126 protein-coding genes and 2 riboswitches (1 of these 128 only partly in view) are annotated in these 115,343 nt (G+C 42.1%); of the genes, 94 read left to right on the top strand and 32 right to left on the bottom strand.

All coding sequences use genetic code 11. The annotated features are described in order from the left end of the window. From glcD to AB685_RS31340, 3 genes are all read right to left on the bottom strand, one after another. Window positions 1–248 carry the start of a glycolate oxidase subunit GlcD gene (gene glcD / locus AB685_RS15965; RefSeq protein WP_047971582.1) on the bottom strand. Its footprint begins 1,165 nt before the window's first position, so the window shows 248 of its 1,413 coding nt (coding positions 1–248); it begins with the start codon at window positions 246–248; the stop codon falls past the left edge of the window. A 103-nt stretch (window positions 249–351) separates the two neighbouring features. Beyond that, window positions 352–1,473, bottom strand: coding sequence for a sugar diacid recognition domain-containing protein (locus AB685_RS15960; RefSeq protein WP_047971581.1), 1,122 nt, complete (start codon window positions 1,471–1,473; stop codon window positions 352–354). A 279-nt stretch (window positions 1,474–1,752) separates the two neighbouring features. Beyond that, the gene (locus AB685_RS31340) at window positions 1,753–2,112 is read right to left on the bottom strand and encodes a hypothetical protein (RefSeq protein WP_047971580.1); all 360 of its coding nucleotides are present in this window, start codon (window positions 2,110–2,112) and stop codon (window positions 1,753–1,755) included. A 49-nt stretch (window positions 2,113–2,161) separates the two neighbouring features. Here AB685_RS31340 and AB685_RS31335 point away from each other — a divergent pair, with 49 nt between their 5' ends. Then, entirely contained in the window at window positions 2,162–2,803 is a 642-nt protein-coding gene (locus AB685_RS31335; protein ID WP_157860727.1) for a hypothetical protein, read from the top strand. 140 nt (window positions 2,804–2,943) lie between these two features. On the opposite strand, the gene AB685_RS15945 is transcribed toward AB685_RS31335, so the two are convergent. Next, window positions 2,944–3,363, bottom strand: a complete 420-nt coding sequence (locus AB685_RS15945) for a pyridoxamine 5'-phosphate oxidase family protein (protein ID WP_047971578.1) — start codon at window positions 3,361–3,363, stop codon at window positions 2,944–2,946. Between the two features lie 149 nt (window positions 3,364–3,512). On the opposite strand from AB685_RS15945, the gene cax reads away from it, so the two are divergent. From cax to AB685_RS15915, 4 genes are all read left to right on the top strand, one after another. Next, on the top strand, window positions 3,513–4,577 hold the full coding sequence (gene cax, locus AB685_RS15940) for a calcium/proton exchanger (protein ID WP_198530524.1): 1,065 nt from the start codon (window positions 3,513–3,515) through the stop codon (window positions 4,575–4,577). Between the two features lie 372 nt (window positions 4,578–4,949). Next, the gene (locus AB685_RS15935) at window positions 4,950–5,558 is read left to right on the top strand and encodes a membrane protein (protein WP_082153662.1); all 609 of its coding nucleotides are present in this window, start codon (window positions 4,950–4,952) and stop codon (window positions 5,556–5,558) included. A gap of 536 nt (window positions 5,559–6,094) precedes the next feature. Continuing rightward, a complete protein-coding gene (locus AB685_RS15925) occupies window positions 6,095–6,904 on the top strand; it encodes a YfkD famly protein (RefSeq protein WP_047971576.1) in 810 nt (269 codons plus the stop codon). 525 nt (window positions 6,905–7,429) lie between these two features. Next, window positions 7,430–7,753 (top strand): hypothetical protein, encoded by a 324-nt coding sequence (locus AB685_RS15915; protein WP_047971574.1) that lies wholly within the window; start codon window positions 7,430–7,432, stop codon window positions 7,751–7,753. 42 nt (window positions 7,754–7,795) lie between these two features. On the opposite strand, the gene yfkAB is transcribed toward AB685_RS15915, so the two are convergent. Next, complete coding sequence (yfkAB, locus tag AB685_RS15910; RefSeq protein ID WP_047971573.1) at window positions 7,796–8,920, bottom strand: radical SAM/CxCxxxxC motif protein YfkAB; 1,125 nt, start codon at window positions 8,918–8,920, stop codon at window positions 7,796–7,798. Between the two features lie 148 nt (window positions 8,921–9,068). Between yfkAB and AB685_RS15905 the strand changes: the two genes are divergently transcribed. Continuing rightward, window positions 9,069–9,251 carry an SE1561 family protein gene (locus AB685_RS15905; RefSeq protein ID WP_047971572.1) on the top strand — a complete coding sequence of 61 codons (183 nt, stop codon included), beginning with the start codon at window positions 9,069–9,071 and terminating at the stop codon, window positions 9,249–9,251. A gap of 63 nt (window positions 9,252–9,314) precedes the next feature. Here the strand turns inward: AB685_RS15905 and AB685_RS15900 are convergent, their stop codons facing one another. Beyond that, window positions 9,315–10,244: a GNAT family N-acetyltransferase gene (locus tag AB685_RS15900; RefSeq protein WP_047971571.1), complete on the bottom strand. Its 930-nt coding sequence runs from the start codon at window positions 10,242–10,244 to the stop codon at window positions 9,315–9,317. A 189-nt stretch (window positions 10,245–10,433) separates the two neighbouring features. On the opposite strand from AB685_RS15900, the gene AB685_RS15895 reads away from it, so the two are divergent. From AB685_RS15895 to AB685_RS29785, 7 genes are all read left to right on the top strand, one after another. After that, entirely contained in the window at window positions 10,434–11,975 is a 1,542-nt protein-coding gene (locus AB685_RS15895; protein WP_047971570.1) for a fumarate hydratase, read from the top strand. Window positions 11,976–12,115: 140 nt separating this feature from the next. After that, window positions 12,116–12,931 carry a delta-lactam-biosynthetic de-N-acetylase gene (gene pdaA, locus AB685_RS15890; protein WP_047971569.1) on the top strand — a complete coding sequence of 272 codons (816 nt, stop codon included), beginning with the start codon at window positions 12,116–12,118 and terminating at the stop codon, window positions 12,929–12,931. Window positions 12,932–13,075: 144 nt separating this feature from the next. After that, window positions 13,076–13,957: a DNA-3-methyladenine glycosylase gene (locus tag AB685_RS15885; RefSeq protein ID WP_047971568.1), complete on the top strand. Its 882-nt coding sequence runs from the start codon at window positions 13,076–13,078 to the stop codon at window positions 13,955–13,957. Then, window positions 13,954–15,357, top strand: a complete 1,404-nt coding sequence (gene rlmD / locus AB685_RS15880) for a 23S rRNA (uracil(1939)-C(5))-methyltransferase RlmD (protein ID WP_047971567.1) — start codon at window positions 13,954–13,956, stop codon at window positions 15,355–15,357. Before AB685_RS15885 ends, rlmD begins: the two co-directional genes overlap by 4 nt. A gap of 292 nt (window positions 15,358–15,649) precedes the next feature. After that, window positions 15,650–16,285 carry a phosphatase PAP2 family protein gene (locus AB685_RS15875; RefSeq protein ID WP_053073840.1) on the top strand — a complete coding sequence of 212 codons (636 nt, stop codon included), beginning with the start codon at window positions 15,650–15,652 and terminating at the stop codon, window positions 16,283–16,285. Window positions 16,286–16,543: 258 nt separating this feature from the next. Continuing rightward, the gene (locus AB685_RS15870) at window positions 16,544–17,065 is read left to right on the top strand and encodes a DUF1456 family protein (RefSeq protein ID WP_047971565.1); all 522 of its coding nucleotides are present in this window, start codon (window positions 16,544–16,546) and stop codon (window positions 17,063–17,065) included. A gap of 98 nt (window positions 17,066–17,163) precedes the next feature. Beyond that, a complete protein-coding gene (locus AB685_RS29785) occupies window positions 17,164–18,237 on the top strand; it encodes a Gfo/Idh/MocA family oxidoreductase (protein WP_053073839.1) in 1,074 nt (357 codons plus the stop codon). A 130-nt stretch (window positions 18,238–18,367) separates the two neighbouring features. On the opposite strand, the gene AB685_RS15860 is transcribed toward AB685_RS29785, so the two are convergent. Continuing rightward, complete coding sequence (locus AB685_RS15860; RefSeq protein ID WP_198530523.1) at window positions 18,368–18,607, bottom strand: hypothetical protein; 240 nt, start codon at window positions 18,605–18,607, stop codon at window positions 18,368–18,370. A 303-nt stretch (window positions 18,608–18,910) separates the two neighbouring features. Here AB685_RS15860 and AB685_RS15855 point away from each other — a divergent pair, with 303 nt between their 5' ends. The 8 genes from AB685_RS15855 to AB685_RS15820 all read left to right on the top strand — a co-directional run bounded on the left by AB685_RS15855 (window position 18,911) and on the right by AB685_RS15820 (window position 28,473). Beyond that, window positions 18,911–20,020 carry a sugar-binding protein gene (locus tag AB685_RS15855; protein ID WP_047971563.1) on the top strand — a complete coding sequence of 370 codons (1,110 nt, stop codon included), beginning with the start codon at window positions 18,911–18,913 and terminating at the stop codon, window positions 20,018–20,020. 125 nt (window positions 20,021–20,145) lie between these two features. Continuing rightward, window positions 20,146–20,343, top strand: a complete 198-nt coding sequence (locus AB685_RS15850) for a hypothetical protein (protein ID WP_128755882.1) — start codon at window positions 20,146–20,148, stop codon at window positions 20,341–20,343. Window positions 20,344–20,509: 166 nt separating this feature from the next. Then, a complete protein-coding gene (locus AB685_RS15845; RefSeq protein ID WP_047971561.1) occupies window positions 20,510–22,030 on the top strand; it encodes a sugar ABC transporter ATP-binding protein in 1,521 nt (506 codons plus the stop codon). Between the two features lie 12 nt (window positions 22,031–22,042). After that, the gene (locus AB685_RS15840; protein ID WP_128755881.1) at window positions 22,043–23,215 is read left to right on the top strand and encodes a sugar ABC transporter permease; all 1,173 of its coding nucleotides are present in this window, start codon (window positions 22,043–22,045) and stop codon (window positions 23,213–23,215) included. Window positions 23,216–23,332: 117 nt separating this feature from the next. After that, window positions 23,333–24,310 carry a substrate-binding domain-containing protein gene (locus tag AB685_RS15835; protein ID WP_047971560.1) on the top strand — a complete coding sequence of 326 codons (978 nt, stop codon included), beginning with the start codon at window positions 23,333–23,335 and terminating at the stop codon, window positions 24,308–24,310. After that, the gene (locus AB685_RS15830) at window positions 24,307–25,734 is read left to right on the top strand and encodes a histidine kinase (protein ID WP_047971559.1); all 1,428 of its coding nucleotides are present in this window, start codon (window positions 24,307–24,309) and stop codon (window positions 25,732–25,734) included. Before AB685_RS15835 ends, AB685_RS15830 begins: the two co-directional genes overlap by 4 nt. 74 nt (window positions 25,735–25,808) lie before the next feature. Beyond that, window positions 25,809–27,353: a response regulator gene (locus AB685_RS15825; protein WP_047971558.1), complete on the top strand. Its 1,545-nt coding sequence runs from the start codon at window positions 25,809–25,811 to the stop codon at window positions 27,351–27,353. Between the two features lie 103 nt (window positions 27,354–27,456). Next, complete coding sequence (locus tag AB685_RS15820; protein WP_082153678.1) at window positions 27,457–28,473, top strand: substrate-binding domain-containing protein; 1,017 nt, start codon at window positions 27,457–27,459, stop codon at window positions 28,471–28,473. 61 nt (window positions 28,474–28,534) lie between these two features. On the opposite strand, the gene AB685_RS15815 is transcribed toward AB685_RS15820, so the two are convergent. Next, complete coding sequence (locus tag AB685_RS15815) at window positions 28,535–29,242, bottom strand: metallophosphoesterase family protein (protein ID WP_047971759.1); 708 nt, start codon at window positions 29,240–29,242, stop codon at window positions 28,535–28,537. Between the two features lie 122 nt (window positions 29,243–29,364). Between AB685_RS15815 and AB685_RS15810 the strand changes: the two genes are divergently transcribed. The 4 genes from AB685_RS15810 (at window position 29,365) to AB685_RS15795 (ending at window position 33,864) form a co-directional block, all read left to right on the top strand. Beyond that, window positions 29,365–30,315: a multidrug resistance efflux transporter family protein gene (locus tag AB685_RS15810; RefSeq protein WP_047971556.1), complete on the top strand. Its 951-nt coding sequence runs from the start codon at window positions 29,365–29,367 to the stop codon at window positions 30,313–30,315. Between the two features lie 707 nt (window positions 30,316–31,022). Continuing rightward, the gene (locus tag AB685_RS15805; protein WP_047971555.1) at window positions 31,023–32,060 is read left to right on the top strand and encodes a fatty acid desaturase; all 1,038 of its coding nucleotides are present in this window, start codon (window positions 31,023–31,025) and stop codon (window positions 32,058–32,060) included. Between the two features lie 273 nt (window positions 32,061–32,333). After that, window positions 32,334–32,888: a hypothetical protein gene (locus AB685_RS29780; RefSeq protein WP_053073838.1), complete on the top strand. Its 555-nt coding sequence runs from the start codon at window positions 32,334–32,336 to the stop codon at window positions 32,886–32,888. A 49-nt stretch (window positions 32,889–32,937) separates the two neighbouring features. After that, window positions 32,938–33,864 carry an HD domain-containing phosphohydrolase gene (locus tag AB685_RS15795; protein WP_047971554.1) on the top strand — a complete coding sequence of 309 codons (927 nt, stop codon included), beginning with the start codon at window positions 32,938–32,940 and terminating at the stop codon, window positions 33,862–33,864. Window positions 33,865–33,896: 32 nt separating this feature from the next. Here the strand turns inward: AB685_RS15795 and AB685_RS15790 are convergent, their stop codons facing one another. Genes AB685_RS15790 through AB685_RS15780 form a run of 3 tightly spaced genes read right to left on the bottom strand, consistent with a single transcriptional unit; the run spans window position 33,897 to window position 38,214 of the window. Further along, complete coding sequence (locus AB685_RS15790; RefSeq protein ID WP_047971553.1) at window positions 33,897–34,277, bottom strand: carboxymuconolactone decarboxylase family protein; 381 nt, start codon at window positions 34,275–34,277, stop codon at window positions 33,897–33,899. Window positions 34,278–34,279: 2 nt separating this feature from the next. Then, a complete protein-coding gene (locus AB685_RS15785) occupies window positions 34,280–35,947 on the bottom strand; it encodes a thiamine pyrophosphate-binding protein (RefSeq protein ID WP_241773316.1) in 1,668 nt (555 codons plus the stop codon). Between the two features lie 17 nt (window positions 35,948–35,964). Then, window positions 35,965–38,214 (bottom strand): EAL domain-containing protein, encoded by a 2,250-nt coding sequence (locus tag AB685_RS15780; protein WP_047971552.1) that lies wholly within the window; start codon window positions 38,212–38,214, stop codon window positions 35,965–35,967. Between the two features lie 262 nt (window positions 38,215–38,476). Here AB685_RS15780 and AB685_RS15775 point away from each other — a divergent pair, with 262 nt between their 5' ends. Then, window positions 38,477–39,142 (top strand): type 1 glutamine amidotransferase domain-containing protein, encoded by a 666-nt coding sequence (locus AB685_RS15775; protein ID WP_047971551.1) that lies wholly within the window; start codon window positions 38,477–38,479, stop codon window positions 39,140–39,142. A 112-nt stretch (window positions 39,143–39,254) separates the two neighbouring features. Here the strand turns inward: AB685_RS15775 and AB685_RS15770 are convergent, their stop codons facing one another. Next, window positions 39,255–40,958, bottom strand: a complete 1,704-nt coding sequence (locus tag AB685_RS15770) for a transglutaminase domain-containing protein (RefSeq protein ID WP_047971550.1) — start codon at window positions 40,956–40,958, stop codon at window positions 39,255–39,257. Between the two features lie 231 nt (window positions 40,959–41,189). Between AB685_RS15770 and AB685_RS15765 the strand changes: the two genes are divergently transcribed. The 5 genes from AB685_RS15765 to AB685_RS15745 all read left to right on the top strand — a co-directional run bounded on the left by AB685_RS15765 (window position 41,190) and on the right by AB685_RS15745 (window position 46,446). Beyond that, window positions 41,190–42,185: a DUF1835 domain-containing protein gene (locus tag AB685_RS15765; protein ID WP_047971549.1), complete on the top strand. Its 996-nt coding sequence runs from the start codon at window positions 41,190–41,192 to the stop codon at window positions 42,183–42,185. Then, on the top strand, window positions 42,185–43,141 hold the full coding sequence (locus AB685_RS15760) for a DUF4097 family beta strand repeat-containing protein (protein ID WP_047971548.1): 957 nt from the start codon (window positions 42,185–42,187) through the stop codon (window positions 43,139–43,141). Before AB685_RS15765 ends, AB685_RS15760 begins: the two co-directional genes overlap by 1 nt. Beyond that, a complete protein-coding gene (locus tag AB685_RS15755) occupies window positions 43,138–44,778 on the top strand; it encodes a sensor domain-containing diguanylate cyclase (protein WP_241773315.1) in 1,641 nt (546 codons plus the stop codon). Before AB685_RS15760 ends, AB685_RS15755 begins: the two co-directional genes overlap by 4 nt. Before the next feature lie 194 nt (window positions 44,779–44,972). Further along, entirely contained in the window at window positions 44,973–45,158 is a 186-nt protein-coding gene (locus tag AB685_RS15750; RefSeq protein ID WP_047971547.1) for a hypothetical protein, read from the top strand. A gap of 91 nt (window positions 45,159–45,249) precedes the next feature. Then, window positions 45,250–46,446 (top strand): PLP-dependent aminotransferase family protein, encoded by a 1,197-nt coding sequence (locus tag AB685_RS15745; protein ID WP_047971546.1) that lies wholly within the window; start codon window positions 45,250–45,252, stop codon window positions 46,444–46,446. 207 nt (window positions 46,447–46,653) lie between these two features. Here the strand turns inward: AB685_RS15745 and AB685_RS15740 are convergent, their stop codons facing one another. The 4 genes from AB685_RS15740 to AB685_RS15725 form a co-directional block, all read right to left on the bottom strand. Next, window positions 46,654–47,184: a DinB family protein gene (locus tag AB685_RS15740; RefSeq protein ID WP_047971545.1), complete on the bottom strand. Its 531-nt coding sequence runs from the start codon at window positions 47,182–47,184 to the stop codon at window positions 46,654–46,656. A 74-nt stretch (window positions 47,185–47,258) separates the two neighbouring features. After that, window positions 47,259–47,504 carry a hypothetical protein gene (locus AB685_RS15735; RefSeq protein ID WP_047971544.1) on the bottom strand — a complete coding sequence of 82 codons (246 nt, stop codon included), beginning with the start codon at window positions 47,502–47,504 and terminating at the stop codon, window positions 47,259–47,261. Continuing rightward, a complete protein-coding gene (locus AB685_RS15730; protein WP_053073837.1) occupies window positions 47,501–48,298 on the bottom strand; it encodes an endonuclease/exonuclease/phosphatase family protein in 798 nt (265 codons plus the stop codon). Before AB685_RS15730 ends, AB685_RS15735 begins: the two co-directional genes overlap by 4 nt. 179 nt (window positions 48,299–48,477) lie before the next feature. After that, window positions 48,478–48,687: a hypothetical protein gene (locus AB685_RS15725; RefSeq protein WP_047971543.1), complete on the bottom strand. Its 210-nt coding sequence runs from the start codon at window positions 48,685–48,687 to the stop codon at window positions 48,478–48,480. Between the two features lie 228 nt (window positions 48,688–48,915). On the opposite strand from AB685_RS15725, the gene AB685_RS15720 reads away from it, so the two are divergent. Continuing rightward, window positions 48,916–50,706 carry a sulfatase-like hydrolase/transferase gene (locus AB685_RS15720; protein ID WP_047971542.1) on the top strand — a complete coding sequence of 597 codons (1,791 nt, stop codon included), beginning with the start codon at window positions 48,916–48,918 and terminating at the stop codon, window positions 50,704–50,706. 85 nt (window positions 50,707–50,791) lie between these two features. Here the strand turns inward: AB685_RS15720 and AB685_RS15715 are convergent, their stop codons facing one another. Further along, window positions 50,792–51,424 (bottom strand): LysE family translocator, encoded by a 633-nt coding sequence (locus AB685_RS15715; protein WP_047971541.1) that lies wholly within the window; start codon window positions 51,422–51,424, stop codon window positions 50,792–50,794. 245 nt (window positions 51,425–51,669) lie between these two features. Beyond that, on the bottom strand, window positions 51,670–52,680 hold the full coding sequence (locus AB685_RS15710; RefSeq protein ID WP_047971540.1) for a DUF3231 family protein: 1,011 nt from the start codon (window positions 52,678–52,680) through the stop codon (window positions 51,670–51,672). 18 nt (window positions 52,681–52,698) lie between these two features. On the opposite strand from AB685_RS15710, the gene AB685_RS32385 reads away from it, so the two are divergent. Beyond that, window positions 52,699–52,824, top strand: a complete 126-nt coding sequence (locus tag AB685_RS32385) for a hypothetical protein (protein WP_277814291.1) — start codon at window positions 52,699–52,701, stop codon at window positions 52,822–52,824. Between the two features lie 11 nt (window positions 52,825–52,835). Here the strand turns inward: AB685_RS32385 and AB685_RS15705 are convergent, their stop codons facing one another. Next, window positions 52,836–54,035 (bottom strand): helix-turn-helix transcriptional regulator, encoded by a 1,200-nt coding sequence (locus AB685_RS15705; protein ID WP_241773314.1) that lies wholly within the window; start codon window positions 54,033–54,035, stop codon window positions 52,836–52,838. Between the two features lie 206 nt (window positions 54,036–54,241). Here AB685_RS15705 and AB685_RS15700 point away from each other — a divergent pair, with 206 nt between their 5' ends. From AB685_RS15700 to AB685_RS15685, 4 genes are all read left to right on the top strand, one after another. Continuing rightward, window positions 54,242–55,552, top strand: a complete 1,311-nt coding sequence (locus AB685_RS15700; RefSeq protein WP_047971538.1) for an MFS transporter — start codon at window positions 54,242–54,244, stop codon at window positions 55,550–55,552. Between the two features lie 38 nt (window positions 55,553–55,590). Next, window positions 55,591–56,091 (top strand): GNAT family N-acetyltransferase, encoded by a 501-nt coding sequence (locus AB685_RS15695; protein ID WP_047971537.1) that lies wholly within the window; start codon window positions 55,591–55,593, stop codon window positions 56,089–56,091. Between the two features lie 226 nt (window positions 56,092–56,317). Further along, window positions 56,318–56,941, top strand: a complete 624-nt coding sequence (locus AB685_RS15690) for a YdcF family protein (protein ID WP_198530522.1) — start codon at window positions 56,318–56,320, stop codon at window positions 56,939–56,941. 23 nt (window positions 56,942–56,964) lie between these two features. Beyond that, a complete protein-coding gene (locus AB685_RS15685; RefSeq protein WP_047971536.1) occupies window positions 56,965–57,546 on the top strand; it encodes a hypothetical protein in 582 nt (193 codons plus the stop codon). 115 nt (window positions 57,547–57,661) lie between these two features. On the opposite strand, the gene AB685_RS15680 is transcribed toward AB685_RS15685, so the two are convergent. Continuing rightward, window positions 57,662–58,102, bottom strand: a complete 441-nt coding sequence (locus AB685_RS15680; RefSeq protein WP_047971535.1) for a cell wall hydrolase — start codon at window positions 58,100–58,102, stop codon at window positions 57,662–57,664. Window positions 58,103–58,312: 210 nt separating this feature from the next. Between AB685_RS15680 and AB685_RS15675 the strand changes: the two genes are divergently transcribed. Both AB685_RS15675 and AB685_RS15670 read left to right on the top strand, forming a co-directional pair. Continuing rightward, the gene (locus tag AB685_RS15675; protein ID WP_047971534.1) at window positions 58,313–58,747 is read left to right on the top strand and encodes an NUDIX hydrolase; all 435 of its coding nucleotides are present in this window, start codon (window positions 58,313–58,315) and stop codon (window positions 58,745–58,747) included. 23 nt (window positions 58,748–58,770) lie between these two features. Then, window positions 58,771–59,268, top strand: coding sequence for a GNAT family protein (locus AB685_RS15670; protein ID WP_047971533.1), 498 nt, complete (start codon window positions 58,771–58,773; stop codon window positions 59,266–59,268). A gap of 78 nt (window positions 59,269–59,346) precedes the next feature. Here the strand turns inward: AB685_RS15670 and AB685_RS15665 are convergent, their stop codons facing one another. Then, window positions 59,347–59,889: a hypothetical protein gene (locus AB685_RS15665; RefSeq protein WP_047971532.1), complete on the bottom strand. Its 543-nt coding sequence runs from the start codon at window positions 59,887–59,889 to the stop codon at window positions 59,347–59,349. Window positions 59,890–60,090: 201 nt separating this feature from the next. Here AB685_RS15665 and AB685_RS15660 point away from each other — a divergent pair, with 201 nt between their 5' ends. From AB685_RS15660 to shc, 3 genes are all read left to right on the top strand, one after another. Beyond that, complete coding sequence (locus tag AB685_RS15660; protein ID WP_047971531.1) at window positions 60,091–60,288, top strand: hypothetical protein; 198 nt, start codon at window positions 60,091–60,093, stop codon at window positions 60,286–60,288. Then, window positions 60,269–60,706, top strand: a complete 438-nt coding sequence (locus AB685_RS15655; protein ID WP_128755880.1) for a hypothetical protein — start codon at window positions 60,269–60,271, stop codon at window positions 60,704–60,706. Before AB685_RS15660 ends, AB685_RS15655 begins: the two co-directional genes overlap by 20 nt. A gap of 699 nt (window positions 60,707–61,405) precedes the next feature. Then, window positions 61,406–63,307, top strand: a complete 1,902-nt coding sequence (gene shc / locus AB685_RS15650) for a squalene--hopene cyclase (RefSeq protein WP_128755879.1) — start codon at window positions 61,406–61,408, stop codon at window positions 63,305–63,307. Window positions 63,308–63,395: 88 nt separating this feature from the next. On the opposite strand, the gene AB685_RS15645 is transcribed toward shc, so the two are convergent. Continuing rightward, window positions 63,396–63,809, bottom strand: coding sequence for a VOC family protein (locus tag AB685_RS15645; protein ID WP_047971530.1), 414 nt, complete (start codon window positions 63,807–63,809; stop codon window positions 63,396–63,398). A gap of 88 nt (window positions 63,810–63,897) precedes the next feature. Between AB685_RS15645 and AB685_RS15640 the strand changes: the two genes are divergently transcribed. The 23 genes from AB685_RS15640 to AB685_RS15525 all read left to right on the top strand — a co-directional run bounded on the left by AB685_RS15640 (window position 63,898) and on the right by AB685_RS15525 (window position 80,893). Then, window positions 63,898–64,551, top strand: a complete 654-nt coding sequence (locus tag AB685_RS15640; RefSeq protein ID WP_047971529.1) for an RNA polymerase sigma factor — start codon at window positions 63,898–63,900, stop codon at window positions 64,549–64,551. A 74-nt stretch (window positions 64,552–64,625) separates the two neighbouring features. Further along, window positions 64,626–65,195, top strand: a complete 570-nt coding sequence (locus tag AB685_RS15635) for a hypothetical protein (RefSeq protein ID WP_047971528.1) — start codon at window positions 64,626–64,628, stop codon at window positions 65,193–65,195. 60 nt (window positions 65,196–65,255) lie between these two features. Beyond that, window positions 65,256–65,957 (top strand): DUF2711 family protein, encoded by a 702-nt coding sequence (locus tag AB685_RS15630; protein ID WP_241773313.1) that lies wholly within the window; start codon window positions 65,256–65,258, stop codon window positions 65,955–65,957. A 138-nt stretch (window positions 65,958–66,095) separates the two neighbouring features. Then, window positions 66,096–67,073, top strand: a complete 978-nt coding sequence (locus tag AB685_RS15625; protein WP_047971527.1) for a YncE family protein — start codon at window positions 66,096–66,098, stop codon at window positions 67,071–67,073. Beyond that, window positions 67,070–67,753 carry a response regulator transcription factor gene (locus AB685_RS15620; RefSeq protein ID WP_047971526.1) on the top strand — a complete coding sequence of 228 codons (684 nt, stop codon included), beginning with the start codon at window positions 67,070–67,072 and terminating at the stop codon, window positions 67,751–67,753. Before AB685_RS15625 ends, AB685_RS15620 begins: the two co-directional genes overlap by 4 nt. After that, window positions 67,750–69,135, top strand: coding sequence for an ATP-binding protein (locus AB685_RS15615; protein ID WP_047971525.1), 1,386 nt, complete (start codon window positions 67,750–67,752; stop codon window positions 69,133–69,135). Before AB685_RS15620 ends, AB685_RS15615 begins: the two co-directional genes overlap by 4 nt. Window positions 69,136–69,402: 267 nt before the next feature. Beyond that, window positions 69,403–70,782, top strand: a complete 1,380-nt coding sequence (locus AB685_RS15610; RefSeq protein ID WP_047971524.1) for a PepSY domain-containing protein — start codon at window positions 69,403–69,405, stop codon at window positions 70,780–70,782. 19 nt (window positions 70,783–70,801) lie between these two features. After that, complete coding sequence (locus AB685_RS15605) at window positions 70,802–71,272, top strand: FixH family protein (protein WP_047971523.1); 471 nt, start codon at window positions 70,802–70,804, stop codon at window positions 71,270–71,272. Window positions 71,273–72,017: 745 nt separating this feature from the next. Then, window positions 72,018–72,740 (top strand): D-Ala-D-Ala carboxypeptidase family metallohydrolase, encoded by a 723-nt coding sequence (locus AB685_RS15595; protein WP_047971521.1) that lies wholly within the window; start codon window positions 72,018–72,020, stop codon window positions 72,738–72,740. A 300-nt stretch (window positions 72,741–73,040) separates the two neighbouring features. Further along, window positions 73,041–73,319, top strand: a complete 279-nt coding sequence (locus tag AB685_RS15590; RefSeq protein ID WP_047971520.1) for a hypothetical protein — start codon at window positions 73,041–73,043, stop codon at window positions 73,317–73,319. 147 nt (window positions 73,320–73,466) lie between these two features. Beyond that, window positions 73,467–73,721, top strand: a complete 255-nt coding sequence (locus AB685_RS15585; protein ID WP_047971519.1) for a hypothetical protein — start codon at window positions 73,467–73,469, stop codon at window positions 73,719–73,721. Window positions 73,722–73,728: 7 nt separating this feature from the next. Next, on the top strand, window positions 73,729–74,127 hold the full coding sequence (locus AB685_RS31735; RefSeq protein WP_198530521.1) for a hypothetical protein: 399 nt from the start codon (window positions 73,729–73,731) through the stop codon (window positions 74,125–74,127). Between the two features lie 20 nt (window positions 74,128–74,147). Next, on the top strand, window positions 74,148–74,453 hold the full coding sequence (locus AB685_RS15575) for a hypothetical protein (protein ID WP_047971518.1): 306 nt from the start codon (window positions 74,148–74,150) through the stop codon (window positions 74,451–74,453). A 124-nt stretch (window positions 74,454–74,577) separates the two neighbouring features. After that, complete coding sequence (locus tag AB685_RS15570; protein ID WP_047971517.1) at window positions 74,578–75,792, top strand: MFS transporter; 1,215 nt, start codon at window positions 74,578–74,580, stop codon at window positions 75,790–75,792. Window positions 75,793–75,814: 22 nt separating this feature from the next. After that, window positions 75,815–76,396, top strand: a complete 582-nt coding sequence (locus tag AB685_RS15565; RefSeq protein ID WP_047971516.1) for a histidine phosphatase family protein — start codon at window positions 75,815–75,817, stop codon at window positions 76,394–76,396. Window positions 76,397–76,428: 32 nt separating this feature from the next. After that, entirely contained in the window at window positions 76,429–76,749 is a 321-nt protein-coding gene (locus AB685_RS15560) for a cell division protein FtsK (protein ID WP_198530520.1), read from the top strand. Between the two features lie 106 nt (window positions 76,750–76,855). Next, window positions 76,856–77,410, top strand: coding sequence for an alpha/beta hydrolase (locus AB685_RS15555; RefSeq protein ID WP_241773312.1), 555 nt, complete (start codon window positions 76,856–76,858; stop codon window positions 77,408–77,410). 194 nt (window positions 77,411–77,604) lie between these two features. Then, window positions 77,605–78,120: a GNAT family N-acetyltransferase gene (locus AB685_RS15550; protein ID WP_241773311.1), complete on the top strand. Its 516-nt coding sequence runs from the start codon at window positions 77,605–77,607 to the stop codon at window positions 78,118–78,120. Next, entirely contained in the window at window positions 78,120–78,542 is a 423-nt protein-coding gene (locus AB685_RS15545; protein ID WP_047971514.1) for an NUDIX hydrolase, read from the top strand. Before AB685_RS15550 ends, AB685_RS15545 begins: the two co-directional genes overlap by 1 nt. 74 nt (window positions 78,543–78,616) lie before the next feature. Then, window positions 78,617–79,402 carry an aminoglycoside phosphotransferase family protein gene (locus AB685_RS15540; protein WP_047971513.1) on the top strand — a complete coding sequence of 262 codons (786 nt, stop codon included), beginning with the start codon at window positions 78,617–78,619 and terminating at the stop codon, window positions 79,400–79,402. Between the two features lie 17 nt (window positions 79,403–79,419). After that, window positions 79,420–80,169 carry an aminoglycoside phosphotransferase family protein gene (locus AB685_RS15535; RefSeq protein ID WP_047971512.1) on the top strand — a complete coding sequence of 250 codons (750 nt, stop codon included), beginning with the start codon at window positions 79,420–79,422 and terminating at the stop codon, window positions 80,167–80,169. A gap of 37 nt (window positions 80,170–80,206) precedes the next feature. After that, window positions 80,207–80,653, top strand: a complete 447-nt coding sequence (locus tag AB685_RS15530; RefSeq protein ID WP_047971747.1) for an ASCH domain-containing protein — start codon at window positions 80,207–80,209, stop codon at window positions 80,651–80,653. A gap of 33 nt (window positions 80,654–80,686) precedes the next feature. Further along, window positions 80,687–80,893 carry a hypothetical protein gene (locus AB685_RS15525; protein WP_047971511.1) on the top strand — a complete coding sequence of 69 codons (207 nt, stop codon included), beginning with the start codon at window positions 80,687–80,689 and terminating at the stop codon, window positions 80,891–80,893. Between the two features lie 99 nt (window positions 80,894–80,992). Here AB685_RS15525 and AB685_RS15520 read toward each other — a convergent pair whose 3' ends face one another. Together AB685_RS15520 and AB685_RS15515 are read right to left on the bottom strand one after the other, a co-directional pair. Beyond that, window positions 80,993–81,640, bottom strand: coding sequence for an NlpC/P60 family protein (locus AB685_RS15520; protein WP_047971510.1), 648 nt, complete (start codon window positions 81,638–81,640; stop codon window positions 80,993–80,995). A gap of 138 nt (window positions 81,641–81,778) precedes the next feature. Further along, on the bottom strand, window positions 81,779–83,008 hold the full coding sequence (locus AB685_RS15515; protein WP_047971509.1) for an MFS transporter: 1,230 nt from the start codon (window positions 83,006–83,008) through the stop codon (window positions 81,779–81,781). Between the two features lie 106 nt (window positions 83,009–83,114). Here AB685_RS15515 and AB685_RS15510 point away from each other — a divergent pair, with 106 nt between their 5' ends. The 10 genes from AB685_RS15510 (at window position 83,115) to AB685_RS15465 (ending at window position 90,441) form a co-directional block, all read left to right on the top strand. Further along, window positions 83,115–84,842, top strand: a complete 1,728-nt coding sequence (locus AB685_RS15510) for an ABC transporter substrate-binding protein (RefSeq protein WP_047971508.1) — start codon at window positions 83,115–83,117, stop codon at window positions 84,840–84,842. Window positions 84,843–84,878: 36 nt separating this feature from the next. Beyond that, on the top strand, window positions 84,879–85,424 hold the full coding sequence (locus AB685_RS15505) for a GNAT family protein (RefSeq protein WP_047971507.1): 546 nt from the start codon (window positions 84,879–84,881) through the stop codon (window positions 85,422–85,424). Window position 85,425: 1 nt separating this feature from the next. After that, window positions 85,426–85,914, top strand: a complete 489-nt coding sequence (locus AB685_RS15500; protein WP_128755877.1) for a hypothetical protein — start codon at window positions 85,426–85,428, stop codon at window positions 85,912–85,914. 298 nt (window positions 85,915–86,212) lie between these two features. Then, window positions 86,213–86,860, top strand: coding sequence for a 2OG-Fe(II) oxygenase (locus tag AB685_RS15495; protein ID WP_047971746.1), 648 nt, complete (start codon window positions 86,213–86,215; stop codon window positions 86,858–86,860). 329 nt (window positions 86,861–87,189) lie between these two features. Then, window positions 87,190–87,657: an NUDIX domain-containing protein gene (locus AB685_RS15490; RefSeq protein ID WP_047971505.1), complete on the top strand. Its 468-nt coding sequence runs from the start codon at window positions 87,190–87,192 to the stop codon at window positions 87,655–87,657. A gap of 20 nt (window positions 87,658–87,677) precedes the next feature. Then, window positions 87,678–87,959, top strand: coding sequence for a hypothetical protein (locus AB685_RS31730; protein WP_053073835.1), 282 nt, complete (start codon window positions 87,678–87,680; stop codon window positions 87,957–87,959). Window positions 87,960–88,130: 171 nt separating this feature from the next. Beyond that, entirely contained in the window at window positions 88,131–88,397 is a 267-nt protein-coding gene (locus AB685_RS15480) for a hypothetical protein (protein ID WP_241773310.1), read from the top strand. A 172-nt stretch (window positions 88,398–88,569) separates the two neighbouring features. Then, window positions 88,570–89,058, top strand: a complete 489-nt coding sequence (locus AB685_RS15475; RefSeq protein ID WP_047971503.1) for a hypothetical protein — start codon at window positions 88,570–88,572, stop codon at window positions 89,056–89,058. Window positions 89,059–89,076: 18 nt separating this feature from the next. After that, window positions 89,077–89,757 carry an SGNH/GDSL hydrolase family protein gene (locus AB685_RS15470; RefSeq protein WP_047971502.1) on the top strand — a complete coding sequence of 227 codons (681 nt, stop codon included), beginning with the start codon at window positions 89,077–89,079 and terminating at the stop codon, window positions 89,755–89,757. Window positions 89,758–89,844: 87 nt separating this feature from the next. Then, complete coding sequence (locus tag AB685_RS15465) at window positions 89,845–90,441, top strand: YdhK family protein (RefSeq protein ID WP_047971501.1); 597 nt, start codon at window positions 89,845–89,847, stop codon at window positions 90,439–90,441. 108 nt (window positions 90,442–90,549) lie between these two features. Here the strand turns inward: AB685_RS15465 and AB685_RS15460 are convergent, their stop codons facing one another. From AB685_RS15460 to AB685_RS15450, 3 genes are all read right to left on the bottom strand, one after another. Next, window positions 90,550–91,236, bottom strand: coding sequence for a response regulator transcription factor (locus AB685_RS15460; RefSeq protein WP_047971500.1), 687 nt, complete (start codon window positions 91,234–91,236; stop codon window positions 90,550–90,552). Then, window positions 91,214–92,596 (bottom strand): HAMP domain-containing sensor histidine kinase, encoded by a 1,383-nt coding sequence (locus tag AB685_RS15455; protein ID WP_241773309.1) that lies wholly within the window; start codon window positions 92,594–92,596, stop codon window positions 91,214–91,216. Before AB685_RS15455 ends, AB685_RS15460 begins: the two co-directional genes overlap by 23 nt. A gap of 118 nt (window positions 92,597–92,714) precedes the next feature. Then, entirely contained in the window at window positions 92,715–93,050 is a 336-nt protein-coding gene (locus AB685_RS15450; protein ID WP_082153658.1) for a four-helix bundle copper-binding protein, read from the bottom strand. A gap of 185 nt (window positions 93,051–93,235) precedes the next feature. Between AB685_RS15450 and AB685_RS15445 the strand changes: the two genes are divergently transcribed. The 13 genes from AB685_RS15445 (at window position 93,236) to AB685_RS15385 (ending at window position 101,472) form a co-directional block, all read left to right on the top strand. After that, entirely contained in the window at window positions 93,236–93,712 is a 477-nt protein-coding gene (locus AB685_RS15445) for a GyrI-like domain-containing protein (RefSeq protein WP_053073834.1), read from the top strand. A 13-nt stretch (window positions 93,713–93,725) separates the two neighbouring features. Beyond that, window positions 93,726–94,145 carry a VOC family protein gene (locus tag AB685_RS15440; RefSeq protein ID WP_047971498.1) on the top strand — a complete coding sequence of 140 codons (420 nt, stop codon included), beginning with the start codon at window positions 93,726–93,728 and terminating at the stop codon, window positions 94,143–94,145. An 18-nt stretch (window positions 94,146–94,163) separates the two neighbouring features. After that, window positions 94,164–94,532, top strand: a complete 369-nt coding sequence (locus AB685_RS15435) for a VOC family protein (RefSeq protein WP_082153657.1) — start codon at window positions 94,164–94,166, stop codon at window positions 94,530–94,532. A 72-nt stretch (window positions 94,533–94,604) separates the two neighbouring features. Further along, window positions 94,605–95,186, top strand: coding sequence for a DUF4256 domain-containing protein (locus AB685_RS15430; protein ID WP_047971497.1), 582 nt, complete (start codon window positions 94,605–94,607; stop codon window positions 95,184–95,186). A 342-nt stretch (window positions 95,187–95,528) separates the two neighbouring features. Then, complete coding sequence (locus tag AB685_RS15425) at window positions 95,529–95,999, top strand: hypothetical protein (RefSeq protein WP_047971496.1); 471 nt, start codon at window positions 95,529–95,531, stop codon at window positions 95,997–95,999. 4 nt (window positions 96,000–96,003) lie between these two features. Next, on the top strand, window positions 96,004–96,375 hold the full coding sequence (locus AB685_RS15420) for a hypothetical protein (protein ID WP_128755876.1): 372 nt from the start codon (window positions 96,004–96,006) through the stop codon (window positions 96,373–96,375). 18 nt (window positions 96,376–96,393) lie between these two features. Beyond that, on the top strand, window positions 96,394–97,026 hold the full coding sequence (locus AB685_RS15415) for a rhomboid family intramembrane serine protease (RefSeq protein ID WP_047971494.1): 633 nt from the start codon (window positions 96,394–96,396) through the stop codon (window positions 97,024–97,026). A 113-nt stretch (window positions 97,027–97,139) separates the two neighbouring features. Next, window positions 97,140–97,472 (top strand): hypothetical protein, encoded by a 333-nt coding sequence (locus tag AB685_RS15410; RefSeq protein WP_053073833.1) that lies wholly within the window; start codon window positions 97,140–97,142, stop codon window positions 97,470–97,472. A 26-nt stretch (window positions 97,473–97,498) separates the two neighbouring features. Next, on the top strand, window positions 97,499–97,948 hold the full coding sequence (locus tag AB685_RS15405; protein WP_047971493.1) for a hypothetical protein: 450 nt from the start codon (window positions 97,499–97,501) through the stop codon (window positions 97,946–97,948). 150 nt (window positions 97,949–98,098) lie between these two features. Next, window positions 98,099–98,338 (top strand): DUF4083 domain-containing protein, encoded by a 240-nt coding sequence (locus tag AB685_RS30410; RefSeq protein ID WP_082153656.1) that lies wholly within the window; start codon window positions 98,099–98,101, stop codon window positions 98,336–98,338. Between the two features lie 24 nt (window positions 98,339–98,362). Then, window positions 98,363–100,171 (top strand): M3 family oligoendopeptidase, encoded by a 1,809-nt coding sequence (locus AB685_RS15395; RefSeq protein ID WP_047971492.1) that lies wholly within the window; start codon window positions 98,363–98,365, stop codon window positions 100,169–100,171. A 14-nt stretch (window positions 100,172–100,185) separates the two neighbouring features. Further along, complete coding sequence (locus AB685_RS15390; protein ID WP_047971491.1) at window positions 100,186–100,701, top strand: GNAT family N-acetyltransferase; 516 nt, start codon at window positions 100,186–100,188, stop codon at window positions 100,699–100,701. Between the two features lie 345 nt (window positions 100,702–101,046). Continuing rightward, window positions 101,047–101,472, top strand: a complete 426-nt coding sequence (locus AB685_RS15385) for a hypothetical protein (RefSeq protein ID WP_047971490.1) — start codon at window positions 101,047–101,049, stop codon at window positions 101,470–101,472. A 102-nt stretch (window positions 101,473–101,574) separates the two neighbouring features. On the opposite strand, the gene AB685_RS15380 is transcribed toward AB685_RS15385, so the two are convergent. Genes AB685_RS15380 through AB685_RS15365 form a run of 4 tightly spaced genes read right to left on the bottom strand, consistent with a single transcriptional unit; the run spans window position 101,575 to window position 105,310 of the window. After that, the gene (locus AB685_RS15380; RefSeq protein WP_047971489.1) at window positions 101,575–102,783 is read right to left on the bottom strand and encodes a M20 family metallopeptidase; all 1,209 of its coding nucleotides are present in this window, start codon (window positions 102,781–102,783) and stop codon (window positions 101,575–101,577) included. A 12-nt stretch (window positions 102,784–102,795) separates the two neighbouring features. Further along, window positions 102,796–103,623, bottom strand: a complete 828-nt coding sequence (locus AB685_RS15375; RefSeq protein ID WP_047971488.1) for a MetQ/NlpA family ABC transporter substrate-binding protein — start codon at window positions 103,621–103,623, stop codon at window positions 102,796–102,798. Between the two features lie 15 nt (window positions 103,624–103,638). Beyond that, on the bottom strand, window positions 103,639–104,289 hold the full coding sequence (locus tag AB685_RS15370; RefSeq protein ID WP_047971487.1) for a methionine ABC transporter permease: 651 nt from the start codon (window positions 104,287–104,289) through the stop codon (window positions 103,639–103,641). Then, window positions 104,279–105,310 carry a methionine ABC transporter ATP-binding protein gene (locus AB685_RS15365; RefSeq protein ID WP_047971486.1) on the bottom strand — a complete coding sequence of 344 codons (1,032 nt, stop codon included), beginning with the start codon at window positions 105,308–105,310 and terminating at the stop codon, window positions 104,279–104,281. The genes AB685_RS15370 and AB685_RS15365 overlap by 11 nt, the downstream gene beginning before the upstream one ends. A gap of 255 nt (window positions 105,311–105,565) precedes the next feature. Next, a riboswitch (SAM riboswitch) is annotated at window positions 105,566–105,671 on the bottom strand. 94 nt (window positions 105,672–105,765) lie between these two features. Further along, a riboswitch (SAM riboswitch) is annotated at window positions 105,766–105,874 on the bottom strand. Window positions 105,875–106,205: 331 nt separating this feature from the next. Here AB685_RS15365 and AB685_RS15355 point away from each other — a divergent pair. The 4 genes from AB685_RS15355 (at window position 106,206) to AB685_RS15340 (ending at window position 110,419) form a co-directional block, all read left to right on the top strand. Beyond that, window positions 106,206–107,669 carry an SEC-C domain-containing protein gene (locus AB685_RS15355; protein ID WP_047971484.1) on the top strand — a complete coding sequence of 488 codons (1,464 nt, stop codon included), beginning with the start codon at window positions 106,206–106,208 and terminating at the stop codon, window positions 107,667–107,669. A gap of 72 nt (window positions 107,670–107,741) precedes the next feature. Continuing rightward, on the top strand, window positions 107,742–108,956 hold the full coding sequence (locus AB685_RS15350) for an MFS transporter (protein ID WP_047971483.1): 1,215 nt from the start codon (window positions 107,742–107,744) through the stop codon (window positions 108,954–108,956). Between the two features lie 56 nt (window positions 108,957–109,012). Further along, on the top strand, window positions 109,013–109,372 hold the full coding sequence (locus tag AB685_RS15345) for a DUF6508 domain-containing protein (RefSeq protein ID WP_047971482.1): 360 nt from the start codon (window positions 109,013–109,015) through the stop codon (window positions 109,370–109,372). Window positions 109,373–109,549: 177 nt separating this feature from the next. Further along, entirely contained in the window at window positions 109,550–110,419 is an 870-nt protein-coding gene (locus AB685_RS15340) for a proline iminopeptidase-family hydrolase (RefSeq protein WP_047971481.1), read from the top strand. A gap of 408 nt (window positions 110,420–110,827) precedes the next feature. Here the strand turns inward: AB685_RS15340 and AB685_RS15330 are convergent, their stop codons facing one another. Further along, on the bottom strand, window positions 110,828–111,844 hold the full coding sequence (locus tag AB685_RS15330; protein ID WP_047971479.1) for a DUF3231 family protein: 1,017 nt from the start codon (window positions 111,842–111,844) through the stop codon (window positions 110,828–110,830). Window positions 111,845–112,098: 254 nt separating this feature from the next. On the opposite strand from AB685_RS15330, the gene AB685_RS15325 reads away from it, so the two are divergent. Then, a complete protein-coding gene (locus AB685_RS15325; RefSeq protein WP_047971478.1) occupies window positions 112,099–112,929 on the top strand; it encodes a transcription antiterminator in 831 nt (276 codons plus the stop codon). Between the two features lie 347 nt (window positions 112,930–113,276). Continuing rightward, window positions 113,277–115,322, top strand: coding sequence for a glucose-specific PTS transporter subunit IIBC (gene ptsG / locus AB685_RS15320; RefSeq protein ID WP_047971477.1), 2,046 nt, complete (start codon window positions 113,277–113,279; stop codon window positions 115,320–115,322). Window positions 115,323–115,343 lie beyond the last annotated feature (21 nt).

Below are 115,343 nucleotides of genomic sequence, written 5' to 3'. Positions count from 1 at the left end.
GTCGGACAGGTTCCGGCGCAAAGGTTGGTGCCAGACCCCCTAGGAACAAGCGGAATGCGGTGTTCGTTACACAACTTTACAATTCGTGAGACTTCTTCAGTATTCCGTGGAACGATAACAGCATCCGGCATCGCTTGGAAATTAGGAGTGGCGTCGTAGGAATAGGCCAACTTTTCGGTCGGGCTGTCCCGGTAATTATCCATTCCGACAATCTTTATGAATCTCTTTTTCACAAGTTCACTGATCATGTCTAAAACCTCCTTGTTCTACAAGTACTTTTTCTTTATTTTATAAAAAGAAAGATAGGAACTCTACGTTGATTCCTCTAAAAGGAAGGTTTTTTTACTACTTTCACTTTGTAGTTTCCTCCAAAAATAACAAAGCAAGGTAGAGGGTGGTGAGGTCATGCACACTTTTCAGCTGAAGATTCGTTAAAGACTCCACTTTACTAAGACGGTAATGCAGGGTATTGATGTGTATGTTTAATTGAATAGCAGTTTCCTTTAAGGATAAGTGATTGGCGAAATAGACCTGTATTGTCTCTTGCAACCCGTTATCCTTCAAAATTCTATACAGGAGGCGGTACGAGAACTCCTCTTTAATGTAGCTTGGAATGGCTTGGATCACCATTTCTAGTCGAAGCTCTTCTTCCAACACAAGTGGCATGTCGGGAGTGCAAACCTTAAGTGCCCGGTCTGCTTCCTGATATGATTTCTTTATTAAATCGTTGGTGTGCAGTTTTCCAATTCCTATGAAAATCGGGACATCGAAATAGCCTTCAAGATGTTGCTGAATTCTTTTAATATAGGGAAGAAAGGAGACAGGAGTTTTTCCTTCCTCTCTACTATCGTTTGCTAGCAGCAGGATCATTCGATTTTGTCCCCATTGAACGAGAATATCTTCTTTTTTCAGCTCCATCTCATGCTCAGGAAGTGTCCATCTTTTTATTTTTAAAAAGGAAGTCTCTCCCTGAATTTCCATCAACACCACTTGCCTGGGAATTTTCATGTTGACCTCGAGCACATCCGCCCTCTTTCTAAGAGAAGTGGAGACTTCATTCATCAGAATCCAATCGAATACAAAGGTCTCAAGTGATCTAGCTTCCCATTCAAACTGAACTTGGTATTGGCTCTCCTGAATGAGCAGCTCGGTCATTTTTTTGATGAGTTCCCCATAAGGAAGAACTGTTTCTGGCATTCCGGTAATGCCAATGATCCCCACGACTTTGTTGTGATGGAAGAGAGGAAGGTTGATGCCGGCTTTTACACCTTGAATTGTGGATTCATCAGCTTTTGTGATCACGCGAGCTTGTTTTTCATTTGCGACTAGGAGAGCGCCTCCGTGAAAATGCCCCAACCTTGAGGGGACTGTGCTTGCAATGATGGTACCTGCTGTATCCACCATTATTAACTCTTCGTTAATGAAGCTTTTCACTTCCCTGATTATCTTCTTAGCAAGGGACGTTGATAGCAAGGCAATACCTCCTATTAAAAAGATAGTAGTTTTTAGTGGAAGAACAAATTGGATATTAAACCTTATATTTTTGGTGCTACAGATAGAGTAACAATTCCTATATAACTTACCATATATTAGATAAAAGCCATAACTTCCTTACATGAATCTATAAAACTATCATTAATTTTATATTGGCCTCTCACATTATGATAAACGCCGTTCCAGTTATTGTATAAAAACATATTGTATAAGAAATCTAGTAAAAAGGAGTAGAATTATGACATTTCAAAATAATAGCTATTGTTCACGATGTTGTAAAAAAATTTGTATTTGTTCCTTTTCAAATAGGGGGTATCCAGGTCCCCCGGGTCCCCCAGGTCCTGCAGGCCAACCAGGAGCAACAGGAGCAACAGGAGCAACAGGAGCAACAGGACCTCCAGGACCACCAGGACCTGAAGTTTTCCTTTGGGGAGAAGAAACTGTTTTTTGGGCGGATTCGAGTGCTCCTGGTCCAGGGACAGGTTCCCCGATGGATCCATTTAACTCTTTGCAAGCAGCTATAACCGCAGCAACTAGCAGCCCTTTGGCGGTAACTTTTGGAATGAGAGCAAGGTTGCTTATTTTAATCGCACCTAATTCTGCATTTGACGAGGACATTATAATTCCCCCTGCTAGACATGTTCAACTTCTTGGGTTAGGTCCGTGGGTGCTTGGAAATGCGCAAGGTATAGATTTTAGTTCAACTATCCCAAGAAACGTAACTATACAGACAAATCCTGCTGCTGAAGCATTTTATACTAGTCAAGGAGATGCGTTTGTAGCTAGGCCAGTAACCGTTATTGGTACATTTGATAATGGTACATCAGTTAGTACCCATACAAACTATACAGATGGAGCTATTGTTAGCGGGAATATTACATTCCAGAATGTGGCAGTAGGGGACCCTTTTACAACCATTGAATTTCAATTATTAAACACAAATGTAGTAGGGAATATTGTTCAGGCGGGTCACCTAGGCCAACTTAATACGTATGTATATAACAGTAGACTCACAGGAAGTGTTATTCATAATGGGTTAAGGCTACAGAGATTGGTTGATAGCCGGACAGATGGATTTATGAACATAGCAGTTTATTCCAATATATCTAATTCGTTTATTAACGGAAATGTTACAGTGGGAGGAGCTTCTTCAGATGTACGGCCTACAGGGATATTCAGCAGTCAATTCGGTACTATTACTTGGTCTGGTCCATTAGTATTAGATACAGCCTCCAATTACTATTTTGTTACAAGTACTTCTACATTGCTAGTAGGACCAAAGACTCTCTTATTCAATATTACCCCATGACCTCTTAACAGGTCCACTCTCTCTTTTGTAATGGGGGACGGTTCTACCGCTTCTTTTTCGACAGGTGAAGGTGCTGAAGAAGCAAAAAGAACCGTCCCTATTCTCTCCTGGGGAGCAAAAAGAACCGTCCCTAATCTCCCTTATTTTTCTAAAACCTCCGCCTCACTGCCAGCCTTCTCATAATAGCGAATTACAGACGGCGTGAGCTTCAATAATAGATATTCCGGATCTTCCGGGCTCTTGATCCACTCAGACAGCTTTTCGTCCCAGAATTTCTTTTTCAGTTCGGTGTTATCCTCGAAGCTTGCTTCTGCTTCAATTTCTGCGTAAGGCTCATTCCAGCTTTTGCCCTCCATGCCAAGAAGAATATGTACATGGGGGTTCGCCTTGATATCCTCAATTTTGTGTGTGTGCTCATTGGTTGCGCAGTACAAAACCAATTCATCATTGAAAAATAACATGAAGCGGGAGTAAGGGCGGTCGTCTCTGATTGTGGCGAGCGTACCGATATTATGGTTGCTAAACATTGAAGTGATCTTGTTTTTTAGGTCGGTATTCATAGTTGTCCTCTACACCTTTCGCTGAATAAGTTGTCTACGTTAATGTGGCATGTTTGGCGAAATTTTAAACACGGATGTCGGCGGGTTTTTACGATAAAAAGAAGAGGTCAGGGATATCATAATGGTAAATGTGGAAAGAGGGTGTACTTGTGTATAAATTTTTCCTTATTATGATTGCGATTGGATTTCCTTTATCTGTTCTTGGGTCTCTGCTGCATTGGCCGGTTGTAATGATGTTCATCATATACAGTTTAACTATAGTGGCACTGGCAAGCTATATGGGGCGGGCGACGGAGAGTATCGCGGTACATACGGGGCCGAGGGTGGGCGGCTTGATCAATGCTACTTTCGGAAATGCCGTGGAACTAATTATCGCGTTTTTTGCGCTCAAGGCGGGTCTGATTACGGTAGTTCTTGCTTCACTTACCGGTTCCGTGCTTGGGAATCTGTTACTGGTTATGGGACTTTCGTTCTTTGTCGGAGGATTGAAGTTCAAAAGGCAAAAATTCAATGTGTTTGATGCACGGCATAATTCGGGTCTCCTTGTTTTTGCGGTTTTGGTGGCGTTTGTTATACCTGAAGTTTTTGCGCAGGAAATGAACGATACAAAAACTTTTGCATTGAGTGTCGGGATATCTATTATCCTTATTCTTTTATACTTGGCAGCTCTATTCTTTAAGCTTGTAACACATCGCGGGGTGTACCACTCAACCGAAGCAGGCGGCGGACATTCAGAGGAGGAGCATGAAACAGCGGAGTGGGGGAAGAAGAAAGCAATTCTTGTTCTACTGGTGGCGACGCTCGCAGTGGCTTATGTATCGGAAAGTCTTGTTCACACGTTTGAAGAAGTAGGGGAAGCATTCGGTTGGTCGGAATTATTCATTGGGGTCATTATTGTAGCAATTGTCGGAAATGCTGCAGAACATGCATCTGCTATTATTATGGCATACAAAAATAAGATGGACATTGCAGTTGAAATTGCTGTGGGGTCAACGTTGCAGATTGCGATGTTTGTAGCTCCGATTCTTGTATTAATATCTATCTTTTTTGAAAATCAAATGGCACTCGTGTTCACTGTACCGGAACTGATTGCTATGGTGACAGCTGTGCTATTAGCTATCGCCATCTCCAATGACGGTGAGACAAACTGGTTCGAAGGTGCGACGATACTTGCGGCATATCTGATTATGGGGATTGGGTTCTTTCTTTTATAAAGGGACGGTTCTTCTGCTTCAGGAGCAGAAGAACCGTCCCTCAAACAAGAAAAAGACTCTGTGCGGTAGGCAGCACAGAGTCCCATAGCATGTAGGGCCGACCAATATCATTTAAGTACCACGAGGAAGTAAAGCTTTGAACTAAGGAATAAAAAGCTTTATATGTGCACTGTGTAGGGGTAAATCACTCCTTCACTCTAAGATGACTTCGCTTTATTTCCCTCCTTCGTTGTAAGGTATTTATAGTATATAGGTGGAATGTTATAAATATTCTGATTTATTGAATCTTTTTTTCTTTTTCATATTTTGATGATTCACGCTTACAATGGTAGAGTAGGACAGGTGACAGTAAAATGTAGAGGAGTTATCAGATTGGTTATACGGGCTTTATTTTACTTAATTGGACTTTTTGTCTTATCCTTCGGGATCAGTTTGACGATAAAATCGGATTTGGGGGCAGGAGCGTGGGATGCGCTGAATGTTGGCCTATTCACATCATTCGGGCTAACGGTCGGAAGCTGGGTGTTCATTGTTGGAATCATACTTATTGCCGTCAATGCTTGGTTGCATAAAAGCAAACCGGATTATCTTGCGGTCATTACAATTTTCCTTGTTGGTGTCTTTATCGATTTTTGGTTGATTCAGGTGTTTGGGGCATGGTTTCCTGTAGGCATGGTGCTTCGTTTTGTCGTTCTTCTTGCTGGAATGGTCATCATGGCAGTGGGGATATCAGCTTACCTGCAAGCGAAGTTTCCCGTCATTCCGATAGACAATTTGATGCTTGGCATCCAGAATCGCCTCAAGGTAAAAATGATGACGGCGAAAACAATCGGGGAAGTGTGTGCCCTTGTTTTTGCGCTTATTTTCAAAGGGCCGATCGGGATCGGTACATTCATCATTACATTTGGAATCGGACCACTTATTCAGATATTCTACCCGCGTTTAGAAAATCTTTATAGGAAATTACGACACGAGAGCTGAGTTCAGCTTTCGTGTTTTTTTTACCATAGCGGCTCGTTCTCGTTGCTCAGCTTATATAGGAATGGTATTAGGCTTAGCATACTTACAAAACATATAAAATACACGATGGAAAGATACAAACCACCAATCCCAAACGAAATGAAAGGTACCGTTAATAAAGGAAAAACCATCGGAAGTAAACACAGTTTCTGACGTGAGCTTTTCGTTAAGTATTGGTTCTCCCCACAATAAGGACATAAAATAGCTTGCTTAAAAGTAAACATTTTCTTCCACGTAGTCTTCAAGCTCCATTGCTTATGGCAATTAGCGCAAATTGGTGTTTTCACTTGGACCAACCTCCTTCATACCTAACTTACGTATTTCATGTGAAAAAGTTTCAAGGGACGGTTCTCCCGCTTCTTGGTATTTAGTGGAGCAACAAAAAGAAGCAAAAGAACCGTCCCCAAAAAAGTTTCATCTTTCATGGATAATCTGAATTCGCTTCGAAAATGATAACAGTACATAGATTTTAAGTTGAGTGAAAGGAGTATTAAAGCATGCGCATACTTCAAATCCTTTTAGTGGCATTTCTTGCATTCGGCTTCACTGTAAATGGAGTTCAAGCCGAAGAAACAAAAGTAAAAACCGATAATAAAAAACTGGAGGTACCTAATTCGGTTCTGGACATTTCTAAGGACAACACATACCCGAATCCGTCCCAGGATGTGCCGTACCTTCAGCCAAGTGAGCTTTCTCAAGAACTGATTGATTCCTCCAATGTAAAAATTGATAACCCGAAACTCATCAAAATCCTGAATGAGTCCAACATTTCTCCTTCACCTGTAGCAATCGGCTATCGTGCCACCATCTATCTGGGGCAATGGCCGCTTTCCTATGAATCAACGGAAACAAGTGTGAATTGGGAATACCAAAAGATCAATACGAACTACACGGATAACCGTGGCGGTAAAGTACCGCAACAGTTGCACTATCGCCAGGAAGCCCAAAAAAGTGTCAAAGGCGGACTGACTTCGAAAGTGGAGGCAGCCGAAGATGTAAAAGAAATGATGATGTTAAAAGCGATGGATAAAACGAAGCTGCCTCTATCCTTCCAGACCATTGTTGGTGCGGGGACGAAGAAGGACCAGGTGTATAATATTCCGGTGAAAAAGCTTGGCTACCTATACGCATACTCCCCAGCTGTCAGTGAAAAAGGGAAGATCACATACGGAGAAGTGTATCTGGTGCTAAAAGGAAAAGAGATGAAAATTGTCGTGAAGAATGTGACATCCCAAGGAATTGGTGCATGGATTCCGGTTCAGGACCATGTGAGTTTTATATTTGCGGCGTCGGATCGACCAAGATAGCTAATAATTTGCACCAGCCTTTTGAATTGGGGCTGGTTTACTTTTTGGTGATACTCTAAGGAGCAGTGGGGGGAATATAGGCTGTTATGGGGGGATTTTTGTTGGTAACGGGGGATAAACCCTTCTGTACGGTGGGATTAACAAGAGTTGTGGGGGGATAAAAAAACTTCCGGGGGAATCGGATAAATATCTGGGGGGATAAGGGGCAGTTAGTGGTGGAAATACCCCTACTTAAAGGGCAGAAAAAGGGATTTGGTGGGAGGATGAAATAAAACGCTACATAAAAGTCCCGCTATTGCCTCAAAAGCTTCCCTTAAAATCACAAAAACAAAAAACGTGTCTATTTTACCAGTTTCATTTCTCATTAAAAGAGGGTATCTATAAATTACTTGAAGTAATTCCGTCATCAGGAGCTCTGTTAATCTAATGTCCTCCCCTTGTCGAAGGAAAAACTACTGCCGATCGTAACTTTTTCCACCTTCAAGCGTCTTAATTAGTGAGAATGAAAAGGAGGTCATCAACATCATGATGCACCTGATTTTACTTGTTTTAGGTTTGTCGGTTTTACTTTTTATTGTGCGGACAATGGTTACTGTTGAAATGAGGCAAAGGCCATCGAATATATCTGATGAGGAAAAACACAATGCGATCCTTCTACTTTGGGGGATAGGGATTATGTTTCTACTATTATTCATTCCATATCAAGCATGGCAACTTGCAGGAAGCTCCCGAGGATGGGATGGAGCACTGATTATGGGTTCAAGTCTAATGGGAAGTGTGCTCATTTTTTTCGGTTCCTATTGCACCATCAAGGGGAAAAGACTGAAAGCGAGAGTGCCATCTATGTAATATTAAAAACGCCTGGAGACCTCACGTGTCCCAGGCGTTTCCTTATTTCGTCATCTTCGCTTCACGCACCGTGAAATCCATCTCTGGATAGTACGCACTCTTCACGAGAATATTAGGGCCAAGACAGGCAACCGCAGGGCAATGGCAGTCCAATTCCTTTGAAATGGAGGTCTTTTTCCATCTTCCGTAAGCAGTCGGCAGATCTGTTGTCTGTATGTTTCCAAGTGGTGGCGTATCACCGAAATCTGTCACAATGATGTCTCCGTTAAAAATATTCACATTCAAACGCGAGCGACCGTCAGGGTCATTGCGGACCGTCACATTCTTGGCATCGTACACACGCTTCAGCAATGTTAAATCTTCCGGGTTATCACTGCAAGGGTAGAAAGGAAGTGTTCCAAACAGCATCCATGTATTTTCATCACGCATATCAAGTAGACGGTGGATTGCATCGCGCATTTCTCCTAGCGTCAGAACCTCCATCCCACTAGCGAAATCACTTGGGTACATAGGGTGCAGCTCATGACGTTGGCAGTTCATCTCCTCGACTATCTGCTTATGGATATGCTCGATGTGAGGAAGGGTACGCTTGTTCAGCATCGTTTCAGCTGACACGATAACGCCGGCTGCAGTCAACGCCTTCGAGTTTTCAATCATGCGCTCAAAGTACTTCGCACGCTGCTCATACGTTGGTTTGCGATCCATCATCGCAAAGCCGCCCTCGACAAAGTCATCCATCGTGCCCCAGTTATGAGAAATATGTAGCACATCCAGGTAAGGAATGATTTTCTCGTATCTAGCTAAATCTAAGGTTAAGTTCGAATTAATCTGTGTTCGCACACCACGTTCATGCGCATATTTTAACAGCGGCAAGACGTATCCGTTCACTGACTTCATGCTCATCATCGGCTCACCACCAGTGATGCTGATGGAACGAAGGCGTGGAATTTCCTCCAGACGTTGAATCAGCAATTCAATCGGCAAGGCTTGCGGATCTTTTGGCTGCAATGTGTATCCGACAGCACAATGTTCACAGCGCATATTGCATAGCGTCGTCGTTGTAAACTCAACGTTCGTCAGGTCCATTTGACCATATTCTTTAACATCTAAATAAGCTTCCCATGGGTCATAGGAAGGGGTGATTGGTGGTAGTATGGTTGTCTTCATGGTAAACTCCTTTATTATAAAACCTACCCTTCATTGTATCATGATTTTAGGAAGTACAGACCGAAAATTTCTTAGAAGGTTGCCTCAAACGAAGCTGTACGGTAGTATAGAAACAAACTTACAGGAATGACAGAAAGGTGCGATTATAATGGGCAAAGCAACAGAAAACAAAGATTCCCAAGTCGACTACTTGAAAAATAGATTAAACATGTTCTTGGAGGTCGTGGATTCATTAGATCCAGAATCTACGGACGTGGATGACATCGATCGTCTGATCCAGATGCTGGATGATTTAGAGGGGAAATATAATCAGTTTAAGAAGGATTGGTAAAAAGAAGAGGAAAGGGCTCCTAGTAGTAAGGGATCTTTCCTCTTTTTTGTTGGCTGTTTGTTCCTAACGTACAATGGATGGTTTATGTTCTTCATCTTTCTTTACTTTCCTATAAACCTCCAACATATCCTCCACCGAAACCCCATCAATCTTCATGCCCGAAATGTCGCTATCATTAATCTCGACATTTTCCATCCTGCAATTGTTAAACTTTGATCCCATCAATTCACAGCGGTCAAAGTTTACAGGTGCATTCTCAATTGTCGTATCACTGAACTGAACACCGCTCATTTCCACATGCTTCACCTTTGTACCCGAGAGGTTCAAGTCCGCAAAAAGGGTATCACGAAAATTGATATTCTGAAACTTGGATCCAGATAGGTTGATATTGCTGAAATGAGCCCCGGCAAGTGTGCAATTGCTGAATGCACTACTGGCAAGGTTGGCCTGATAATAAGTAGCGCGTTCAAGGTTACAGTCAACGAACTCTCTTTCTGAAGCCAAAGCCGGATCAGTGTCCTTTTGCTTTAAATAACAGACCTCATCCTCTGTTTCAAACGTGCGTTTGTAACCCATCTTCTCATAAAAATAAAGGTTTCCTTTTTGGCGTGGGGAGGTTTCCAAATCCCAGGTTGATACATTCGGAAAGGCTTCTTCCACTAACCAAATTACATCGGATCCATAGCCCTGTCCCTGGAATGCTGGATCTATGAATATCCGATCAATTCTGCCAAACCTCCTACCTGTCAGCGTCAAAATAACGCCGCCTACAAGTTGCTCTCCCAACATTATCTTGAAATAGGTAAGCTCTTCTATCATATATCGTGTAGTCTGATCGGAATCATATCCAGGCGGTTGGATGTTATAGTCCACGATATGCGAACCCTGCGTGCCGAGCCACCTTAATACTTCTTCATCAAATGTTCTTTTCATAATGGCTGTCAATTGCTCCGCATCTTCAAGGCAAGCCGCTAAAAGTTTTATCTGTGTCATGTGCGTTTCTCCCATCTTCTTTATCTATTTTAACTTTACCACAAAAAACCAATTGCGTGATGTATGCATTATGGTTTTGATGGAATCGGTTACAAATACCTTTAACCTTCTATTTAGAACAAGTATAATGAAGGGTGTATAAAAAAACGTAGATAATTTTTCAACTGGGGATAGGAGAGGGATTTAAAGATGAATAAATTATATAAGAGCATGTATGACTTGATTGTGGAGACCTCTACAAAGCTGCCTAAGGATGTGCGCCGAGCGATAGCGAAAGCGAAACTTAGCGAAAGTGCCGGAACGCGTGCAGCGATGTCACTTGCCACGATTACCAATAACATTTCAATGGCGGATGAAAAAGTGTCTCCGATCTGTCAGGACACAGGGCTTCCTACTTTTAAAATAAAAACTCCGGTTGGTGTGAACCAGCTAGAAATCAAAAAAGTGATCAAAGAAGCAATAGTACAGGCGACAAAGGACGGCAAGTTGCGTCCGAACTCTGTTGACTCCCTGACTGGTGACAACAGCGGGGACAACCTTGGGGATGGCGTTCCTGTCATCAAGTTCGAGCAGTGGGAAAAAGATTACATTGACGCGCGCCTTATTTTAAAAGGTGGCGGCTGTGAGAACAAGAATATTCAGTATAGCTTGCCGTGTGAACTTGAAGGGCTTGGCCGTGCGGGGCGTGACCTTGATGGAATTAGAAAATGTGTCATGCATTCCGTTTACCAAGCACAAGGACAGGGCTGTAGCGCCGGGGTCATCGGTGTTGGTATCGGTGGCGACCGTACTTCAGGGTATGAGCTTGCAAAAGAACAGCTATTCCGTAGCCTCGATGATGAAAATACGGTACCTGAATTGAAAGAGCTTGAAGAGTACGTGATGGAAAACGCCAATAAACTTGGAATCGGAACAATGGGATTCGGCGGCGAGACAACCCTTCTAGGCTGTAAAGTGGGTGTTGCACACCGAATTCCGGCAAGCTTCTTCGTTTCTGTAGCCTACAATTGTTGGGCATATCGCCGTCTGGGAGTGAAAATCAGTCCAGAAACCGGAGAGATTAACGAATGGCTGTATCAAGAGGGCGAAATGATCGATTTCTCCAAGGAGTTATCTGAGCAGCAGGAAGTAGCGGCAACTTCTGAAGCAAACGAAATCGTTCTGGAAGCACCTATTACCGAAGAGAAAATTCGTTCTCTGAAAGTGGGCGACGTGGTGCGCATTAACGGCAGAATGTACACAGGCCGTGATGCTATCCACAAGCACTTGAGCGACAATGATGCACCAGTTGATTTAGACGGCCAAATCATCTACCACTGTGGCCCGGTAATGTTAAAAGACGACGAAGGAAACTGGCACGTAAAAGCGGCCGGCCCGACGACAAGTATTCGCGAGGAGCCTTATCAAGGAGATATCATGAAGCGCTTCGGTATCCGCGCGGTCATGGGTAAAGGGGGAATGGGTCCTAAAACGTTGAAGGCGTTGGAAGAGCACGGCGGCGTTTACCTGAATGCAATCGGTGGAGCGGCTCAATATTACGCCGACTGTATCAAGGGTGTCGACGGCGTGGACCTGATGCAATTCGGTATTCCAGAAGCGATGTGGCACTTGAATGTGGAAGGATTTACTGCAGTTGTAACCATGGATTCCCATGGCAACAGCTTGCATGCGGATGTGGAGAAGTCTTCTTTAGAAAAGCTTGCGCAGTTTAAGGATAGAGTGTTTAACTAAATTTTTATATAGAGCAGTTTGGCAACGTTGATTGTTGCCAAACTGCTTTTTTATCTAATTGGAAAACAATGCACCGTATCATTACTCCCACCCAGACGAACCATAATAGTAGCCACAAAACATGGAAGGGAGGACCACCAATGCAAAAACTGCTTAACATCTTAACAATTACTGCAATTGCACTATTTCTTATTCCGCAACTGAGTCAAGCGGACAACTATTCCACCACAACACTACACTGGGGCTTCAAAAAAAGCCAAAACCATGAGCCACCCGATGCAGGTCAAAAATACAAAGAACTTCTAAAAAAACACAATGCTTTTTATCTTGGCGACACAAACAAAAAGGAAATTTATCTTACCTTTGATAATGGATATGAAAACGGATATACGGAGCATGTGCTGGATGTACTAAAAAAGAAAAAGGTACCAGCAGCATTTTTTGTAACAGGCTATTACCTAAAAGATCAGCCAGACTTAATTAAGCGCATGGTCAACGAGGGTCATATCGTCGGTAACCACAGCTGGCATCATCCTGATATGACGCAAGTTAACGACGTCCGCTTTAGAAAAGAGCTCGATATGATCAAAGAGGAGTACAGAAACATTACCGGACTCGACAACATGACATACCTGAGACCCCCAAGAGGAACTTTCAGCGACCGGACGCTTGCACTTGCTAATCAAATGGGCTATCAACATGTGTTTTGGTCTCTGGCATATGTGGATTGGTACACCGACCAGCAAAAAGGCTGGAGATATTCCTATGACAACATCATGGCTCAGATCCATCCCGGAGCGATTCTTCTGCTTCATACCGTTTCCAAAGACAATGCTGAAGCAATGGAAAAAGTGATTGATGACCTCCAAAAACAAGGATACGAATTCAAAAGCCTAGATCATATCGCTGCACAACATACTATCCCCAATCCGATATTGCTTATACAAGAAAACTGACTCCTTGCTCTCCGCAAAGGAGTTCTTTTCATGTCCTATTTCCCCACAGTACACCATGAAACTATCCCCTTTCCATCTCCCGTGTTTGGCAACAAACCAGAAAGCCGTTATAATTGGGAAAGTAAATGAAGGACGGTGGGGAAATTGGTTAAAATAAAGATAGATGGACCATACGATTTTGACAGAGTATTACAACGGTTATCCATTGACCCTTTAATGGTTATCAATCAAAATGACCGCTCTGTAAAAGTTCCGATGTATCAAGGAGAAACGCCGATTGTAGTAAAAATTCAGGCGACAGGTTCGAAGCAGAAGCCCTCTTTTCAACTAACCAGTACTACAGATATAACAGACACGGACGTCAATCACATCAAAGCCATATTCCAATGGGAAAAACCACTTCAAGATATCAGCGATCATTTTGCCAAAACAGAGCTCGCACAGATTTTCAAAGAGCACGAAGGAACGCCCCTTGTGCTCGATTTCGACCTGTACCACTGCCTAATGAAATGCATTATCCACCAGCAGGTCAATATGAAATTCGCGCACACATTGACACAGCGTTTTGTTCACACATTCGGTTTTGAAAAAGATGGCGTCTGGTTCTATCCGAAGCCTGAAGACGTCGCAAAGCTTGATTACGAGCAGGTCACAGAACTCAAAATGAGCCGCCGCAAAGCGGAATATATTATAGATACATCCAAACTGATAGCAGATGGCGAATTGCCTCTGTACGAATTGCACCAAAAGCCGGATGAAGAAATCCTGAAAGAACTTGTGAGAGTAAGAGGAATCGGGCCTTGGACTGTTCAGAACCTGCTTCTATTCGGACTTGGCAGGCCCAATCTTTTCCCAATAGCAGATATCGGCATCCAGAATGCCCTGAAAAAACTAAAAGGACTCGACCAAAAACCAACCCACCTGCAGATGCAGGAATGGAGCAAGGACTGGGAACCATATTTAAGCTATGCATCCCTTTACCTATGGAGAAGCATCGAACCGCAAGCTGAGGAGTTAGTGAAATGAAAACGAAGAAACCAAACAACAAGCAACAATCGAGTGTCGATATGAAAGTCGGCCAGACCTTTCCGTTGACGATCAAACGTCTAGGAATCAACGGAGAAGGTGTGGGCTATTTTAAAAAGCAGGTCGTATTTGTCCCGGGGGCATTGCCTGAGGAAGTGGTCGTAGCAGAAGTGACAGACGTTAAAAACAAGTTTGCGGAAGCGAAGATCAAGAAAATCAGAAGCAAGTCTCCGCACCGCACCACACCTCCATGCCCGATTTACGAACAATGCGGAGGCTGTCAGCTGCAGCATCTTAAATATGAGCAGCAACTGACATTAAAACGCGATATTGTCATACAGTCACTAGAACGCCATACAAAATTGAATGTGGGTAAACTCGACATCAAACCGACGATCGGAATGGAAGATCCTTGGTACTACCGTAATAAAAGCCAGTTCCAGGTCGGAAAGCAGAAAGAGAAAGTCATCGCAGGTCTATACGGAGCAAACTCCCATAAACTCATTGATATCGATAATTGCATCGTCCAGCATAGCGCCACAACGGAAGTAACCAACACGGTCAAAAAGATTCTTGAGGACTTCAATATTCCGGTTCAAAATGAAAAAAAGGGGCAACCAGCCGTCCGTACCATCATGGCCAGAGTCGGTTTTTCTAAAGGGGAAATACAGGTTGTACTGATAACTACGGAGGGGAAATTACCTCGTAAACAGCTGATAGTGGAAGAAATTCAAAAGCGTCTGCCAAAAGTGAAGAGTATCATGCAAAATGTGAACGGAAAAAAGACCTCGCTCATTTTCGGTGAAGAAACAATTCATTTGAGCGGAGAAAAAGTGATTCAGGAAACACTTGGAGATGTTTCATTTGAATTGAGCGCACGTGCATTCTTCCAGCTCAACCCTGTACAGACAGTAAAGCTGTACGACCTGGTAAAGGAAGCAGCACAATTGACCGGTAAAGAAAAAGTGGTAGATGCTTATTGCGGAGTCGGAACCATCGGACTGTGGCTGGCGGAAGGTGCTGGAGAGGTCCGTGGCATGGACACGATCGCTGAATCAATCGACGACGCGAAGGAAAACGCCAAGCGCCATGGTTACACGAACATGAAATACGTAGCAGGTAAAGCAGAAAAATGGCTACCAAGATGGGTAAAAGAAGGATGGAAACCTGACACGATTGTGGTGGATCCTCCTCGGACAGGCCTGGACGAAACATTCATGAAAACGGTACTCGATGTAGAGCCGAAAAATTTTGTCTATGTTTCCTGTAATCCATCCACACTTGCGAAGGATATCCAGTTCTTAAGCAGAAAATATAAAGTGGACTGGATTCAGCCTGTGGATATGTTTCCTCAGACCGCACACGTAGAAAGTGTCGTCAGGTTTGTATTGAAAATGTAACTGTAGAAAAGACTCCATTTTAACCAGTAAACGAAGAAATGTTGGTTTGAGTAGTGTTGGAATGGGGGATATATTTTTTAACTACAAGTAAAAAAGGCAACTACCTTGTGGGTGTTGCCTTTTCTATTTCTTGTTTTGTTTGAAGTAGAACACTTTTTTTGAAATTATTGGAACCATCTTGATAGGAAAATCGTCGTATATATTGTGAGTTATTCTAATAACAAGATGGGCCATTCTTATCAAATTATATTGTTATTTTAGAGCTGCCCTTAGATTCCGGAGTGTGATGTATGTGAGTGTAAAAAAGAAATTACCATATTTATTGTTATTGTTAATCATGCCTGTACTTGGGTTAATTTACACAGTTCTAAACGAAGCCAAGAGAAAAGCTACACAAATCGCATTGCCTATCGATAACACTATTCCATTTGTCGAAGAGTTTGTCGTCCCATATATCATTTGGTATGCGTTTGTTTTAGGCTACTTAGTGTACTTTTGCTTCAAGGATACTGGTGTATATGTCAAAACACTTATAACCATTGTTATTGGTGAATTAGTCTGTTTTTTTATCTATTTCTTTTTCCAGACTACTGTTCCAAGACCAACAATTGAAGGAAGCGGAGGGTATGTAATGTTGGTAAAGTACATTTACGCTCACGACCGGCCGGTTAATTGTTTTCCTAGCATTCATGTACTAACAACTTACGCCATTATGTTGGCTAGCTTCCATATAAAAAATAAACATAGAATAAACAAGTACTTTATTCATATAATGGGGAGTCTAATTATCCTGTCCACGTTATTCATTAAACAGCATGTGATCCTGGATATGGTGGCATCCATGTTTCTTGTCGCCTTTATTTATGGGACCGTATTTGAGGTCTATCGAATACGTGTCGCAGCAAAGAGGAAGGTCAGCGTGCATTGAACCTAAATAAAATTAAGGCCTTTATTATATTCAAGTGGAAAAAGGTGCAATAATTGTTGAATGCCCTTGGAGAATACGGGATAAAGGTGGTATATTGTTGGGGGCAACAGATATTCAATCCAACCTGCAAAATAAAAAAACTGGTTACCCACAACTTACTAACAGGTTATCAACAAAAAGTATCAAAAATCCACATTTTATCAACAGGTTATTAACACTTTTGGGGCCGGTAGTATAGAATCAAAAAGGAGTATATAGATGACAAACAACGATATTCTAATCAGACTAAGATACGCACTGGACATTAAAGACAACGATTTGGTCGAGATTTTCAAGCTCGGTGATATTGATGTTACAAAAGAAGAAGTGCAAATAATGCTAACCAAACAGGTGGACAGCTACGATTATGAAACCGAGGAAGAATATGAGCAGGCACTGGAAGAGGAAGAGATTCTTCCCATTAACAATAACAAGCTAGAGTCGTTCCTGAACGGTCTAATTATTTTCAAAAGGGGCAGACAGGAGCCGAAGCCCGGTCAGTCTGCAAAGCCGCCATTTTCCAACGAGCCGGCGAACAATATTCTTTTGAAAAAGGTGAAGATTGCCCTGACGTTAACAGCGGAAGATATCATTGAAATTCTTGATGAAGCGGGCGTAACGATAACGAAGAGTGAGCTTGGTGCTTTCTTGAGAAAGAAGGGGCACAAGAACTATAAGGTATGCATGGATAAATACGCGAGGAATTTCCTGAAAGGGTTGGCGATCAAGTATCGTCACTAATACACATACTTGTAAAACAGCACTTTCCGAAAAGAGGAGAGTGCTGTTTTTTGTCGAAATGTAGAGGAAAGACCAAATACATATAAAGGGGAATCATCATGAAAATGATAAGAGTAGGCATTATTGGAACAGGTTTTGGTGCAAAAGTTCATGCCCCAGTTATGCAAAGTCATCCAGGGTTTGAGGTAGTGGCGATTGCGAGTGTTTCGCGTGGAAGACTCGATGAGACTAAAGAAGAAACAGGCATTGAAAATGTTTATGGAAACTGGGAGGAAATGCTGGAAAAAGAGGAACTAGACTTGGTTTCAGTTGCTTCCGCACCATTGCTTCATCATGACATGGTAGTTAAAGCGTTTGAAAAGGGCAGCCATGTGTTATGTGAGAAACCGATGTCCTTTGATGTAAAGGAAGCGGAGAGTATGATCCAAGCACGGGATGCAGCAGGGAGAATGGGCTGGATCAACTTCGAATATCGCTTTCTGCCAGCAAGACAAAAGATAAAAGAAATCATATCAAGTGGGAAAATCGGTAAGGTGTTACATGTTAATTTTTCCTTAAACATTGCGGGGTACGAGAGATATGCTACTAGTAAGCGTGGATGGCTCAGTCAAAAGGATCAAGCAGGAGGAATTCTTGGTGCGGTAGGATCGCATTTGATTGATTCTCTGTTATGGTGGACTGACGCTCGGGTGGAATCCATTTCTGGACAACTGACAACCCATGTGCCGGAGTTTATCGACGAAAATGGCGAAAAGGAAATCCGCACAGCCGATGATGCGTTTCAGGCTATAGGGGATTTTGTAGGGGGAGGGACATTTTCCATCGGTTCCAATATTGCAGTTCGCCATTCAGAAGGCTGGACGTTAGAGATATACGGAACAGAAGGAACCGTGAAAATGTCACAGGATAATAAGGTTCTTGTTGGAATCGGTAATGCCCCTTTGGAGGAAGTAGAGTTAGAGCCAGCATTGGAAATTCCGGAAAATATCAACCCAGTTGCCGCGGGCTACTTTAATGCTTTTTACCGCTCATTGGATCAAGTACACAAAGCCATTTCGGGAGACGATATGAACCCTCATTTGCCTGTTTTTGAGGATGGGTATTATGTACAGGGTGTGATGGATGCAATAAAGAAGTCGCATGGGGAGAGAAAAACGGTTTTAGTAGAATAAGGGTTTGATGGGGCAGTTGCTATGGTGTGCTGTCCCTTTTTTCTTTAAATTCCTTCTTCTAATAGACATTAGCCTCTAAAGTGGAAACCAAAAACATGAAACCTCCCTAAGAGATTTCATGTTTTCTTTCTTAATCATTCCTAATTAAATTCCTCAGCATATCAACAAAGAAAATGCTCTCATCGATATCCGTTGCAATTCTTACACATCCCGGACCTGTGCACTTTGGTACACCTGGTCTGAAATCTGCAATAGATAGCCCTTCCGAATACCCTTCTTTATATTCGACTTTCACCTGTTTTTCCGTGTAAGTGAAAAGACCAGGAATCGCCAGGCTTGCCATCACTGGAGTATTCCTCATCTTAAACATTCCCAATTATTAAAGACTGTTTTCTGTAAGCTTTGTTGTTTTTTCGTATTAATAAACCACCAGTAAATACTATACTGTCGTGCTCTTTTCCTGGTAATAAAAGAAAAGCTACATGCCTTATTTAGAGTAGAGAAGCGCTAAAAAGTCCAAATGCCAACTTTTTATCTTTGAGAAAAGAGCTGTATTAAAAAAGTACAGACAATACCAAAAGAGTGCTAGTGATAACGCTTACAAATCACCGAACCCCCACCATATAATTAAGTTGTAATCAACGAAACAAGCAAAACAAAGGGGGAGCAACACATGAAGAAGACATGGAAAGCAACGTCATTATTACTGGTTCTAATGCTTTTTACAGCAATGCTTGCAGCATGTAACAGCAGCACAGGAGGAAGCGGCAGTGTGAGTGTGGGAATCGTTTTGCCAACAAAGGATGAACCAAGATGGGTGCAGGACGAGCAACGCTTCAAGGATGCATTAAAAGATTCTGACTACACAACAGAAATCTTGTTCAGCCAAGGTTCTTCTGCCAAGGAAAAAGAAAACGTGGAAACATTGATCAACAAAGGAATCGAAGTATTAATCATCACTCCTCAGGATGGGGACGCAGCAGCTTCAGCAGTCGAAGCGGCGAAAAAAGAAGGCATAAAGGTTATCTCTTATGACCGTCTAATTACAAACACGGACGCAGTGGATTACTATGTGACGTTTGACAGTGTGGCTGTTGGTGCAGCACAAGGTCAATACCTGATTGATAATGCAAAAGGTACAGGCGTACCACTTTACTTATATGCCGGTGCAGCTTCAGACAACAACGCATTTTTGTTCTTTGAAGGGGCTTGGAAAACATTACAACCTAAAATCGCGGATGGCACATTCAAAATCGCCAATTCCAGTGAAGCCGAAGCTTTAAAAGATACAGCGGAACTTACTCGTGACCAAATGAGTAAAATCCTAGGACAGGTAACAACAAACTGGGATTCGAACGAAGCGAAAAACAAAGCTCAAACGCATCTTACTGCAGTAGGTGCAGACTTGAAAGGTGATGTAGCGGTTCTTGCTCCAAATGATGGCACAGCCCGTTCCATCGCGGATGTATTCGCATCTGACGGTGAAGTGACAAGCTACTTTGTAACAGGTCAAGATGCAGAAAAAGCGTCCATCCAATACATCATTGATGGAAAACAATCCATGACAGTTTTCAAAGACGTTCGTACACTTGTTACGGATGCAATGGGTATCGCAATTGAAATCCTGGACGGAAAAACTCCGGAGACAACAGGTTCCTACGATAACGGCGAAGTGGAAGTAAAAGCGAAGCAAACAGATGTCATCGTAGTGGACGAAGTAAATGTGAAGCAAGAACTGATCGATTCCGAATACTACGAAGCAAGCGAATTCTCCGGACTATAAATATAACTAGATTCACGCGTTGGGGATCTATAAAAACAACGGGATATTGAAGAAAACTTGTTTTTGAAGCTTATGACGGAATTATGCCGGGATTGTGACGAGTTATGAAGGGATTTTCCTTTATTATGAAGGGATTAACGTTCGTTGTGAAGGGATTGAAAGCTGATACCTACGCTGAAAGCTGCGAGGTGATTCTGTTGGCACCTTTTGTGACAGGATACCAAGCTCATCTGACGGGATTTAACATTCTTATGCCGGGATTGATGCAAACCAATTGGGATTGCAGTACTTTTTTAAAGAAAATGCTGTCTAAAGTACAGTAACGACCTTCCACCGGTTAATTGAAACCCAGAGCTTAATTTATCAGCGCAGTTTAACAGAGCTTCAATATTCAATTAATTCATCACCAAAGGTACTTCGCGAAATAGTGGTAGCAACTATCTATCACTATTTCGCCATTGTCATTGCTTTTGTTAAGGGGGTAAAAGGATGAGCAGATATATATTGGAGATGAATGATATCTCCAAGGAATTTACAGGAGTCAAGGCGCTGAGCAATGTGAACTTCAAAGTGGAAGAGGGCGAAATACACTGCTTGATCGGGGAGAATGGAGCAGGTAAATCCACGCTGATGAAGGTGCTGAGCGGAGTGTATCCTTATGGAACGTATGATGGGGACATCGTATTTGAAGGGAATGTTCAGCAATTTAACAAAATCAGTGACAGCGTAAGTACCGGCATCGCAATTATCTACCAGGAGCTTGCATTGTTTCCGGACCTGACCGTGTATGAGAATATCTTCGCAGGAAACGAAGTGAAGATAGGCGGAGTCATCGATTGGAACAGAACAATAGTGGAAGCAAAAAGGCTGCTACGAAAAGTAAAGCTCAATGTCAACCCGGACACACTCATAAAAGACTTGAGTGTCGGGAAACGGCAGCTTGTGGAAATCGCCAAGGCATTAAGTAAAGAGGTGAAGCTCCTCATACTTGATGAACCGACCGCTGCGCTCAACGAAGACGATAGCGAGAACCTTCTCGAACTTTTAAATGAACTCAAAAACCAGGGGATCACCTGCATCATGATTTCCCACAAACTTAAGGAAGTAATCAGTATTGCCGACAAAGCGACCGTCATCCGCGATGGAAAGACGATTTGTACGCTGGATGCCGCCAAAGGAGAGATCACTGAAAGTGTCATCATCAAGAACATGGTAGGACGGGAGATTGAAGACATCTATCCGAAAAGAGTGAAGAAAGCGGAAGGTGAAAAGATTCTCGAGCTCCACAACTGGTCTGCCTATGATCCGCAGCTTGGAAGACAGGTGGTAAAGAATGTCAACCTTCATGTGAAAAAAGGGGAGATCGTCGGCATCGCCGGACTAATGGGATCGGGGAGAACAGAGCTTGCTCTTAGCATATTCGGAAACGCCAAGTCCTACAAACTCGAAGGCGATCTAATGTGGAAGGACACGCTTACCACACTTAAACATACAAGTGACGCGATCAAAGCAGGAATTGCTTATGTCACAGAGGACCGCAAAGACGACGGACTATTTCTTCTGCAAGATATAAAAAGTAACATCACGGCAGCAAACCTGAAGGGAATTGCCTCCCAAGGGGTCATCAACGACAATGAGGAAATCAAGGTCTCAGAACAATACAAACAATCCCTTCATATTAAAGCTTCCTCTTTGGAGCAGCTTGTTGGCAACCTCAGTGGTGGGAACCAACAGAAGGTGTCAATCGGGAAATGGCTGTTTGTCGGACCGAAACTCCTTATCCTCGACGAACCGACCCGCGGAATCGATGTCGGGGCAAAATTTGAGATTTATACCGTAATGAACAAGCTGATTGATGAAGGTCTTAGCATTGTGATGATTTCCTCGGAGCTGGGGGAAGTGCTTGGCATGAGCGATAGAGTCTATGTCATGGCACAGGGGGAAATAAAAGGCGAGTTAGAAATAGAAGAAGCGGACCAAGAAAAAATCATGCAGCTTGCTACGCAATAGGGGGTTATTACATTGAATGTTATCCAGGAAGCCAGAACGCTGATTCATGAAAATATCCGTGACTACGGGATGTATATTGCATTATTTGCTATCATATTAACCTTTACTTTTATGACAGACGGCTTGTTCATGTCGTCACGTAACATTAGTAATCTACTGGACTCTGCTGGCTATATCGCCGTACTGGCAGTAGGGATGACGCTTGTCATCGTCATTCGCCATATTGACCTGTCCGTCGGATATGCGGCAGGATTCCTAGGGGCGATTGCGGCTATCCTCCTTACTCAAGCAGGTGTATCCGTCTGGCTGACGATTCCAATCATTCTTCTTCTCGGAATTGCAGTCGGTCTTTTCAACGGGGTGCTCATTGCCCAGATCGGGATACCATCCTTTGTTGCCACTCTTGCCGGAATGCTTATTTTCCGTGGTGCTTTGCTGCAAGTGACAGAGAAGACTGGTACTATCATCATTCAAGATGACACCTTCAACGCAATCGGAAACGGCTACATTCCATCCCTTGTGGAAGTGAACGGTTTGCACCTGCTTTCCCTTTTGGTAGGGCTGGTTGGTATTTTGCTATACATTTACAGTGAAATCTCCACTCGTAGAAACAAAATCAAGTATGATTTTGAAGTGGTATCGAAGCCAATCTTTGCACTTAAGCTGGTGCTTGTGTCCGCTATCATCGGATATATCACTTGGATTCTCGCAGGCTATAACGGGTTCTCTTGGACAGTCATCATCATTTTGTTAGTAGTCGTAGTCTACCATTTTCTCACGACTAAAACGGTGCTCGGCCGTCATATCTATGCGGTCGGAAGCAACCCGGAAGCGGCTCACTTGAGCGGAATCAATGTGAAAAAAATCACCTACATCGTGTTCGGTTCGATGGGGATGCTAGCTGCACTTTCCGGCATTCTGTTTACGGCCCGCCTTCAATCTGCAACAACGACTGCAGGTACACTTTTCGAGCTTGATGCCATCGCTGCTGCCTATGTGGGCGGAGTTTCTTCCGCTGGAGGAGTAGGGAAAGTGACAGGTGCCATTATCGGTGCAGTTGTAATGGCTTCCCTTTCCAACGGGATGAATTTGCTTGGCGTAGGCATCTCCTATCAGTACATGATCCGTGGAGGAGTACTTGCTGGTGCGGTAATCTTTGATGTTATGACCCGTAAAAAAAGATAATGGAAATATAAATAACTGGCTATCCCTGTTGATCCCCTTACTCAACAGGGATTGTACTATTTTCATTAGGTGCTATGATGAAAATAGTACACCTCAAAGGGGAGGGGGATATCACTCTTGCAGAAAACAGGAATCCTAGCATTTTGTATCATTATTATTCTACTATGTCATCTTACTTTTTTATCTGCACAAAAAGTCTTCCAATCCGATTGGCAGTTGCCTGAAGTGCTCAGTGCCAGCCAGGAAGAGCATCGTCTTGTTCTGATTACACAGGATATAGAAACCCCGTTCTGGGACAAGGTGAGTGAAGGGGCCACAAAACAAGCGGAACAGAGTGACGTGAGCCTTGAAGTTTGGGGAAGCTACGGAAAGAATCGGGAGGATTTCCTGAAAAATATAGAAATTGCGATACAGTCCAAAGTGGATGGCATCATCATTCAGGGACTTGATACAGAGGAATTTAAAGAGTTGACGAAAGTAAAGGCTGCTTTCCACGGCATTCCTATCATAACGGTGGCAAATGATGTACCGATGGGAGAAAGCATCAGGCGGACCTATGTCGGTTCCGACCAGTATGAAGCGGGGAAAATGATCGCAAGACAGATTTTGATGGATATGGGAAGAGAGGGGAATGTCGTACTCATGTATGACAAGAACCAGGAATATTACCAAAAACAGCGGATGAACGGGATTCAGGACATGTTAAAATACTACAACAATATCAAAATGATCCATGCCACAACTGATGACACGAGGGAGCAAGTCATTGCAACCACACAGGATGTAATGAACAAAGAGCCTGACCTAGATGCGTTCATTGCCATCAATGCCAATGTTGCCGGTGCGATGATTGGGGAAATCAGTAAGCGTTCCCAGGTGGAACCATATCATATCTATTCTTTTGACGATGGACCAGAATCGTTATCACTGTTAACGCAAGGAAAGTTGGATGGAGTGATCGAGCAGTCACCGGAAGCGATGGGACGCAAAAGTGTTCAGCTTATGAAGGCGTGGTTGAATGGGGAAACCGTCCCACTTGATAAGGACGGCTACCTGACCGAAATCAGGTTCTTGAAAGCGGCTGACGTCCAATGACAAGTATCCAAAAGAAGATTCTTACTCTAACCACCTTGGTATTGGTCATCATGTCGGCAATTTGGATAGCGCTTACATACTACAACCATAAAACCCATAAACAGTATAACGATATCCTACAGCGGTACTTAAGTATGAATGAAGTCACAAAGTCCAGTCAACAGCTGGTTACAGACCTCAACAACTATACCATCGATCCCACTCAGGAAAGCCTTGACCATCTAACAGAAAGCAAGGAAAAGGTCCAGCAAGCAAAATATGGCGTCCATCATTTAAGAAATACGGAAAATGATTTTGCCTTGACGAACTATATTAATCTAATTGATAGCCTGCTGGAAACAACGGACAGGTCCATCATGTTCCAGACGGAAAATGATACGGAGGCAGCATCCCAGGAATTTTCCGAGGCAACCAGAATCACCACTTATATCTCGGAAATGACCCTGACCCTGATTGACACGGAACTGAATACGTTCGACCGGTTCTACAGAGGAATCATCGAACAGTCTGGCGAAGTCATTAAGCTCGGAATCTGGATTTTACTGCTGATCACCTGTCTATTGCTACTTATCACTTACTGGTTCTCGCTTACGATTACCCGGCCGGTCTTTCAACTGACAAAAGCGGCCAATGAACTGTCCAAAGGGAATTTTGATCAGCAGGTAAGAGTGGAAACCAATGATGAAATCGCCTTTTTGGCAAGGACATTCGACCGGATGCGCATCAACATCAACAATCTGATTTCAGAAATCAAGCAGAAGGCAGCGCTTGAGCGGGAGCTTCAGGAAAGTAAGATTCTTTTGCAAGAAAGCCAGTTTAGAAGTTTGCAAAGCCAAATCAATCCTCATTTCCTGTTCAACACTCTCAATACTCTTTCCAAAAAAGCATATTTGGAAGGGTCTGAGGAAACAAGCGATCTCCTTGTAAGTGTGGCAGGAATTCTGCGCTACAACTTAAAGCGGCAGGACCGTTCTGTAACGCTTCACGATGAAATCCGAGTGTTGAAACAGTATATGGATATCCAAAAGGCACGATTTACCGACAGGCTTCAATTACATATGGACATAGATGAAACATGCCTGAATCTGAAAATTCCGGCCCTGACCCTCCAGCCGCTCATCGAGAATGCTGTCATCCATGCAGTGGAACCGAAAGAGGACGGAGGGAACATCTGGTTCCGAGTTAAAGATGCAGAGGACATGGTGATAATTGAAATCGAGGACGATGGAGCGGGAATGACTGAACAGAAGATCCAACAGATCTTAAACGAAGAATCCCCTCCACCAACGGAAGGGCATTCGACCGGTATCGGCTTCAGCAATGTCGTGAAGCGTCTGCGGCTCTTCTACGGATATGACGATGTAATAGATATAAAAGGAATTCAAGATCAAGGCACACAAATCACATTGAAGATAAAGTGCTGAACACAGAATTCACCTGGAACGGTAATCTACTGGAGTTAAATAAATTACCCAAATAATGAAAGGAGTCGAACTGGATGATTAAACTCCTCATTGTAGATGATGAACAGATTGAGCGTGAAGGCATGCAGGCTATTCTCGAAAGAAGTTTTCCCGGCCTTGTAATTAAACAGGCCAAAAACGGAAAGATGGCAGTGGAAATGGCGGACGATTTTACACCTGATTTAATTTTAATGGACATCAAGATGCCAGGTTTGAATGGGCTAGAAGCAGTTGAACAGATCAGCGCCAAGCACCCGAAGACCAAATTCATTATGGTCACGGCCTACGATACATTCGGGTATGTCAAGGCGGCCATCAAGCTCGGTGTCAAAGATTATGTGCTAAAACCGAGCAAAATCAGTGAAATCAAAGCGACAGTCGGAAAAGTCCTGGAACAGATTGAACAAGAGAAGGCGCTGCAAACTAGGAGCATGCTCCAGGAAGCGGCATTCCAAAAGACACTGACCCTTGTGGAGACGGATGTCGTCACACAGCTACTGTTCGACCACGTCCATGAGGTTCATGTGGACATGCTGGTGGAGATGCTTGATATCCCTTCGACCAACGAGATGTTTGTCATGATTGTTTTGCTACAGACGGGAAGCGAAACGAAATATTCCATGATCAAGGATAAAGTGAGGCTGACAAAAAGCGGGTGGGTAGGAGCGCTATATGGAAATCAACTGCCGATCATCGTGTTCCGTCAGCCGGATAAGACCTACAGATCCCAAGCAAGTTCACTGGCACGGGATATACTATCCATCGCCAAAAAAGGTAACGATACCGATTGGTTCATTGGTATCGGGGAGGTCTGCAGCTCCCTGGACCATGTACGCCAATCCTATCAGGACGCGCTCATGGCCGCAATGGATACGAAAGCGCCAGTCAAATTCCGTTTTTACGCAGATATCCATATTAGTGGGGATGTACACAACAGCCAGCTGAGCAAAAACCAACAAAAAGAATTCGCCGAGCAGATCCGGCTTGGCAAATGGAATGATGTTAGTGCGTATGTCATGAACCTTCTCCAATGCTATGAAAAAGAGGGAGCCAATCTTGTACACACTCAGCAACGGATGCTGGAGGTTCTCTGGATTGCCTCCAGGGTCATCAATGAAATGGGAGTGGAAACGGCAACGCCACTATATTCCATGCAAACCCAGGATTACCGCCAGCTTCGTTCGGAAACAGGGCACCTCCTCGACAGGATGAAACAATCATGTACCACGCATTTTAACCGCTTGGAGGCGGATACGATCCAGCAGATCAAACAGTATATTATGGACCACTCCCATGAGGATATTTCACTCGATGCATTAGCGCGTAAAGTAGGCTTAAGCCCTATCTATATTAGTAAAATGTTTAAGGAGAAGCAGGGCATCAACTATATTGACTTTCTCACCGAATGCCGGATGGAGAAAGCGAAAAGACTTATGAACGATGCAGAGAAAAGCATCAAGGAAATTACCTTCGAAGTTGGCTACCACGACCCGAACTACTTCAGCAAGGTATTTAAAAAGATGACCAATGTTTCACCAAAGGAATATCGCAAAACACTGCTTGGGCACAAAGCTTACTAGTTAGAGAGGATGGGGGAGATGGAGCTTGAGATTACGTAGAATACTAACGATATTTGTCTCACTTGCTCTGTTTTTTATAGCCTCCGGGTGTGAGCGAGAGGAGATGTCGAATCAGGCGGAAACACAAACGGAACAGAGTACCAATCAGCAGCCTGATACAGAGGCGGTTCCAGATGAGAAGAAAATAAAGATCGGCTTTTCCATGGACACGTTGGAGGAGGAAAGATGGCTGAGGGACCGTGATCTTTTTAAGACTGCTGTGGAAAACCTCGGAGCGGAAGTCGAAATCTTGGCAGCCAACGGGGATGACGCCCTCCAGGTGCTGCAAGCCGAAACCCTGATCAGTCAAGGGGTGGACCTACTGGTAATCGTTCCGCATAATGCAGAAGCAACGGCGACCATCGTCAAGAAGGCACACCTTGCTGGTATAAAAGTGCTCTCGTATGACAGACTGATAAAAAATGCGGATATCGATCTCTATGTTTCTTTTGACAATGAACGCGTAGGGGTACTGCAGGCAGAAGCAATAACGAAACTTGTCCCGAAAGGCAAATATGTCTACATTGGTGGTGCGGATACAGACAACAACGCCCACCTGTTCAAAAAAGGGGTATTCAACATCCTCCAGCCGTTTATAGATAAAGGTGACATCGTTATCGTTTATGATCAGTGGACCAAAAATTGGCTGCCAAGCAATGCCTATGCCAACATGCAGGAAGCGCTAAATGCCAATGGTGGGAAAATTGATGCAGTCATTGCGGCAAACGACGCGACGGCTGGTATGGCAATTGAAGCTCTCATGGAAGCTGGGCTTGCAGGGGAAATCCCCGTTGCGGGACAGGATGCAGAGCTTGCAGCCGCCCAACGTATAGTGGAAGGTACCCAGACCATGACAGTTTACAAACCGATTCCTACTCTCGCTGAAGAGGCGGCAAGGCTTGCGGTAGCTTTGGCAAAAGGTGAGTATATTGATACCGAGAGGAAGGTCAACAACGGAAAGGTGGAAGTGCCCTCCGTGTTGTTGCCTCCCATTGCCGTAAATAGGTCCAATATCGATGAAACGGTGATTGCGGATGGATTTCACTTGGAGGAGGATGTGTATAAAAGGGACGGGGAATAACGCGTATATGTGAAATATATCTCAGAGGCACTCCATCAGGAGAACCACTGAGATATATTTGCTATTCAGCATAATAGACTTTTGCTTCCAAAGCCTCGAAGCAATATAGCCGGCCACCATATGCACATCCACCATCAATCCCGATGATATTGTTTTCTCCGATGTAAACCTCTTCCTTTTTATGTAGATTCTTCGTTGGGGTATGTCCGAAGACGACGGTCTTCTCTCCTGTGTAGCCTTTATGGAATTCTTCCCTGATCCACACTAAAGTATGGGGATCTGTAACCTCTAAAGTGGTGTCAGGATGTACTCCTGCATGAACGAAGATATGTGTATCTGTCTCGTAATAAAAGGGAAGTGTTTTGAGAAACTCTAAATGTGGACGTATCTGCTCATTTATTGCTAGAGGTTCAGGCATTTCATCTGTACTGTACCAATATTTCGCATCGTCTTTTTCAATATCGTATCCATAGTTCTGCAATGTTTTGATTCCTCCATTGTAGTACCACCTTTTCAAATGGAGAGGATCTTCAGTATTATCAAATGCGTCTATCATCATTTTATCGTGATTTCCTATTAGGGTTATGGCCCCTTCTGCAGTCAGTTTGATAACCTTGTCCAAGACTGCACGTGATTTTGGTCCGCGATCCACATAATCCCCTAAAAGAAGGAGCTGGTCCTGATTTTTGTCATATTGAATGATTTCTAGGAGTCTCTCGAATTTATCTAAGTCCCCATGAATATCACTTATTGCAAGCATTCGTTTCAATTCCATCCATTCCTTTTCAGTAATTTTCATTTATTTTATCATAATTTTCGGAATACGAAACACTTTTTGCGTTTATCTATTATAATAGTTGAAAACGAAAACTCGGAGGGAAGGATGTTTACGTGAAAGCAATTCTAATCGGCATATTAGCATCCATGTTTTTCGCTGTCACTTTTATACTTAACCGGTCGATGGAGCTATCAGGAGGCAGTTGGTTGTGGAGCTCGTCCTTGCGTTTCTTTTTCATGGTGCCATTTCTGGTGGTCATAGTCTGGATGCGAGGTAATTTGAAGCAGTTGTTACACGAGATGCGGTCCAATCCCGTTCCGTGGTTTATATGGAGTTTTACAGGCTTTGTCCTTTTCTACGGACCAATCACTTTTGCGGCGGCATATGGGCCAGGTTGGCTTGTTGCAGGTACTTGGCAACTCACAATCATAGCTGGCGTCCTTTTAGGGCCTTTCTTCTATAAAATAGTGCAGGGGGAGAGAGTGCGCGAACGTATACCAATGCGCGGGCTTCTGATTTCAATGATTATCTTTGCTGGCGTCCTGCTGATACAGACCCAACAAGGCAGCGGACTCACTTTATTCATGATCCTCTATGGTATCCTTCCGGTTGCGGTCGCATCCTGTGCCTATCCACTCGGAAACCGAAAAATGATGGAGGTGTGCGGGGGAAGGCTTGATACATTTCAAAGGGTGCTTGGCATGACCTTGGCAACCATCCCGGTTTGGCTGCTCGTTGCGACAAGTGGATATATGACAGCGGGAGCACCATCACAGGAACAGGTTATCCAAACGTTTATTGTCGCCATCAGTTCCGGTGTCATTGCAACCACCCTATTCTTTGTCGCAACTGACATGGTGCGAAACAGTCAGGAAAAACTTGCCGCAGTGGAAGCGACCCAATCGACGCAGGTGTTGTTTGTATTGATTGGAGAGGTAGTGCTTTTATCAACCCCACTGCCAAATGGAATGGGAATGTTCGGCTTGATCATTATCATTGTTGGCATGCTTTTGCATAGTTTTTTTACCAAAAAAAGAGTAAAGCCAAAGCAGCTGGCTGCATGAAGAGTGACCCTCCATTTGGGGTTGCTTTTTTTTGCTGGAAGACAGTTTATCTTATACGCGGAGTTGAATAAACCCAAACCCTAGTGTCGTATGAATCCCAGAATTCGGTTGCACGCTTCAATTGGGGACTCATAGCTGTCGTATGAATCCCAGAATTCGGTTGCACGCTTCAATTGGGGACTCATAGCTATCGTATGAATCCCAGAATTCGGTTGCACGCTTCAATTGAGGACTCATAGCTGTCGTATGAATCCCAGAATTCGGTTGCACGCTTCAATTGGGGACTCATAGCTGTCGTATGAATCCCAGAATTCGGTTGCACGCTTCAATGGGGACTCATAGCTGTCGTATGAATCCCTAAAATTTTAATACAACTCTCCAATTGAGGTTTCATTGCAATCGAATCCCTCCAAAAATTCAAACACTCCCAATTGTGTTCAATAAAACCTGCATGCAATAGCAATGCCAGGCAAATTGCTTACCATTCAGACAGACGATTTAATATTTTTTTCTTATTTGCATAAAAAATTTTCTGTTTTCCAAAATAAAAACATCACGTCCCCCAACGGTTTTCAAGAGGTCTTACAATCCTTTACAAAAACTATATGACATTTGTCATACTCTACATATGACACCTGCTACTAACTTTATTTTTTTGTTTGGATATAATAAGTTTTAACAAGTCAACAACGAAGGGATTTGATAAAATGACTAAACTAAATGAAACGAAAAACCTGAAAAAACAAGTTGCTCCTTTCGAAAAATCACAAACTAAAAAGAGTATCTGGCAGTTAATCAATACGCTAGCGCCATTTTTCCTGTTATGGTATCTCACTTATATAAGCCTTTCTGTATCCTATTGGTTAGCGCTAGTACCAGCTATTTTCGCAGCCGGGTTCATGACACGAATCTTCATTATTTTTCACGATTGCACGCATCACTCCTTTTTCAAAAGCCGCAAGTGGAACCGTATAGTTGGAACCGCGATGGGTGTGTTAACGATGTTCCCGTTCGATCAATGGGGTCATGACCACTCCGTCCATCATGCAACAAGCGGAAATTTGGATAAGCGCGGTGTTGGTGACATCTGGACACTAACGGTAGAAGAGTATAAAGCGGCATCATTCAAAACCCGTTTAGGATACCGTCTATACCGGAATCCACTTGTAATGTTCGGTTTAGGACCAATCTACACATTCCTAATCAGAAACCGTTTTAACCGTAAGGAAGCAAGACAAAAAGAACGCAATAACTTATATCTGACAAACGTATTAATCGTTGCTGTAGCAGTATTGATGAGCTTAGCTATCGGCTGGCAGGCATTCCTGATCGTTCACGGTACAATCTTCATGATTGGAGGAAGTATCGGAATCTGGTTGTTCTATGTACAGCATACTTTTGAGGATTCCTATTTCGAAATGGATAAAGACTGGGAATATGTTTTAGCCGCAGTAGAAGGAAGCTCGTACTACAAGTTACCTAAAGTTCTGCAATTCCTGACAGGAAACATAGGTTACCATCATATTCACCATTTAAGCCCAAGGGTACCGAACTATGAACTGGAAAAGTGCCATCACAGCACACCACCACTTCAACATGTTCCAACGATAACGTTAGCAACAAGTTTAAAGTCTCTGAAGTTCCGTTTATGGGATGAAAAGAGCAAAAACTTTGTTACTTTCAGAGAAGCAAAGAAGATGATACGCAAAAGCGTGTCCTCGGTGGAAATGAAGCCGGAAGTATAAGAGTTGAAAGCAGTCCCTTTTCTGGGGCTGTTTTTTGTTTGAAAGTTCTCTAAAAATGTATATACATAAAGTTTAATATTAACCGATAAAAAGAATAGTATATGTAAGAAAAAACAAAATATTACAAAAAACATATAGATTTAACTATGCGTAACTTGTATAATTATGGTGATATATAGGAAAAAAGCACGAATATACATAATGTTACTACAGGAGAAAGTCACAGAAATTCATCGAGAGAAAAAAGAAGATTAGAAATTTAGGGGGATTACAATGAAGAGATTAGGTATGCTTGCTTTCTTTACAATTTTGTTTCTGGGGGTTTCGTTAGGTTTATCATCAAATGCTCATGCAGCGAGTGATGCTGATATTGAGAAGGCACTTGAAATCATTGATGCAGCAAACATTGAAATGGATTTGATTATTGAAACAGGTGTTCAAGATGCGGATGCTTTATGGGCTGTTTATCTTGAAGAATTAAGTGAAATGGAAAGTGAACTAGGATCTCTTAGTCAAGAGATAAAGGAATTGGAAGCAACTTTTTCAAACACTTCGGAGTCTGCTCAACAAGAAGTGTTAAATGGAGTGTTAGCTGATCTTCAACTAGAAAAAAGTCTACTAGAAGAAAGCATCACTCAAAGAACTGCACAATTTGATCAAGAGGTTGATGCAATCATCACCTACGTTTTTGATATAACTTTACAAATGACACAGGATACCATTGATGAAGTTGCAGAATATGGTGTTGTCGCTGAATGTTTCTGGAAATATGTAAGATTTGCTGATCGTTGGGCTTGGATTGATCCGGTTCGAGTAGTGAATTTTTAATTCAATTTGAAACGGATTATTTAAAGTTTAGTAAGAGGTGGGAAGTAAAGTGGCTTTTACGATAGGAAGGAAAGGGACAGGCATAGAACAAGTTAAATTCGACAACTTTGGTTTAAGTTTGCTTGCTAGGGGTGACGGAACTGAGGTAATAATCCAAACTCTGACTAGAAAAAATTTCTTTTATGTCTATCCAGCTGAAAACCCAAATGTAATGGAATTTTTCTATATAATTAGCGGAGAACTTATTTGTGAAGTAAATGGAGAGAAAATCAATCTAGGACCACAAGATTATTTCACAGCTACAGATTTAGAGGAACCAGTACATTTTACTGCATTAACAGATGTTTCATATTTATGGGTTATTACTGAACCGACCTTTTACCAACTAAGCGAGGGTGTTAGAGAGTTAAAGGAAGTTGTCGAAAAAGTAGAAAGTAGAGATGTGTACACCTTTAAGCATAGCGAAAGGGTTACACAATATTCTATAAAAATTGCCAAAAAACTATCTTTACCAAAAGTGAATTTAGAAAATTTATTTCTATCCGCAATTTTACATGACATAGGAAAAATTAATATTCCTTCTGAAATTCTTAATAAACCTTCTAAGTTAACAAATGAGGAGTTTGACCTTATTAAGAAACATCCTGCTGATGGAGCGAATATGGTAAAAGACCTATATTATGATGACAAAATTGCAACTATCATAGAACAACATCATGAGAGATTAAATGGAGTAGGGTATCCTAAAGGTTTAGTAGGAGAGGAAATACTTCTCGAAGCCCGAATCATCGCAGTCAGCGACACCTTCGACGCAATGACAGAAGACCGCGCATATCGTAATGCATTTACTCCAGAGTATGCAATCGATGAACTGCAGAGGCTTTCCCCAACCCAATACGATCCTGATGTAGTAAACGCCCTAATAGAAGTACTTCAAGAAGAAGGCAAACTAAAAGAAAAAAGCCCCAAAGCATAAAACCATGCTCCAGGGCTTTTTTTTTATTTCGCCTATTTTACCGATTCTTCTTCGGCAAAAATTACACTCGCTATTTTCATTGCTTGCACGGCTTTCGGAAAACCTGCGTAGCCGGAGCATTGAATAATGACTTCTTTGATTTGATGAACCGTAAGGCCGACTCGGAGGGAAGCCCTGATATGGACTTCCAATTGTTCAAAGGCGCCTTGGGTGATCAGGGAGCTTAAAGTTACAAGTTCTCTTTCTGCCAAGTTAAGCCCTTCGCGAGGGTAAAGTTCTCCATATCCGAAGCCGACAATCATTTCCCAGAAGTCGGGGGATATTTCTTTCATTTTCTTCATTCCTTCAAGTGCTTCAGCAGGAAACATCTTTTCAAGTGTTTCGATTCCTAATTCGTATCTATTTTTTTCCAATTTTATTGCCTCCCCATGGTAGGTGGAATTTCATCGGGGTCGACTATGACCTCGATGACGACCGGTGTTTTTTTCGTATCAACAATCGTTAAACCAAGCACAATGGCATTTTTTAAATCTAGTGGATTGTAGCATTTGAACGATTCAAGTCCCATGGAGTTGGCGAAGCCGGCGATATCCAAGGGGTGGTTGTAGATGGCTCCAATCGATTTTCCGTTCATTTTTTTCATGCCTTTTTCCACCATATCCAGTCTGCCATTATTCAAAACGATGAATAGGACAGGAGAATGATAGTTTAAAGCAGTGGAGATTTCGGTACCGTGCATGAACATGCAGCCGTCGCCGACAAGGCAGACAATCCTCTTGTCCGGTGCAGCAATTTTTGCACCAATTGAATAGCCGATTCCATGCCCCATTGCACCGAATATATCATCAAAAATAAAGCTGCCAGGCTGATAGATGTCAAAATGCTTGATTCCGTAAAAGGTGTGGCTGCCATCGTCCCCGAACACGATGCTGTCTTCAGGAAGCTCGTTGCGAACTACCTTTAAAGTCGATTCTGCAGACATGTATTCAGATGGTTTATTGAACGGAACATCCTTTACCTGTATAGGTAATAAAAACTGCGTGCTGTTGCTGGATTTTACTCCGGCAAGCTTTAATAAATGTTGCAGATTGGACCGGATATCGCCCATAACCGGAGTGGTTGGCACCTTGATGGTTTTCCCGATGAAGGTCGGGTCATAATCAAAGTGTACCAGGTGGTCCGGGTACATATCCGGTGTAAAACCTGCCGTGGACATGTCACTTAATTTCGAACCTATGACGATAAGCAGGTCCACTCCTGCTCGAAGATAGTCTGAGGCTTCTTTCGTCCCACCCAATCCGAACGCCCCAAGTGAAAGGGTGTGATTTGAAATGAAAGTGCCTTTGCCACCTGGCGTGGTCATGACGGGTATGTTCCAATGTTCAGCCATGAGCTGTATTTCTTTATATGCTCTGCTTGAATGAACACCTTTTCCCAAAAATAATAACGGGCGGGTGGCGTTCTCTAATTCCATTTTCACTCTATCGAGATTAGTGGAAATCATTTCGATTGGCTTTGGCAGGTCGAGTTCAAACGGTTCAACTTCTTCTAGTAAAACATCAAAAGGAATGGACAAGTGTACAGGCCCTTTTACACCGAACATTGCCTTTTCCAATGCATGTTGGAGAAATGGTTGAAGCATATCTCCTCGTTCCACTCTGGCGCTGAACTTGGTGACATGCTTGAACATCTCCACAAGGTCAGTACCAAATACGGAGGAATCCTGGCCCATCCCTTTACCGGTATCCTTCATGGAAGGGTGTCCTGTAATGATCAGTAAAGGAATATGGGAGGCTTTCGCTTGGCCGGCAGCGGTCAACAGATTCGTTCCCCCTGGTCCGGAAGTCCCGATGGCAACGCCGATTTTCCCGCTCATAAAGGAATAGCCTGCTGCTGCAAAGCCCGCTCCCGTTTCGTGCTTACTCAATACAAAATCAATGCCTTCTTTATCAGATGCGTAAATGATTGGTGAGATAGCCTTTCCGGGGATTCCGAATATATGATGGACATCCCATTTTCTAAAGTGTTTTGCTAAGATGGCGGCAGTAGTATCCATTTTCAATAGTGTTGCAGAAGTGTTCATTTGTAGCTTCTATCCCCTTATACGTATATTTTCTCTATCTCTTTTAATAGCATCGGGTGTAATTGCTCAAATTGTTTGACTGAGATTGGCTTACTAAAAAGATAGCCTTGGATGGTATCGCAATTATATTTCTTTAAAAAGTCCAGCTGTTCAATAGTCTCCACGCCTTCTGCAATGACCCGCAGGCCAAGGTTGTGGGCGAGGGTAATGATTGCTTTTACAATATTTACATCATTATTATCCTGCAACACATCCCTTACAAAGGAACGGTCGATTTTGAGATAGTCGATTGGAAAGCTTTTCAGATAGCTTAGTGAGCTGTAGCCTGTCCCAAAGTCATCAATGCTGATATAAACACCAAGACCTTTCAATTGCTGAAGTACTCTCAGTGAATAATCGAAATCCATCGCCATGGACTCGGTGATCTCCACCACCAAATATTTTGGATCAAGACCGGTACGTTCGAGTACACTTTGAACATGACTTACCAGATTTAGCTTGAAAAATTGGTGAGTGGAAAGATTAACGGCGACCTTAAATGGTGCCATGCCTGCATCTATCCATTTCTTGTTTTGCGCACAAGCCTCTTCTATCACCCACTCGCCAATATTGGTAATCAATCCGGTTTCTTCGGCAAGACCGATAAATTTATCCGGATAGATTAGGCCGAGGGTAGGGTGATTCCATCTAATCAGTGCTTCCACGCCTACTATATCCCCAGTCCTATTGCAGATCTGAGGTTGATAATAAAGAACAAACTCGTTGCGTTCCAAGGCTTTGCGAAGGTCTGTTTCCAGCTGCAATTCTTCCATGGAGTTATGCAGCATATCGGAAGCATACACAACGTATCTGTTCTTCCCTTGTGATTTGGCCTTATACATGGCATTATCGGCATAAACCATGAAATCTTCAAGTGTAATCAAATTATTTGGGTAAATAGCAACACCAATGCTTACGGTCGTGTGAAATTCATGGGAGTTGACGCTGAATGGCTCTTTGAATTGCTCTAACACATCGTCCGCCATTTTCATCACATAATTTTCTGACTCGAAGTCCCTCAAGAGGAAAATAAATTCATCTCCACCCATACGAGCAAGCGTATCTTTTTCCCCAAGACATCCGACCAACCTGTTTGTCACCTCAGCTAGTAAAAGATCGCCATTGGAATGACCGAACGTATCGTTGATAATCTTGAATCGGTCCAGGTCGAGGAATAGAATGGCCATCTTCGTCTCTCTTCCTAAACGGTTATCTTGAATAAGGGACTCGATTTCTTTCTGTATGTAACGTCTGTTCGGCAGACCCGTCAAATCATCGTGGTACGCCAAGTAGTTATATTTTTCTTCAATTAAATAGCGGTCCGTGATATCGCGGAATTGCCCAAAGGCACCAACGAGTTCATTCGCTTCATAGATTGGTTGCGCATCGAAAAGACAGACTACCGGGTCGCCATCGGCATTGTTAAATTTAATCTCAACATTTTCATATTTCTCCTGATTTTCAATGACTCTTTTAAAATACTTCCCGGTCAAGTTAGATTCAAAGATTGTTCTTCCGATAACGGATTCCCTTGAGCGATTGGAGATTTGTTGGGCAAAATCATTGAATTCAGTAGTAACACCATTTTCATCGGTAATGACAATGCCGTTTCTTGTCCTGCTCAACATGATCTGGTTCATGATATTCAGTTTTCTATTCTGTTTTCTAAGCAAAAGCTCTCGTTCTATGGAGTCCACCACTTGTGAAAGCATCGTCAAAAAGAGCGGGTTTTGAAACTGAATCGGCATCATGATACACACGCTGCCAAGCAGGTCATTGTTGTCTGTATAATGTAAGGCTGCCCCATAACAAGCAATCTGGTGAAAAGCTTTATGGTAATGGTGATCACCAATCAGACTGATGGGATGATTTTGTTGCAGGGCCAAACTGATTACGTTGGTACCAGTATCTTCTTGGGTAAAATGGCTTCCCTTTTTTATACCGAACCTCTCAATGGTCGATCTGATCATCTCGTCACCATCAATCTCCAATAAATACCCTTCCGCATCAGAGATCACCACGAGAATCGGCGTTCCCTTCAACGAGTCCAGCAATTTATTAGAGAAAAAGCTTACTACCGATAAAATCTCACTATAAGACTTTCGCTTACCTTCCAACTCTTCACTTGTCATAAATTTTTTCGGACTAGGAATCTCGTTAGGATCCATACCGCTCTCCAAGCACCTTCTTTTAGAAGTAGCAATAAAGTATGGTTCTTTTTCACTCATTTTCCAACACCTCAAATAATTAACAAATACGTATAATTTTATATTAAGTGTAATAGGGATAGATAGCAAAGAATAAATTACACAAATCGACATAAATTGTCGACTAGGTAAATAGAAATGGACGTTTTGAACTAGTTTTCTAGACCGGTTTAACTTTTATAAATCGGGTATAGGATTAGGAGGGTGAGTGCAATTCACGAAAAGACTTATGTAGGATGGATAAGAGTGGACACCACCACTTACACTTTAGGAGGAACTGATCATGACTAAACATATATTAATGGTAGTAACCACTGCAGATAAAATGAATAATGGACACGAAACTGGGCTCTGGCTTTCGGAGTTCGGTGAAGCGTATGTGGAATTTGCAAACAAAGGATACGAGATTACCGTTGCCAGTCCAAAGGGCGGAAAAGCACCTGTTGATGCCATAAGCTTGGAAGGTGGGGAAACACCTCAGGAGATTTTGGACACTGCGAAGCACTTGGAGAACACAATTAAACTCGATGAAATTGTGGATGTATCAATCTATGATGCAATCTTCTTACCGGGCGGACATGGCACGATGTTCGACTTTCCTGATAACGAGAAATTGCATCAATTAATACGTGACATCTATGAAACAGACAAACTGGTAGCAGCAGTATGCCACGGACCGGCCGGACTTGTTGGAGTGAAGCTTTCAGACGGAACACCACTTGTGGCAGGCAAAACCGTTACCGCATTCACAGATGATGAAGAAAGAGAAACAACCTTAGACAAGTACATGCCATTCTTATTGGAATCTCGTCTTCGTGAGCTTGGGGCAGAGTTCATTGCGAAAGATAACTGGGCAGACCACTTACAGGTCGATGGTAAGTTAATCACTGGTCAAAACCCTCAATCCACCACCAGTGTTGCAAGGGAAGTCGTAAAACAATTAGGGTAACTAAAGAACCCTGCAAGCGGTGAGAGTAGCCGCTTGCAGGGTTTATTTTTGCAAATTAAAAAGATGTTCTTTTAGACCTAGTGGTGGAAAGGTAACATAGGAACCGTTTCCATCAATACTTAACGCCAGTCCGCGTATGCGTCTTCTTGAACTCATTCGGGTCCGGATCAAAAAAGTCCTCATTAAAAGCAGCTACAAACTTATCATCACGATCAATATACCCAGAACCCCATGTCGGATCCATCTCGACCCACTCACCATCCAGGTTCGCCTCCACCCACGCGTGGTTGCCCGGCCATGGGAAGCCGGCCCGACCTTCTACATATCTCGCTTCCACACCGCTCGCCCGCATCAAGGCAATTGCGAGGTAGGCATAATCTTGGCAGACACCAGTCATTGAATCTAAAGTCTTCAGGGCGCTATCGTCCCATTCAAACTCATTATTTTTATATTTCTTCACATCATAGGTGACATTTTTGGCTACATAATCGTATATCGCTTTCGCTTTGTCGCGAGCGGACTCTTTCCCGGCCGTCAGCTCCTCAGAAAGCCTGATGATTTCCGGTGCATCCGACTGAACGCCCCGTGACGGCAACAAATCACGTTTATCCTCGGCAGATGCGGTCACCTCAAACTTGGCAAAACCATAAAACCTGAAAAAATCGCTGTTCTCCTCTTTGATCTCAGGCACATTCAGCGTCACTTCATATGCCCCAGGACCGAACCGCAAATAGAAAGAACCGTCAAATTCAAAGTTCTCCACAGGAATAACATCAAGCGCCTCATCCTCACCCTTTTTCGTACTTACATAAATGTGGGTAGTCTCGGGCCCGAATTCTGCTTCGGGGTCAATCCTGCCCTTCACAGAATAGGACCCATCTGCCTCATCGCCTCCAAATTTCGGATTTTCAAGTGTCACACCGCGCTCCTTATAGGCAGTGAAATACTCCAAGGGCTGCATTACCCGGTCGGACGCATTATCGATATAGAGGGTTGTTGCGAGCTGGTAGTAGTTTTCACGCGCCCTGTCCGGAACCATCACCTCAAGTTGATGAATTCCTTTTCCATAAAACAGAGGAATATCAAGGGAGAACTGTCCATTCTCCAACGTCACCATGTGCTTCCAAATCTCGGAGTCCTTTTTTAGGTGAAGCATGATTGTCTCCCCATCCGAAAGGTTCGCAGCCTTTCCGCTAAAAGAAACCAACTCGTTTTCTACTAACAGGGCTGACTCCACATTCACCTGAAGTCCGGCATTATGCCCAAAAGGAGTCAATGAGACATCACGCTTTGCATCTGGATGCACATTATGGACGATAAACTTGGCAGTGTCATAGTAATAGTTTTCACGGTCCGTGTCCGGTAGTTGAATGGTGACCTGATATTCTCCCTCTCCATTAAAAAGGGAAATCGTTTCGCTAAAAGCTCCGTCCCTAATCGGCACATAATACTCCATCTGGTTGCCGGTCGGCCCGTCTTCTTTGGAACGCACCTTGATCCATACAAAATCCGATTTAAAGTCAGCATACTTTTCAACAGAGCCGGCAATTTCCACCTGCCCATTTGCGCTGAACTCTTTATACACAGGAGCGCTGATTGTCGCATTCACCTCTTCTGCATAAGAAGTAAGCTCAAGCGGCTCCAGCTTCAACTCCTTATTTTTTTCATCCACAAGCTGTTCGTACTGATCTTTTACTTCTTGCTCTGCTTGAATATCGCGGTTAGTATCTTTACCGCTTGCATCCTTGTCGGAACAGGCAGAGAGGATTATGCAGCTGGTCAGAAATAACGCTGTGATGTGTTGTTTTTTTTTCATTGGGTCCTCCTTTTGGGACGGTTCTTCCGCTTCCAAATCAAAATAGCTCGCGCGATGTGTTGTGCTTCTATGTATTATGTACGTGGCATACTACTGATAGGTTTCTGATTCTATATTACTATTAAATTGGAAATCTTTGAATAGAGGGAGTGTTGCAATGTTGTGGTAGAATTACCCATCTGAAGATGTTATATTTGACTGTAGGTAAAATATTCCTTGGGGGGTGGAACCATGATAGAAAAACTGAAAGAAACCATTGAACAGCTATCAGAGAGTGAAGCGAAAACATGGCTTTTCCATACGATGCTTCGGTTGGAGCAATTACATAACATGAATGTACCAAAAGACGAGATGATGGAGACAATCCAAGATATACTCCAAGCCATCGACCACAAGCCACCGCAAAGAACCGATTTTGACACGTTGCATATTGCGGGCAGTGAATCTACTGCGGGATCACTGAGAGTGGGACTGGAAAGGAACCATAAGGTGATAGGATTCTGGGAAATGTTCGATATCGGTCCTTTAGGGGATACTAAAACTCGCCACGAATGGCTTCAGGATCATATTAATATTTATGAAGATTCCATAGAAGAGGAGTTTGGCAGGAAATTCAAGAGTGCGATGGAAGAGTTGTTCACTATTCCTGCACAATGTCCGGTCATCCTGTGGACAGCGAATAACGCACATGAACAGATTTTCCACAGGTACATCCTTCACCATCTGCGCGAATGTGAAAATGATATCTATTTAATCAATGCTTCAGACGCTTACCAAGAGCTTGAATCTTCACATCTAGCAGTATCCCATTCTGGTGAGCTGGAACCGGAGAAGATGAAGAACATTCTGCAGAAAAACTTGAGAGAACCCTTATCCACAGAAGCGATAAATCAATACGTAGACGAATGGCTTCATCTTACAGAAACCCCAGATCTGCTTCGTATTTGGAAAGAGGGGAAGATACAGGGCGTTCCAGTAAATTATTTTGACCAAGAATTGCTGTATTTTGCAAAAGAAGCCCAAATGGCATATGCAGAAAACGGATTTCTAAAAGCAGGACGAATTATTGGCGAAACATATGGTCAACTTGAAGGGAGACTCAATACCGCCATCTTGGAATACCGACTTCGAACCCTGGCCTATAAGGGTCATTTCGAGATGAGAGGCATCCCGAAATCCATTCGTCACTACAGTGTCAGGTGGAAGAATATACAGGAGGACATGTGATGAGAAAAATATTATCCTTCCTATTTGTGCTCATTTTAATAGCAATAGGGGCCACGGTCGTTACTGGTCAATTCAAGGAAACCTTCAGCTTTAATTTCAATACAACTCCAATAGAACTGGAAAAAAGAGTGAGCAGCAATGGAGTGGATGGCCTGGAAATCGATGTCACTTCCGCGGATATCAAGGTGGTGCCTGTTGATAGGGACGACATCTATGTAAAATTGTCGGGGGATGTCAGTGAGAAAAATAAGGATAAGTATAAGCTTAAAGTAAATGAAAGTTCCGGTAAGGTTCAAATTGAAGTGGTACAGCCAAAGTTTCAGGTCCAGATGGGTGTAAACATCACAGATTTGAAACTCGAGGTGGAAGTACCGAAGAAAAGCTATACAAATCTATCCACATATTCCACATCCGGTGATATCGAAATCACAGGTTTAGAAGTGGATAACATCAGAACAGAGTTGACCTCCGGGGATGTTTTGGTGGATGGAGTAAAGCTATCCGGTGATTACTCTTTCAAACTAACAAGTGGAGATGTGCGTATTGAAAACACAGAAGCAAGGGCCATCGTCATTGATGGAACGAGCGGGGATATTACCTTCAAAGAAGTTCTTGGTGATGTTCAAGTGGATACGACCTCAGGAGACATCACCATATGGAATGTATATGGCCACATCTACGTGGAAACCACATCCGGAGACATATCCATAGAAAATGAAAAGATTGCGGGGAATATGGAGGTTGAAGTTACGAGCGGAGATGTAAAGATTGAGTTCGACGAAACACCAACCTCTTTGAAAGTCGACTATAAAGGGCAATCCGGAAAAGGAACAGTGAACCTAGAAGACATACAATATACCGAAAAAAGTGACAAGGAAATTGTTGGGAAGATTGGGGACGGAGAATACCTTCTGAAGGTGCGCACGACTTCAGGTGATTTCAGGCTGAGGAATTGAATGGGGACGGTTCTACTGCTTCGGAAGCGATAGAACCGTCCCTAATATGGGGGCATTATGAAGAGATCGATAAGTTTACAGGCGCTTTATCGGCAATTTTTGCGGCATTGATTATAATTTTGACGATTGTGTTAAGCGTTGCCATTGGGCATCGTTCCAATGAAGAGGTTCGGAGTGAGATAGGGAACTCGTTGAAGGAGACCTCCTATATTATGGCAGGTAAATTGGATCATTATATGTGGTCTCGTTATGGAGAGGTCTCCATGTTGAGTACCTTATCAGAAATGAGACAGACGGAGGACCTGGAGAGTCAGCGGCAGATTCTCAACAGGCTGAAGGAGAAATTTCCTTCTTTTTCGTGGATTGGTATGACGGACAAGGCTGGAACGGTTCTGACTTCAACCGACGGAATCTTGGAAGGGGTCGACATTTCGGAACGTCCGGTGTATCAAGAAGCACAGGATAAGACTTTCATCGGCGATGTTCATGAGGCGGTGCTACTTGCGAATCTTCTTCCCAACCCTACTGGTGAAGTGATGAAGTTCGTGGATATCAGTACGCCCGTTTATGATGAAGAAAATACATTCATCGGTGTGCTTGCGGCCCATCTAAGCTGGGAGTGGGCAAAGGAAATTGAGGATTCTATGCTGGAGCCACTGCAAAAACGAAACAAAATGGAAATGTTCATTGTAAGTGGTTTGGATGATACTGTGTTGCTCGGACCGGAAGAAGAGCTCGGAAACATGCTACAACTGAAAAGTGTGGATGAAGCCCGTAAAGGGGAAAACGGATGGGTCCTGGAAAAGTGGCCGGATGGAAAAGAGTATCTGACCGGATATGTCCTTGCGAGTGGATACAAAGATTATCCGGGACTAGACTGGGTGGTTCTTGTGAGGCAACCGATTGAAGATGCTTATGCACCAATTAAGGAAGCCCTGAAATATATCTACACGGTTGGATTTATCTTGGCTGTTTTGCTTGCCATCCTGGGTTGGATCGTTGCCGGTAAAATTACTTCCCCACTAAAAAATATCACAGCCGCTGCAGACCAGCTGAGACGGGGGGAGTTGGTAACAATCCTTGCCCACAGAGGAATCAAGGAAATAGAAGTACTCTCGTATTCTCTGAAAAAACTGATCTCCAAGCTTACAAAAACGGAGACTGAGCTTGAGAGAATGGAAGATGTCGCCCTCCGCGACCATCTGACCGGTCTTCCGAATCGAATCGCACTTTATGATTTTATAGAGGAAACGATGAAAAAGAATCATCCATTCACAGTCCTCTATATGGACCTAGACGGTTTCAAAAAAGTGAATGACACCCTCGGGCATGAAGCGGGTGACCTTCTGTTGAAAGATGTGAGTGAGAGATTGAAGGATGCGGTACCTGCAGAAGGTCTGGTTGCCAGAATGGGTGGAGATGAATTTGTCATCGTCCTGCCGTCAACAACCGACGAGCAAAAAGAAGGAATGAGAGTGGGGGAACACGTTATCACTTCCATTAACAAGCCTTACCTCATCACTGGACAAACAGTTTTGGTCGGCTGCAGTATCGGAGGCGCGGTCTGGAAGTCCGGAACTTCCGTTGCCGGAGAGGTTAACGAAGTAATCAGGAGAGCGGATGAATCACTGTATTAGGTGAAGCGTACCGGCAAGAACAGAATCAAATTTTAAAGGAGAGGAGGAGTTCCACGAGATGCAAAGTCTTTGGAACTCCTTTTTTTGTGTGGAACTAAAGGTAAAACCAAAGGTTCAGCCAGAAAAATGATAATAACTCAAGAATCATGTATACTAAGCTAAAAGAGCCAATAACCGAAGGGGGATAACGCCCGATGAAATACTTTAAATCACAAATGAAGCAGCTCATTAAAGACAATGATGAATTGCAGCAACGCTTAAGAGAATTGATGGACGAGCACGGCCTGGAGAAAAACTTTGCCCTTAAAGCTCTCTATCATTCCGAAGTGGCAGAAGGCGGAAAATATCAGACGGATTATCAAGCGCTGGACAAAGATTGATTTGTTTGGATTTGTTTGGGGACGGTTCTCTTGCTTCAGAAGCAAGAGAACCGTCCCGGTTTAAAATAAATTGGAAAGGTGGTTGGTACCAATGAACGCGGAATCCTTTTTTCCTAAAAACATCAAAGTAGCCCTACAAAATAACCCTCCCGGCGAATGGATCCCGTCCGTTCCACCTAGCGCTATACGGCTGCATTCCGGCTACCCGGCACCTGAACTTGTCCCTTTTAAGGAACTGAAAGGTGGAGTTTCTCAACTCCTGGAAGAGGAAGAAGACCTTCCACTACATTACATAGGCAGTCCCAAAATAGATAAGCTTAAAGAATGGATACAGGTAAGACAGGAAGTGAGAGGTATGCCTGTAAAAAATGACGAGCTTTTAATCACAGCTGGTGCCTGCCAAGCAATTGATCTAATTGCCCGTATTTTCCTTGATAAAGATGCTGTTGTAGTGGTCGAGTCACCAACGTACATGGAGGCACTCGAGATTTTTCAAAACTACACAGAACAAATCATTACCGTTCCGGTTGATAAGGACGGCCTCCAAACAGATGATTTAGCGCAAATTCTTGCAAAAAGAAAACAAAAAGGGTTAACGAAACCAAGCCTTCTTTACACCATTCCAACCTTCCACAACCCAACAGGAACAACCATGACAGCCCAACGTAGGAAACAAGTTCTGAAGCTTGCCGAGGAATACGATTTCTTGGTATTGGAGGATGATGCATACGGTGAGTTAGGGTTTTCAGGCAACCCGAATACGCTAAAATCAATGGACATGAATGATCGGGTCTTATATGTTGGTTCCCTATCCAAAGTGATCGCCCCGGGTATGCGAATCGGCTGGGTCGCTGCAACAAGCAAGTTCATCAATGCCTTGTTCTGGTTCAAAAAAGACCTCGACCATCCGTTTGCTCAGGCAACCATGGCTACCTATTTGAAAGATACGGACTTTGAAGCGCGACTCCAAACCTTGACCAAAGCCTATCAGCAAAAATGTAAAGTGATGCTTGAAGCCTTGGAAGAATACCTCCCAAAAGGGGTCTCCTGGTATGTGCCAGAAGGAGGTTACTTTGTATGGGTGAAAATCTCGGGTGTGGATACAGGGGCACTTCTGTCTCAGGCACTGAAGGAAGGCGTCTCTTTTCTACCTGGTAAATACTTTTTCCTGGACCAGACAGAAGGAAGTGAATACCTGCGTCTTTCATTCAGTTTTGAGAGCGAAGAGGAAATTAAAAATGGAGTACAGAAGTTAGGCAATGCGGTAAGAAACTGGAAAATAAAATAGCTAAGAAACGTACTTTATTCTTGTGGCTTATTACACTGGCTTTCCATAGAACAACAATGCGTTATCCCAAAAACAGCTGGAAAAGGGATATGAGCATTACGCTGCTCAAAGTGTTTTAATGCTGCTTTTATTTCCTGTTTTAGCTCACTTTGATGAGGGCAGATAAAGAACGGTACTCTTGCTACTGGAGCAAAAGTACCGTTCTATTTATTCAATCTTATAATCCCGAAACTCTCTCAGCAACTGAAAGATCTGCCCACGGTGATGAGCTTCGTGTTCAACCAGATGATAAATCACCCACTCAGGTGTCACATCATATTCATCTAGTACCCGAGCCTTGCGCCAATCCTCCAAATCCATGGAGCGGAAGTGGGAAAGAAGGACCTCCCTGACTTTGCTAAGGCGGTGAAAATGATCCTCAAGACTATCACCCTCGACGTGGACCAATTTCCCGTCCGGCCAACCATCCAGCTTGAAAAGAGCGTTGATTTCTGGATCCCATTCTTCTTTTTCCATGACTTCTCCATATAGCCACCCAGCCTCAACATAGGCGATGTGGTACAAAAGGGACCCGATCGACTGTCTGTCCCCGCTTTTTTTATCCAGCTGGGTTTGACTGATTCCAGTTAATCTTTTGGTAAGGTTTGTGCGAACATCTTCCAAGCACCATAACGAGCGGCCGATTTCAGGTTCATAGCCTGGTAGGGACGTGACATGTAAAGTGGTTTTAGTGGTCAATACTAGTTCCTCCCCATCTTAAAATAAGAGTATACAGTAATATACTCCATTTCCCTCGGATTCCCTGCAAGAACTTATCTAACTACAAAAAATGTGACACTCAACAGAAAAGAAGCTAATGCAAAACCAAAAGCTACTCCATATATGGGAAAGCCATTAGTATGTCTATTCCCTAGCATTAGATTCCCCATGGAAAGAGTAACAACCAATGTGAGCAGAAGCGGGAATATATCATTTTTGCCGCTGAATCCTGCCCAGATAAGAAGGATGGTTGATAGGACCGTCAGAACTAATAAAAGAAGCTGTACTTTACTTTTCATCGCTTATCTCCTTTTAACTCTACAGTGGACAACACCGGATAGTGGTCCGATGGAAATTCTCCATCAAAACTGTCCCTGATAATGCTGGTAGACAGAATCTCCGCCCCGTTAGCACTGAATATGTAATCGATTGGACTGCCTGCTGTTCCACCTTCGTATGCATGAAACGTCAGCCTGTTTTTCATTTCATGGGCTGTAAATCCAGAATAGCAACTATCCATACATGAGACTTCCTTTAACGTGTCACTCTCCGGCACATCATTAAAATCTCCGGTTAAGATAACTGGCAGCCGCTTTTCGCTATCCTTGCTAAGTATGACATTATGGATGAGTTTCAGACCTTCTTTCCTGGCCCGCTCCCCCATATGATCGAGATGCGTATTGAAAAAACGCAGAACAGGGTCTGTATCTTCTTTAGGTATAAGCTCCATCCAAGAGCAGACTCTTGGGTAATGAGCGTCCCACCCGATACTTCCAATCTCCTTCGGGGTTTCCGAGAGCATGAACGAGCCTTTTTCCCTTATGGTAAAAGTGGACTTTTTAACAAAAACAACAATAAATTCACCGGTCTCCGTGGATGTTATCCGATTGACAGCATAAACGTCATAGCTTTCCTTAAAACTCTGTTCAAGCCACTTCAACATCGGAATTGTTGCTTCTTGCATCCCGATAACATCAGGCTCGTACTTATGAATGATCTCTGCAACCCAATGTTTTCGATCCTCCCAGTTATAAGGGTCTGATGGAACAATAACACGCAGATTAAAGGACATGATTGTGTAAGTAAGACCCATGGGCTTTACCTCCTCTTTAAACATTAATAACTATTTCGATAAAACAAAGTGGAGTTCCTGCAATAAGGGGTCGATTCTATAGATCTCCAGTAGCAATGGAGACCTTTCAATGGAATTAAAAAAGTGCCAACTTCCCTTAAAAAAGAGAATGGCACTTCGTTTCGAATATTTGTTATACGTTACCGTGCCTCTTTAGGCGGTTGGCATACATCACACTTGCGTTGGTTATTATTTTTGAATTTCGTAAAAGTTTTTTCAAAGTTGCTGCCACAAGCACACTTAAATAATAACTTCTGAGAAAAACCATGATATTCCGTCGATAGCAGTTTACTTTCCGAATTCTTCTCAACAAATTCATTGATTTTCCCAATGGTCCATCGTTTATTCATTCTCTAACACCTCCATCATTTATCACTTGGCGGAGGCTTTTCTTGGCATCCGTTCCATAAATGTAGAAATTATCTTAAGGTTCATATTATAACATGATGGCACTCCATAAAATAGATGGTAACATTTGTGCCCTGCATATGATAGACCAATTATTCTCATCTAATCTCCACGCCTTGCGCATATAGTAAAGAGTAAACTGAATGAACTGAAAAGGTGGAGAAACAGCGATGGGAAAAGAATCACACTCCAAAAAGAAACCCAACTTTCTTATATTAATGGTCGACCAGCAACGGTATCCAACTGTTTACGAAAACGAGGAACTCCGAAAATGGCAACGGGAAAACCTCCTCACACAGGAGCTCCTGAAAAAAAACGGCTTCGAATTCACCAAACATTATGTCGGAAGCACCGCCTGCTCTCCAAGCAGAACTACCCTTTACACAGGGCAATATCCATCCCTTCATGGGGTGACCCAAACAAGTGGAGCAGCGAAAACCTCTTTTGACCCAGATGTGTTTTGGCTCGATCCCAACACCGTCCCGACAATGGGAGAGTACTTCCGGGCAGCGGGATATAGAACCTTTTGGAAAGGAAAATGGCATGCTTCAGAAGAGGATATCCTCATTCCGGGAACGAAAAACGCTCTGCCTAGCTACACCTCCACAGGTAGACCTGATAGAAGAAACGTAGGAAAATATCTCGCATCCAATCGCCTTGGTGGTTACGGCTTTGACGGCTGGGTCGGACCAGAACCGCATGGCACATCGCCAAGGAATTCCGCAAGCTCGGCAGCAATCGGCCTCAGCGGAAGGGATATCATATATGCCCAGGAAACAGTGGAGCTCCTTCAGTCCTTTGAGGATGATTGCCACAGCGACTCCTCGCCATGGTTTGTCATGTGTTCACTCGTCAACCCGCATGACATCGCAATCTATGGCATCTACACAGAACTCAGTCCATTGTTCAACTTTGAAATCGATCCGACTGTCCCATTCATCCAACCGCCGCCAACTGCCGACGAATCATTAAGCACCAAACCGACCGCCCAAGTGAGCTACCGGGAAACCTACCCGAAAGCGCTTCAGCCGATAAGGGATAACGTAGCATATAGACAACTCTACTATTCCCTGCAAAAGAAAGCGGACCAGGAAATGCTAAAAGTCTTTCAAACCTTGCAGGACTCCACTTTCTATGAAAATACCATCGTCATTTTCCTGTCTGATCACGGAGAACTGCTTGGCGCGCATGGCGGCCTCTACCAGAAGTGGTACAATACCTACGAGGAATCTATCCACGTACCACTGATTATCCACAGTCCGAAGCTCTTTTCAGGAAAAGAAACGACCGACATGCTCACGAGTCATGTCGACGTGTTGCCGACAATGTTAGGACTCGCAGACATTGACGCAGAAGAAATCCAAAAACAGCTCAAATGTAACCATACAGAAGTCCACCAACTAGTTGGCCGTGACCTGGCACCACTACTTATGGGAAAAAATAAATTCTACCGTGCCAACGAACCACTCTATTTCATGAGCGATGACGACGTCACCCAAGGCCTCAACCAAGTATCTGCAACCGGAGAACCTTACCATTCCGTTATTCAACCTAACCACACCGAAGCAATCATCACCAAACTCTCTACCGGCGAGAACGGCACAAAAGAAATATGGAAACTTACCCGCTACTATGACAACCCGCAATTCTGGAGCAATCCCGGAGTGCAAAACGTCACAACAACCCAGGTATCCCAATCAACCACCGGTGAACACGTAGACTGTGCTCTATGCATCACAACAACCAAAACCAGGCCAGTTCCGGAACAATACGAACTCTACAACCTGACCAAAGACCCGTTGGAAGAAACCAATCTGGCGTATCCAGCGAACCGAACACCGGAAACCATAGCTATTCAAAAGCTACTGATAGTTGGCCTCGAGGAACAATGCAGGCAGAAGAGACTGGAGCCGTCTAGTGGGGATGTGCCGGGAATCCCGAGTTGTAAGACGAAAATGTGATATAAATTAGTAATTTATTTAGAAAAAGTAAAAAAACCAGAATGAAGGGGATTCCCATCTCATTCTGGTTTTTATGCTTACTGATTTATCTCTCCACTTTTTCCAATGCCAACTTAACACCAAACCCAATCAACACAGCACCTGTAATGGATTCGATAACAGTAGTGGTTCTTGGTTTCTTCATAAATGCACTAATCTGATTAACTAGATAGATATACAAGACGAACCAAATGGCGGTCAGGATGGCGTAGGTGAGTCCCATTAGGAGAAATGGGCCGATTGTGCTTGTTCCCGTATCCACGAATTGTGGAAGGAAGGTCAGGAAGAAAACAGCCACTTTCGGATTCAGCATGTTGGTCAGAAATCCTTGTTTGAAGTAGGACTGGTTACCATATTTGTTTGTAGCAGTGCTTTCATTTAGGTTCTCAGATTTCTTATTCCGAAGTGCCCAGATGGTTTTTACCCCAAGGTACACGAGGTATATAGCTCCGACATATTTGAAGACGGAGAAAAGGAATGCTGATTTGACAATGATGGCAGATAGGCCGACAACGGCTGCAATGGTATGGATGAGGATGGCGCAGAATGTCCCGGATATGGTTTTCAGTCCGCCAGTCCTTCCTGCTGACAAAGTATTTTTAGTTGCGATGGCGGTGTCAGGACCAGGCAAAATGATAAGAAGGATACTCATAACCACAAATAGAAAAAAGTTCTCCATGTTGAAAACCCCATTCATCAAGAAATTTATTAAGATTCATTCTAACAGAAATCAGAATAATTGGAATGTATTTTTCTGAATCCTAAAGCTATCTTTCATACTTTACTTCATGTAAGGAATATGACCGATTATTTAATCTTTGAAAACCCCAAAAAACCCCCACTTCAAGCACCCTATTCTAGGGGATAAGTGTGGGGGGCGTTCCATTCTAAATGAGTTAAAGAACTAATTAGTTCCTTCTTACATCATTTTTTTTTTGCCAAGTTACTATGATCTGTTGCTAGAGGAGGCTGTTCCATCCACTCATTTTCTATTAACAGTTTCATGCCGTCTTCAGCTAAAATTCCGACTTCGGCAATCATTTTTGCGTAATTCGCTACTAAATCCCTTCGTTGGCTTATCGACATTGCCTCGCCGTAATAACCAATAGCAGAAGAGAGTAGTGATGCTACATGAAACAACATAAGCTTATCTGAAAATGGAGGAATTGTTGAATCCGTCACTTCTGATTCAAATGTCCTAGGAATGTGTAAATTATCTTCAATTAACATAGAAGTTAATACTTTAAGGTGATCGTTGCAGAGTTTCCTAGACCTTTCCATATAATTCCTAACTTCTTTAGATTTAGCAACTTGACTGAATCCTAATTCTAGGACAGCCTTTGTCATTGTTTTCTGCAAATTAAGATAGGTACCACTTATTTCTATTGCGCTTATTGGTCTGCGTTTTCCTAACCAACCAGTTAAAAAGGTTTGTTTCTTTATAAACTCCACTTTCTGTTGATTGTTAAAACTAGGTGGTTTACTAATAATTCCTTTTTCATTAAGGACTTTAGTAGATCTATCATACAATTCCAACGTTTCAGAAATAACTCCAATAAAGTATTTCCTCTGATCTTCCCGAGTGACATTTCCTATTGCACCTGCATATCTAGTCAATCCGTGAATAGCCATGATATGAAGGTAAACTAGTATATAGGTATCGGTAAATAAAGGAGGTGCTTCTACGGTAACATCTTCATCTGTAAATCCTATTGGTATAGGATACCCTTCTGCTGTTAAAAATTCTTCAACCTTTTGAAGGTGTCCTTCCGTTAGTTCAAAGGCATATTGAATCACTTGATGAATATCTGTATCTTGAACATAATTTAGAAAATAACGAAACATACAGCGGGCTAAACTATCATTCACATATTGGGTCCAAAGGTTTGCTAGTTCTGATGCACTTATCTTAGTTTTATGGTCGCTGGTTTCCATATAAGTACCTCCCGTATTTTGTCTAAAATAGTATATCCAAATGAAGGTAAATTATATGGGGAAATGGGATATGTATCAAATGAAGAGGCTCTTTTGACCCAGCAAATAGTGCGGAAATCCATAGAGCATCCAATCATCTTATAGAAAAAAACTTTTTAATGAGCAGTCACTTTCTCAAACACCTGTAAACTGAATTCCTTCCATTTGGTATCAGGTAGGTGCTGGAAGTTTTCGACTGCCTTTTCAGCGAACGTAACTGCTTCTTCCAATCTGCCAAGCTCCATCAGGATCAGCGCCTGATAGGATTCTTTTAGATAGAAGTTGGAAAGATCTATAGGGTGGTGGATGTCAGGAATAACCACTTCTTCAATATATTGCAGTGCCTCTTCCAATCGACCGAGATAGTAAAGTGCTTTTGCTTTTTCTAGAATGAACCACGGGCTGTAATAATCCAATAAATCCCCGGAGGAGAGGCAAGCATCAATTTTAATAAGTGCCTCTGTATATTCCTGCTTTTCCGTAATCAAATCAATGATCTCGAACAGTTCACAAAAGTAAATCGAGGAAGCATGGTCCGCAAACTCTCCGTACTGCTTCAATTTTAGCAGGTAGAAATCCTTCTCTTTCTTATTCCCCTCCATCAATGCATGTGCGGCTGCCAGGCGGTATAGGTCATCAATCAGGTAGAAAATCCGTTTTTCCTTGGAATAGGCAAGCGCCTTTTCCATCGTTTCGATGGCAGCCTCCGAGTTCCCTACTGCATACAACATAATCGCTTCACTATAATCAAGGTCCAGTCTGGCCATGGGTTCAATGTAAGTATGATTTGCTTCAATTTCCTCCCGTTCAGCCATAAATGTTCTAAGCGCATCATGATAGTTGTGCTCAAAAAAAGCGATATTCGATCGGAATATTCCGATGGCAGTGCGATTGGAAGAGATATTCATCTGATCGAACATGTCAGAGGCTGTCTTCAGAAGGCTTTCCCACCCTGGTCTGTTTTCCCGTTGAAGGGCATAGCTGTAGATTTCCATCAGTCTTGCACTTTCATACCCATTGGAAAGTTTCCCGATATGGGGGTCAATCAGTTCAATAAGCTGCCTATATTTATCAGGAGACTCCTGGTTCCTGAAAGGGGTGTTAAAAATCTTTTCCGCGCGCTCCAATGTTTCCCGCAATTCCTCTGAGCTGACCTCCCCCAATAGATCTGCCATATCTACCCCAAGTTGCTGGGATATATAAGTGAGGCTTTCCATAGATGGTTTCGCCTTGTTGTTTTCAATGAGACTGAGCATACCTTTCGTCAACTCGGTCCCTGCAAGTGTTTCCAACGTCATCTTTTTATGTTTTCTCATTTTTCGTATCCGGTCTCCAAGCATTTGTACAAGCACTCCTTGGCTAATATTATTTTGTTTAATTATATTAAACTTTCTCTTGAAATGGAAGAGCTATGCGCGATATGATTAGTTTAATTAAATTAAACTTTCTCTTGAAATGGAAGAGCTATGCGTGATATGATTAGTTTAATTAAATTAAACTTTTGGAAAACGGGGTGTTTTTAATGGAAGAAAGCTATAAACTGAAAAGAGCCACATATCATCTGTACACCTTTATGATCAGTAAATTGATTTCCACATTCGGGGCGCAGGTATATGCATTTGCCATCAGCTTCTATATATTGCAGCTTACCGGATCTGCGACAAGCTTTGCGACAAACCTTCTCTGTAATATGCTCCCACGTACACTTGCTGCACCGTTTGCCGGAGCTATCACCGACCGTTATTCCAGAAAAATGATTGTCATCGTCTCACAGATTACCACTACTCTGGCGATAACAGGCCTTCTTATCTACACCCTTACATCAGGACTTTCCCTCTTAGCGATTTACATTACAACCTGTATCTTGTCTTTAACTTCCATGTTTTCGGGAATTGCATTTACGTCATCCATTACAGGGCTTATTGATCGGCCGCGAATCCAAAAGGCGATGGCCATGAATCAAATGGCAATCTCTTTTGCCGCAATAGGGAGCCCTGCAGTTGGTGGACTACTGTATGGAACCGTCCCTATTCCTGTTTTTCTTATTATGTTTATTGTTGCATCCATCCTTGCAGTCATTTTGGAATCGACCATGAATTTCCGCCTGTTTTCTGCCTTGACCACAGCCAAAGAGGAAGGGGAGAAGAAGGAATCCATGTGGCAGAGTATGAAAGCTGGTATAAGCTATTTGCGTTTTCAATCTACGATCTTGGTTATGCTCTGGATCAGCTTGCTCATCAACTTCCTATTTGGCGCTTTTGAGGTGGGGTATTCCTTTATCCTAATTGAGAATCTGAAAATGCAATCACAGCATTTCGGATTCACTCAAGGGGCTCTTTCGCTCGGTATGCTTCTGATGTCCATTTATTTTTCCGCTAGAAAAGAAGTTCGATTTCCGCTTCTCGTCTCCAAGTGGGGGATCGTGTGCATTGGTGCAGTCATGGGGGCAATTTCTCTGCCACTTATTCTCTCAATGGGATATTGGGCGGTATTCACCTATTATATGATTCTAATGTTCTGTTTTGGTTCTCTAATCATCATTATTAACACACCACTGCAAGTGATGTTTCAAAAGACCATTGATGATGAATATAAAGGTAGAGTGTTTTCTATAATTGAAACCATGTCCATGGCGCTCACCCCACTTGGTATGGTGATCTATGGCATTTTGTACGATTTATTCCCGGGCGAATGGATATTGCTCCTATCCGCAGGGATGCTCATTATTGTCACGCTTATCATGGCCAGACCTTCCGTCATCCGCAAAGTACACCCCGAAATGGAAGGGGAAAAGGCTGTGCGTGCCGTGGAAACTGGAACGGTAGCTCGTTAAAAACGGATGAAATCTTCAACGAAAGGAAGGAATCGCCAATGAAAATTACGGAGACAGATCGGCTAATACTACGTTTGTTAACTGTAGATGACGCAGCGTTCATCTTAGAACTTTTAAATGATCCGTCATGGATACAAAATATTGGGGATAAGGGTGTGAAAACCCTTGAAGATGCCCGGAAATATATATTAAGCGGACCGGTTGCGATGTATGATCGCTTTGGTTTTTGTCTGTATTTGACCGAACTGAAAGAGGAGGGAAGCCCGATTGGACTCTGCGGTATCATCAAAAGGGATGTATTGGAAGATGTAGATATAGGATTTGCCTTTCTTCCGCGTTATTGGTCAAAAGGTTTTGCGTATGAGGCGGCGTCCGCGGTTATGGAATATGGAAGAAGTGTTCTTGGTCTGAAACGGATAGTGGCGATAACAGCGCCGGATAATCACAGTTCAGCAAAAGTGCTTGGAAAATTGGGGTTGAAATTTCATCGGATGATAAAATTCCCGAATGATTATGGAGAGGTTAGGTTTTTTGAGTGAGTTTGTGACTGTATGAAGAAGGTTTTGTGAACAGAACAAGGGATACTTAATAAAGAGAATTAATCACGTTGGCTCTTTGTTATTGTTTTCCCATTGAATCCAGATAGCTGACCTGAAAGCTTTTTCTGAAAATCAATAATAAATAGACCGATTTAAAAGGGAATCCAAGGTTCGATGTATAATGTATAGAGAGAGCGTTCGACACGAGCCATCATGGAGGAGAAGTATGAAAATACCTATTTCGCAATTGGATTCCAGTAAATTGACAGACCAGCAGATGACCGACCTGCTTTTCAGTAATATAAACGACGACAACAAAAGTGGAGACTGCATTTTTGTGGCAGGTAGCAGCAAGGCGGTGGAGTACCGGTTGCCGCCAGCGGTCCAGCTTTATAAGGAAGGGAGAGCAGGTAAGATATTGTTTTCCGGTGGAGTCGTGTGGGATGATACCGGTTTGACAGAGGCTCAGAGTCTTGCCGAAAAAGCCATGGAGCTTGGGGTTCCGGCCAATGATATCCTGATTGAAAACCAGTCTCTCCACACAAAGGAAAACGTACTGGCTTCCCTGTTGGTATTGGACAGAGCCTTCTACCTGCATAAAATCAACCGCCTGCTTGTGGTGACAAGTCATTATCATATGAGGAGGATCCATCTCACGCTCCGTACTTATATGCCGGACTGGATCGACTATTCCCTTTGTCCGATCAACGACAAGTCCACAAGGGAGGAGAACTGGTTCCTCAATCCCTATGGCAGACAAAGGGTGGAAGCTGAATCGGCCAAACTGATCGGCTACGTGAAACAGGGGGTCATCATGGATCAAGAGATAGAACTCACAGGAATTTTATAAACCATTACATCAGGAGGTACACCTTGAAAAAGAATTTATCACTACAGTTTCCATTGGACCGAAAAGATTACACTGAACTATTCGAATACATGCCATATTTCAAATCAATTTTCAAGCTTGCTACAGTAGGAAATCTCGTTGCACTGTTCCTTTTTTGTACATATAATATCATTGCTAATTTTCAAATCGCAGTGGACGGGGTGCAGTTTCTCATTCTGAACATCGTAACAGTTGTTATCGGGTTAGTGTTATACTTTGTCATTCTGTTTTTGACGAGGACGTTTTTCCGGAAAGTCATTGAAAAAAGAAGCAGGAAGCTCTACAACCTCTACTACGATACTAATCCCACCTACCAAATTGGGTATGACCCCCGCTTTGATGCATTCGTACTGGGGAAGGAAAAGAAGAAGATTCCAGCAGACCAATCTCTCACCGTCTTCTCAACAGAAAACAACTATCTGTTCTATGTAGGAAAGGGGCGGGGCCAAGAGGATAAATTCCTTCTGCCAAAAGACGGTTCCAAAGACCAGCAGTTAAAGGTAGATCGCATTATCATTATGTTGGAGGAGAAGGGAATCGAGATTAAAGAGGGCAAAGGTATCTAATATCAAAAAAATACTGCAGGACCAATGCTACAAGTAGATTGGATTTGCAGTATTTTTTTAAGAATTATAGAAAAAGCTTATCTCGCTTCAGATAAGCTTTCCATCTAGAGAAATTCTAACCCCTATAAACACTGTCACACGTATCGGCAATCGGTTCGTAATAGCAATGTTGTTTGAATTGCCCCGAAAAAGGCTGGTCATACCACGTTGGAGGACATGGAGCATATGGGTTAAAGTACCAAAGGGCGAATTTAGCCGGATGTTCCCTCCAAAAGTCCAAAGTTTTCTTTGCTAGTCTTTTTTCCACTCCTCTTGCTCTGTTGTAAAAGACATTCCCTTTTTGAACAGCCTCAAAAGAGTAATTCCCACCTTGTACCTGGTAGATGACCTGCGGAATAGTCCTTACTTCTTTGAAGTCCAGACAATCCGCTATAGCACGGTTCACGATGACGTTCCCAACGTATAGCATTCCTTGCTTTCCTTCACCCTCGGCTTCTGCTCGTATCATTCTGGCCACTAAGGCCAAGTCTGAATCTGTGTATTTTACTCTTGCCATTTTTCTCACCCCACCATATTGTATGAAAAACGCCTAAATTGTTGTCAGTATATATCATTGTGTTTATCTTTTTCCTATTGTTGGGTTATATGTGTAAGAGTGGTAGAATAATAGTGGAAAATTTTATGGTTATTGGTGCAAAAGGTGAATCCTGATGATCTGGAATAGCGAACATAGGGAGTTTGTCTAAGAAAAAGGTAGGTGAGAGCATTGAAAAGAGTAGATGTTGCGTATGTACTACTGTTCGATGTGGAAAAGGAAAGGGTCCTGATGGTGAAAAATTCCGGGGTGAATGGTTCTTATTATACATTACCAGGTGGAGCGGTAGAGCCCGGAGAAACCATTCAGGAAGCGGCTGTTCGTGAAGTGAAAGAAGAAACCGGATTGGATGTGGAGGTTTTTGGAATTCTTTCCGTTATGGAGGCATTCTTTGAGGTGAGAGGCCACCATGCTGTCTTTTTTACTTTTACAGGGGAAATTGTTGGTGGAAATATAAATATCTCCATTCCGGAAGAGATAGAGGAAGTTACCTGGATGGATATGGTGGAGGCTGAAAAGCATTTACGGCTTCCTGAGGGAGTGAAAAGTCTATTGCAAAGGACGGTCCCGTATAGCTTCAGGGGGAGTGTACGGGATATTCTATAAAAGAAATAAAAGGGGATAAGTAGATGCAAATCAGAGAAATCATGCTAGATGACGCCGAGGCTTTAACAAACCTTATAAAAGAGGTGGAAGCAACATCCGATTTTATGCTGATGGAGGTAGGAGAAAGAAAAATCACTGCTGAGCAACAAAGAGTTCACCTAGAACGTATTCAGCAGCAGAGTAACTCCACTATTTTAGTGGCTGAAATTGATGGGAGATTAGTAGGCTACCTGTTTGCTATAGGTGGGTCTGCCAAGCGTACTATACATTCTGCCTATCTAGTCATTGGAATACTGGAAGAGTATAGAGGAAAGGGAATTGGGTCGAAGTTGTTCGGCAGTGTGACAAGATGGGCTGAAGAGCGTAATCTCACTAGACTGGAACTAACGGCTGTAACAGAAAATGAGGCAGGCGTTGCCCTATATAAGAAAAACGGCTTTGAAATAGAAGGGACAAAAAGAAGGTCGCTCATCATAAATGGGGTTCCTTATGATGAGTTCTATATGTCCAAATTATTATAAAGATTAGTAACACGTGTCATAAAGGCAGAGATGGAATTGACTCTGCCTTTTATAGTTTATCTCTCCCTCATAAAAGTCCTAATCTTTCAACGTAAAGGGGAACCCATAGGTTTTACTCAATTCCATCAACTGCAGTCTTAAGCTTTGGACATTATCTCTCAGATCATAAGTCTTTGTAGTGTTATCTTTAAAATGAATTTCCAGGCTCTGTTCTTTTGTTTCGTCATCAATGATTAAATATGCCTTATCAACATCTTCCCAGCTATATTGTTGTTCCTCATTAAAGGGAGAATCAATTTTAGTTAAACCGTTAATACCGAGGACGGTAACTGGTTTGATTCCAATAAACATGATTGAAAAAGCAACAATAATACATGCGATACTAACAAGTATTTTGAGCCTGTAGTAAAAAAAGGATATAACTGCCCCAGTAATCAAAAGGATACATGCAATGGCAAAGTAAGTGTATGTCGTTCCTGGAGTTTCAACAATCCATACCATGCTGCCTCCATAGATACTTTTGTGAATATAGTATGGAAGCAACCAAATTATAACTGGTGAAAAAATAATTAAAGAAATCGCTGCTACCATAAAGTAATGACGCTTTTCGTAGTTTTTCATTCTTCACGCCCCCTTTTTATAAATTCTACGTGCCGGGGAGCATTAAGTTTCGGGAAAACCGAAAAATAATGAAGATTATAAAAATATGTAACTTTGAATAGATCTAAACGTATAACTTACTAAGTAACTGTAGGAGGGGTTTCATGGTTTGAATGGAAAAGTATTTCGAAATCCCAACACACAAACAAGGAGGAATTATAATTGATCTGGTTATTTATCATCGTACCTATAGCCATACTTATCGGAATTACAATCTTCTGGGATAAGAAAAACAAGGGGATGAATCATCCTCCAGATGTGAACAAAGGCAATAAGAATATTGAATCTGAAACAACCAGAAACCAGTTTAATCAGTATAACAACCACGGTGGAGGAAGCGATGGCGGAGGATCGAACTAGAATGATGGTCGACACGCAAGCAAACCATGAAAACATGAAAATCTTGAAGGCTTCCAAAGATACCATTGGCAGCCATTTGAAACTTGAAGTTACCCTTCCAGATGGGAGCATAATAATCCGGTTTGGGCTGGATGAAGTGGATTATATAAAAATAAGAGATATCGTTAAAAAGAATCATTTTGATAGCCTTGAAGCGGAGTATCATTATGAGTTACTGCCTTATATTGGCGTAAGCCTTGATAAGCAAAAGGGTGAACAGAAATTCATAGCGAACGTTCGATGTGTGCAGGGGCAGAAAGCTGCAAGGATAGAGTTTGAGTGCTCGGAAAGGTTTGCAGGGAATATGGAATGGTTTAAGAGGGACGTAAGGTGTTTGAGGGATTTAGAGCATCTGAAGTGGGAGAAGTTTAAAGTATGATTGACGGAAAGTTCTGCTCAGGAATTGGAATGGACAGATAAACTCAAAAAGTGGTTTGGAGTAAGATGAAGAAAGGAAATAAAATTATTATTTTCATCACTCTACTGGAGGCAGGTCACACCCCAAGTATGAAAACCCTATTTAAACAGGATTGTCTAACTGCTTACACCCCATATTATTAGCAATGATTGGTTTCCTCCAGTTTTTAGTGATGTTTAGTCCAACAGTAAGTGGGTATAAACACAATTGAAATAGGAGGTTTTTGTTTATGAAAAACAATAGAGAATCGTCTTGTTAAGTGAATTTGAAATCCGTTTATTAACCAGAGAACTATACCATGTTTTAAACCAATTAAGAAACTGTTTAGATACTGAATTAAGATTTGTATTATATGACGATATTGCATTACTATCAAAAGCAATTGATAGCCAATGGAACGAGGGGAAGTGAAATTAATGTCTGCTTTATTCACCTGGATGTAAAGTTAAAGTAAACTTTATAATTGGTATGGTGAAATGATGCACTTTTCCCTCATTCTTTTCCACACTTCCCCCGACATCCCCACTGACGTAGTATAATCACAATATTTAAATTGAGTAATTGGTCTTTCTAAAATGATATAGGCTACCACTCACTCTTCTAAAAAGAAGGAAGGCACATAAAGTTATAGTATGACGTGCACACATTCTGGAGGGAAGAATGAAGATAATTGATAAGGTAAATGGGAAAATGAATAGTCTGACAAGTGAGCTGTTGCGCAAACAAGCCAAGGATGGGTCCTGGAAATTTTGCTTTGAAGGAAGCATCATGACAGATGCCTATATGATTATCCTTATCCGAGTATTGGAAATTAAGGATGAAGAGGATTTGGTAAGAAGGCTTGTTAATCGGATAAAAACTAAACAATCGCCAAATGGAGCCTGGAAATTGTATGAGGATGAGAAGGATGGAAACCTCAGTGCCACCGTGGAAGGGTATTTCGCTTTATTATATTCAGGATATACAGAACGGAAAGAGCGCAATATGCGGAAGGCGGAGAACTTCATCAATCAGCATGGAGGGCTTTCAAGTTGTGATTGGCTGACAAGGATGATGCTCGCTCTGAACGGACAGATAGAATGGCCGGGCATTGTGAAAAGCATACCGATTGAGATCATGCTCGTGCCGAAATGGGCTCCAATCAATATCTATCATCTAGTGGGATATGCCAGAGCCCACTGGGTACCAATTATTATCAGCAGTAACCTGAATGCATCCCTTGTTACCGCACAAACTCCGAAACTGTCACATCTTCAAACAAGAGAAAGTGGTTCAGAGGATTACCGCCTGTTAGAAGAGATGAAGCTTCTAAGTCACTATGTGAATAGTGCAATGAAGAAGCTGGCTGCTTCACCAGAACTCCTTCGAAAAAGAGCCTTCACCAAGGCCGAAAATTATATCTCGGAAAGAATCGAAGAGAACGGCACCTTGTATAGTTATTTTAGTGCCAGTTTTTTTATGATTTTTGCCTTTCTGGCACTGGGATATGACAAGAACCACCCTAAAATTAAAAATGCGTTCAGGGGAATGAAATCCTATATTTGCAGTACACATTCAGACGACAAGTTTTTTGTACAGAATTCCCCTTCAACAGTCTGGGATACTGCTTTATTAACTGGAGCTTTAGTTCAAGCAGGAGTTCTTGTCCATCACGAAGCAATGATGAGTGCTGGAGAGTACCTTCTTTCCAGACAGCACCACAAGTACGGGGATTGGGCGTTGAAAAATCCTGATGCACCTCCGGGGGGCTGGGGATTCTCTGATATCAATACTCTCGTTCCGGATGTAGATGATACTACAGCAGCTTTAAGAGTTATTACACTCTTGGCACATTCGGATGAACGATATAAAAGTGCTTGGAATAAAGGGGTAGAATGGCTCCTTTCCATGCAGAATGATGATGGAGGCTGGTCGGCCTTTGAAAAGAATACGGATAACTACCTACTCTCATTTGTCCCATTTCGCTATGAGGACAGGGTATTTTTCGATCCATCGACTGCTGATCTGACAGGAAGAACCCTCTATTTTCTTGGTGAATACACCACCATTCCCCAGGATTCGGAAAAGATTCTCGAAGCAGTGAAATGGCTTAATTATCATCAAGAAAAGGATGGTTCCTGGTACGGACGCTGGGGAAACTGCTATATCTACGGGACTTGGGCCGCAGTAACCGGACTGAAGGCAGTAGGTGTTCCGAGTACAGATTCCACCATCACCCGGGCTGTAGAATGGCTGCTTTCCATCCAAAATGAAGATGGAGGATGGGGCGAGTCCTGTTTTAGTGATGTGAGGAATAAATATGTCCCACTTCATCACAGCACGCCCTCCCAAACAGCATGGGCGCTTGATGCCCTCATCTCAGTATCGGAATCGCCAACTCCACAAATCGAAAAGGGAATACGTACACTATTAGATTTAATGGAAACAAATGATTGGAGAACCGATTATCCTACAGGCGGAGCGATCCCCGGTGGCTACTATATCCATTACCATAGCTATAAGTATATATGGCCATTGCAGGCGCTTGGGCATTATCGGAATAAGTTTGATTTAAAAACTTGAATGAAATTTGTTAAATAGAAATACTTCTTTCCACTTTAAGAAAATAAAAACCCCCTGCCCTTTAAGAAGTAGGGGGTAGAATGTAGCATCAGCTTTTTTGTAGTTTTTTCACATTATCCCGGTGAAAAGAAGATTGAATATCTTCAGTTACTACACTAAAAGGATTTCCATCCAAATCAAAGAAATCGAAGCCCTTCATCCCACCGAAATCTTCTATCTCAGTCGTTATCACGCCCTTATCATTTAATTGCCGATATGTTGCATCAATATCTTCCACTATAAAATTATAATAGACATTTTTATTAGAGCCTTTAATAGTAAACTCTGTAGGTTGAGGGCTCTCCACTTGAACCAAACCAATTTGAGTTGGACTATTTGGAAGATAAAAGCCTGCTCCTTCGTCCCATTCACCGATTTTTGTCATTCCTAGGTTGGATTCATACCATTCGATAGATTTTTGTAAATTAGTAACTGGAATAAAAATACTACCCACTTTAAACATAAACTCACTCCTTGACTTGTTTTCATTTTTATAACGGATATAATAGTGAAAAAGTTACAAACTTTGTAAAAAAGTTGGAGGAGAGAAATTGGTATTCGATAATTTAGAAGCGACGATTAAGAAGCTTTATAGATATTGCCTCAAACTTTCCGGTTCATCTTGGTGGGCGGAAGACTTAGTTCAGGAAACTATATTAAAAACGTATAAACTTTCAAAGGAGAATCCTGGCCGCGATCTATCTGTTTCCTTCCTCTATACAACTGCAAAAAACCTGTTTATCGATGAACTTAGAAAAAATAAACGGGTAGAATATTTTGATGGAAAAAATGAAGTAGGTACATATGATTTTACCGAGTATGATAGTTTAATTGAAATACTTTTAGCTACACTCCCTTTAAAACAGGCTATACTTCTAACATTAAAAGATGTATTTGGCTATTCTACTAAAGAAATAGCGTCGATGCTAAGAGTAAGTAACGAATCCATTAAAACAGCACTACACCGCACAAGAAAAAAGCTAGAGGCTTCAATGTTGGAAGAATATTATGGGGATGATGTTGGTTTACCAAACAAAAAAATTATCCAAGGTATTTCAATTGCCATTAAAGAATCTGATCCCAATCGTTTATTTTATTATTATCGTATATTAGAAGCTCGTAATTATAAAATTTTTCGGACATCCAGTAAAGAAGTCTTTCACATAGTTGATCCAGATGGAAATGTTCTAGAGATTAGTAAATGAACAAATTGGTAGTGTAAACAGGGGGAAAGTAATTTGAAAAGGTTAATAGAAATAATGATTGTCATCTCTTACTTTTGTTAAGTACAGGGTGCTCCAATATTCGTAAGGCAGAAACACCTACCATTTCCATAAACGAGAATTCTGAGTATGAAACTACTTTTAATGAGTTGAACCTAGGCGTTGTAATGGATTTTGATTTTCATTTGCCTGATGCTGATAAAAGATGGGTCAATCTATGGGTGGAGAGATATAAGGATGGTAAAAAAGATCCTGAATCCTTAACTCACTTATCATATGGTAGCATTCCCTCGGACAGTGAGGAAGGAAACCTAGGGTTTGGCATGATCAATCCGAATGCAGAAGACACCATGGTTTTCCTTTACGGACCTGGTGTGAAGGTTCAACCGTCTAAAATCGATAAAGAATTCAAGACGAATATGATCAGCACATGGGATTATGCCATAGGCAAGGGAAAAGTGAAGCTGGAATTGGGAAAAACTAAGATATTAGCAGCTTATCGGGAATCGGATAGTGATACAGTGAGCACCGTTGACTTTCAGGATATGGAATCGGTAGAGAGAATGATTGAACAAGATGATACGGTACTTCTGCTAAAGATAAAGGTGGAGGGAGTAAGGGATTAATGTGGGAAAGTATCCTATGAAATTTTAGAAGATTAAGGCTAAAAGAAAGGGAGAAGAATATTGATCGAATACATTTGGTTAGACTATAAAACTCCACTTTTAAGTCAGTTACCCCAAAACTTTAAATCGGCTGCTTTTCTCCTTCATCCATTTGAAAAGATGCCCGATGGCTGGGAAGAGTGCAGGATGAAGAACAAACAGGAACGTTTCTTTCCAACAGATGAAGAATTGCTGAGTCTCGGAAACCCTGTGACGTGGGAAGAGGTAAGAAAAGCGAGCGGCTTGGGTAGCTTGGAGGAAGTGGCCATTGCTCTCCAAACATTTATAGGAGCACTGAACAAGAAATATGTAAGGGAAGATCTAAGAGAAAAGTTAACTTCCTATGTGAACAGAAATCTTTATCTTCCGATTGAAGATGTGACCTCTCTATTTCTAGTGGAAGACTTAAAGAAGGTCCTAGCTTCAAGAGGTGCAAAAAGCCTAATTTACTCCGATCCAATCTTAAATATAAACGGTACATTGGAGATAGCAACGGTTACACCAATGGCAATGAGAAAATTAGCGTACAAGGAATTAATGATCGCAGATGAAAACTACGATTTTGCTTTTATGAATAAATTTGACTCCTTTGAAACAATCTTGATGTCAAAAGAGGAGAACATAGGCAATATCATTGAAGCGGTGAATTTAGAAGCGATTATTTGTGATAGTAATACATCTATAGATTGGTATTTTGATGCATTACGCAGAAAGCCGATTTAATATAAAATCTTAGGGAATTGAATGATAGAAATCTACAAGGTGATTCTAATTATAGGATCGCCTTTTTTGTTTGCTCACACTTTATTCACATTTTTGGAGTAAAATAAGGGTTAATATTTCTGTTTAGGAGTGTTACGGATGAAAAATCCTTTTATTATAATAGCTACAATATTGGCGGTGGCCTTATTCGGCTGTACAAGCTCTGATATCTCATTGCCGAAGCCAGTGACAGATGAGTCGACCATCTATGTCACCCATCTAAAAGAGAATGCCATTACAGCCTTGGATCTTTCCACTGGTAGTCAGGAGAAAGTAAGTCTGCCCTTCAGATTTTCATCGATAGTGGAAATGAAACCAGGGATATATCTGGCTGCTGTTAAAGAAGAAGAAAGTCTTTATGAGATCAATTTAAAAGAGAATAAAGTCTCTCCGATCATGGATATAGACGTGGGCATTCTTGAAGTACTTTATGATGAGGAAAGCAGACTGCTTTATGCTGGCAATGGAAAGACAAACAAGATACAAGTGATAGATATCGAGAAAGAAGAGATTACTCAGGAGGTCAGTGTGGGGGAATATCCGTCCAAAATGTTCCAAGATGGGGAGCGGTTATTTGTGCTTGCTGCAGGAAGCGGGGAAGTATATGTGATGGATACTTCTACTAACAAAATAACAAACTCCTTTTCGGTGAATGAAAGACCGGAAGGGTTACATTTTGATGGAGAATTAGTTTGGACCGGCGGACATGGTGCTACCGGGGAAATGAATGAAAAAGTATTCGCCTACGACCCGGACACAGGAAAGGAAGTAAAAGCTGTGAAAACGGGGTTGATGCCAATCCAGATTTCACAGGTGACCGGAAATTCTTCCATCTATGTGCTCAGCCACGGAGATCACAGCCTGTCAAAAATAAATGCAGACAACTATGAGATGGAAAAGAAAATCAATGTTGGGGATAATCCAAGCTATATGATTGCCGATGGGACCAACTTGTATGTGTCAAGCCTTGATGGTGATGAGGTGTTGGTTCTGGATAAGGATAGCTTGGATGTTGTAGATGAGTATGACATCCCGAATGGTCCCTTTCTATTATTTAAAGGAGGCGATGCAGAATGAAGAACGCCTTTCAAGTATTAGTGGTGGATGATGAAGCGGATATGAGAGAAATGCTAGGGATGTATCTCCATAAGGAAAACTATCAAGTACTCCATGCTGAAAACGGGGAGGAGGCTCTGGAAATCCTCTATGACCATGAGGTGGACCTGATCATCCTTGATGTGATGATGCCGGCCATGGACGGGTTTACTGCCTGTAAAAAAATCCGTGAAAGATACATGATGCCGATCCTGATGCTGACAGCTAAAAGTGATGAATGGGACAAAGTCAAGGGGCTGAAGCTTGGAGCGGATGATTATGTGATGAAGCCCTTCAGTCCTAAGGAGCTCTTGGCAAGGGTGGAGGCATTGCTGCGCCGGTCCAATCAGGCATTCTTTGATGTGGTTTCCCATTCGGAGATAACGGTTCAGAAAAGTGCCAGACAAGTACTTGTCGGAGGAGACAGAGTGAACCTTGCAAGACGGGAATATGACCTATTATTATTTTTGATGGAACATGAAGGAAAAGTCTTTTCAAGAGAACAGCTCCATGATGTAATCTGGGGCTTGGATACTGAGAAGGGTTCGTACCGCACCGTGGATACGCATGTGAAGACCTTACGCTTCAAACTTAAAGATGCAGGGTCGAAAATAAAAACGGTATGGGGCATCGGATATAAGTTTGATGGAGAGGAAGCATGAAGCCTTTATCCATAAGAAATAAAATCTGGCTGACCATCATTTCGGTATCTGTTCTGACCATCATTCTTGTGGTGGTCGTTTCCTATTATCTATACCAGACATTGTATATTGAAAAGCAGACGGATATGTTGATGAAGCAAGGTCAAGCCTTGGAACAGGTCTATTATACGAACAGTTCAGAGGATTTTGCACAACAGTTGGATTGGTTGGAGGCAAGCTCGGAAACCTATGTCATTTTTACGGATGACCCGATGCAGCTTGCAAGTGGTGCACCTTTTGACTCTTTTGCAGAAGAGAACCTCATAACCTTTACCGAAAGGCAGAAATTGCTGAAAGGAGAGACATTGACTTTTACGAAGTTCCATACCGGATTAGGCCAGGAAATACGTGCTGTTGTCATCCCGTTAAGCATGGATGATAGACTGGAAGCCGTTATATTTCTATATATGCCACTTACGGCAATTACCGAAGCCTTTCAGCCGATCAGAAATTTCCTGCTGGTTGGGATGGTTCTTTTGATTCTGCTTCTTGCTTTTGTTGGTACTAAAATTACGAATAGGCTTGTCCGACCGATTAAGCAGATGGAAAGAGTGGCAAAAGATATTGCGCAAGGTGACTTTTCCAAGCGCTTGGAGATAAAAGGGGAGGACGAGATGGCTAGCCTTGGTAGGTCAATCAATACGATGTCATCTAATTTGGATGAGGTGGACAGAAGCATGCGTGAGTTTTTGGGCAATGTCTCCCATGAGCTGAGGACCCCGATAAGTTACCTAAAAGGATATAGTGAGGCGTTGGATGAAGGAATCATAACAACTGAAAAATACACAGAGACTGTCCGAAAAGAAACCGACAGGATGAACAGACTCGTACACGACCTTCTCGATCTTGCTCAACTGGAGGGAGACTCGTATCCGATTAACAAGGAACCGGTCATATTGGCCGAGGTTGTGAAAGAGGTGCTTGGGAGGTTCCAGTTGCAACTGAACGACAGGCATCTTGTTACCGAGCTGGACCTTGATGAAGAGGTAGTGGTTAATGGGGATAACAGGCGGTTGGACCAGGTGATTGATAATCTTGTGAGCAACGCCATAAAATATTCTCCAGACAAGCGAACTATCAGGATTTCTGTCGTGGAAGGAAAAGGCACTGCAATATTAAAAATCGAGGATAATGGGATTGGAATTCCAGAAGATGATGTTCCATACATTTTCGAAAGATTTTACCGTGTGGAAAAAGCCCGGACAAGAAAAAGCGGGGGAACTGGCCTGGGCCTATCGATCGTGCAGCAAATCGTGAACAAGCATGATGGAAACATAGAGGTGGATTCACAATTCGGAAAAGGTACATTGGTCACAGTGGAAATTCCGTTGTTTCGTTTTTAGTTCGGTTTAAATATGCGATTGATTTGAGTAACCAAGCTGGTGATTGTAGCACAGGGCGAAGACTCCGACGGGAGGTAGCGGTTAGTTGAGACCCCGCAGGCTTGTCGAGGAGGCTTAACAGACGCCCCGCGGAAAGCGAAGCCCTGTGCGGAAATCAACAGCGGCGTTTAGCGTTTACCGGCATATTATTTAATAATCCTTCATTCTTTTTTCACAAATGACCTTCAGAATAAAAGCATACCAAGAAAAACCTGAAGGAGTATGCTTATGGAAAATCCAACAAACCAAGAAAAGAGCAAAAATCAGACCAGAAATGGCCTCTACCATACAATGTGGAGATGGCACTTTTATGCTGGGATCATTTTTGCTCCTTTTTTAATCATTCTGGCATTCAGTGGTGCCGTTTACTTATTTAAGCCGCAAATTGAATCCTATATGTATAAGGACCTTTATTTTGTAGAAGAAACAAAAGAAACAAGCCTGTCTGTTAATGCACAAGCGGAAAAGGTAAGAGAGGAATATCCGAACGCTTCCATCACGGCAGTGTCGGTGTTTGATCAGGAAAATCGCAGTTCCAAGTTTGCCACTATGCAGGACGGAAAGCCTGTCAGTGTCTTTGTGGATCCCTATTCCGGAAAGGTTATGGGAGATCTGCCTGTTGAAAAGGAACTGATGACCATCTTTAAGAAAATGCACAGTGAACTGATTGTAGGAGGGACGGTTGCCAACCGTTTCGTGGAGCTTGCGGCATGCTGGGCAATCATTCTTTTATTAACAGGCTTGTATCTGTGGTTCCCGAGAAATCGTGCTTCCATATGGGGAACTGTATTACCAAGATTAAGAAGCAAAGGCCGGGTGTTCTGGCGTGACATGCATGCGGTTCCAGCATTCTGGTTGTCCATAGGTCTCCTGATCTTGATTTTGACAGGACTACCATGGTCCGGGATGATGGGCGAACAGATCAATCGATTGGCAACTGCTACAAATACTGGGTATCCGGCATTTTCCTTCAGTTTTGGAGAAAAGCCTGAATCGGTAACGGTTACCAAGGATGTTGCAGAAGATGTACCATGGGCTGCGGAAAATGTGCCGGTACCAGAATCGGTAAACAATCAATATGTACCAATAACATTAAATGAGGCTTCCGGAATTGCCGGAATGAAGAGTATCCAAAAGCCATACACCATTTCCATGCCTCAGGGAGAAAGTGGCGTATTCACCATTGCCACCTCCCACTCCAGACCGTTTGATAATGCTACACTGCATGTCGACCAGTATAGTGGAGCAGTGCTGACGGATGTCAGGTATGAGGATTATGGTTTGATGGGGAAAGCAATCACATTAGGTATAGCCCTCCATGAAGGGAAATTATTTGGCTTGGCTAATCAGTTGCTAGGGCTGTTATTGTGTGTCGGTCTAATCGGAATGATGGTAAGCTCCCTTATTATGTGGCGAAAAAGAAAACCTGACAACAGCTCGGGGGCGCCGGGACGAAATGCGGACATCAAGACAAAAAGGGCAGTTACCATCATCATGTTGCTACTAGGTCTTGTCATGCCGTTGGTCGGTATCTCCATTATTGTGGTTTTATTAATGGATAAATTGGTGTTTGTGAGAATAAAACGTTTAAAAGCCTGGTTAGGGTAAGGAAGGTGTGGTTTGTGATATGAAGAAATTAATGCTAGTTTTTGTACCGTTATTATTGCTGATGGGATGTACAAGTGTACCTGAAGAGAAAACCTCTCTGGAGATTGTGGAAGTTAAAATGGAATTTCCAGAAAGCGTGAAAGAAGATGAGGAAGTTGTAGTTAAGACCCTTGTAACGCAAGGAGAAGAGTTTGTGGAAGATGCGCAGGAAGTGCAGATTGAGATATGGAATGTGGAGGACGGGAAAGAGAACAGTGAGCTTCTTGATGCGAAACATACTGGTGACGGTGTGTACGAAGTGAAGCACTCTTTTGGTAAGAAGGGCATCTACCGTGTTCAGTCCCATGTGACGGCTCGTGATATGCATGTCATGCCTACCAAGCAATTAGTGGTCGGGGAACTTAGTCAGGAGGAGATTGACGCTATTTTGGAAAGTGAAGCGGTAGAGGAAGAGCATCATGATGATGGTGATCATGGGCATCATCATTAAGTTTTGACTTTAGAGATTTGAGACACAGCTCCATTTGGGGGGATGAGGTGAAAAACCTGTTCTCTGAATGGGGCTTTTTTAAGTTGAAAATAGGAGCTCCCAGTTAGGAGTTTGTCGGGTCCTAAACATTATACGGAAGAAAAAGGTGATGAAACTATTAAAAATGAAGGGAGGAAAGTAAAAAGAGAGGGGAATTCGTCCAGAATGAGCATATTTACTAGAGTTTGAGCTAATGTTAGGTACCCCTAGTAGGTATATGTTAAATTAATTCAGCGTCATTGAAAATAATCCGGCGTTTTTGAAGTTTATTCCGGCGAAAACCTCCATATTCGAGCGAAAATCTAATTATTCCGGCGTTTTTTGATTATAATCGGGCGCACAGGAAAAAGAAGCGAAAGAAAAAGTCCATATACCCCCTACCTATATTTTGGTTGAGCTCCGCCAGTAATATAGTTTCTTCGTTTCGATAGATTCTGTGTCGATTGTTCCCGCCTTATGCACATAATTTGTATTTTAATTCCATTCTTATAGGAATATTCTGATTTATATAGATTGAAATGATTTATTATAAAAAAGAACTCCCCTTTTTCGGTGTTGGGTGGAGTTTTACATGCTTTTTTAAAGGGAGGGATCATTTTATACTTCAATTCTATTAATCTCTTATTCTAGCAATCAATCGTTGTCGGGGCTGCATTCTTATTTGAAAAAAAATTCAAAAAATCATTGTGGTTGGGAGAGATGGAAAATGGTAAAAGCGTATCAGAAGATGTTGGTTTTCAGTTTCACGTTGATGCTTGGGATGGTATTGTCTTTGGTGGCTGCAGAAGAGGCTTCAGCCTATAACTGGACAAGAACGCTGAGTGAGGGCTCCAGTGGTTCGGATGTAAGGGAGTTGCAGATCCGTGTAGCCGGTTGGGCTGCTGATTCACCGCAACAGACAGTTGTAAGTGTGGATGGGCAGTTTGGACCGGGAACGAAAGCTGCAGTAATTCGATTTCAGCGTGCGTATGGATTATCAGCTGATGGGGTAGTCGGACCACAGACACAAGCAAAATTAAATGATTTGGAATCATCGAATGGAACAAAACACTTCAGTTACAGTGAATTCCATTCTAAAGACGGAAGCGGGTTCAACGGTGGGAACGTTTCGGCTGCGACCGTACAGGAAAACGTGCGTCGAATGATGTACAAGCTTGAAGCGGTCCGCGTAAAATTAGGGAATCGTCCTATGAATGTCAATTCCGGGTTTAGAAGCATCTCTCACAATCGCAATGTTGGTGGGGCGTCCAACAGCCAGCATACATACGGCATCGCTGTGGATATCAGCGTTTCCGGTGTAAGCAATACCACCGTTAAAAACGCTGCAAAAAGCTCCGGTTTCAGTGGGATTTATAGCGAAGGCAGCTTCACACATATGGATAGTCGGGTAGAGTACCCATATGGAACGCAGGCTTGGTGGTGGCAATAAGGACTGGTAGAAGTTAATGGAACAAGGGTGCTTATCTTGAATTGATAAGTGCCCTTTTTGTATTCCGTTGCTTTATTGGTTTGTTTATGGAGAACTCTCCATATAATAATTACGTCAAATTCAATGAATGGAAGAAGGAAAATACATCCACTATATGGAAGTATATAGTGGTGGTATGTAAGGGATTTGTAAGGAATCTAACAAATGTTTAAATGAATTAAAAGTAGCAATAAGTTTAAATATATTAGTGTTAATAGGAAAGACTCGTATGTTCTAAAAGTTGAGAAAGGGGATGAATACATGCCGTTTGCAGTTATCATTTTAGTAACGTCACTGATATTGGGTGTTGCACTTAGCCGGAAGTATCAAGAGAAAAAACTAATCATATGGGGACTTGTCACGATGCTATCGGTTGCTCCGTTCTTCACATGGATTGTAGCCATCCTTGTTGGAATAAGTGCAGGAGATGGATTCGCTGCAGTGGGGGTTATGTGGCTGATGTTTCCTGTATTGTTTCTTGTTGGAATCGGGATGTTGAGTGCTGGGATTTATAAGAAGGTGACAGGAGAAAACCTTTAGAAGGAGTGGCTGCGGATTAGCGGTAACAATTTTATTTGCAATTTGGAGAAAAAGCCGTGTGATTTGAGTCAAAAGTGCCTCTTATGAAAAGAGCCATTAATATACATTTCGGACAGTACCATAACCTATCTCAGAAAGGGTGCAATGATGAGCAATATCGACAAAAGAAATCGCCTAGATGAAACACCTTTCAGCTACCGAGTCTCTAAAGACAACACCGTTTTCCTGGATTATGAAGGTCGACAGGTGAAGATTCTGAAAGGAAAAGAAGCCAATAGATTCCTAGAGCGGATGGAAGTAGCTGAGGATGAAAAAGCCATGCAATTGGTGATGGCAAAGATAACAGGAAATTTTAAAAGAGGTAATGAGCGCAATGTAAACTCCAATAAAAATAATAAGTAGGTGCAACATGCAAATTGAAAAAATGAAATCAATGATACGTTTGTTTATTTTCATTTTCCTGGCAGTCCTGACTGTTTTGTTAATAACAGAGGGATTCCAACTCTGGACCCTTGGTACCGCTGTGGATGGAAAAGGTATTGGTGTGTATTTTCTAGGAATGGAGATTAACGACAGAGTACCAGTAGCGAAAATACCTTCCTATGCATTTGGTTTCTTTTTTGCAGGGCTGTGCACTTTGCTACTAGCCATAATTCCTTTTGCAAAATTACTATTTAACTCAGCTTCTAAAACGGCTTTACGAATTAGGCTACTACAATCGAGCCATGAATCTCGGTATTATCGGACGTTATTGGGATTATCAACTAGATGGTTTATACGGAGTGAGGTTAAAGCTGCCGTTGGATGAATAACGAAAAGGGGGACCAAATGAAAAATAGTCTAACTATCATTAGTAAGGTTTCAGTTGGTATTGGTTTTATCTTATTAGCTCTTTTTATTTTTGAGTTCGTCGGTGAATTCTCCTCCAAAATGGAAGGTGTTTATTATAGTCTGGGCATTCCGTGGCGGTATCCGATATTTACGGCCATATTGGCATTTGGAGTAGGGATGTTCCTTGATCGTGGCACCAGGAAATATGCGATGGCCGGATTTATGGGGCTTGCTGTGTTGTTCCTCAGTTTAATCACCATTTATTTAATCATATTTTTTAATTTTGCCAGTGTAGGTGGTTAATTGATAAAGTACCGGTAAATTTTTCAGAATAATATGATATAGTAATAATTGTAAATAACAAGTAATGGCATCGGGGTATCTCCGGTGCTCTTCTTTTGAGTGATTTTTGGATAAGGGTGGTAGTATGAGTTCTTGGAAATATCCCTTTCTACTGATAGCCGGAATTGGCATATCTTATTTGGGAAGTTGGATTTATTTAATAGCATTGAACATTTCTATTTTGAATATGACGGGCTCTGCAGCGGCGGTTGCAGGATTATACATCATCAGGCCGATTGCGATTCTTCTAACGAATACGTGGGCTGGAAGTGTCATTGACAGGGTGAATAAAAGGAAGCTGATGATCTGGGTGGATGTTGCGCGCGGGGGATTGGTCTTTCTCATTCCATTCATTGATTCTCTATGGGTTATCTACCTTTTGTTGTTAGTTATTAATATGGTCGGGGCTTTTTTTGGACCAAGTTCTTCTGTATACATAACGAAACTTATTCCGGTTGCAGAACGTAAAAGATTTAACTCTCTCATGAGTATGTCGAGCTCTGGTGCGTTTCTTTTGGGACCGGCCATTGCCGGATTTCTCATCATGTATGTGAGTACAGACATATGTATCATGATCAACGCAGTGACGTTTTTAGCATGTGCATTCTTCATTTTCCTTTTGCCGGACGTGGATGAGAAGACGGAAAGTGTGCGGGAACCCATCCGTTTTGCAACGCTATTGGGGGATTGGAAAGTAGTCAAAGATTTCTCCAAGAAAGCCAGATTCTTCATCACTGTCTACCTCTTGTTCCAATCCGCCATGCTGCTTGGTTTTGCACTGGATTCACAAGAGGTTACCTTCATCAAACAAGTCTTGGAGTTGTCTGATCGAGATTACGGGCTAATCGTAAGTTTAACGGGACTTGGTGCTTTGGCGGGGGCTTTTGTATCAGCTTTGGTGGCAAAAAAAGTGCCTCTGAAGATTTACTTAGGAGTCGGGATGCTTCTGACCTCCGTCGGATATGTAGCCTTTTATGCATCTTACGACTTTTTTACTGCAACGGCTTCATTTGTATTCCTCGGCTTTTTCATGGCATTTGCCAATGCAGGGTATGCGACATTTTTTCAAAATTCTGTTCCAGTCAATATCATGGGAAGATTCGCTAGTATCTCAGAGATGTTCCAAGGGATGGTGCAAATCGCTCTCACTCTTATACTAGGGTTAGCAGCTGAAATGTTCTCCTTGCAGTTTGTTTGCCTGATATTTTCCGGTGTATCTACCATTCTTGCATTGTTTTTATTAATTACCATTATAAGACCGTCGAAAGCGAGTTATTTTAGGGAAGAGGTTTCAGTTTAACTATTTTTCAGGGGGGGATACGTTGACTAATCTATATTTCGTAAGGCATGCCCATTCCATCTACACACCTGATGAATTGGGCCGGCCATTATCAGAAAAAGGAAGCAGGGACGCAAAGAGAATACTAGATTTGATCCAACCGGACACCATAGATATTGTGGTTTCCAGTCCTTATAAAAGAGCTGTCCAAACTGTCGAAGGGGTGGCGGATCACTTTAGTAAAGAAATTGAGATATTCGAGGGGTTAAAGGAGCGAACACTGACCACTGAACCTGCAGAAGACTTTAATCATGCGATTACAAAGGTATGGGAGGATTTTAGCTTCTCTTGGGAAGGCGGAGAGTCAAACATCGAAGCTCAAAACAGAGGGGTAGAAGTCATCATCCATCTGTTAGAAAAATACACAGGAAAAAATGTCGTCATCGGCTCTCATGGTAACCTCATGGTCCTCATAATGAATTATTTTGATAAACAATATGATTTTTCGTTCTGGGAGAGTCTTGATATGCCGGATATTTTCAAGGTGACTTTTGACGGTCATGAGTTGGTTGGTGTTAGTAGGGTTTGGGAAAGGTGTGAGATTGAGGATAAGAGTAAGGCATGAAATACTTCCAGAAAATAAGTAGTGTCTTCTACATGGATTGGTTAAAGGACAAATTGTTCTCTAGTTACTATATAGATATGACCGAAGAGGAGAACGAGTACGTAAATCGAATCAAGGGGCAGAATCCTTTCGGTATCATGGCTATGCTGTTTGGAGGCGTTGCTTTTGCCTTTGGTCCGATGTTCAAATGGATTCCGTTGTTCACCATCGTTTTCTGTTTGATCACTTTTGGAACATTTGATAGAGAAACAGAAGACAATCCATGGACCTTTTTTATTGGTTTTGGATTGAGTGTAATTGGTTTATCCATGTATTTTTATAATCTGCTGCATGAGGATTATCTATTTTACTGAGTGGGGAAAGTTATTGGTTTTTTGGGTGAAAGGAAACGTGTCATTAAATTAGGAGTGTGGGGATATATGTTATTACATACGGAGGTTTTTGGAGCTGGAGAACCAATTGTTTTTTTACGAGGATAGTGCTCATGATTTAAAAGAAACGCTCGACCATTTAGTGGTGGAATCTGCTCATATAGTCGGCTGTTCCATTGGTGCTTTGGTTGGGCTGTTTTTTGCTAGGCAGTTTCCGGCTAAAGTTAAAACCCTGACCCTCTCTGGGATGATGCCAGAGAAACCTGCTAATTGGTCGGAATTTCAAAGGAATATGGTTCAACAGCAATCAACTCTTTTGGAGAATAAAGAGATCAAATCCTATTTTGATCAGCTTCATGGCATGGGATGGGAGGAGTTTATTAATTTGGCGCGTCAAGAGGACTCCTATCCGTTTGAAGAAACAGCCAATTTAGGTAGGCTAGAAATGCCAACTTTGTTCATGGTAGGAGAGGAAAACGCTAATGAAACGAGTGGGGCCATAATTTACGGTGGGTTAAGTAAGCAAATACACGTATCAGTCATACCGTTTGCAGGACATCTTGTTCATTCCGAGCAACCGGAGGTCTATAATCAGATTTTGAACGGGTTTTTGGAGAAATATAGTGTGATTGGTGTAAATTAGCTAATAGAATAGGATATTTGAGAAAAATAATACCTGATTCTGGTGAGGAAATAGGAGAAGTTTTAGTGTCAGAGTGATATATCAGGAAATCTGGGAATATATCAGGAAATTTGGGAATATATCAGGAAAACTCAGCATATATCAAGAAATTCTGAGATATATCAAGAAATCTAGCATGAGGGTGTGGGAAGGCAGTGAAATATCTCGGATATCCCCTGATTAAACTAAGAGCACTTCGAATTCAAGACTTTCATTTGGTCAAGAATTGGAGCATGGATGAAGCTTTTTGTCTTGCGAATGGCTGGGAAATTGGGAGAAGTGAGGGTGAGCTGTTTTCTTGGTGGATTAATTGTGTAAATAACCAGTCCCCGGACTTCTTAAGAATAGGCATCCAATATAGATCAAGATTAATCGGTTATGCAGACCTTGCGAACATGTATGGCAATACCGCCGAGCTTGGCATAGCAATAGGTGAAAGCGGTCTATGGGGGAAAGGCGTGGGGACGGAATCTTTGAAGTTGCTGATGGGCTATGCTGCTAAAGAGCTTGACATTCAAGTGTTTGAAGCAGAGACCCACGAAGTAAACGTCCGCTCCAGAAAGATGCTGGAGAAACTAGGATTTACAGAGAGTAGTAGGATCGGCACGGAAGTTTACATGGGAGAAGAAAGTCAGCTGATCCAATTTAGGTACAACAAGGGGAATAAATAATGATACAAACAGAAAGAGTGACACCGAAACACATCATTTCAGCAGCAACAATCGTCTTGAACGACAAGAATAAAGTTCTTTTAATTAAGGGGCCACGCCGCGGCTGGGAGATGCCTGGTGGGCAAGTGGAAGAGGGAGAATCATTGAAGGATGCTGCCATCAGGGAAACGAAGGAGGAGTCCGGAATCGATATTGAAATCGTGAAATTCTGTGGCGTCTTCCAAAATGTAAATGGCTCGATATGTAACACACTGTTCTTGGCAAAAGCGATTGGTGGGACACCGACCACGTCACCGGAGAGTCTGGAAGTTGGGTTTTTCTCTGTAGAGGAAGCGTTGGAGATGGTGGTTTTCGGGAATTTCAGGGAGAGAATTGAATATTGTTTAAAGGATGAAATGCAGCCATTTTATATTGAGTTTTAACAAACATGTACTTATTGGAGCGGTTACAATTGGTGTGATCGCTCTTCTTTCATAAAATTTTGAGGTGATTCCCTTTGCAACCAATTCAACTTCACGAAATCCCAATCGAAATAATAGAACATATTAGAAACATTCAATCTATCACGTTTCCTCGTCAAGGCTGTACTTCTGATGTCGGAATCATCGAGAGCGACAAAGGCCGATATGCTCTAAAAAGGACCAAACAGCCTCAATTCAATTCATGGCTAAAGAAGGAAGTAATAGTGCTGAAAAGTTTAACCAAGGAAACATCATTGCCTGTCCCGAAAATAGAAAAATTCTTGGAGGATGGTGGTCAGTCATGGGCTTTACTTGAGTTTCTGGAAGGGGAGACGGTAAGGGCTGCCTTAACCAGAACTCACAATAAGGAGAAGAGAGAAGAACTGCTTTTTAACTTTGGAAAAATCGTTTCTGAGATTCATGCCTGCCCATGTCCGAAAGGGTTGAAAAATGAGCAACCTTGGTTGGATGACATGCTTTTTCAAGCAGAATACAATCTGGAAAACTATCAGGTTGATGGATCGCAAGAATTGCTGACATATATCAAAGCAAAACGACCGCTAGAGATAAACCCCACCCTTATCCATGGGGATCTTACGGTAGATAATGTGTTAGTACATAAAGGAGTCATTACGGGAATAATCGATTGGAGCGGTGGGGCATGCGGAGATCCAAGATACGATGTTTCATTGGCTATTAGACCCAAACGAGGCGTGTTTGAATGGGAACGGGATAAACGGATCTTCTTTGAAGGGTATAGTGGGGACATACTAAACGAAGGGGATTATAAGTATTTTATCAATCTTTATGAGTATTTTTAAAAGGGAGGGAGAGTACGATGAATCTAGGAGAACCGATAGCATCGGGAAACACAGCCAATATCTTTTTATATGAAAACAAGGTCATCAAGATATTTAAGAACCATCTGCCGGATTCCGAGTCAACTTATGAAGCTGGTAAGCAAAAGTTTGCTTATGCGAGTGGCCTACGAGTTCCCAAAATATTGGATGTCACGAAAGTGAATGGAAAACAGGCAATTATCATGGAATATGTAAAGGGGCAAACCCTTGGTGATTTGGTTTCGGAGGATATGGATCGCTTAGAGTATTATCTCGAAATCTCCGTTGATATACAGATGGCAATACATAAAGTACGTGCGGATTCATTTGAATCGATGTCTGTTAAGCTCCAACGCCAGATTAATTCTGTCCCATGTTTGGATGAACAGGTTAAGTCTTCATTATTACAGAGATTGGGGTCGATGGATTTTGATGATATGTTATGTCACGGGGACTTCCACCTTTATAATTTGATTAAATCGGATGAAGAGGTGACCATCATTGATTGGGTTGATGCCAGTGCAGGTGTGCCTCGAGCGGATGTGTGTCGGACATATCTTCTATATTCACAGGTTTCCATGGACATAGCGGATTTGTATTTAATTCTTTATTGTAAGAAAAGTGGAGTGGCCAGGGAAGAGATTTTAGAATGGGCACCAATGATTGCGGCAGCGAGGTTGTCTGAGAATGTCGCAACGGAAAGTCAGGATAAATTGATGGAAATCATCAATCAACACCAAAATAGCTGATAAAATGGAGAGAAAATATAGATAGAGGTGCATTATGATGAATCAAGCATCATTAGATTACTGGAATAATTATTGGGGAAATCAAGAAAAGCCGAAAAGAGTGACCGCTTGGCAGTTCGGAGGGAGTCCAGATTATCTGGCTCAATTAGTGATAGATGGAATAAAGACAGCCACCTGTTCTGGTCATATCTTTTATGAAGTAGAAAACGAACCACTTCCAACAACAGAGGATTATAGCGTTGTGCTAAACAGTAAAGACGAACCTGTCGCCATTATAAAAACGGTGGATATCCAGATAATGCCGATGAACGAAGTCCCTGAAGAGTTTGCGATTGCAGAAGGAGAAGGAGACCGTACTTACAGGTATTGGTGGGACGCCCATGAGAGGTTCTTTACAAAGGAACTCGGGGAGATCGGCAGTGAATTTTCAGAGGATATGTTGCTGGTTTGTGAGCGGTTTGAGTTGGTGGATGTAAGAGACTAGAGAAGTGATAAAAATAATATTGGTGGTGATTGTATGGATGTCAAATACTATTGCGATGGTGAACTAATCTATGAAACTCACACATCTGACCTCAGCGGGCTGATGATGGCCATTGAAAAATCAAACAGCATTCATTTCGAGGACGATGCTTATTCGTTTGACGCTTTTTTTCTGAATCATTATGAACAAGATGGGATCTGGTATGAGGAACTGGTTGTGTATTTGGTGAAATCGAATTAACGCAGGAGCAGACTAGTTCTCTACCCAACTGGTTACCATACGGACTAATCTAAAAAACACACGAGCTAGTAACCTCGTGTGTTTGAATCGTTCTTATTATTAGTAACGTTTCGCACCAATATATTTGTCATCCCAGTAGGAGCTCCCGACCTCACTTATTTTTACACCATCAGTTGATGATGCGTGGATGAACTCCCCATTACCGATATAAAGACCTGCATGGCTCGGTCCGTTTCCTTCCACATCAAAGAATACAATGTCGCCAACTGCTGGTGACTCTACTTTTGTTCCTTCTGCATATATTTCTTTAACCGTTCGAGGAAGGTCTTTGTTTTCTGCTTCATCAAAGATATAGTTTAAGTAACCGCTGCAGTCAAATCCTTCTTCAGGAGTCTCCCCACCCCACTGGTAAGGTGTGCCCTCATATTTCTTCGCCACTTCGACGATATTTGAATGGTTGCTTTCTACACCTAATGCTTCAAATGTTTCCTCTCCAGCAATTCCATTAACCTTTATTCCATTATCAGCCTGAAACTTCTTAACCGCATCTGTTGTGTATTCTCCATAATATGTAGTTGTTTCGCTATAACTGAAATATCCTTTTTCGTCTAATATTTGTTGTAGTTCTTGTACATCTTCATGATACATCCCAGGCTCGAGCGTCTGATCTCCAAGCTCCGCATGACCTATCACCGGATTGAACGCCAAAACACCTGCTAATGCTAATCCTGCTACTATTCGTTTCAAACCATCATCCCCTTTTCTTTTGAATCTGACCTGTCCCATACTAACAGGTGGAGATGACAGCGAGATTTAAAAGGAATTACATAGGGATAACAATTACTGGTGTGGAATTTGCTTGATTGTAATATTTACTACTATAAATTACGCGGATTCCACATCTTCCTCCTCTGCCGTCATGTTTATTTTAGACAACCTGTAAAACTTCAAAGTTACCAACAACGAACACACTCCTAGCACAAAAAAGATGACACGAATATCCATAATTTCCGCTAACATACCTGTCAAAAACCCCGCCAAAGGCAATGTCCCTAGCCCAAGCATGGAAATCAATCCATTCACTCTCCCGAAAATATGTACTGGAACAAGCTTTTGGCGCATCGTCTTGAAAAGGACATTGAACATGATGACAGGTGCACTTTGAATAGCGATGGCAAGTAATAATGTCTGCCAGTTCCAGCTGAGGGCGACTATCATGATTCCAACTGCGCTGATCATAATGTTAACCAGCATCAAACGAATTGGATTGCCTTTATCTCCCCGATAATTTACAAACATAATGGCCCCAACCTGAGCAACGGCCGCACCTGCATATACCCAGCCGACCTCCTCAGAAGAAAGGAACAATTTCTCCCGTGAAAAGTAGATAAGCATGCTGATCAGTGCCCCGTTTGCGACATTAACGATCAGCACAAGTAATGTGAAGGGACCGAGTAATGGATGGTTCTTTAAAAAGCTGGCTCCTTCTTTCAGTTGTCCCCATGAATTTGATTTTATTTTAGTACGAGTTTCCTTCACTAAAAATTTTAAGAACAGAATGGTCACAGCGATCGGTAAGAAAGAAACCGCATCCAATAGCAACACGTTATAAACACCGATGTGCGTAATCAAGATCCCAGCGAGAACACTTCCAAACAGGACAAAGGAAGTGTCAATGAATTGGTGGGTCGCATTGATTTTCATCAACTTTTCCTTTTTGAAAAGCTGTGGAACTACCGTTGAATTCACAACAGAGAAAACAGCCCCAACACAAGCAATCAGGAAACCAAGCACGTAAATATGCCATATATGCAACAGACCCAGCATGTGCAAGAAAGGGATGAGTCCCGCAAGTGTGCCCTGCAACAACGCACTACCAAAAAGCAACATTCTTCTTGGTAGGCTGTCTGCCAGTACCCCGGCAATAGGTGAGACAAAAATAAATGGCAGTGTCTGTACAAAAAACATTACTCCCATGCTTGCAGCAGACTGAGTCAATTCGTAAATGAGCCAAGGAATCGCGATAATATAGAATTTATCGCCAAGCTTTGATAGTGCGGTTCCTGAAAAATAAATAATGGCGTTCGGCTCCCGCCAGATAGATTCCTTCAACATTTTCATCTACCCCTTTTTCTGAATTATCTCTATTATCAACTTTCTAAAAAGAGGGAAAAAGGGTAAAATTAGACTAATAATGTCCCCTTTTAAGGAGGTGCAGTAATTGAATGAACGCTATTTTACATTGAGGGCCCACCTCAATCATTATCAAAGAAATCATCGATACGATGTTAAGTTGGAGGACTTGGATGGTATCTGGTTTTGTACCAGAAAAAATTCCAAGCGGATACTAAAAAAGCTGGAGGAAGCAGGGCAGCTCATGTATCAGCCTGGCAGGGGCAGAGGAAATGCTTCTCAAATTCAGTACCACACTTCATTCCAAAAAGAGATGGAAGCCCACTTGGAAGAGTGTGTAAAAGCTGGTGAATTAGATAAAATCGCCGAGATTCTTCGACTTCCGATCCCGAAGCAGTGGGTGGCGAATTCTTCCTCAGAGATACGCCAACTCCTTGGATTGAAACGTGACGGTACGGAGTCTAGGGATGTTTTACATACCTTCAGGGCAAGGGACATCACCACATTGGATCCTTTACGCGTTTCGGTCTCTTTAGAAACCCATCTTATTGAATATTTGGGAGATACGCTTGTACGCTATAACAGTGAAAAAGACTGCTTCGAATCCCATATCGCTCATCATTTCCATGCGAATGACACCAACAGAATCTGGACATTTTATTTACGAAAAGCGGTAACATTCCATCACGGTGGGTTTGTGACGAGCAGGGATGTCGCCCACACGATCAACCGGATGAAAAACAGCCAGCACTCCTACTCCTGGCTTGCAAGAAACATTTCGGAGATTGTCTGCTCCCATCCACATAAGGTGGAAATTCACCTGGCCCAACCCAATGCATTCTTCTTACGGTATCTTTCCGCTCCCCATTTTTGCATTCTACCAGAGGATACTGAGTTTGATGAATTTCAATGGATTGGTACCGGGCCATTTCGATTAAAGGAAAGAAAGGCACACAAGTTAGTGTTGATGGCGAATGATGCCTACTTCAAAGAACGGCCGCTCATAGATGAAATCCACTTTTACAGAGTGAACAAGGATGCTGCCAAAACCGTCTATCTTTCTAGTGAAGAAAAAGTGGGCGAGGTGGTACCTAGTAAGAATAGGATCAAGGATGCCGGCATACGGTTGCTTTCCTTTAACCTGGTACGGCCGACCATTGTTCAGCAACATTCGTTTCGCAAAGCTATCTACCATCTTTTTGATGTGAAGAAGATGGCTAAGGAGCTGGAGTGGGAGGTATTAGAGGCGAAAAGCTTTGAAATGGAGAAGGCCGGGCCTCATCGAAAGGATCCTAGCAAAATCCCTGACCTGTTAAAAGAATCTGGATATAAGGGAGAGACACTGAATCTGTTCCATTTTGAAAACTATCATGCCGTTATGGAAGCCGAATGGTTGGAAAAAGAGGCAGTGAATTATGGCATTTCGTTCAAGCTCCACCCTGTTTCATTTCAGGAATTTACAGAAGATGGAATTGAGCGTGACGTCGATCTGTTGATAATGGGATTATCACTGTCCTTTGATAAGCATCTGGCTTTCTCCTACGCTTTCCGCAACAAGGCGCTACTTTTCAATCGGTTGTTTGATAGAAAGATAGATAATTATATTCAAGAGCGGCTAACCGCCTTCGAGCTGGCAGAAAAGAGAGCTAGACGGGCCGAACTGATGGAAGAAATGGAGCAGTATCTACAAAAGGAACATGCCCTAATTTTTCTTTATCATCCAATTGTGACGAGAGCGTTAGACCCCATTATCCAGGACGCGGAATCCCATTCTTTTGGCCACTTGGATTATACGAAGCTTTGGGTCCGGAGTTGAACGGAATCATTGTAGAATATTACCTAGAGAGAGAGGATGTTTGTATTGTTAAAGTCCGATAGACTTCAATTACGCAAGATGGAAAGAGAGGATATCGAGTTGTACCATTCTTGGAGAAATGACATGGACATCATGGCTACAACAAGCCCATCCATGGATGTATATACTCTTGAAGAGACTAGGAGCTTTGTAGAAAATATCATCCTACAATCCTCTTCTTCCAAAAGTTATATCATCGTTGAAAAGGAAGGGAACACTTCAATAGGGGTAACATCGCTGATTAACATAGATACAAAAAACAGAAATGCTGAATGCATTATTGATATAGGGGAGAAGAAACACTGGGGAAAGGGCTACGGTTCGGAAGCCTTAAAGCTTTTACTCGACTATGCTTTCCTGGAGCTTAACCTTCACCGCGTATCATTGAGAGTGTTCTCTTTCAATGAAAAAGCCATTCACCTCTATACCAAACTTGGCTTTGAAAAAGAGGGTATAAGTCGTGAGGGCTTATATAGAAATGGCAGATGGCATGACATCGTACATATGGGGATTTTGAAGAGGGAATATGTTTTTGGGAATTGAAATGAGAAATTTACTAATTCTATTAACTCTGTCCGTTAGTCTAACATTGAGCGGATGTACCTCATCCAAAGCGAGCGTTGCTGAAGGGCTGGAACTAGTCAGTGCCGATGGGGCAATTACAGCTAACCCTTCCATCACTTCATACGATACTTCTGAGGGGGAAGAGGCAATCTTGCCTGAATATTACTTGGAATACTCCTTTTTAATAAGTAGTGAGCATTCAATAGGAAGTGAGCATGAAATGTTGAGTATAGAATTTATTCCAAGCGACGAACTTGCTTTTCTTTTGGGTGAAGATACGTTTAAAGTGAATTATAGCTCTTCTGGAATTGCTTCGTTGGGAGAAGATGAAGAAGGGGAATTTATTTTAGTGTTTGGACTTGAAAAAGAGTTCCATGAAAATAACACTGAAGGCATTCTTAATATCTTGGGAGGAACCTTGGTGTTGAAGGAAGGCCATCAAGAGATTAAGAGATTTACAATTGATTAGGTTCATACACAGGTGAAAGAAGAGTAAGTACTATGAAGTCTTAGGAAAAGCAGACAGAGACTACTATGCTCTTGTTGGTAACTTAAACTTTGATGACGAATATGAGAGGCAGCTAATAAAAAATGATAGTATTAAGCCTCTCCACAGTGTAAAATTATCTCAAATCCAAGTATTTAATCTAAAGTAACAGGGCTAACGGAAACATAATAGGAAACAGTTGATGCTTTTGTGGTATAAATTCTCGTGAAAATTTTCAGAATATTAATAACACTATAAAAGAGGTTGATGTTAGTTGACGATGGATACGAATAATATAACTGTTAAGGAACAGACCATTTTCCCTCATGCTGGTAATAAAATTATTACAGAAGATAGAGAGATAAGTATTATTGCAAGAATGGAAGAGCCACTAATCGTTGTGCTGGCCAATGTTCTAAGCGATAAAGAGTGTGATGAACTGATCCAGTTGTCAAAAGATAAAATGAAGCGCTCCAAGGTTGCCAATGGACAAGAAGTGGATGCTATCAGAACAAGCAGCAGCACGTTCTTCCAGGAAGGCGAAAATGAGCTTGTGTCTAAAATTGAAAAGAGAGTTTCACAGATTATGAATGTGTCGGTGGAGCACGGGGAAGGTCTGCAGATCCTAAATTATCAGGTTGGGCAGGAATACAAGGCACACTTTGATTTCTTCAAGTCTTCCAGTAAGCAGGTAAGTAATCCTCGGATTAGCACGCTTGTCATGTACTTGAATGATGTGGAAGAAGGCGGAGAAACCTATTTTCCTAAGCTGAAATTTTCTGTTTCTCCACAAAAGGGAATGGCCGTTTATTTCGAGTATTTCTATGATAATCAGGAATTGAACGAGTTGACACTACACGGTGGTTCACCGGTTGTGGTTGGGGATAAATGGGCCGCGACGCAGTGGATGAGAAGGAAGAAATACTAAAAAAGGACGCTAATCTCTTGGGAGATTGGCGTTATTTGCATTGAATGAATTGAGTGCAACTCGGCAGGTATTAGGAGGAATGCGAACCAAATTGTAAGTCGAAATTTGGTTGCTAGAAAATTTATTTTCGGTTACACGAGTTTTATTTTCCGAAACTTACAAAATATTTTCCGTTGCGAAAAAATACGAGCCGAATCCCCTGATTTATTTTCCATAAGAGAAAAATACGAGCCGTTCGACAAGAACTCTAAGATTCCGACAAGTCCCCTCTTGAAACTTATCCGCAAACAAAACGTCATATCTTATAAATAGAAAAGGACTGATACTCAATGGATTACATAGCACACCTAAGATCAATGGTAGGCAACGAAAAAGTAATTATGGTGGTTGCTGGAGCATTTGTTTTTGACACAGAAGGAAGGCTGCTTTTGCAACAACGTTCAGATAATGAACAGTGGGGGCTCCCAGGTGGTTTCATGGAGCTTGGTGAAAACATAAGTGATGCCGCGCGAAGAGAAGTTTATGAGGAAACGGGTATCCATTTAGAACAGCTTGAGCTTTTTGGAATCTATTCAGGGCCAGAGTACGATAAGACATTCCCAAACGGCGATCAAGCCTCATTGGTGCAAGTACTCTTTACCTGTAAGCAATATTATGGAGAACTTATAAACAGTAATGATGAGTCGCTTCGAAATGAATTTTTCCATCTTCATAGTCTACCAGAAAATATCTTTACCGAGCATAAACTATTCATTGATGACCTTCTGACAAAACAGAACCTCCCTATCATTAAATGAAGAAGAGGAGATGAAACGGGATGCCTATTTCAGAGTACTATCGTAAGCTACGTGAAAAGGTGGGAACTGATCTCCTGCTTATGCTAAGCGGTGCTGCAATTATCAGAAACGATAAGTCGGAAATACAGTGCCAATATCCGGCGAACAGTGAGTTTTTGAGTTTGCCAGCTGGTGCAAAGATGCTTTCTTTCATGCTAAAAAAGAACCTGGGGCAGTTGATATGTCAGATCCCCACTATGAATTGTGGTTGGGTGGGGATTCATACTACCTCTGGATTCACGATTCCTCAGGAACAATTATGAACAGAAAGGATACCCATGTCATATATTCTCTTTCCGAGGAAGCGGCACAAGGTGTATATAAATTATTGGATAGTATTTATGGGGGGGGATAACAATGATTAATAAATTCTACATAGCATCAAGCTTCACCAATATAGACAAGGTAAGAAAAGTAACGAGCGCGCCGTTACTTTGGAAGACCTAAAAGAAATCGGTGAGAAGGAACTTTCTGCCGTACTGGAGGCGGATTTTCTGATTGTCTTGTTGCCCGCAGGAAAAGGCAGTCATATCGAATTTGGGATTGCCCTTGGTCAAGGTATGAACATATATTTATTTTCCGAAAATGATGATGTAAATAACTTTGAAACTACCAGCACTTTCTATCATCTGGACAACGTGGAAAAGATTGTTGGAACAATCGATAAGCTTGTGGAAAGAGTGAATCTAGAAAAGGAGTGACCATATCATTGGAGCCTTCCACTACGAACGAGTATTTGGCAGGAAGAAAGAAGACTAAGACTTAACTATATTTTCCATAATTTAGACACATGTCCCAGCTGACCTACTACCTCAAATTTATTAAAATACGGATATAAAGATATATCCTAACATACGAAATGAGGAGATGGGGTTGAAGACTAACCTGAATTCTAAAAAGTTCTTATTCTATTTTTTCAGTGGATACCTATTCTTAATTTTGGCGCTCATCTTTTTTTCTTCTTCCGCAGACCTTACCGGTGGGGATAGCACCGCAGACCTCGTCCAATCATTTGAGGAAGAGATGGCGCATACGGAGAAAAAGAACAAAGAGAAAGCGGAAAAAAAGCCATTGTGGGATGTGCCGAATCATATTGCTGCCCCAATCCTGATCATGGCTTCCATACTGGATATTGTAATTATCCTTCTTTGGGCGCGTAACGAGAACAGAAAGCGTGAGGCGCAGGAAGCTGGAATTATACAAGAGAAGAGGAGATGGACAGACAGCAAGTGGTTCTGGAACATTGTGGCCATCGGGATTGTGCAACCGAAAAGTGGTAGAATAGTAGTCAACTGTCGAAATCTAGTGGCAGCATTTGTTTTGCTGACCGTATTAAAATTCGCTATTTTAGACCATCTGTAACAATGGGAGGATTCCACTATGAAAATCGCATGCATCGGTGATAGTTTAACAGAAGGCAAACCAGGAGTTTCCTTCTTCAACATCCTAAAAAAGAAATATCCACACATAAAATTTGTGAACCTTGGCAAGGCTGGGGAAACGGTAAAAAGTTTATATACGAGATTAACAAAAAACAAAATGGAGCAGGATTTCGACCTGGCCTTCCTCTGGATTGGAGTCAACGATATCTATTCAAGACTGTTAAAAGTCCAAGCACAGCCGATTACCAGAAACTCTGAAGAATTCAAAGAGTATTATGAGAGTTTGCTTCAATTGGTATCTTCATCTGCCAAAAAAGTGGTGGTCGTCACACCTGCATTGATCGGGGAGAACATCAACTCATCCAACAGGGGATTGCTGAATCTTTCCATGATTATTGAAGAGATTTCAAAAGAACATAAGGCAGTCCGGTTTATCGATATGCATACTATTTTTACGAAGCAGTTGGAAACACTTCGTACTACAGATTACCTCAGCACTGGGGTCGGAAGGCTGGTGAAGGATGTATTTTTCTATAAGAGTCCGAAACGTGTGGACCGGCTGGCAGCGGAAAGAGGTCTGCATCTGACCGTAGATGGCGTCCACTTGAACAGCAAGGGTGCGAATATTGTGTTGGAGGAATATAGTAAGATGATAGAAGGTTTCATAGCTAACAACTAGCAACATAAAGCTGAAGTCCTTTCTTCATATTTTCTGCAAACTTTTTGGGTACACTATGAGTATAGAACTCAAGAGGAGGTTATTTGCATGAAAAAAGGAAAGCTACTAGGAGTCTTTACAATGGCAGCGGCCATCACGTTATCTGGTTGTGCAGCCGGTGACGGGGATGAGGCGGCGCCAAATAATAATCAGGCCAATAATGCAGAAGAAGAATCCCACGATGGAGGCCATGGCGATCATTCAGGAATGGATATGTCCGGTTCAGGTGAGGTTCCTGAAGGCTTGAAAGAAAAGGAAAATCCGACATTTGAAGTGGGAAGCACCGCTACTATCACAGATGCCCATATGCCTGGCATGGAAGGTGCGGAAGCTACTATTGTGGGAGCATATGAGACAACAGTCTATACTATTTCCTATGACCCGACAGATGGAGGAGAACGAGTGGAAGATCATAAGTGGATTATCCATGAGGAAGTGAAAGATGCCCAAGAAGAACCATATGAAGTCGGTGATGAAGTAGAAGTGGATGCCGATCATATGGAGGGTATGCAAGGTGCTACGGCAACTATCGACTCTGCTGAACAAACCACGGTTTATATGGTGGACTTCACCCTGACAGACAGTGGAGAAGAAGTGACAAACCACAAATGGGTAACAGAAAGCGAGCTATCAAAAGAAGAATAGGAAGTAAAAAAAGCTTGTAAAAGGGTCTACTTATCGACCTTTTTCAAGCTTTTTTCTTTGCATTTCGCACCACCCAATTTCTTCCTTGGATTCTATGCTTCACTTTCCTTAATACTGATTATTCCACCTATACCCTACTCCCCAGATGGTCTCGAGGTGTTTATCTACTTCAAATTCAGACTTCCGCAACTTACTTCGAAGATTTCTTATATGCGAGTCAATGGTTCGGTTTTCTGTCTCCGCATCGAACTCCCATAAGGATACAATCAGATGCTCCCTGGAAAACACTTTATCCTGGTATAATAGAAAAGTTTCGAGTAGCGCGAATTCTTTTGGTGTAACGGGAATCTTCTCTCCGTTATATTGTACATGGAAAGAGGAAGCGTCAAGAACCAGCCCCTTGAAGCGCAAAGAATAAGTAGAGGTATCTACTACTTTTGTCCGCCTCATCACTGCTTCGATTCTTGCGATAAGTTCGTCTCCATTAAAAGGTTTTGAAACATAGTCATCAGCTCCCCCTTTAAGGCCCCTTACAATATCATCCTTATCGTTTCTAGCAGTAAGCATGATGACAGGGACATTGGAAATTTTTTTAATTTCTTTTAAGGTTTCCCAGCCATTCATTGTTGGCATCATGATATCGAGTAAAACAATGTCTACCTCTTCCTTTTCTAGAAAAGCTATTGCGTCTCTACCTGACTGAAATTGGATGCACTCAAATTGATGAGGAGTCAGGTATAGAGTTAATAGATCAAGCATTCTTTTTTCATCATCAATTAGTAGAATTCGTGTCATCTTCGCTCTCCTTCCATACAATGGTGACGGCCGTTCCAACATGTAGTTTACTTCGTATAGTCAGTTTAGCGCCGTGGGCTTCCACTAATTCATTCACGATACTCAATCCCAATCCGACACCACCTGTTAGACGAGATCGCGATTTCTCTAAGCGGTAAAAACGATCAAGAATATAGGGGATCTCTTCTTCTGGGATACCTTTTCCCCCGTCTTGGATGGTAAGAAAGCACTCTTTTCCGTTTTTATTTAGTTGAATGGTTGTGGTGGAGCCTGCTGAAGAATATTTAAGCGCATTGTCTAGCAAGTTCAAAACAATTTGTTCGAAGCGTCTAGAATCTATTTGTACTTCAAAGTTTTCAATGAGTTCAAATATCAAGTCGATTCCTGCATTATTAAAGGCAGGCCGTGCTTTTTCGTAAATCGGCAGGATTAATTTTTCCATGTCCATCACTTGTTTTTGAATGGAAAAAGAATTCTGGTCCATCTTTGCCAGTTCAAATAAATCTTCGAGCATATTTGAGACGCGGGTCGATTCCTCATGGATAATAGTGAGATATTCCAATCTGGCTGATTCCTCTAGATTCGATTTTCTTCCGAGGTCAGCATACCCCTTAATATAGGTTAACGGTGTCCGCAATTCATGAGAGATGCTCGCGAGAAATTCCTTTCTCTCCTTCTGCAAATGATTCAAGTGATTTGCTAAGGATTGAATGGATTCAGCTAATTCTCCAAGCTCGTCCTTCGTTTTTACAGGTAATTTCACCGTAAAGTCCCCACTGCTGATCTTTTGGGTAGCATTTTTCATTCTAATTAATGGCTTTGTCAGTAATTTTATGAGGAAAATATTTGTTACCAGCAAAAAGAACATGATAATAACTACCGCAATGGCAAAGTGATGATTCAATTGCTGTATGACCTTCTGTAGAGAGTCGGTACTTTTCAGCATATAAACATAACCTGTTGAATCATCTTCTAAACGAAAAGGGGATACAGTTGCAATAAATGTTTCTTGTTTCCAATCGTCTTGGACCACGCCATCTCCTGTAGGTGAAGTCTTTTGGATTATGTAATACGGCAGATTGCTTTTTTGCACAGATGAATCAATTACTGAGCCATTTTCAGCTATTATTACGACTTCCGTATCTGTATTAGTCTCCATCAACACAATATGTTGGAGTGTTTCAGGGATAAAGGAGGTCTCCAATACATCCCGATGACTGTTTCCCCTCGCCAACAAAGAATCCAATTCCTCTTTTACTAACGAATCGACGACATGTCGGTGCAACACTAGCATGGATACGGATTCAATAATGAGCAGACATATAAAAAACCATAAGCCGAGTTTAGTAGAGAATTTCATCACAGTTCTCCTGTATCTTAGAATGTATGTATTATCAGTTTACCAAGAAACTATAGAGAAAGTATGCAGATATAATTAAAAAACGCGCCAACTATATGACGCGTCTAGATAATCTATATTAGTTGCTGATCATTTCACGACAGGCTGCCGCGCAACGTCTGCATGCTTCCGAACATTTTTGACAATGATCATGAGTATGCTTCCTGCATTCCTCTGCACATGCATCGCATATTTCCGCACACAGGTTACAAATCTGCTCCATAAAAGGACTGTTGGATTGGATTGCACTTGCTGCAAGTGCACAAATATCCGAGCACTCCCTATCCAGTCGGATGCAGGCAGCCATCATATTTACGTCCTCTTCGTTCAAACAAGCATCAAAGCAAGTATTACACGCCTCCATACAAGCCAGGCATTCCTCTAAACATTTTTGGTGTTGCTCATTACTCAACATAGATAATAGCTCCTTTCGTAAAAGTAGTATCTTTATATGTTTACCCAATGCAAACATATAGAAACAGGAGAAGACCAACTCCTTAAATTCTGCACAGTATTGTAATATCTTTTTAAAAATGATTGTATATTACTGAATATTTTGAAATAATTGACAGTAGATGTTGGATGTAGGAGGGAAACATATTGAAATTGAAAAAGATAACTGAACCAAGAGTCAAAACGTTAGACGAAATCAAATTGGTTGGGTACAGAGTTTTATGTGCAGGGGAAAAGTATGCAGTTGAAATTCCACAAGCATCTAAACGGTTAGAAACGTGCTTTCACGAAATTAAAAACGTGAAAAACAGTGAGGTTCAGTATGGTGCATTTATTGTCGAAGCCAAAACCGAACAGGAAGATGGGTATTGGGTGATGGTCGAAGTAGAGGAGTTTGAAGATACCCCAGCAGAGATGGTTACTCTCGGCATTCCTTCTCAAAAGTATGCTGCCGCAAAATACAAAGGACCGAACAAAGGTATTTTTGATGCGTATGAGGAATTACATAATTGGGCTGCCGAGCAAGGGTATGGAAGGCTAACTGAAAAATGGCATGTAGAGATATTTGAGGCCTGGGATGATCCAGATAATCTGGTAGTGGAATTATTGGATACGATTGAATAAAGGGGGATTCATTGTGGGAGAAAAGTTATGGAGAGTGGGGACGACATATATTCCTATAACGGATGTAGAAAAGTCTGCTGATTGGTATGTAAGTAAGTTGGGGGCTGTATTGAACTATCAAGATCAAGACAAAGCAATCCTGAACCTTGCAGAGCAGAGCCTTTTTCTTGTAAAAGCGGCTGTTGAACAGACAGCTAATTTTATAGACGCGTCTGGTCAAGTGCGTTATTCTTTAACGTTTGAAGTGGATGGTCTAACGGCATTAGAGAGTCTCCACCATGATTTCAGTGAGAAAGGCATCAAAGTAGGAGAGGTAGAGAACCGGGGACATGCTGGGAGAAACTTCGTATTTGAAGACCTGGATGGCAATAAGTTTGACGTATGGAGTGAGCTTAGTCCGGCATTTAAGGAGAAGTATTTTACTAAGCTTTGACAATAGGGGGAAACTGAAATGATCAAGAGTCCAATTAAAAATAGAATTCAAACCGTTTTCATCCCAGTCCGAGATATAGAAAAGGCGAAAAAATGGTACTCAGAGATATTAGGGATCCAAGATGGCGAAGTTCAATTTGGTCATCTGTTTGTAGCTGAAATGGAAGGTGCAGACCTGATCCTCGATACGATGCCGAAATGGCGGGATGAAGAGGGGGAATTAGCAACCCTTAATGTGCCGGTTATTCAATTTGGTACCGATGATATACAAGCTTCTTATGAATTCATGAGAGAAAAGGGAGTGGAACTTGTAACCGAAGTGGAACATGGCCATTTCTTTGTTTTCAAAGATCCGGACGGTAATATGCTGATGGTTTCTCAGTGCTGATTTACTATACGAGTACAGTTGAAAGAAGTATAAAATATAAAGCCCCCATTAGAAAAATAAGGAGGAATTAACATGGCAAAAACAAATGAAATCAGCGATAAAAAGGAATTATCATTAGAACAACGGGAAGAATTACTTCAAGTTTTGGAAGCCCGTTTTGAGAAAAACATGAACCGCCATGAAGGTATGGATTGGAACAAAGTCCAAACAAAACTGGAAGCTAATCCTGAAAAGCTGTGGTCGCTCTATGAAATGGAACGAACAGAAGGGGAACCGGATGTTATTGGATATGATACTGAAAAGAACGAATATGTCTTCTGCGATTGTGCCGCGGAAAGTCCTAAAGGTCGCAGAAGCTTTTGTTACGACCGTGAAGCACTGGAGTCAAGAAAGAAACATAAACCTGAAAGCAGTGTTATCGATATGGCAACTGCAATGGGCATCAATCTTTTGACGGAAGAACAGTATCGGGAATTACAGAAACTAGGAAATTTTGATTTGAAAACGTCGAGTTGGGTGCAAACCCCAGCTGATATTAGAGAGCGTGGCGGAGCACTTTTTTGCGATTGTCGTTATGGTCACGTCTTCGTCTACCACAACGGAGCTGACTCCTATTATGCTGCAAGGGGCTTCAGGGGCTTGGTAAGAGTCTAAACACTGTGCACTGCCGAATTCAACTTGGATGCTGATGTTGGGCGGAAAATAAAAACAGGCGGTTGCGATACATTAATTACTCTAAATGGGAAGGCGCAGGAGATATAAATCTTCTGCGTTTTCTTTTGCAATAAGGATTGTCCTTTTGTAGATAATTTGAAATAATTGGTATATAATCCATGGATGCTCGCATGGGTCATAGCAAAATATGATTTAGCACTAGTGAATATTTGGAAACTATTTTCATTTTGAAACGTATGATAGGTAATTGTTCTAGTTCTAGAATTGACTTTTAGGTGTTTCCTATAGATTTAAGAATCGAATGAATATGGGGGAGAAATATTGCTAAAAAAAATCGGCTTTGTTTTTTCTATAATTTTTCTGATAGGACTGATAAGTGTCGGTGCACGGCACTTCTATATTAAAAGCATTTTTTTAGAGCCATATAAAGTAGTAGAAGAATTGGTTCAAGCTGCAGATCAAGATAAAAGCGAGAATGCGCACATCATCAGTGAGAAGAAATGGGAAGAGATATCAGAAGATTCGATATTCAGTGCGGTAAGAAAACCGGTTGATTGGAATGGGTTCAAGCGTTTTATCCAAGGATGTAAGGGACCAAGGTATTCTTTGGAAATGGAGAACGGGAAAGCTGCAACGCATGTCATGAAGCAACACTATGAAGATACATCTAAAAGCATCGCAGTCCTTTGTATGGAGTTTGATGTATATAATGGGCAGCAAGTAGGGTTAACGCATATGACTTTCTATATGGAAAAGATTCAGGGGGACTGGAAGGTGATTGGGAGATGGTGAAAAAATGAAATTGAAATCAATTTTGAGAAATGTCATTATTTTAGCCGCTGTGACCTTGCTTTTTGTACTATTGTTTTACCAGCAGAAAGTAATTGACGGTGACTATACTAAACTGACAATCAAGATGCCGCACGAGGGTATGGCGGTAATTCAGGAGAAAGAACGAATCAATGAGATTAATGAAATCATCAATGAAAGTCCACGAAGCTTCGGGACTGATAAGCCGTATTATAATTATGAATTGGCAAGCCTTATTTTTGAGGATGAAAATGGACAAAGTGAAGCGGTTCATTATATGCCAGAAAACGAAAATATCAAAATAAGGTTCGGGGAGATTGATACAGATTTGTCTTTTGAGCAGGAAGATTATCAGTAGTCTTAGGGAGAGGTAATAATGATTCTTAGAAAAGAAGGGTTTAGAGATTATCTTACAAAATATCCTTTAACGGTACTCATTATTGTATTGAATATAGTAGTAATGGTGTACGTGTTAGTTTCCTTGGAAGCTTGGAGCAATCATCGTGTGGTCTATGATGTTGGCGGGATGAGTATTTATCACTTGGGTGAAGGTGAACTTTGGCGGCTAGGTACCTATGCTTTTTTTCATGATGGAATCTATCACTTTCTGTTCAATATGTTTGCCATTGCTATCTTCTCTCCACCAGTGGAAGTGATATTAGGAAAAGGAAGATTTCTGATTCTCTTCATTTTTAGCATTCTATTTACTCCTTTCCCTATTTTATTAGCAACCACCGATTCAGGTGTAGGTGCTTCCGGCTTTATATTTGCCTTGTTGGGTTTCTATTTATACATAATTTTTTTCAGGAAAATATTTATTGTCGATTTGGATAAGAAGCTCATTGTGCAATTTACCATTTACTGTTGGTTGTTTACTTTCATTTTTTCTATTGTAACTTGGCAGGTAGTTTCTATTATGGGACACCTAGGTGGATGGATAGTTGGCATGATATGTGGATACCTACTAAGCAATAATTATGAAATTAAGATAGATAAGAAGGCGATGTAAGCTTCATTAAACCAGTTCGTAAAATGGACTAATCCAAAATTCATGGTCACAATTTTAAAAAATATTTCTTGCAGGAAGATTATCATTAAATTCTTCAAGAGGAGGATAACGGGATGAGAGTATTTGTGGTGGCCCTTTGTTGCCTGTTTCTATTCATCATAGGAAATTATTTTCATGAAGAGCCTAAACTCCAGGTTGAGATGATTGCCTTTAATGAATTAACAGCAGAGGAGCGAAGCAGAATTCTGGTTAGCCCAAAGGATTCTTCTGTTCAAGAGATGACAGTGGATGAAGAGCTTGCTTCGCAGCTAAATACTGTAAGAGTAGGAGCGAGTTTGTATAAAGTGATATTTAATCACACTCAAACCGATTCAAAGGGTAACTTGTTCGTGTATGTAGATATGGAAAGGGAAGAAGTTGTTGGGAAGGGAAATGTAGGAGAATAAAAAAGAAATTGAAGGATAACGACTGAATGAGATTATATTTGTTTGGTGTATTGTTGTTCTTGACGGGGTGTGAAAGTACAGCTGAAGAGGTCAAACTAGCAACAGCTGCCGAGGTGGAAAAAGAAGTCCAGGAGAAAGTGGTACTGGAGAACGGAAGTGTGGAAACATATAGCATCAACGGACAAACGTTTGAGATTATTCCTTATCATCAATCTTATCTGGATTTCATGGAAGTACTAGAAGCGACAAAAGGTGATCGGGAAGAACTGTTCTTAACGCATGTCGTCAAACCATTCAGTAAAGAAATCCATGGACATGAATATTACGGAATTGATGATGTGTTTTATGTTCCCCCGGTCAATACGGCTAAGTTGAGAGAGATGATTATTCAGCTGGATGATCAGTATCAGGAGATTAGCAGATTTATAAAAGAGGGGCTGAAAGACTCGACAGGAGTGGACCGAGATGAGGGCTGATAAGATTTTGGAGTTAAGTGGGTTTAAAGCGGAAGATTAAGCAGAAATAGAGTGCTGTTCTCAAGGCCAAAAGCAGTTGGTCAAGTGGGCAAAAGGTAATAGAGAGAGTCTCAAGGCCAAAAGCACTGCGAATTTAATTGGAATATATTAATGGGTGATATGATTTTTCAGTTTATTGTTTTTGGACTTTTAATAGTGGGAAGTATTTCTTTCACTCTATTTATAAGAAGGTTGTTGGTTAATGCGTCTTATAAAAACGAACGATTATATAATATTGAGAAGAAGTTGGATGCCATCATGAGAAAATGGAGAATGATAATCTTTCAAAATAATGATGGATCCCCTGCCAGTGTCAAACCGAATAATACCGCGCCAATTATAGTGAAATGAGCTTATTAAACATGGGGGGACATGATGAATCAGACTAAGTATCAAGAAGTATGGGACTTAGATAGCCTGTTTATGGGTGGGAGCGAATCACTCACATTCATGGAACACATGAAGCAATTAGAAGATAAAATGAACAAGTTGGAAAAGGTAACTTTTCATACACCACAGGCAATCGAAGAGTCACATGAAATTGCATCTTTGTTGGAGTTCATTGGAAACATCCGTATAGACATATCTCAAGCAACTTCCTTTATAGCATGTCTTCTAGCACAGAACTCCAAAGACCAGCATGCACATAAATTGAGGGGAAAAGCTTCTGCTATACAAACTCGTTTTGATGCCGCTTTACAGAATGTCAAAACTAAAATAGCCGATACGGAATGCGATTTGTGGGAAAAGCTGCTTGATACGAAAGAATTGAAAGAGTACACATTTATCTTAACTGAGTGGAGAAATCATTCAAATACAAAGCTTTCAGATGAAGCGGAAACTATCATTTCTCATTTATCAACTGATGGATATCATGCATGGGGCCAGTTCTATCAATCTTTCATTAGTAATATCAAAGTGAAAGTTGAAGTAGAAGGGATTCAAAAGGAACTTTCAGTAGGCCAAGCTATTAATCTACGCTCCCATCATGATGAAGCAGTGAGAAAAGAAGCTCACACTGCTTTGGAAACTAAATGGGTTGAAACGGAAGAGCACTTTGCAAAAATACTCAATCATATAGCAGGCTTTCGTCTGCAAGTCTATCAGAAACGCGGTTTGGAAAATGGACTAGAAGAACCTTTGATAAAAAATAGGATGAAAGCAGAGACCATTGCGGCTATGTGGTCATCCATCAATAAGGCCAAAGCGCCCTTCATCAACTACCTTAACCAAAAAGCCAGTTTACAAGGTAGTCACCAAATGAAGTCGTATAACTTTTGGGCTCCAGTAACAGATAGTTTCCAGGAGATAAAATATGAGTATGCTGTGGAATTTATAATTGAACACTTTGGAAGCTTTGGATCTGAACTTGAGCTTTTATCTAAGCGTGCATTTGATGAAGCTTGGGTTGAAGTGGAAAATCGCGGTAATAAATCTCCAGTAGCCTTTTGTGCAGGTTTTCCGTTGTCAGGTGAATCGAGAATATGTATGAACTTTGGTGGTACTATGACAAATGTTTTAACCCTTGCTCATGAACTCGGTCATGCCTATCACAACCATGCAATGGTGTCTGTTAAAGGGTTGAATAAACAATATCCGATGAGCATGGCAGAAACTGCTTCCACATTTTGTGAAATGATAGTATTGGATGCTGCCATGGAAAAGGCAAAATCAGATGAGGAGAAACTAACCTTACTTGATGAGAAGCTGAAACGCAGTGTCATGAACTTTATGAATATCCATTCCAGGTTCATTTTCGAAAAAAGATTTTATGAAGAGAGAAAACATGGGATTGTACCATCTTCACGCCTTAGCCAAATCATGAAGGAAGCAATTAGTGAGGGATATTGCGATTCCATGGATCATGCCTCCATCCATTCCTGGATATGGACACCACATTTTTATAACACTAAAGAGCCCTTCTATAACTTTCCTTATACTTTTGGTTATTTGTTTGCCTTGAGTATTTATGCAAAGGCGAAAAAATCAGGAATAGAATTTGAACGGGATTATATAAAACTGTTGCGAGATTCAGGCAGTATGTCAGTAGAAGAGCTTGTGATGAAGCATGTAGGTGAAGACATTACTTCGGAAGGTTTCTGGAATAAGGGAATAGATTTATGCGTAAAAGATGCGAAAGAATTCAACAGGTTGACTGCTAAGAGAACTAGCATAACCGACTAAAGGAGAGAGAAACGTTGGAGATAAGACTATTGAAACCAAATGATGCAGAGAATTATAGAACAATAAGGCTGGAGGCACTGAAAAACAATCCGGAAGCATTCAGTTCGAGTTATGAAGAGGAAAAAGAATACCTTTTGGAAAGCTTTGAAAACAGACTTAGTTTTCAACATGTTTTTACATTTGGGGCATTTGAAAAGATGCTATTAGTCGGTACCGTTACATTGATATGTGAAACGAAAATGAAAATCAAGCATAGAGCCAATATTGTCGCGATGTATGTGTGTGCGGGGCTTCGGGAATCAGGTATAGGGAGAGCTTTGATGGAAGAGGCGATAGGTAAGGCCAGAGAATTAGTGGAAATAGAACAGCTTCATCTAACCGTTATGGCAACCAATGAACCTGCAAAAAAATTGTATAAATCCTTAGGGTTTACGACGTATGGTGTAGACAAAAAAGGATTAAAAATAGGCGATACATACTTTGATGAGGAATTGATGGTGTTGGGACTTTCATCCTCAAAAGAAAATTAGTTTTAGGTTGCGTTTTGGGGAGAGAAAAAGGGATTAACACACGCACGGCTCACCTTTTAGAAAAAGTCATCATGGAAGGGAAGACGCATACTTTCAGCAAGATTCTCTATCCCGATTATGAGGTTCCTTGGATAAAGCCGTTAAGTGTTGATGAAAGAGAGAGAGAGTCTGGAACTACATGGAGGAGAATAGATACTCCATTCGTGAGGAGGATTACGGGCTACTCCAAAAGTTAGAGATGAGTTTTTTGTTGATATTCAAAGTAAATTTATTGATAAACAATAAAAATACTGGTATTATACTGTTGATTAATGTAAATGAGAGGGAGTTAAGAGGTATGCAAATATGAAAGATATACTACTGATTTCCGTTGTTTTCATGTTGTTACTATCAGGATGTAACAGGTATGCAAGGGCTGATATCCCTGCTGAAGGTACATTTCATCTGGCTCTTATTAATAACACAGATATAGACGTTTATGGATATGAGGTAAGCTATTTCCAAGATGGTACATTGAGAGGAGGCAGTGGTGGAGGGCAATATGCAGACAATTCAAAGATAAAAAAGGGTGATACGTTCACTTTGGACTTTAACCATGTCAATTTTCTTCCGAACAAAGAGGTGACCTTTGAAATCACCGTATATACAGGTAAACATCAAATGGAGAAGGTGACACTAAAATCGCCTGTAATCACTATGATATCTTCCTTGGAAAGTACATACTATCTTAATCTTACAGGGAATAGTGTCGGGAATTTGGCAGTGAATTAAAGGAGGGATTGTATTGATCTGATAGATTGAATTGGATAAATTGAGACTTAAAAAAAGAAATGAACAGTTAAGTACCTTACTGAACATTTCTTATTTTTAGTATTATAATTTTTTCTTTGCCAACTCAAAGTCCTTTCTTACTTTCACCAAAACCTCCGTATCTGTTAAAAGCCTCAACCCGGTCAAAGCCAATGCTTCCGCCCCAACGATAAGCGCGTGGTCACCTTGTGGGGAGCGGGCTGCCTCTTTGAACTCCTCCGTATGGCCGACCAATGTTTCCGGCCCTATTTTAATATAAGGATGGATGGTCGGAACAACCTGGCTGACGTTGCCGACATCGGTCGAGCCGATTCCTGCTTTGCCTTCCAATACGACCACTTCCCCGAGCGATTCCACAATCTCTTTATATACTGCATCAAGACTCTCATTCAGCACAATATTGTCCACTTCATTCTGGAATGCTATGACATTGACTTTGGCTCCAGTTGTAAGTGCAGCCCCTTCTGCGATAGCTTTCACTTTGCGTGTTACTTCATTCAATCTTTCCCTAGTCGCAGCTCTGATGTAGAAGCGTGCTTTTGCATATTCCGGCACGATGTTAGGTGCATCGCCGCCATGAGTGATGATGCCATGGATGCGGACATCATCTGTTACGTGCTGGCGCAAAGCATTGATGCCATTGAACAGTTGGATGACCCCATCAAGTGCGTTGATTCCTTCATATGGCGAGGCCGCTGCATGCGCGGGTTTTCCGATAAACTCGAAATCCAATGGGTCAACGGCTAATGTCGGTCCGGTAAGCCTTGTTGCATTGCCGGGATGGACCATCAAGGCTGCATCGAGGTGCTGCACGAGTCCGTGTTTGACGAAGCTGCCTTTTGCACTGCCGTTCGGTCCGCCTTCTTCAGCAGGAGTACCGAACACGGTAACTTCGCCGCCTGTTTCTTCAAGTACTTTACTAAGTGCAACGGCCGCGGCTACACTTGTTGTACCGATGATATTGTGTCCGCACGCATGCCCGATGCCAGGAAGAGCATCGTATTCTGCTAGATAACCGATGGATGGCCCTGGCTTCCCGGACTTTTTGGTTGCGATGAAGCCGGTTTCGTGCCCTGCGACATTCGTTTCTACCGCAAATCCTTCCTCTTTTAAAATGGAGGTGAGAAGGGAGGAAGCGAAGTATTCTTCGTTTCCTATCTCTGGTTTCTCGTGAATCTGATGGCTTGTGGAAAGATAGAGTGCCTGCTTTTGTTTGATATCCTCTTTGATGATGATTGCTTTTTCATCGACTTTATTAATTGTTAACGTCATGTCAATCACTCCTTATTCTTCATTAGTTTCCACACCGATTTCACTTAATGGAACAAACGTCGGGATGGTGCTGCCTTTGTATTCTTTTTCAATGAATTCTTTCACATCGTCCTCTTGATATAACTCTGCAATTTTTTGAAGATCCTCACGATCTTTGTCCTCTGTGCGAACCGCGATGATGTTGATGTATGGTGTAGCAGTATCATTTTCATGCAAAATGGAATCCTCTGTCGGGTTCAACCCTGCGTCCACTGCGATTCCATTATTGATGATGGAAGCTGCCACGTCAGGTAATACTCGAGGTGTCTGACCTGCTACGACTGGTACGATTTCCAGGTTCTTCGGGTTCTCCACAATTTTGTCCAACGAGCCGTTTCCGTCGAAGTCGTCCGGAAGTTTAATCAATCCAGCTTCTTGAAGGAGAAGGAACGCTCTCCCCATGTTGGTCGCTTCGTTTGGTACGGCAATCTTACTGCCTTCTGGGATATCCTCCACATTTTCATACTTCTCGGAGTAAAGCCCCATTGGTGCAATTACGGTTGTTGCGATGGGTGATAAGTCCAGGTCATGCTCTTTAATAAATGCATTAAAGTAAGAGATGGTCTGGAACGCATTGGCATCGAGTTCTTTTTGAGCTAATGCAAGATTTGGTTGTACATAATCGGAGAAGGTGACAATCTCAATTTCCAATCCTTCTTTTTCTGCTTTCTTGGCAACAAAGTCCCAGATTCTGTTGTCTGTGCCGCTAACTCCGATTTTGATTGTTTCGTTGTCTTTTGAGCATCCAACTGCAGTTAGTAATAGTACGGTTAAAATGGCAAGGCCGAGTAATTTTTTCATGATGTATATCTCTCCTTATCGTCTTCTAATTTTTTTTGATAAAATGTTTCCTGAACTCTGAATGACCTGCACCATGACAACCAACATGGCAACAGTGATGAACATCGTCACTTCATCAAATTGCTGGTAACCATATGTAATTGCGAGATCACCAAGGCCTCCGCCTCCAACAGCCCCAGCCATTGCAGATGCCCCAATCAGTCCGATGGTTGCGATGGTGATGGCAAGTACCAGGGAGCTTAATGCTTCAGGTAGCAGGAAACGGAATATAATCTGTTTTGGTGTAGCCCCCATTGCCTCTGCGGCTTCTAGAACCCCGGGTTCCACTTCCAACAAAGAATTCTCTACTAATCTTGCAAAATATGGTGCCGCATAACAGATTAGAGGCACGGTAGCGGCTGCAGTCCCAATGGAAGTTCCCACTATTAATCTGGTGAGCGGGATGATGGCAACCAATAATATGATGAAGGGTATCGAACGCAAAACGTTGATGACCGGATTTAAAAAATTGAATAAAACCGTGTTTTCCAGAATGTGTCCCTTTCTTGTTACAACCAACAGCACACCAAGCGGTAAGCCGATGAGGATGGAGAATAGAAGGGAAAAGCTGACCATGGATAAGGTTTCAAGTAATGCATCAATGATCTGATCGGAACTAACTCGCATGTGCATTCACCTCTTTCACTAATACTTTTTCTTGCTGGATATAAAATAAAGCTCGTTTGATTTCGGAAGGCTCTCCTTTTAATTCGACAATCAGATTGCCAAAAGGTACCCCTTGAAGTTCCGTAATGTTTCCAAAAAGAACATTCACATCAACATGGAACTTTTTCGCGACCTGGGACAGGAACGGCTGACCTGCTGATGCACCCACAAAATTGATTCGGTAGATGCCTTGATGATCATCCTTCTGACTGACGAGCTCCCGGATGGATGCCGGCAGTTTATCATTCAGCACCGAGCTGACAAAGTTCCGTGCGGTTGAGGTTTTCGGATTGGAAAATAGATCGAAAACCGAACCATGTTCAATGATTTTCCCTTTTTCAATGACGGCCACCTTATCACAGATGTCCCGGATGACTGACATCTCATGGGTGATCATGAGGATGGTGATTTTGTATTCCAGGTTTATTTTTTTCAAAAGTTGAAGAATGGAGCTCGTTGTTTGCGGATCAAGTGCAGACGTCGCTTCGTCACAAAGTAGAACGGAAGGGCGTGTGGCTAAGGCTCTAGCAATTCCAACCCGCTGTTTCTGACCGCCGGACAATTGATCCGGGTAATTTTCCTTCTTATCGCTTAGTCCTACAAAATCCAGAAGTTCCTCCACTCTTGCTTGTATGTGCGCCTTCTTTACATTGCTGATAAGTAGGGGCATTGCCACGTTCTCATAGACGGTTTTGGAGTTCAGCAGATTGAAATGTTGGAAGACCATGCCGATTTTTCGTTTGGCTTCTCTCAACTTGTGGGCTGGGAGTTTTGAGAGGTCTGCTCCACCAACTAGAACCTTACCGGATGAAGGTCTTTCCAGCAGGTTCACACATCTTAGGAGGGAACTCTTTCCCGCACCGCTGAATCCGATAACTCCGTAAATTTCGCCTTCTTCAATGCTCAAGTCGATGCCATCGAGTGCATGTACTTCCTGCTCACCACTTTTGTAGACCTTTTTAACGTTTTTGAATGTGATCATGATGTTTCCTCCCTATTTATGTAAATGAGAAAATGCAATGGTTTCTAGCTGTTGATTGGAGCAAAAAGCGTAGACTCCAGCGGGAGAGTAGCGACAATCTTGAGACCCCGCAGGGCAAGGCCCGAGGAGGCTCAAGGTCGCCCCGCGGAAAGCGAAGCATTTTGCGGAAAGCAACACGGGCGTATAAGAGAGCCCAAAATAAAAATACCCTTTTCTTGAAAAGACAAGAAAAGGGCATCGGTATGTAGATGCTCTCTCTTATCTTTCAAGCTACTGCTTGATGGAATTGGCACAGTGCTTTGATTAAAAGCCTGTTGCCGAGGTTTCAAAGGGCCAGTCCCTCCACCTCTCTGGATAAGAAAAAAGATTTATTCAATTGGAAAACTCGGGTTTGGAATACAAAAAACCTCTTCTTAACAGGTAAGAAGAGGTTAGCGTCGTCCATGCTTATGCTCTTCTTATCTTTTCAAGCTTGGTTGCTTGAAGGAGTTGGCACAGTGCTTTACATGGAAGCCTGTTGCCGAGGTTTCAAAGGGCCGTTCCCTCCACCTCTCTGGATAAGAAAATAAGTTTGTTTGTTGAATGATGCTAAGTTTATAACGGTTCTGAAAGGATGTCAACGGTTTTTTTTGGAGTATGAAAAAATTTTCCGGAAGATCTTGAGGCTTAGTGAGCTTGTCTTCAAGGGAGGATAGTTGATAACTCAGCCTATAAAACGTTTTCATATTTGGCGTGTTTTTAATCTCTGAATTATCATATTTTCACCTTTCCTTTTTGTGGGAAGGTAATGAAACTTAAAAGGCTATGTGAGAGTGCCTTCTTTTATTCCCCCTTTGCGTCCTATCCGGTTCTATTTTAAAATGGAACTAGTCAATCAAAGGAGAGTTGTTTCACTATGGGGATCAGCCGGAATCAATTCTGTCACTGTGGCAGCGGCAAAAAATATAAAAAGTGCTGTATGATGAGGTATGAAGATAAACTGCAGGAGAAGCTTTTTTATGAGCGGAAGCATGTGCTTACTACGATGGTGATAGATTTTGTGATGCGGGATTTGGACCGTCAAGATATGGAAGATCTACATGCCGGTTTTGAAAAAAAGATAGGACATTTTGTAAGCGAAAGAGATAAATCGATGATGTTTCCATTTTTTGCATTATTTATGCACCGGTTTGAAAAGAGTCTTCGCGGAGTTGAATGGTTTTATAAGGTAAAAGGTAACCAGCTGGAAACAGAATTAAAGACGATTGCAAAAATATGGACGAGTCTGAGATTTCGCCTAGTTCATGCACTTGAAAGTAAGGGTGATATCATCATATTTGAAGATTTAATAACAAAAGAAAAGTATCCCCTAGCGAATATTCCCGAGAACGTACCGGGTAATTTAGGATTGCAGATTGGGACTGTCGGGCTGTTGGAGTTGCATAATGGTAAGTATTACTTCAATGGAGTAAGGGTTTTTACAGAGCCAAACGGAGTAAATCGTGCTAAAAACAAAGTAGAATCACTTATGGTGGAATCAGAAATGACTTACGAGGAAGTGATGATGAAATATACGCCCGAAGTGTTGGAGGCTTTATTGGCTAAAGATAATCCAACTCAATTTCAAGAGAAGGATATTCCTGATTTAGAGGCCCTCGGGCTGGAGCATCTTCCGGTATATGCCAGGGATTTTCTTGCTTTTTACCAGGAAAAAACTGCAGGTAAAAAGGGGAATACAGTCCGGAAGTACCGGGAAAGCCTGCAAGACCTCAATGAAGTATTAAAAAGAAATCAAATTGTAGATTTAAAGGATGTAGATGAGAGGTTCTGGAAAAAACTTTTGGCAAAAGAATATTTTGATATGTTTGAGAGTATGTCAAAAACTCAAATCACTGATTTTATAAGCACCTTGAAATCCTTCACTCAGTGGATGAAACGAAACAGGAACCATGCACTGTGGCCGGGCTTAGGAGATTATTTGAAAGAGGAAGAAAGTCAGTTTATCCATGCAGTGCAATTACCAAATTCGTTCTACTTTTATGCTGACAGGGCTGTTGGTGTGAAATTTCGGGAACTTGGCAAATTGTTAACTGGCAAAATGGCAATAGATAGCCAAACGGTAGAAGGTCTGTTTGAGATAGTAAAACTAAATAAGCAGAGTTTCCGTCTGATGAGATTGAGACCTGTCTCTCTAAAAGAGAGTAAACGTAATCCAAAGGTCGAGGGATACACCATTACCGGAGCAGACTTGGATATGGATTATGTGGAAACTGGCCTTATCTTTTATGGGAAAATTTCAAAAGGGCGCATCAACATGTGGGAATTGCTTCAAATAGAAAGGGCCTACCCAAAAAGTGCCAAGTCTTTTGTAGTCGAATGAGGAATACGACCGGTTCAGATTACAGAGGGTAGAACCTATTAAACTATAATATATCCATAATCAGGAGCATTCATGAAAAATCAATTAATTTCTTCCCATAATATCAAAATCATGTTCTGGGTCCGCTTCTTCGGAACCATCAATTTCATTGCGCCGGTGCTGACTTTGTTCTACTACGCACGGGGACTGGAACCCTCCCATATTCTTCTCCTGCAGATATTCTGGAGCGGGGCGGTTCTACTGGGAGAGGTGCCGGGAGGAGTGGTAGCGGACAGGTTTGGTGCAAAAGCTTCCTTTCTGATAGGAGTTATCCTTAAAATCATGAGTTTAACCTTGTTGGTCTTCGCTCATGATCCATGGATGTTTTTCCTGTTCAGTGGATTAAACGGCTTTGCAGTGACCTTTTTCTCGGGTGCAGATGAAGCGCTTATCTATGAGTCTTTGAAAGAGGACAATGAGCATCATCGGATGGACCGGGCGATGGGCAAAATTCAATCGGCAGGATTCGTGTCGATGATTCTTGCTGTTATTTTTGGCGCGTATCTGGCAAGCGACCTTCAGGAGGAGCAATTTGTCTTTTTGATTGTTTTGGGAATGGTATTTCATCTAGTTGAGCTGATACTTATCTTCTTTTTAAAAAGTCCAAAGAGCAGTGGCTCCTATCGGGATAATCCATTTACCCAGGTGGCTTCGGGTATCAAAGTAATCCGAAAGGCGCCTACTCTTCTCTTGTTGTTTGTTAATTTTACACTCGTGTTCATAGCAGCTGATTCTGTCTATGAAGCTTTCAATCAGCCGATTTTCACCAATGCAGGCCTGCCGGTTGTGATGATCGGGGTCTTGTATGCACTGGCGGCAGTTGGGGGATTTGTTGCCTCCCAGTCGGTTGGATGGTTAACAGGCATTTTTTCCAGAAAGCTATTAATGGGTGTCACAGGTGGTTTGGCAGCCTTGGGATTATTCCTATCTGCTTTATTTGGCGAATCACTCTGGCTGGTCATCGGCGCCTTTTTCGTCCTGAGAATTGGTCAGGCGATACGAGGTCCAATCTACTCCCAGTTAAAAAACGATTTGATTCCATCCAATATTCGTGCCACAACTCTTTCCCTGATATCGGTGCTTGATTCTGCTTTCGACCTGTTCATTTTTGGCCTTTTGTCTATAGTCGCGGTTAAAGGCGTGAGCGGAATCCTGCTGGCAAGTAGTTTCATAGCTTTAATCGGGACACTTACGCCGTTGCAGAGGAAGGTAAAGGAAAGGGTAGAGAATGGGAATAGAACAGCCTAGCCTGGGCAAAGCGCCCCATCCTATTATATTGCATTAAATGGTCAAGGAGTTGATGGATGAATATGGATAATCTATTTAGCTATAATTCGTACTTTGAAAAGGACAACATAGAATTTTACAAATGGGAGAAGCCTAAGGAGGGGTTCATGGCTTTTCCAGAATATGATTGTAAGTTTTTAGACTTCATTGATGAAGTGTACACTTCGGGTTTGTTAATAGGAGATTATGTAAATTGTTTAGAAGGGCTATCGGACGAGTATATATCTGTTATTCCAGCTGCTTCTCTTGATGAATTACAAGCAATCCTGACGTATTATGTCCGAGGGGAAAGGTTTTGTGATGGGTTTTGGGCCACCGCGATAGATGAAAAGATTTTTTTGAAACTCCTAAAACGACTGAGAGAGGTAAGAGAATGATAGATTTTAATCTCAAACCTACAATTGCAGGCCATAAAAAATGTTTTGCGTCCTTTCAAAGTGGAGGAACTTTATATTGAAGAAAAAACAAGTGCAATTGCTGTCGGAGAATTACGGATACAGATTTGAAGCAGTTAACGTAGTAAAAAGTATGTAAGAATAGAAGGGGAGATTTAGATGTCCATAACAGAGGGTTTTATAGAAGTGACAGGTGGGAACGTGTGGTATAAGAAACATGATTCGAACACAGATAAAGCACCGGTGGTTGTATTACATGGCGGACCGGGCTCTTCGCATTATTCCTTGCAGGGCCTACGGATTCTGGCAGACGACCGTCCGGTTATTTTCTACGATCAATTGGGGTGTGGAGGATCTGACCGGCCAACTGACACCACATTATGGAACTTAGACCGCTTTGTGGAGGAACTAGGGCAAATTAAAGAGGCACTTTCTTTAAATGAATTCCACATTCTTGGCCACTCATGGGGCACTACTTTAGCTGCGGCCTATTACTTATCTAAACCGGAAGGCGTGAAGAGCATCATCTTTTCAAGCCCTTGCTTGAGTGCACCGTTGTGGACAGAGGACCAGGAAAGAAACCGGAAACAGTTACCTCTAGATGTGCAGCAGACATTAAGAGAATGTGAAGAAAAGGGCAGAACTGACTCGAAGGAATATAAGGACGCAACAAAGGTGTTCAATAAGCATTTTGTATGTAGACTTGATCCGTTTCCGGAGTTCCTGAAAAAAGGGGCAGACTATAAAAATCCGGAAGTGTACAATATCATGTGGGGACCATCCGAATTCCATGTGACTGGAAATTTAATAGATTTTGACTGTACCGCAGAATTAAAGGATATCCAAATCCCTACACTTTACACATGTGGACGGTACGATGAGGCAACTCCTGAGTCAACAGAGTACTTCAGTTCTTTACCTCCTGATGGGAAGTTTCATGTATTCGAACAGAGTGCACATATGCCTTACCTGGAAGAGCCGGAGGAGTATGTAAAAGTGATCGGGGATTTTTTGCAGTCTGCAGATTGAGAAAAAGTATAGAACATAAAAGGACGCATTCCGTTTAGATGGAATGCGTCCTTTTATTAAATCTCTGTTAAACGCCGTTGTGGATTTCCGCAAAAGGCTTCGCTTTCCGCGGGGCGACCTTGAGCCTTTTCGGGCTTTGCTCTTCATAAAGATTGCCAATAGCTATTTCACCATCAGACAGGGGATGAAAGAAATAGATCAATGGAAGGGCCATAGATTTGTACCATATTCTTTGGATTCTAATAAAATGAGATTCTTTAAGACATACTTAGGAATAGACAATTTTTTGAGAAAAGAGCCTAGAAATATAATAATTCAGTGGAGGTGAAGGTGACCTGCGATGTTTCGTAGCCTGTTCAAATCCATAGGCGATCTGGACTTTGCTACCACCCTTGAAATCTGCAATATTCAGCCATCCTTATCTAAAGCCAACTTTCTGCGATCCTTTGTACCAGGTGGCTGCTCCAGCCAATGGTGCTTTAACATAATCTCAGCTCCACTCTTGGCATATTGAGCAATTTCTAAAGATAGCCGTTCATAATTGATGGCAAGATCACTTCGTTGGCTTGCTGCAGCTGCTGTAGCATAATTGCCTGTTCCAGCGGCACTTAGTAACGACATATGAAACATCATCAACTTATCGGAAAAGGTTCTGGTGACAGAATTACTCACACTAACATCTGGTAGCCGAGGAGTCGGGATATTATTATCTAGTAGTATTTTAGTGAAAATCTCTATATGTTTGTTTGATATATCATTACCGCGCAACATATATTCCTGTACTTCCTTTAATGTAGAGGTTTGGGCGAAGCTGAGCGTGAGCTGGATACCAATTGAATTAGTCATTACATTCATATAAAGATGAGATAATTCAATTGCATTTAAAGGTCGCTTAGTTGTGAAAGGATTCAAACCACTGAGATAATCTTTTCCATCAATATATTTTGCTTCTTTGGGAACCTCTATACAAGGATGTCTTGCAAGCATACCTTTGGAAAGTGCAGTTTGATTACTGAGGTTAAACAGCTTTGTTGTTTCTGCTAACCCTTTTGTGTAATAACTGGAAATATCACTTCGTGAACTCATGGCCAGAGAACCGCTATATGCGACAAGTCCGGTCCTGGCCATATGATTTACATAAGTTAAGCAAAAAATATCAGAAAAAAGCCACGGTGCCTTCATATTTACATCCTTTTCCGAAAATCCATATGGTACCGAAAACTCCTCCCGTTCTAATAAGTCATGTAGATATTCCAAATGACTAGATGCTAATTCATAAGCGTACTGAACCACGGGTCTAATTTCCGTATCCTGAATGTATTTAATCATAAATCCCAAAATACATTTAGCCATGCTATCATTCATAAAGGATGCCCATAGTGAAGCGATTTCTGCGGATGTTAAGCGGATGGATTTCTCATTCATGCATTTTACCCCCAAAAGTGTAAAGTAGATGTTTATTCCTTTATTTTTCTTCAATGATGAAAGGATTATTCTTTTAAGATTACATTCTATAAAATAATAAATAAAAAATGCCTCAGGAATTGAGTGTTTTTTACATTTTATCTTCTAATCCTGCCGAAAGATAAATACGCCCTTAAATTTGCTCGCTTGACTCTGCACGCATCGTAGCGTACTTTTATATATATTGCAGTTATAGATGCACCGGAGGAATTGCCATGCGTGTAAAGAAAGTCTTGAATAATAATGTGTTGATTGCTGCGCACCCCGAGTACAATGAAGTCATCCTGACAGGGAAAGGAATCGGTTTCGGCAAGCGTACCGGCGAAGATATATCCGAAGAGAGCGCCGAGAAGTTCTTTGTACTGCGTGATCAGGAGGAGCAGCAACAATACAAGCAGTTACTTAATTATATAGAAGAGTCGTTCATCGGTTTGATGAATGAATGTATAGAACGGATTGAAAAGCGTTTTGAAGTCCGGCTTAATGAGCATATCCATGTCGGATTAACGGACCATCTTTATTTTGCAGTGAAAAGAATCCAGCAGGGGATGGATATTAAAAATCCGTTTCTCACTGAGACGGAGTTGGCATATCCCAAGGAATATTCGGTGGCACTGGAGCTTGTCGAGTGGCTGAATGAGCAGTTGGATATCTCCGTTCCTGTTGGAGAAGTAGGCTTCATCACCTTGCATATCCATAGCGCGTTGACCAACCGCGATTTGGCCGAGGTAAACAAGCATACGCAGCTGATTAGCAGGATGGTTGATGTGATTGAGGAGTCCCTAAAGATTTCTGTTGATCAGGGAGATGTGAACTATCTTAGATTGATCCGCCATTTTCATGCTTCGATTGAAAGGGTGCAAAAAGACGAGAACCGTCCCGAAAATCAGGAAACGCTCGCAAAAGTGTTGCAAGCCGAATATCCTGTATGCTACAATCTAGCTTGGAAATTGATAAAAATTATGCAGCAGAACTTACACAAGCCAGTTCCAGATGCAGAGGCGGTTTACCTGACTCTACATTTGCAAAGGCTTGCAAAACAATAAATATCCCAAGCACTTTTTTCACGTGTTACTGGTTATGCAGGCATGAGCGGAAGAAAGCGTAAACGAAGAAATACGGTAGAAATCCATCTACCTTTCCTTCGTGTACCTTTTCTTTTGACTCATGCCTTTTTGTTGTTTTGTGAACGAATTTCCCCTGTAGATTGCAGTGCAGGGTGTGAGACTCCGGCGGGAGGTAGCGGTAGACTTGAGACCCCGCAGCGAAGCGAGGAGGCTCAAGCACCGCCCCGCGGAAAGCGAACACCCGGAACGAAAATCAACAGGGAGTTAAGAGGAAGTTCTTCGTAAGTTCTACAAACGCATATAAAAATACCTAGGAGGAACAACAAATGTTTAAGAAATCATTTGGCTTACTGCAACGTATCGGGAAAGCCCTCATGCTGCCAGTCGCATTGCTGCCAGCAGCAGGAATCCTGCTTGCATTCGGTAACGCCATGCAAAACCCGAACCTAACAAGCCGTCTCGGCTTTCTCGAGGCAGACTCACTCGTGCTACTGGCTCAAATCATGGAACAGGCCGGAAGTATCGTCTTTTCCAACCTGCCATTACTCTTTGCAATTGGGGTAGCAATCGGACTTGCTGGAGGGGACGGGGTTGCCGGCCTTGCAGCAATGATCGGTTACTTAATTATGAATGTAACGATGAGTGTTATCAGTGGAGTTACAGCAGACCAAGTCGGTTCGGACCCTGCTCTGGCAAATGTGTTGGGAATTCCAACCCTTCAGACCGGGGTTTTCGGTGGTATCATAGCCGGGGTACTCGGAGCTTTCATGTACAATAAATTTTACAATATTGAATTGCCATCATACTTAGGATTCTTTGCCGGAAAGCGTTTCGTTCCGATTGTTACAGCGGCATCCGCACTTGTTCTTGGGGTGGTCATGAACTTCATTTGGCCGTTCGCACAAGAGGGACTGAATACCTTCTCTTATTTTATGACAGAATCAAACCGTACATTGGCAGCATTCATATTCGGTGTCATTGAGCGTGGACTGATTCCATTTGGATTGCACCACATTTTCTATTCACCGTTCTGGTTTGAATTCGGTTCTTACACGAACGCGGCAGGGGAGATCGTACGTGGTGACCAGCGTATTTTCATGGAGCAGGTGAAAGACGGTGCAGAGCTAACTGCAGGTACGTTCATGACGGGTAAATTCCCATTCATGATGTTCGGTCTTCCGGCAGCTGCGCTAGCAATCTATCACTGTGCTCGTCCTGAAAACAAGAAATATGTTGCTGGAATCATGGGTTCAGCGGCATTGACGTCATTTTTGACAGGTATTACAGAACCGCTTGAGTTCAGTTTCTTATTCGTAGCACCAGTATTGTTTGCCATCCATGCCGTGTTTGCAGGACTATCCTTCATGGTCATGCATATTTTAGATGTTAAAATTGGAATGACCTTCTCCGGTGGTGTTATTGACTACATTTTATTTGGTATCCTTCCAAATGCGACTGCATGGTGGTTAGTAATTCCTGTTGGTCTAGTATTCTCAGTTATCTACTACTTTGGATTCCGATTTGCGATTAAGAAGTTCAACCTGATGACACCAGGTCGTGAGGAGAAATCTGAGGAAGCTCAATCTGGTTCTGGTTCCGTTGATGAACTGCCATTCGGAGTATTGGAAGCACTTGGTGGAAGAGAAAACCTTACAAACCTAGACGCATGTATCACTCGTCTTCGTGTAAGTGTTAAAGATGTTGAGCAAGTGGATAAAGAGCGCTTGAAAAAATTAGGTGCAGCGGGCGTTATGCAAATCGACCGCAATATCCAAGCAATTTTCGGACCACGTTCTGAAACAATTAAAGGACAGATTCAGGATATTTTGAGTGGGAAAACGCCAGTTAAGCAAGAGGTGGCGGCAAGCTCTGATAGCGCTGCTAAGGATGCTAGCGCTATAGCTGCTTCACCTTCAGCAAAGTTTGACGTAGTAATGCCGATGACAGGTAAACTTCTACCAATTTCTGAAGTTCCTGATAAGATTTTCTCACAAAAAATGATGGGAGACGGCTTTGCCATCGAACCGACTGACGGCAAGGTGGTATCTCCTGTTGCTGGGAAGATTGTGAATCTGTTCCCGACAAAGCATGCAATCGGCATCGAAACGGCTGAAGGCCGCGAAGTGCTTGTGCATGTCGGAATCGACACGGTTAACTTAAAAGGTAAAGGTTTTGAAAGTTTAGTAGAACAAGGCGATACAGTCGAGCAAGGACAAGCGTTACTGAACGTAGACCTTCGCATTGTGTCAGAAGAAGCGACATCCATCATTACACCAATCATCTTTACGAACTTGGCTGCTGGAGAAGCGGTTGAGATCAAGGATGGCACTGTTAGAGTTGGAGAGAAGGGTCGCGTGGAGATTCGAAAGTAGTATGGAGTTGAAGAACCGTTT

The organism is Bacillus sp. LL01 (assembly GCF_001037965.1).
This window is presented reverse-complemented; position numbering and strand designations above follow the sequence as displayed.

Coding starts and splice junctions, on each gene's coding strand:
- AB685_RS15455 (WP_241773309.1), bottom strand. CDS start 92,596: ATGAAATTCTCTACTAAACTCGGCTTATGGTTTTTTATATGTCTGCTC.
- AB685_RS15670 (WP_047971533.1), top strand. CDS start 58,771: ATGCAAATCAGAGAAATCATGCTAGATGACGCCGAGGCTTTAACAAAC.
- AB685_RS30410 (WP_082153656.1), top strand. CDS start 98,099: ATGGGTGATATGATTTTTCAGTTTATTGTTTTTGGACTTTTAATAGTG.
- AB685_RS15365 (WP_047971486.1), bottom strand. CDS start 105,310: ATGATCACATTCAAAAACGTTAAAAAGGTCTACAAAAGTGGTGAGCAG.
- AB685_RS15720 (WP_047971542.1), top strand. CDS start 48,916: ATGGGAAAAGAATCACACTCCAAAAAGAAACCCAACTTTCTTATATTA.
- AB685_RS15420 (WP_128755876.1), top strand. CDS start 96,004: ATGAAATTGAAATCAATTTTGAGAAATGTCATTATTTTAGCCGCTGTG.
- AB685_RS15465 (WP_047971501.1), top strand. CDS start 89,845: ATGAAAAAAGGAAAGCTACTAGGAGTCTTTACAATGGCAGCGGCCATC.
- AB685_RS15535 (WP_047971512.1), top strand. CDS start 79,420: ATGAATCTAGGAGAACCGATAGCATCGGGAAACACAGCCAATATCTTT.
- AB685_RS15825 (WP_047971558.1), top strand. CDS start 25,809: ATGATTAAACTCCTCATTGTAGATGATGAACAGATTGAGCGTGAAGGC.
- AB685_RS15530 (WP_047971747.1), top strand. CDS start 80,207: ATGAATCAAGCATCATTAGATTACTGGAATAATTATTGGGGAAATCAA.
- AB685_RS15605 (WP_047971523.1), top strand. CDS start 70,802: ATGAAGAAATTAATGCTAGTTTTTGTACCGTTATTATTGCTGATGGGA.
- AB685_RS15690 (WP_198530522.1), top strand. CDS start 56,318: ATGAAAATACCTATTTCGCAATTGGATTCCAGTAAATTGACAGACCAG.
- AB685_RS15620 (WP_047971526.1), top strand. CDS start 67,070: ATGAAGAACGCCTTTCAAGTATTAGTGGTGGATGATGAAGCGGATATG.
- AB685_RS15525 (WP_047971511.1), top strand. CDS start 80,687: ATGGATGTCAAATACTATTGCGATGGTGAACTAATCTATGAAACTCAC.
- AB685_RS15415 (WP_047971494.1), top strand. CDS start 96,394: ATGATTCTTAGAAAAGAAGGGTTTAGAGATTATCTTACAAAATATCCT.
- AB685_RS15355 (WP_047971484.1), top strand. CDS start 106,206: ATGGGGATCAGCCGGAATCAATTCTGTCACTGTGGCAGCGGCAAAAAA.
- AB685_RS15785 (WP_241773316.1), bottom strand. CDS start 35,947: ATGAACACTTCTGCAACACTATTGAAAATGGATACTACTGCCGCCATC.
- AB685_RS31730 (WP_053073835.1), top strand. CDS start 87,678: ATGCCTATTTCAGAGTACTATCGTAAGCTACGTGAAAAGGTGGGAACT.
- AB685_RS15500 (WP_128755877.1), top strand. CDS start 85,426: ATGAGAAATTTACTAATTCTATTAACTCTGTCCGTTAGTCTAACATTG.
- AB685_RS15780 (WP_047971552.1), bottom strand. CDS start 38,214: ATGAGTGAAAAAGAACCATACTTTATTGCTACTTCTAAAAGAAGGTGC.
- AB685_RS15325 (WP_047971478.1), top strand. CDS start 112,099: ATGCGTGTAAAGAAAGTCTTGAATAATAATGTGTTGATTGCTGCGCAC.
- AB685_RS15850 (WP_128755882.1), top strand. CDS start 20,146: ATGAAGGGATTAACGTTCGTTGTGAAGGGATTGAAAGCTGATACCTAC.
- AB685_RS15350 (WP_047971483.1), top strand. CDS start 107,742: ATGAAAAATCAATTAATTTCTTCCCATAATATCAAAATCATGTTCTGG.
- AB685_RS15925 (WP_047971576.1), top strand. CDS start 6,095: ATGCGCATACTTCAAATCCTTTTAGTGGCATTTCTTGCATTCGGCTTC.
- AB685_RS15725 (WP_047971543.1), bottom strand. CDS start 48,687: ATGAATAAACGATGGACCATTGGGAAAATCAATGAATTTGTTGAGAAG.
- AB685_RS15805 (WP_047971555.1), top strand. CDS start 31,023: ATGACTAAACTAAATGAAACGAAAAACCTGAAAAAACAAGTTGCTCCT.
- AB685_RS15330 (WP_047971479.1), bottom strand. CDS start 111,844: ATGAATGAGAAATCCATCCGCTTAACATCCGCAGAAATCGCTTCACTA.
- AB685_RS15435 (WP_082153657.1), top strand. CDS start 94,164: ATGATCAAGAGTCCAATTAAAAATAGAATTCAAACCGTTTTCATCCCA.
- AB685_RS15490 (WP_047971505.1), top strand. CDS start 87,190: ATGGATTACATAGCACACCTAAGATCAATGGTAGGCAACGAAAAAGTA.
- AB685_RS15590 (WP_047971520.1), top strand. CDS start 73,041: ATGCCGTTTGCAGTTATCATTTTAGTAACGTCACTGATATTGGGTGTT.
- AB685_RS15830 (WP_047971559.1), top strand. CDS start 24,307: ATGACAAGTATCCAAAAGAAGATTCTTACTCTAACCACCTTGGTATTG.
- AB685_RS15760 (WP_047971548.1), top strand. CDS start 42,185: ATGAGAAAAATATTATCCTTCCTATTTGTGCTCATTTTAATAGCAATA.
- rlmD (WP_047971567.1), top strand. CDS start 13,954: ATGAAAACGAAGAAACCAAACAACAAGCAACAATCGAGTGTCGATATG.
- AB685_RS15700 (WP_047971538.1), top strand. CDS start 54,242: ATGGAAGAAAGCTATAAACTGAAAAGAGCCACATATCATCTGTACACC.
- AB685_RS15610 (WP_047971524.1), top strand. CDS start 69,403: ATGGAAAATCCAACAAACCAAGAAAAGAGCAAAAATCAGACCAGAAAT.
- AB685_RS15705 (WP_241773314.1), bottom strand. CDS start 54,035: ATGAGAAAACATAAAAAGATGACGTTGGAAACACTTGCAGGGACCGAG.
- AB685_RS15625 (WP_047971527.1), top strand. CDS start 66,096: ATGAAAAATCCTTTTATTATAATAGCTACAATATTGGCGGTGGCCTTA.
- AB685_RS15570 (WP_047971517.1), top strand. CDS start 74,578: ATGAGTTCTTGGAAATATCCCTTTCTACTGATAGCCGGAATTGGCATA.
- AB685_RS15750 (WP_047971547.1), top strand. CDS start 44,973: ATGAAATACTTTAAATCACAAATGAAGCAGCTCATTAAAGACAATGAT.
- AB685_RS15945 (WP_047971578.1), bottom strand. CDS start 3,363: ATGAATACCGACCTAAAAAACAAGATCACTTCAATGTTTAGCAACCAT.
- AB685_RS15345 (WP_047971482.1), top strand. CDS start 109,013: ATGAATATGGATAATCTATTTAGCTATAATTCGTACTTTGAAAAGGAC.
- AB685_RS15765 (WP_047971549.1), top strand. CDS start 41,190: ATGATAGAAAAACTGAAAGAAACCATTGAACAGCTATCAGAGAGTGAA.
- AB685_RS15915 (WP_047971574.1), top strand. CDS start 7,430: ATGATGCACCTGATTTTACTTGTTTTAGGTTTGTCGGTTTTACTTTTT.
- AB685_RS29785 (WP_053073839.1), top strand. CDS start 17,164: ATGAAAATGATAAGAGTAGGCATTATTGGAACAGGTTTTGGTGCAAAA.
- AB685_RS15845 (WP_047971561.1), top strand. CDS start 20,510: ATGAGCAGATATATATTGGAGATGAATGATATCTCCAAGGAATTTACA.
- AB685_RS15470 (WP_047971502.1), top strand. CDS start 89,077: ATGAAAATCGCATGCATCGGTGATAGTTTAACAGAAGGCAAACCAGGA.
- AB685_RS15375 (WP_047971488.1), bottom strand. CDS start 103,623: ATGAAAAAATTACTCGGCCTTGCCATTTTAACCGTACTATTACTAACT.
- AB685_RS15860 (WP_198530523.1), bottom strand. CDS start 18,607: ATGTTTAAGATGAGGAATACTCCAGTGATGGCAAGCCTGGCGATTCCT.
- AB685_RS15770 (WP_047971550.1), bottom strand. CDS start 40,958: ATGAAAAAAAAACAACACATCACAGCGTTATTTCTGACCAGCTGCATA.
- AB685_RS15370 (WP_047971487.1), bottom strand. CDS start 104,289: ATGCGAGTTAGTTCCGATCAGATCATTGATGCATTACTTGAAACCTTA.
- AB685_RS15870 (WP_047971565.1), top strand. CDS start 16,544: ATGACAAACAACGATATTCTAATCAGACTAAGATACGCACTGGACATT.
- AB685_RS15385 (WP_047971490.1), top strand. CDS start 101,047: ATGAAAGATATACTACTGATTTCCGTTGTTTTCATGTTGTTACTATCA.
- AB685_RS29780 (WP_053073838.1), top strand. CDS start 32,334: ATGAAGAGATTAGGTATGCTTGCTTTCTTTACAATTTTGTTTCTGGGG.
- AB685_RS15340 (WP_047971481.1), top strand. CDS start 109,550: ATGTCCATAACAGAGGGTTTTATAGAAGTGACAGGTGGGAACGTGTGG.
- AB685_RS15820 (WP_082153678.1), top strand. CDS start 27,457: ATGTCGAATCAGGCGGAAACACAAACGGAACAGAGTACCAATCAGCAG.
- AB685_RS31735 (WP_198530521.1), top strand. CDS start 73,729: ATGCAAATTGAAAAAATGAAATCAATGATACGTTTGTTTATTTTCATT.
- shc (WP_128755879.1), top strand. CDS start 61,406: ATGAAGATAATTGATAAGGTAAATGGGAAAATGAATAGTCTGACAAGT.
- AB685_RS15645 (WP_047971530.1), bottom strand. CDS start 63,809: ATGTTTAAAGTGGGTAGTATTTTTATTCCAGTTACTAATTTACAAAAA.
- AB685_RS15735 (WP_047971544.1), bottom strand. CDS start 47,504: ATGAAAAGTAAAGTACAGCTTCTTTTATTAGTTCTGACGGTCCTATCA.
- AB685_RS15695 (WP_047971537.1), top strand. CDS start 55,591: ATGAAAATTACGGAGACAGATCGGCTAATACTACGTTTGTTAACTGTA.
- pdaA (WP_047971569.1), top strand. CDS start 12,116: ATGCAAAAACTGCTTAACATCTTAACAATTACTGCAATTGCACTATTT.
- AB685_RS15615 (WP_047971525.1), top strand. CDS start 67,750: ATGAAGCCTTTATCCATAAGAAATAAAATCTGGCTGACCATCATTTCG.
- AB685_RS15710 (WP_047971540.1), bottom strand. CDS start 52,680: ATGGAAACCAGCGACCATAAAACTAAGATAAGTGCATCAGAACTAGCA.
- AB685_RS31340 (WP_047971580.1), bottom strand. CDS start 2,112: ATGTCCTCGTCAAATGCAGAATTAGGTGCGATTAAAATAAGCAACCTT.
- AB685_RS15560 (WP_198530520.1), top strand. CDS start 76,429: ATGGATTGGTTAAAGGACAAATTGTTCTCTAGTTACTATATAGATATG.
- ptsG (WP_047971477.1), top strand. CDS start 113,277: ATGTTTAAGAAATCATTTGGCTTACTGCAACGTATCGGGAAAGCCCTC.
- AB685_RS15585 (WP_047971519.1), top strand. CDS start 73,467: ATGAGCAATATCGACAAAAGAAATCGCCTAGATGAAACACCTTTCAGC.
- AB685_RS15545 (WP_047971514.1), top strand. CDS start 78,120: ATGATACAAACAGAAAGAGTGACACCGAAACACATCATTTCAGCAGCA.
- AB685_RS15430 (WP_047971497.1), top strand. CDS start 94,605: ATGGCAAAAACAAATGAAATCAGCGATAAAAAGGAATTATCATTAGAA.
- AB685_RS15665 (WP_047971532.1), bottom strand. CDS start 59,889: ATGAAAAACTACGAAAAGCGTCATTACTTTATGGTAGCAGCGATTTCT.
- AB685_RS15395 (WP_047971492.1), top strand. CDS start 98,363: ATGAATCAGACTAAGTATCAAGAAGTATGGGACTTAGATAGCCTGTTT.
- AB685_RS15895 (WP_047971570.1), top strand. CDS start 10,434: ATGAATAAATTATATAAGAGCATGTATGACTTGATTGTGGAGACCTCT.
- AB685_RS15450 (WP_082153658.1), bottom strand. CDS start 93,050: ATGTTGAGTAATGAGCAACACCAAAAATGTTTAGAGGAATGCCTGGCT.
- AB685_RS15505 (WP_047971507.1), top strand. CDS start 84,879: ATGTTTGTATTGTTAAAGTCCGATAGACTTCAATTACGCAAGATGGAA.
- AB685_RS15730 (WP_053073837.1), bottom strand. CDS start 48,298: ATGGGTCTTACTTACACAATCATGTCCTTTAATCTGCGTGTTATTGTT.
- AB685_RS15495 (WP_047971746.1), top strand. CDS start 86,213: ATGGATACGAATAATATAACTGTTAAGGAACAGACCATTTTCCCTCAT.
- AB685_RS15680 (WP_047971535.1), bottom strand. CDS start 58,102: ATGGCAAGAGTAAAATACACAGATTCAGACTTGGCCTTAGTGGCCAGA.
- AB685_RS15405 (WP_047971493.1), top strand. CDS start 97,499: ATGAGATTATATTTGTTTGGTGTATTGTTGTTCTTGACGGGGTGTGAA.
- yfkAB (WP_047971573.1), bottom strand. CDS start 8,920: ATGAAGACAACCATACTACCACCAATCACCCCTTCCTATGACCCATGG.
- AB685_RS15715 (WP_047971541.1), bottom strand. CDS start 51,424: ATGGAGAACTTTTTTCTATTTGTGGTTATGAGTATCCTTCTTATCATT.
- AB685_RS15460 (WP_047971500.1), bottom strand. CDS start 91,236: ATGACACGAATTCTACTAATTGATGATGAAAAAAGAATGCTTGATCTA.
- AB685_RS15900 (WP_047971571.1), bottom strand. CDS start 10,244: ATGACACAGATAAAACTTTTAGCGGCTTGCCTTGAAGATGCGGAGCAA.
- AB685_RS15775 (WP_047971551.1), top strand. CDS start 38,477: ATGACTAAACATATATTAATGGTAGTAACCACTGCAGATAAAATGAAT.
- AB685_RS15595 (WP_047971521.1), top strand. CDS start 72,018: ATGGTAAAAGCGTATCAGAAGATGTTGGTTTTCAGTTTCACGTTGATG.
- AB685_RS15855 (WP_047971563.1), top strand. CDS start 18,911: ATGAAGAAGACATGGAAAGCAACGTCATTATTACTGGTTCTAATGCTT.
- AB685_RS15380 (WP_047971489.1), bottom strand. CDS start 102,783: ATGACGTTAACAATTAATAAAGTCGATGAAAAAGCAATCATCATCAAA.
- AB685_RS15905 (WP_047971572.1), top strand. CDS start 9,069: ATGGGCAAAGCAACAGAAAACAAAGATTCCCAAGTCGACTACTTGAAA.
- AB685_RS15410 (WP_053073833.1), top strand. CDS start 97,140: ATGAGAGTATTTGTGGTGGCCCTTTGTTGCCTGTTTCTATTCATCATA.
- AB685_RS15575 (WP_047971518.1), top strand. CDS start 74,148: ATGAAAAATAGTCTAACTATCATTAGTAAGGTTTCAGTTGGTATTGGT.
- AB685_RS15745 (WP_047971546.1), top strand. CDS start 45,250: ATGAACGCGGAATCCTTTTTTCCTAAAAACATCAAAGTAGCCCTACAA.
- AB685_RS15515 (WP_047971509.1), bottom strand. CDS start 83,008: ATGTTGAAGGAATCTATCTGGCGGGAGCCGAACGCCATTATTTATTTT.
- AB685_RS15655 (WP_128755880.1), top strand. CDS start 60,269: ATGGCGGAGGATCGAACTAGAATGATGGTCGACACGCAAGCAAACCAT.